The sequence below is a fragment of the Acinetobacter sp. YH12100 genome (assembly GCF_013419135.1).
Taxonomy (GTDB): domain Bacteria; phylum Pseudomonadota; class Gammaproteobacteria; order Pseudomonadales; family Moraxellaceae; genus Acinetobacter; species Acinetobacter pseudolwoffii.
In genome coordinates this window covers 1-115,343 of the sequence record NZ_VPAQ01000009.1, presented here as the reverse complement: position 1 = coordinate 115,343, position 115,343 = coordinate 1, and the positions used below count along the sequence as shown (strand labels likewise).

Genomic DNA, 115,343 nt, shown 5'->3' with positions numbered 1-115,343 from the left:
ATGCCAAATGGCAACGCCTGATCTTTATGTTGCTATTGGCACTATTTACCGTACTGGCTTTACGTGCAGTCGGTTCCCTATTGATGGGTGCATTGTTGGTTATTCCTGCTCTGACTGCTCGCCTTTTGGCAAACTCTCCACGCCAAATGGTGATCTGGGCATTCGTGATTGCACAGATTGGTGTGACAGTAGGCCTCTGGTCGAGCGCAGGCCTTAATACTTCAACTGGGCTGACCATTGTGCTGACCATGGCAGTGTTATTTGCAATGATGTTTATCTTTCAAAAATTTAAAAAGCTGAGCTAGGACATGGGGACTAAACGCTACTTTGTGAGTGCCTGTTTGCTCGGTCAAAAAGTTCGTTACGATGGCAAGGATTGCCTTGTCAAAGAAGTGCTCGAATCTTTAGTTCCAAATCAATATATCAGTCTGTGTCCTGAAATCTCAGGTGGACTACCGATTCCACGTCCACCTGCCGAAATTCAAAATGGTTCAGGCTTAGATGTACTTGCGCAAAAATCTTTAGTTATAGATATTCTAGGCAATGATGTTTCTCAAGCTTTTATACAAGGTGCATATCTCGCTTTAAAAGTTGCGCAAGACTTTCACGCCACACATGCAATTCTTAAAGCCCACAGTCCCTCTTGTGGTAGTGATTTGATTTATAACGGATCATTTTCAGGACATAAAATTCAGGGTGATGGTGTTACCGCTGCACTCTTTAAACAGCATAGCATTGTTGTGATGACTGAACATGAATTCTTGGCGCAATTATCACAGACTATTCTTTAATTTATAAAAGCGAAATTCAGGATTAAACAGCCCAATCAAAAATAAAATCGTGAATGCAATCCAAAAGAACCACGCCATCATAATTACCTGATCTTTCGTCCATTCTTCAGATTGAGATGTGTTAAACACAAACCATGTTTTCCAGCCTCTAATATATGCTGCCCCGCCCCACGAAATAATCCACTTGGTTAAAATGCAGTGTAAGACATAGATCAAAATCCATAATGGCGTTGACATGCTGCTTCGCCTATTGTTGTTTTCATACGATCAAACCAGATGAAATATGCTTAAAAATCAATTAATAGACTTAAAAATGTATTCCATACTGTTATTGATGTACCAAGCTTAATAAGCTCGCAGCACAAGCAAACAGCACTGCAAAACTACGGTTCATAATTTTCTGTTGTTTTGGTGACTTGAGCAATCGTAAAACTTTTGCAGCAAGCCCCGTGTAGCCCGCCATCACAATCAGATCAATCGTGATCATGGTCAGCGCCATAATCACATACTGAATCCATTGTGGTTTGGATAAATCCAGAAATTGTGGCAATACAGCCAGTAAAAACACAATGGCTTTGGGATTACTCATATTCACCAAAAAACCATATAAAATCAGTTTTCCCGCAGATTTACGTGCCAATTCATGTTTAATTTCGATGGATTGTAGTGGCGCTTTCCACTGTAAAATAGCCAAATATAATAAATAGCCCACACCAAACCATTTCACCACCAAAAATGCCCATGGCGTGGTCGCAAACAGCACCCCCACTCCGGCTGCCACCACTGCAATCTGCACCAGTAATGCCAGTTGCAGACCCAATGCATTCCAGTAGCCATGTCGAAAACCATAATTCAGCCCACTCGACATCGAGGCAATTGCCCCTGCACCGGGTGAAACACTAATCACCCAACAGGCCAGCATATAGGCAAACCACATTTGGTAGGACATGAACATTCAACTCTGGAAAACTTGCACAATATTATAGGACTTATCCAATAGATTCAGGCTAAAAAATTGCTTAAATATAAGGCGCTGCACTGTTCACTCTGCAGAGCTTCAGGCACAATATGTGCATTGAAAAACAGGATTTATCATTACAGGAGCCATGAATGACAGCCCAATCGGTAATCTTGCCCCTCCCCTCAGATCATGCTCGCTTTATTGTATTGCGTCTTAAAGACTTAAATATTGAAGCACTCAAAGAAAAATTAGAACATCTTTTTACTTCTCGTGATCGTCTGATTACGCAACATCCTCAAGCACAAATTAAAACAGCTGTCGCTTTTGGTCCTGAGCTTTGGTCAAGACTTTATTCACAAAGCCCTGCGGGTTTCAAACAGCTTGAACCGATTCAGGGTTCATTTGCAATGCCGGTTGTTCCGGCAGATATTCTGATTCATATTGCCAGTGCACGGGCGGATATCTGTTTTGCTTTAAGTCAGGCTTTTTTTGAAGGGATTCAGGATCAGGTTGAAGTTCTGGATGAACGTGTCTGCTTCCGCTATTTTGATGGCCGTGATGTGACAGGCTTTATTGATGGCACTGAAAATCCGCAATTCCCAGATGATCGTGCTGAGGTGGCATTACTCGGTGAAGATACGGGCATTTTCCAAGATGGTTCATTTATTTTTGCCCAGCGTTATGCGCATGATCTGGAAAAGTGGAAAAAGCTGAAAGTCGATACTCAAGAGCAAGTGATGGGTCGTACCAAACTGGAATCGATTGAACTGGAGGATGAGGTTAAACCGGCAAATGCTCACGTTGCACGTACTGTAGTGGAAGATGAAGAAGGCGAAGAAATGGAGATTCTCCGTCATTCCTTGCCTTATGGTGATGGCCGTGGTGACCAAGGTCTATTCTTCATTGCCTATACCAAAGATTTAACTATTATTGATGCAATGTTAGAGCGTATGTTTGGTACGTCTGGCGATGGGATCCATGATCGCTTGCTACACTTCGTCACTCCACTAGATGGAGCATATTACTTTGCACCGAGTGAAGAGTTGTTGGAAGAAGTTTTGGAAGGGTAATTTAAGAAGCCGACGGAAGTCGGCTTTAACCTTAAAAAAAGCTATCACTACTTGAAAATAAATTCTTTTCTATTACTTCCTTCAAAATATTTTATTTTTAAATCACTATCTATTTCTATATTTCTCTCAATATAAAAATACTTTTCTGCAATTAAACGATCACTTTCAACTTGCATGATCCTTAAAAAATTACCTTCTTCATCAGCAAAAGGAGAGACAATTAAAAAATATTTTTTATCACTTCTTAAAAAAACACTTTCCCCATCTTGACGATTGATAAAACTATAAATTTTTATTATTTCATTTGGTGGAAATAACTTCATATCCTTACATTCCACTTTATTAAAGTTATTTATACATTTAACATGAAGATCTGAATAATAAGGTAGATTTGAAAATTTATTTATATTTATCCCTTGAATATTCTTAACTTTAAACACTTTACCATTTTCAAATTTATAACATTCATTTTCAACATTAATATTATTATCTTTTAAAAAATAAGTTGTTCCCGATAAACAAAATTTATTATTATTTTTACTGTATTCAATTTTAGCAGGCTCATTACTAATCTCTTTCAACCTTGAATCTACAAAATTTCCCACTACTTGAGGAACTGGAGTTACAGTTTTTTCACTTGGATCTAATATCACCATTATCTTAACAATTCTTTCTTCACCCTTACCTACATTTCGCTTATGATTTAAAGTTAAGAATATTTTATCTTTTGAAAAATTAGCAATACCTTTAATATTTTTATTATAAATTAATATTTTTTCTTTTGAGCAAAAATCAATATTTTCATTTTCAAATTTACATATTGAGATATTATCTCGACTAATTAATTTTTCATTATCATTTTCTTTAGAATAGCTGCAGTTTGAGAGTAATAAAATTAAAAAAAATAACCCTATTAATTGTAATAATTTCATTTTAATACTCATTTTTGTGAATGGTAGCTTTTGATTTTTTCAAATATATTTTTAACTTTTTCTGTAGAATTTTTATTTGCTTTATTAGTACCGGATTCATGATATCCAATATTTCCCTCAGAGAGAATACCATATTTATTTTTATATCCTTTCGGCAGGGCTATTGATGCCCACTCTTTGGAGGCATCTATCATAGCCTGATCTACTGTACTGCTTCCTATAGTAATTAAGTTATAGATAGAAGAACGTCCCCTCAAAAGATGTTCTTTAAAAACTTTTTCTTGCATCGCTGCATCATACAATTCATTTCCAGTTAAAGTTAGTCTGGCTTTAGCTGCATTTAAAGTTGAAGGAATTGTTTGATATTTTCCTGTTGCAAATCTTCTTCTTTTATCTTCCCATGTATAATTTTTTGCAGCATTTAAAAGTTGATTAATAGTTTTACCTGTAATCGTTCCGGGTAAATCATTCATTTTACCAAATTTGACCCTTTTTCCTTCTGGAGCTCCAGCATTCCAAGCTTCATAACTACCTTCACCACTAGCGATTGCATTGCCTAGCTCAACCACTAAGTCATCAATTGTCTGATCCGATACCTTTAGAATTATGGAAGCATCTATTTTCAATCCAGAACAATTTAACAGGGACATTGAATTTGATGATTGCACAATAGCAGCTAGAACCTGACCATTTAACTCCAAAATACTTTTTTTAAAATATTGGTCATCAATATAATTATTTGAGAATCTTGTTATATCAAAATGAATCCAAGTATCTGCCCCTTTAGCTCCACTTTTAAATTTTGTAGGTTCCAAATATATTCTATTAGTGATCCTTTCTTCACTAGCCTTCATCTTAACAATCATAATATTTTTTCTAATAAATTCCATGTCACTCACATCTCGGGTTCTTACTCCATTTTTTTTAATATGTAAATCCAGCGCTAATCCCATATGATTTACGGTGGTTCGTCCTTTTCTTTGGTTATCAAATATACATCGATACCCTGACTCAATATACGCTACTTCAAGCTGTCTAGACTTAAATTCATTTTTGAGATAAAAATTTAAACTTTTTAAAATCCAGATCAGTGAACGATGCAAACCTGGATATTCATTCGCTGTACTAACCCCGGAACTAAACCCTCTTCTATTGTTTCCATATCCTTTACACTGACCACATGGACACGTTGCTTTCTTCATAAAATCTGCAATTGGATAATCATAATAGAACTTATCTAATGCAGCTAGTAATGTTCCACATATTTTCCCAGTTTCAGAAACTCCCATATAGTCCCGCTGAAACTGCTTAATACATTCAACTGTTAAGGGAGTAAATTCATCAGTAGGCAACGCACCTCCGAAGCCCGCCAACCTAATATTAACTTCTCTAATGAGTTCACTTTTACCTTGAGATATACATTGAGGATTGGTTTTACATAAATTAGAAGTCTCCATTTTCGGTGTTCCACCATCCTGACTGCGTTTCTCTTTCATATCAATTTTCACCACATCTGAAAGTGCTTTCTTCCCTTCCTCATACCATTCATTAAGTTGTTCTAATGCTTTCTTTTGGTACTCTTCAAATGATTGAAGTTTATTATTTTGAGAATCGATTTTTTGAGGGTTTAGCTTTCTATCACTGCTTGTATTATTCCCTGTTTCCGGTACGTTAACTGGTAACTTAATTACTTGCCCAATGCTGATTATATTAGGGTCTTTTATTCCATTCAGTCTTTCCAACACCCGGATTGTCGTATGATACTGCTGCGCAATAGAAAATAAGTTTTCACCCTTTTTAACTATATGCGTTTTGCGCTTATAATCTCCGTTGCTTCCTTCATTCTCTATAGTCTTTAAATCTAAAAGAATTTTTGGACTAATCACTTTAACCAACATACGGTCTTTAGACATTTTAAATGTCTGAACTTTTTTCATACTGCCGCCAAAAAAGTTTTTGACGTATACATCTAAGACTGTTCCTTTATCTCTTTGTATTTCATACAGACATCCTTTGGAGTTAGTAGCCCCCCGTACCACATGCTGGCCTGTTTTACTGTTTTTAACCTCATATTGAACTTTAGGGATGGGATTACCTAGCAAATCTAAAATTTGTACTGTAACTAAAGACTTATTCGTCATTTTTATTTTTATATCCTATTTATTATGATGCTCTATTAAATCATCTATGTTGTAGCCTTGGACACTTAACCCCCAGTCCCCATCGAAACCCACCAATACTTCAACTTTAGAGGGGTCTGTTGTAGCAATTTTGCCAGTGCGGCCATGTCTATCCAGCTGGCCTGAAATATACGAATTCGTATCAGGAATAAAAGCCTTATAGCTTATTGAGCTGAAATCAGATTGCCAAAATAGATTATATGCATCTAGCCTATTGCTACATAAAGCGTTATTTGGAAGCTGAGGCAGCTTATAAGCAACTTTGGCTCCAGCAACGAAGCTATGCTGCCCCGCCTTACATTCAAACTTCCCACCAGTTGTGATACATACTCCACTGCTATTAATCTTTATTTGAGATCCTCCTGCGGTTAGCAGGATCTCTTTCGGACTGGTGATCTCAATCTTGTCTTCAGTTGAAATCAGCTTAATCACCTTCCGTGCAATTGCTTCGATGGCATCATCTTGGGCCTGTATTTCAATTTTACCTTTGCCTGCGTATAAGCGTGCTCCGTTCTGGGCAGCAAATAGGCTGATCTTGTGCTGCGCATGTGCAATCAGAGACTGTTGAGTCGATAGATGGATATTTTCCCCTGCACTGTAATTTATCTGCTGGTCTGCAGATAAATGAATATTTTCATTTGTACTCAGCGCAATCGAATGTGGTGCCGTTAATACCATAACAGCCTGTTTAAATGCAGTGGCTTTGTTCGCATCTTCAGTTTCAAGTTGATTCAGAAATTGTTTTAAGCTATTAAAAAGCTCAAGCGGATCAGTCTGCTGAGCTTCTGCCATGTCACTCAGAACTTTGGTGTTATTCAGATTTGATTCCATCTGGTTCTTGGCAGGCTTAGCATCCAGGTGATTACCTGCTGCAGCATCTTGCGAATAGGTCGAAATCAGTAAACCTTGCCCTGTTCGTACTGCCCCCCACTGATCTGTCCTTAGTTCAAACCCTTCCCCACGACTTTCACTCGATTCGGTTTCTTTAGGATGACTGAGATGTCCTAAATTCAACTGGCTAGCCCCATGACTACTGTGTAACTGCGCACTAATCTGATCCGTCGTATCATCAAAACGCAGCTGGTTGAAACCCTCACCCTCTACTTCTTGGGAACGGATTCCACTGAGTTTTCTGGTGGCTGGTAACTGTCCCTTCGCATCAAACATCACTGGATGTCGTTCTGCTTCGTGAATCCGTCCCATAACAAAGGGCCGATCGATATCGCCTTCAAAAAAATCAATCACCACCATTTCACCAACTCGTGGATGCAATCTGACTCCATAACCTTCACCAGCCCAAGGGGTTAATACATCAATCCAGGCCGAATCGCTATCATTGTCATTGCTGCCTGCACCGGCATCATGTTGATGGTCATCGCTTCGGGTAAATAGAAAACGAACTTTCACTCTTCCCCAAGCATCGACATGGATTGTTTCACCTTCAGGCCCGACCACTCGAGCTCGCTGCGGATCTGTAACGGGGCGATGCACAAAAGGCTGATATTCAGGTACGACCGGAATGTCACGACGGACGATATACAGCTGATTGCCCTGCCGTTCTTCCTCCGAAATTTGCCAATCACTTTGACCGAGCAAGCTGTCCAGCCGCAATAAAATATCTTTAGGTAAATTATTCTGGTTATAGAAGCGTTTACCCAAAATCAAAAATTCACGCTCATGCACGGGATGCTGATCAATTTCAGCATGCTGTTTTAATTCAAACCAATACCCGACCTGAGCATCACGTACACTGCTGCTGGCTTTAAAATATTTGGATTGCAGCGCATGATAATGATTGAGCTGCTGATTCAGTCGTTCCAGTTGTGCCGTACCAGATGCCGTCACCTGATCCTCGGCATTCAAATCGCCTGTCCAGGCCGGACTAATGTTCCAGGCATCTTCAAGATTCAGACTGGCCGTATCCTGCACGCTACTTTGCTGATGAGTATTTAATAAGGACTGGCTTTGATCCTGCGCAAGGTGCTGCGCTTGCCAGCGCTGGGTATGGGTACTGTTGGAATTAAGCTGACGTACGGCAATCAGACTGGTCAGCGTATCAAACTGCTCGGTGGCATGACTGCGATGGAAGCGGATTGAACGGCGTTTTAAAGCTGAAAAGGCTTGAGAATGATCGATTAAACGCAGGTTCTGCGGCTGAATCTCAGTAGCAGACACCGGAACAATGGAGTGCTTTTCATCAATCAGCCAGTTTATTCCTTCACTACGCCATAAACGTGTTAAAAAATCATAATCCGACTCATTGGACTGCATCACAAAAGGGCGTACATCGTAATCCCGATTTAATCCGGTCAAGTCCAGACTAAGACTGGCTGCAAATAATGCACTTCTGCTTTGCCATTCACTAAATAATATTTCACTGATTTCGCGTACGCTCTTATTCATAAACACCCGACTATTACGGCGTTTGTGCCAGAGTGCAGTAGCATCCTGCATAGTTAATTTATACAAGCTCAAGGCACCGTCGCTGTGTCCCTGACTGGCTGCGGTAATAATGCCACTGGTTCGAAAAAGTTCGCCACGATCTGTTACCTGATCTACTGCCACCTGACAGCCTATAAATTGCTTTAAAGCAAGATTGGCCTGCGTAGAAAGGCAGATCAGTTCTGCCTGCAGACCCTGATTAATCTGATGCTGACCATCAATCCGCTGAATCAGGACCTGATGATTTAAGAGCAGATGTGAAAACTGCAGATGCAGCACACGATGCTGCCGGTTCAGCCCAAGTTGCTCCAGTAGCAGATGAATATGTTTTGGCATTTTATAGTTATAGTTTTAAGCATTATTATTGTGGAGCAAATTCTAGGAAAAGTTGTCCATTTCGTCCAGCTCAGTGTGCATTTCACATAATTAGGCATTTGATTTTCAGTAATTCAATTGCACCTATTCAATAAATCTCTGAAAAATAGAAGTAAAAATAATGCCAAATATTTCAGAATTTTCTGATTATCCAGAGTAGAACTTGCTGCTACACTGGATTCAATCTTATTTTCAAGGCCAAGGACATGCTGGAATTCCCCTCTAAACTGCCTGATCTAGGCATCACGATTTTTAGCACCATGTCGGCCCTGGCACAAAAACTCGGCGCATTGAACCTTTCACAGGGATTTCCAGACTTTCCTGCGCCACCGGCATTGATTGAGGCTTTGAGCCGGGCCAGTCATAACGGATTTAACCAGTATGCACCTGGAGATGGCTTGCCGATATTGCGTGGGCTGGTGGCCGATCTGTATCGACAGCGCGATCAGCTGAGCATTGACCCGCTAGAAGAGATCACGATTACTTCCGGCGCCACAATTGCGATTTTTTGTGCGATTCAGGCCACAGTTCGTGCGGGTGATGAAGTGATTATTTTCGATCCGAGCTATGACAGTTATGCACCTGCAATACAGCTGGCTGGTGCAACCCCCGTACATATTGCATTACAGCATCCAGAGTTTTCTGTGGACTGGAATCAGGTGAAAGATGCCATCAATGACCATACCCGCATGATTGTGGTCAACACTCCTCACAATCCCAGCGGTAGTGTCTGGTCCAGAGCAGACTGGCAGCATCTGATTGAGCTGATCCGTGAGCGCAATATTGTGGTGTTATCCGATGAAGTCTATGAACATCTGGTTTTTGACGGCGTTCAGCACCATTCAGCCTGGTCATTTCCTGAACTGCGCGAGCGTAGCTTCGTGATCGGTTCTTTTGGTAAAACCTTTCATGTCACCGGCTGGAAAACCGGTTTTTGTATTGCGGCACCGCCACTCATGAAAATGTTCAGACAGATTTATCAGTTTGCCAGCTTCTGTGGCGTGACTCCGATTCAGGTGGCTTTGGCGGAATACATGCAACAGCATCCTGAACATATACGCGAACTTTCACGGTTCTATCAAAACAAACGTGATCTATTTAATTCATCAATTGAAACATCACGTTTTAAATGGACGCCCTCTCAAGGAACTTATTTCCAGAATCTCGATTATTCGGCTATCCGGCCTGATTTAAATGATGTAGAGATGTGTCATTTTCTGGCAGAGCAACACGGGATCGTGGCAATTCCAGTCTCTGTGTTCTACCAGCAACCGCCTGCCGATTTACGCCTGCTCAGGTTCTGTTTTGCAAAAAAAGAACAGACCCTGATTCAGGCAGGTCAAATTCTTTCAAAGGTTTAATTCAAATTTTAACTAAAATTCTTATAAAATAAATGCCTTAGTTACTTAAAAGCTAAGGCCTTTATTTCTGCTTTATTCAATAATAGCAACATAATTAAATAGATGAAAAATCAATAACAGGATAGAGCATGGCACAGCAATCACTGATCCAACAACAGAATTTATGGAAGGCCTTTCTGGTATTTCTGTTGCCATTAATTGCAACCAATATCCTGCAAAGCCTTTCAGGCACGATTAATACGGTTTTTGTCGGGCAAATGCTGGGAGTCAATGCCATTGCTGCGGTTGCGGTATTTTTCCCGATCCTGTTTTGTTTGATGGCTTTTGTCATTGGCTTATCTGCCGGTTCTACTGTACTTATTGGACAGGCCTGGGGCGCAAAAAATATCGAAAAAGTGCGCTGTGTGGTCGGTTCAACTTTATTTATGACCTTGATTGGCGGAAGCTTGATCGCGCTGTTTGGTGTGATTTTTGCCGAAAATATCCTCTTGGCGCTCGGTACAGATCCGGAGGTGATGCATTTATCCTTGCCCTATGTGCAATGGATGCTGGCAGGTAGTCCCCTAATTTTTATTTATATTATTTATACCTCTATCTTGCGCGGTGTAGGCGACAGCACCACACCGCTGTTTGCTTCCGCACTCACCATTGGCGTGGGCTTGGTAGTCACCCCGATATTAATTGCCGGATATTTTGGCTTTCCCCAAATGGGCATTATCTCGCCGGCAATTGCCACCATTTTGGGTAATCTGGCCGTATTGTTGTTTCTAGTCCTGTATTTAAATTATAAACAACATCCGCTCAGGCTCGACTGGGCATTATTAAAACATATCCGCCATCAGCCTAAATTAAGCAAAATTATTTTAAGTCTGGGCGTTCCGACTGGAATACAGATGATCACGACTTCTGTCGCCGGTCTGGTGATTGTCGGCTTGGTCAACCGCTATGGCGCAGAAGCAACGGCTGCCTATGGTGCGGTCAACCAGGTGTTAAATTATATCCAGTTTCCTGCTCTGTCGATTGCGATTGCAGCTTCTGTGTTTGGTGCACAAGCGATTGGTGCAGGAAAATCCGATTTGCTGAATAAAGTCACACGGACTGCACTCAGTATGAATATTCTGTTTACTGGCGGTTTGGTGGTTTTGGCCTATCTGTTCTCAAAATATTTAATGGCACTGTTTATTACTGATCCTCAGGTCGTGGTGCTGGGTCAGCAACTTTTATTCATTGTGCTTTGGTCTATTTTATTCTTTGGTGCCAGCGCCATTTTTGCGTCAATTATGCGTTCAAGTGGTACGGTAACTGCACCGATGCTGATCAATATTTTTGCAATTCTCTGTATTGAAGTTCCTGCCGCTTATCTGTTTAGCCGGTGGTGGGGGCTGGAAGGGATCTGGTATGCCTATGCATTGGCCTTTGTCAGCATGTGTATTTTGCAGGGACTGTATTATCAGTTGGTCTGGAAGAAAAAAACCATTAAAATATTGGTTTAGCTTCATTATTTTACATGCCTACAGCCTTACAGCAACTCACTCCTGATCTACAATAAAAGATTAAAAACCCGCTTTTGCGGGTTTAATATCCAATGATTTAAGCAGATTTTTTCTTCTTTTTGCCGAATTGGCTTGCCAGTGCAGTGACATGCTGATAGCCGCTTGGCAAGATCCGTTGAATCAAATCAACAGCTTTGGCATCGTTACCAATTAATAAACGGCGTTTGTCTTTCTGTACCGCCTCCAGAATCTGACGAGCGGCTTCTACTGGCGGGCAACGCAGCAGTTTATTAAAATTACGGGCGGCTTTTTCCGGATTCATGCCCAAGGTCAGCATACTGTCATTCATTTTCGCAGCATTGGCAATATTGGTACGGATTCCCCCCGGATGTACACAAAGTGCGCTCACGCCACAATTTTGCAAATCCAGTTCCTGACGCAAGGATTCGGTAAAACCACGCACTGCAAACTTGGTCGCGTTATACGCCGACTGGGTCGGCTGCGCGGTTAAACCAAACAGACTGGAAATATTAATCACATGACCATCGCCGGTTTTCTTGATTAAAGGCAGAAATTCTTTGGTGCCATACACCACGCCCCAGAAATTAATGTCGACGATCCATTCCAGATCTTCATAGCTCGCACCTTCTACGGTACAGCCAAGTGCCACGCCGGCATTGTTAAAGATCATATTGACACTGCCATGATCCTGCTCCACCTGTGCTGCCCAGCTGCGTACCTCTTGTAGCTTGGCCACGTTGACTTTTTGAATCGTCACCCGAACATCACTGCCCTGCAACAATTCAACCGTTTGTGCCAGTCCCTGTTCATTAATATCACTCAGTGCCAGATGACAGCCTTGCTGTGCCAGCAAAACTGCCAGCTGCTGACCGATCCCTGAACCGGCACCGGTAATGGCAGCGACTTTATTCTTAAAATTTTTCATTGAATTTCCTTATGTAAATAACTGCTCTTCCATGACAGCAGGATCTTGTTCTGTTGTTTCAGGAGTTAGCACAGACCCTCAATATAATTATTGACAATATATATTGTCAATAATTATCCGATGTCCTTAGCGGCCAAATTTCTCTGCTGAATTTCGACATAGGTCAAAGCGTGATTTATTGCTAAGATATTCAAAATCTTCATGCAGATGAGTAGCCAGGCCTTATGACCGATTCAATCAATGCAGCAGCACCATCACGACCACCCAAAAGCAAGGAACGTCAGTTTAAAGGCCTGTCGATGGCTGAGCGACAGCAGGTACGTCGTGAAAAGCTGATTGAAGCCGGCATTGAAGCTTATGGCAGCCATGGCTTTTTTTCAGTAACCGTGAAAGATATCTGCAATGAAGCCAAACTGACTGAACGTTATTTTTATGAATCTTTTAAAAAAAGTGAGCACCTGTTTCAGACCATCTTTTTAAAACTGATTGATGAACTGCAACAGAATGTCATGCAGGCTATGATGCAGGCATCCACTGATCCGAAAAAAATGATTGAAGCGGGGCTAACCGCCTTGCTTAGCACCTTGCGTGACAATCCGCGTATGGCACGGATCATTTATATTGATGCCATGCTGGTGCAGGAGTTGCATAATCAGGCCACCATTCATGAAACCATGTCGCGCTTCGACCGCATGATTCATGCCTTTGTCATGTTAATGATGCCGCAGTTAAATCGTAGTGAGCAGGAAATTTCACTGGTGTCGACCGGTTTAAATGGCTATGTCACCCAAATTGCCATTCGCTGGGTCATGAGTGGATTCAAGCAGTCACTTGAGGAAGTTTTATCATCATGCAGTGTGGTATTTTTGGCATTATTGGAGTCATTTTCCGACAAAAAATAGCTGTTAAATCGAAGGTTTAATCAGATTTTCTGCATTCTAAAACAGGTTGCTAATTTCTGCTGAAGCACCGATAAAAGTAAAATTAATTTATGATTTTTTAACAAGTTTCTTTACTAAAATTGTCACAAATCTTTGCGAATTTCAGCAGTTTTTCCCTTTCTGCAATGATACTGTCATAATTAGTCTTTGTAATAAGCCTGTCATAAATATAAAACGGTTCACCGTTTACATGAAATAGGGTATTGCGTTGTGAAAGATGACTACATATTAATCGTCGATGACGAACTCCCGATTCGGGAAATGATCCATACCTCTCTGGATATGGCCGGTTTTCAATGCTTACAGGCCGAAGATGCCAAGCAGGCGCATCAGATGATTGTGGATCAACGTCCGGCACTGATTTTGCTGGACTGGATGATGCCGGGCGGGATCAGCGGTGTAGATCTATGTCGTCGTCTGAAACGTGATGAAAGCCTGTCAGAAATTCCGGTGATCATGCTGACCGCACGCGGTGAAGAAGACCACAAAGTACAAGGTCTGGATGCCGGTGCCGATGATTACATGACCAAGCCGTTCTCGACCCGGGAACTGGTGTCACGCATTAAAGCTGTCCTGCGCCGTGCCAATGCACTCAGCGGTGAAAAAACCATTGATGCCAATGGCCTGATTCTGGATCCGGTCAGTCAGCGGGTTAATTTTGGCGATAAAATTCTGGAAATGGGGCCCACTGAATACCGTCTATTGGCGTTTTTTATGACCCATCCGGAACGTGCCTATACCCGTGCACAATTACTGGATCAGGTTTGGGGCGGCAACGTCTATATTGAAGACCGTACTATTGACGTCCATATACGCCGTTTGCGCAAAGTGCTGGAACCTTATGGCGCAAACCGCTATGTACAAACCGTACGTGGAACCGGTTACCGTTTTTCAACCCGTGCAGATGTGGCTTTAGGTTAACGTCTTTTAAGGTAAATCTTGTTTTATGTATGAACCCTACCCTGTCCCCGAACTGGCACGTGAGCACAAAAGAATCCGTTACAGCAGTTTATGGGATTTTGCCAAACAGGATTTACGCTTACTGGCTTTTTTCCTGATCATCGCCAGCCTTATCGGTTTTGGGATTGGGTATTTCTGGATTTGTATCGTCATTGCCTTTGTGGCGTTCTTTAGCACCCAGATGCGCTCTTTATATCTGGTCAATGAATGGATTTCTAATCGCCCTTATGATGTTCCGCCGAATATCGGCGGGATTTGGGGCGCACTGTTATTTAATGTTTATCGCGCTCAGCGGCAGGAACGGATTGTTCAGGCAGAAATGGTGGAACTGATCGATCGAGCACAGTCTTCACTGGTGGCCTTGCAAGAAGCGGTGGTTTTAATTGATGAAAACCAGCAGATTGAATGGTGGAATCCAGCCGCCGAACGTCTACTCGGGATCTCCAGTGATGACCGTCGCCGTAATATTTTAACTTTGCTGCGCCAGCCGAGTTTTATTGAATATTATCATCATATTGATGAGTCACCGGATGGCCTGAAAATGAGATCTTCGCTGTTCGAAGATCATTATGTCCAGGTCAAAATGACCCGCTTTGGTGGAGAAAGCCGGGTACTGGTCGCCTATGATGTGACCCGGATGCACAATCTGGAACAGATGCGTAAAGATTTTGTCGATAATATTTCGCATGAGCTGCGCACGCCTTTGACCGTACTCAGTGGCTATATTGAAACCTTTACCGATCAGGAAGATATCAATCCGCGCTGGAAACGCGCCTTTGATCAGATGCAGTCGCAGACCCGACGCATGAACGCGCTGGTGAATGACCTGCTACTGCTGTCACGTCTGGAAAATGACAAAAATATTGCCAAAAACCAAATCATCGAAATGCCAAGTCTGATGAATCAGCTATTTGATGATGCACAGGCCTATAATATCGATTATGGTCATACCCTGAATCTGGACATTGACAGTCATTGCGATCTGATCGGTTCAGATATGGAACTGGCCAGCGCCTTTAGCAACCTGATCACCAATGCGATTAAATATACGCCTAAAGGTGGAATCATTACCATGGGGTGGCATGATGATGGTGAATCTGCCTATTTTGTAGTAGAAGATAACGGCATCGGAATTGATCCCAAACACTTGCCACGTCTGACCGAACGTTTTTACCGGATCGATTCAGACCGTAGCCGGCGCACCGGTGGCACCGGTTTAGGATTGGCAATTGTTAAGCATGTCCTGATGCAACATCAGGCACATCTCGAAATTGACTCCAAGGAAAACCAGGGTTCCACTTTTAAGGTAATTTTCCCCAAAGAACGTCTCAGCTTCCCGGAGTAATCTCACAAAATCAAAAAAGGTGCCATCGGCACCTTTTCTTTTAAGCATTTAAGAGCTGATCTGTTTTTCCCTACTCAGTGCACGCGCATAGGCTGCACGTTGCGAGACCCGTTTCAGATAGGCCTGAATGGCCGGATAACTTTGGCCTGTCCGACTCTGCATCGCTTCCAAAGGAAAACTCATTTGAATATCGGCAAAACTGAAATGTCCGGCAAAATAATCATGCTCGCTCAAATAGCTTTCCAGAAACTGGATATGATCTTTTAAGCGGCTCTGTACAAACTGTTTCTTCACTCCATCACAGATTTTCTTGGCTACAGGCCGAATCAGCAACGGGGTATGTTTCGGTACAGTAGTCATCACCAGTTGCATCACCAGCAGCGGCATTAATGAACCTTCTGCATAATGCATCCAGTAACGGTACTGGGCCTTATCGGCAGGATCTTCTGGGCGAAACTGCTGCTGTTCATCATAGCTTTCCTGTAAATACTCCAGGATCGCCGCAGATTCCGCCAGTACCTGCTCCTGATCGGTCAGAATTGGTGCCTTACCTAAGGGATGAATCTGTTTTAAGGCAGCAGGCGCAGAAAGATTAGGCTGGCGCTGATAATATTTAACCTCGTAATCCAGCCCTAATTCTTCCATGGCCCAGAGAATACGAAATGATCGTGATTGTTCGAGATGATGTAAGACACGCATATTAGACTCATGATTTTATTGTTGTTGCTCACTGAGCATAGCAAAAAGCAGCAAAATTTAGCTCATGTTTTGATGACTGTAATGATATGTTCCCTCGATTGCAAATTCACGATTTTTAGTTCAAATCAGACAGGGCTGCATCCATCCCTGTCATTTTGATCATTTATCTGGAGGCACGCATCCGGTCGGGAAATGCTGGAGCTTCTAAACGTGGCCCGTCATAAGCAGGAATGGAACCGAAACGCTCATGCCCTTCAATCCATTGTTGCCGCGCAATTTTAAGTTCCTCGGTGGTACGTCCGACCAAATTCCACCACAGTAAAATCGGGCTTTCAAATGGTTCACCACCAATAAGTAGCACACGGCTCCCGGCATGAATATCAGCATTAACCTGCTCTAATCCCAGTTCAAGGATCAGCATGTTATCTTCCGTCAGTTCATGCCCATTAATGCTGGCCGTGCCCTCAAGTACCATAAAACCATATTCAAATTTTGGATTCAGGGCTAAGCGCGCACTGGTACTTTCTGCTGCATACAGGTCTACCCCGAGCAGTTCACTATGCACTTTTACCGGTGAAACGGTTTTTAAATATTCACCGACTAAGACGGTAAATTCAATGCCCTGATCATTAACCACAGGCAATTCAGGATAATGCTCAAAAGCCGGTGCCATATTGATCTTGTCATCCGGTAAGGCAATCCATAACTGCGCCGCATGCATATGCGTTTCGCTTTCTGGAGAAACTTCCGTATGTGAAATACCATAGCCCGAGGTCATCAGATTGACCTGTTTGGGACGAATTAGCTGCTGAGTACCTAAACTGTCATTGTGCATCATGGTGCCTTGCAGCATCCAGGTAAAGGTCTGCAGACCAATATGGGGATGTGGCCCAACATCTAGGCCATCGCCTTGTGGAAAGCTGGCCGGACCGGCATGATCTAGAAAACACCAGGCACCAATCATGCGTTTATGTCGGCTGGGCAAGGCACGTTTGATTACGGTACCCTGTCCGATTTTGGCACGGCGTAAAGGGAATTCCTGAATAAACTGATTGACATATTTTTCACAATCATCCGAATTGGACAGTTCAATATCACTATTATTCGACATGGCTGAGCTCACCTCGACATTTTCATTCTAAATCTTAAATTATGTGAAACATTCTTCCCTTGGACTGCTGCAAGATGTCTCCCTATTCAGGACAATGTACAGGGTCTATTTGCAAAATCTATCTTTGGAAATATTTAGATACGTATAAAACCCTTAACATCGCTTGATCGATCTAACTCCTGTTCAAGCGATCAAACCTGAATTTCGCAGTGTAACAGCCTGAGTGGAAGTGGCTCAATGCTGATTAGGGTGCTCTCAAGCCTGCGCTAGAAGCCATTTCGACATTGCTGGCCCAATTACCCAATGTTTCACGTGAAACGAATGATTTTAATTTAAAAATTAAAGCAATTAAAAATTATTTTTATGGATTTCAATCACTTTCGCAGCTAAAAAATATAATTTTTGTTACGTTTTAAAGTCAAATTTAAGTCAGATACCCAATTTTAGGGAGGTTATTTTTCATCCAATCACGGCATAATAGGCACCTATAAAAATAATCCTGGACCAGGACATGTCTGCTCAGCATGAAAATATATATTCAACGGCGAATATATCTTTTCAAAACTCGATGACCGATAAATCACTGAAATTATCTGAATGTGATCTGCAAAACCGTCAGCTAATCGAACAGGCGCTGACAGACTCTCATGCCCGTATTCCTGCCCCGTTTCAGCAATATTTTCACGATTATGTCTATACGCATAGTCATACTAATTTACGTCAAATCAACTATCTGGCACAAATTGCCTTTTTGCTGTATTTCTTTGCCGATATTCTGATTATTCCAGACATGTTTTTTATTTCTGGTCTGATGCGCGTCATCTTGGTTCTAGGCGCTATGCTTTGCTGTTATTACTTGTTTAACACATATAAAAATATTCAGATTCTAGATAGAATCCTGCCGATCGCCACCACTGTGGCTGCAGCTGCATGGATTGGCTTGCTGGTGCTTTCAAGCAGCCCCCATGTTGCTACCTATATTTATGCCTCTGCGATCTTTATTCTCATCGCCAATCTGTGTATACAGACCCAATTTAAAGTTGCGGTCTATTGTTCCATCTTGATTGCCCTGTTTATCATGATTGGAGTGACCCAGTTAATGAATGCATCTCAAGCCTTTATTTTTACTGTCGTTTTTAGTCCACTCTGGTTTTTTAGCATTTATATTAACTGGAATAATATTCTGAACGTACGGCGTTCCTTCCTGCGCTCTTTGCTGGACGAATGGAACTATCAAACCTTAAAAAATCTGGCACATACGGATGATTTGACCCAGTTATACAACCGCCGCCATTTTGTCGATATGGCTGAACGTTCTATTCATCAATGGCCCAAACATGCCAGCACCTGCCTGCTGATGTTTGATGTCGATCATTTTAAAAATATCAATGACAACTATGGGCATGACATCGGCGATCGCGTACTACAACTGATTGCTGAAGTCACCCGTAAAGAAATGCGCCATAGCGATGTACTGGCACGTTTTGGTGGTGAAGAGTTTATTGCTCTCTTGGAAGATACCCAGCTGCCAGACAGTCTGGTGATTGCAGAGCGAATTCGTTGTGCAATTCAGAAACAATTTGTTTATGCCAAACCGAACCAGCCCATTCGTTTTACCATTTCGATTGGTATAGCAGAACTGGAGTCGCCTACGCAAAAGCTGGAGGAGCTGATCAAGCAAGCCGATATCGCTTTATATCAGGCGAAAAAATCAGGCCGAAATCGGATTGAAGTTTATCATTCCAAAATGCTGGAAAGCCCAAACCTGCTCCAGCCAATCCCTGGAATGCCTTTAAGCCCGTGACCCAGCAAGGTCATTCAAAGGCCAATCAAACCAAGCAATTCTGATCTGCCCTTTAAATAATGAAATCAGGAATATTAGTGAAAGCTTAAATTTTTATAAACTTTACATGGAAAAGTTGCATATTCTATCACGAAGAAAAAATCCTCATAAAAAAGAGCACCGAAGCGCTCTTTTTTATCGGGATATCTCCGATCAACCAGATATTTACCACGTGCATAGCGCTTGGCATCATTCAGGCAAGAAGCCGTGCTTCGTAAAATCCCTCACTGCCGCGAGCATAGCTCTTGGCGTAAAATCGGCTAAAAGCTATCGCTTTTAGAAATCCCGATTTTACTCCCATTCAATAGTTGCAGGTGGTTTAGACGATACGTCATACACAACACGAGAAACATCTTTAATTTCATTCATGATACGAGTCGAGATTTTATCGACTAGATCATAAGGAAGATGCGCGAAACGAGCAGTCATAAAGTCCACAGTTTCTACTGCACGCAGTGCAATTACCCATGCATAACGGCGACCATCACCGACAACACCGACAGATTTCACCGGCTGGAATACCGCAAATGCTTGAGCAGTCTTGTCATACCAACCGCTGGCACGAAGTTCCTGCATAAAAATGTCATCAGCAAGACGTAAAATGTCTGCATATTCTTTTTTCACTTCACCCAAGATACGCACACCTAGACCTGGGCCTGGGAATGGATGACGGTAAATCATGCTGTGTGGCAAGCCCAAAGTGGTACCCAATTTACGTACTTCATCTTTAAACAAGTCACGTAATGGTTCAACCAGTTCAAAAGCCAAGTCTGCTGGTAAACCACCCACGTTGTGGTGCGATTTAATCACATGTGCCTTGCCCTGTTTGCTTGCAGCAGATTCAATCACGTCTGGATAAATCGTACCTTGAGCCAGGAATTTTACCCCATCTAATTTACGTGCTTCTTCAGCAAAGACTGCAATAAACTCACGGCCAATAATTTTACGTTTTGCTTCAGGATCAACTTCGCCTGCAAGTGCAGTCAAGAAACGCTCTTCTGCAGCAGCACGGATGACACGAATCCCCATATTGTCAGCAAACATTTGCATCACTTGATCACCTTCGTTCAAACGAAGCAGACCATTGTCGACAAACACACATGTCAGCTGATCACCAATCGCTTTATGCAACAGCGCTGCAACGACAGATGAATCCACACCACCTGAAAGACCAAGTAATACTTTTTCATCACCGATCTGTTGGCGAAGCTGTTCTACACGTAGATCAATAATGTGTTCTGGCGTCCATAGACCGCGGCAACCACAAATTTGATGAACGAAGTTCGACAGTAATTCTGCCCCTTTAGAGGTATGTGTCACTTCAGGATGGAACTGAATACCATAGAAACCACGAGTTTCGTCAGACACCATCGCAATTGGACAGCTTGGAGTTTGTGCAGTGATCTGGAAGCCTTCTGGAATACGGGCAACCTTGTCACCATGACTCATCCAGACATGCAACTGGTTTTCACGGTCCTGTAAATTACCGATCAGCTTGTCACGTACCACGATATCAACTTCTGCATAACCGAACTCATGCACAGTACCTGGCTCGACTTTACCGCCAAGCTGTTCGCACATGGTTTGCAGGCCATAACAAATACCCAATACCGGTACACCGAGCTCGAATACCACTTGTGGCGCACGCGGGCTGCCTTCAAGGTGAACGCTCTCAGGTCCACCAGACAAGATGATACCGTTTGGATTAAATGCACGAATGTCTTCTTCAGACATATCATAGGCATACATTTCAGAATATACACCAGCTTCACGGACACGGCGTGCAATGAGCTGACTATATTGAGAACCGAAATCCAGAATCAGGATACGATCTTCAGTAATTTGAGTATTGGTAGTCATGACGAACAACTATGAAAGGCAAACGAAAGATAAGCGCCGTATTCTAGCATTTTTCTTGTGTTTAAGCACACTATTCCAATTGGTTTAAATATTAAACAGTTAAGAAATTTCAGAAAATAATGCCCTCATTTTTGACTGGTTCACAGGAGAGCAGAGTTTCGCTGCTTTCCTGTTCCAGCCAAATGAATGGTTTATTTCACGCGTTCAATCTGAATCACTTCAATATCGGTGGGTTTGTTGCGGTGCGTATCGACCTCGCCCCAGACTTCTACCCGATCGCCTGCTTTGAGCTTTAATCTTTTCCAGTGGTCGTCATCCACATCAATCATGATGCTGCCGGTTTTATCTCTTAATTCAAATTCGTCACTTTGTGCTGCACGCTGTTTGACGATCTGCCCCCTTAAGGTCACGCCGGTTTCATCTTTCATTTTATGTGCCTGAGCAATACTGACTACATTCTGTTTTGCTTCCTCCAGAATAGCCTGATCTGATTTAGCCCAAAGTGCCGGACTGGCAGCTGCCAGAACCAGTGTCGCCAGAATATATTTTTTCATGTGTTTTGACCTGCCATTTTTATGATGATTCTATGATCTAAACAGAAAGCCGAAATAGATGCCGCAGACGTTGTGTAACGCCATGATGAACTTGTGTTGTCTGCTCAAAAAGCCCCAATAAAAATATGTTTATACGCTGATACATCCACTTTAAAAGTGAAGGGATTCGCCCGACAGCAGAAAAATAAGCCGCAAAATAGTCGACTTTTATTACTGACTTTATAGGTGATCGCTGTTAGGATTTGAGCACACTTTTGCTTGTACTGGGCTCATGGAACTGATTGATTTTATCTTGCATGTTGATGATCACTTGCTTGAATTTATCACCAATTACGGGATCTGGATTTATGCCATTCTTTTCCTGATTATCTTTGTGGAAACAGGTTTGGTGGTGATGCCGTTCCTGCCCGGCGACAGCTTGCTATTTGCAGCAGGTGCTTTGGCAGCGTCTACAGGTGTGATGGATCCCTGGGTACTGATTCCGCTTTTATTTGTTGCGGCAGTATTGGGCGATACCCTGAATTACCATATTGGCAAATATATCGGGCCGCGGGTTTTCGAGATTGAATCGCGCTTTATCAATAAAAAACATTTATTGGCAACTCAGCAATTCTTTGCCAGACATGGTGGTAAAACCATTATTTTTGCGCGTTTTGTGCCTTTTGCTCGTACCTTTGCACCTTTTGTCGCTGGTGCTGGCAGCATGAATTACAAATATTTCCTGAGCTATAATGTAGTAGGTGGATTTATCTGGATCAGCTCATTTGTCATTCTGGGCTATATGTTCGGTAATATGCCGATCGTCAAAGATAACTTCACCTATTTGATTTTCGGTATTATTATTTTAAGTGTCTTGCCAGGTGTGATCGGCTTTATTCAACAAAGACTCAAAAAAAGTAAAACAGCTTAAGATTTTTTATAGCCTGTGCATTTAATCCCAAAGCTTGATCAGTAATGGGATCAGACAAAGCAGTACAAACAGAGCCGAGCCTTTATAAATAAGGCCGGCTTTTATTTTTTCAGAGTGACTGCTCAAAATTGCCTGACCAAAGACCATCCAGAAAATCCCTACTGGAACGGTACTCAAGCAAAAGGCAGCAAACACCAGAACAAAGTTGGTCGGACTTTGCCAAGTTTCCATGGGTAAAATCCCGGAGGCCAACAATGCTGCTTTAGGATTGCTTAAGGTGACAGTAAACATTTGCCAGGGACGAATCTGCGGATGATTTTTGCTATAGCGTTCTAACTGCTGGGCCTTATATAAATGCAGCGTCATCCAGCCCACACAGATGGTACTCAGGACATACAGCAAGCTTTTGAAGTTTGGCCAGATCGGTAAAGCCAGATGAATCAACAAAGCCCAGACATTAATCGCATAAAAATAGCCCATCAGAATGGCAGGAATATAAAGGCTGGTTTTGGCCTGACCCTGCTGATACGCAGAGCTGGCGACCAAGGCATTCGCCGGCCCTGGAATCATCAGAACGGCGATTAGCCCCAATACAAATAACCAATTTTCAATCATCGTGATGAACTATTCCGGGCCTAGCTTATAGCTTAATCAATATTCTTACGCCAGAACAGCTCTATAAATCTAGAATGCTGAGACGATACGCGCCATTTCAAGTGATATTAAGCGGAATATCAGCTCGGCTATTTTGAAAAAAGCATAAAAAATGCTGACCCAAGATCAGCATTTATGAGGAGATCAGGAATTTGTTATTTAGCAATATTCTGACGAACCACAATCGGACAATTTTTGTAACGGGCGGCCTGAACAATCGCTTCCTGTTCACCTAACAGCCGTGCCAGTTCGGTTCGCTTGGTATTGGATGACTGTCCCATATTGACGGAAACACTCGGACCAATTCCCCAACCACCGCGACTGCCCCAGCCACCACCCAGACCGACGCCCAGACCTACACCCGTGCGTTTTGGCGCTTCCACACCATTGTCGATATATTGCTGAATACGGTTATATTCGCCTTGCAGCTGCTGACAACCCAAGGTCTGATACTGGGTCGGGGACACATAGGTGGGTTTCACCGTTGTTGCACAAGCACTCAGCAATGCAAGTGCTGCAATACTCAGGCTTAATTTCACAAGTTTCATAGTTAACTCGATCTTAGTTCTGCTCTATCTCATTGAACAACGATTGATAGGCCTGAGTCAATTTATGATCAGTAGCCAAATGAATCAGGGGCTGATTTTTATGATGAGATTCTTTCATTAAGATGGAGGGCGGTAACATACTATTGAGTACGGGCAATCCTTCATCTTTCAGTTGCTGCACCACTTCACGCGGTAATCTGGCCTGTGCCTGAAACTGATTCACCACAATACCTTCAATTTCCAGTCTTTCATTATGGTCATCTTGGGTTTCAATGACATTTTCAATCAGGGTCTGTAAGGCGCGTTTAGAAAACACATCACAGTCAAATGGAATCAGCACGCGGTCTGCCGCAATCAAAGCCGACAGTGTAAAGAAGTTAAATGCCGGCGGGGTATCAATAAACACCCGATCATATTGCCCGGACAATTGTTGTAAAGCATCTCGCAGTTTGTAGATTTTATGCTTGGACTCCAGTGCATGTGCCAAGGCGCCCAGTGTCGGGCTGGCTGGAATCACATCCAGATACTTAAAGGGAGACTGATGCACATAACTTTCCAGACCTTTGCTACGGCTTTTCAAAATCGAGCCAATTGCATTGCCGAGCAAGCCTTTACTTTGCTGATTGCCCAGCACATTTTCAAAATAGTTTTCAATATTCGGTTCTAATGCCGGCTTGTCACTTGAATAGGTCGCATCGTCACCTAATACGTATTGACTGGAATTGGCTTGTGGATCCAGATCAATGAGTAAAGTTTTTAAACCCTGATGTGCGCTGATCGCGGCCAGATTAACGGTAATACTGGACTTACCCACCCCACCTTTTTGATTAAATACCACACGTGTATGCATGTCCCCTCCTGTTATTTTTAACTACTTTTATCACACTTGTATTTTTTAATTATTCACATAGGCAGACTGCGCTTGAAGTCACAGCCTGCTTGATTTTAGCCAAAATTCGGCTTGATCATCACCAAGATCAAAATAGAAACCAATGAAACTACCGCAATAAATAAGCCAGCCCGGCGTTGTGCCAGCAAGATTGAATCATCTTTTTTATAGGCTTTAGCTAAAGAGGATACCAGCACAAAAAATAAAATAACCTTGGCATAAAACCAGGGTTGCACATCAAAATCCTTGATCACCAATGACACAATACCTGTAAACGCGATCACCGTAATGGCCAGATGCTGTAAAGCCACCAGCGCAATTCGTGCCTTTGGATTCGGTAGGTTGCCTTGTGTACCAATAAACAAAGTCAAGGCACGGGCAAGAATGGCGACAATCGCCAATCCTGCTGCTGACATATGAATAATTTTGACTAAAAGTTGAGTTTCCATCATTTCCTCTTAGTTTTTTGGTGCATGTGCACAAGCTGGACTGGTCGTGTCCTGCCCTGCCCATTCTTCAGGCAAAAATGCATGGATTGCCAGCGCATGAATCTTGTCTTTGGCCAGTAAATCACCAGCAGCAGCATAGACTTTCTGATGACGCTGGACTGGACGTAAACCGGCAAAGGCCTGACTGACAATCACAGTTTTAAAATGAGACTCTTTTCCAGGGAAATAACCGCCATGACCCGAAGACTCATTCACCACGTCTAAATGGGTTGGAGATAATTGTGCTAAACGATCTTTCAGTTGTTGTTCTAAGCTCATGGCCTGACTCCAATCTTTGAAAATATAAAGTCAGTATACCTTGTTCTGCTGAGTATTTTGGTAATCTGTCACAGCGCAATCTGTTGATTGTGGCGAAGTTTCATGAATTCCCACATGAATATTGGTGATTTATTGTCTGGTCCAAAGTATTTTGCTTTTATTTTATGCAATTGATACAAGAATTTTAACAAAGGTGTTGACCACATTTTTTCATGCTGTATTATACACGGCATGCGGGAATAGCTCAGTTGGTAGAGCATAACCTTGCCAAGGTTGGGGTCGGGAGTTCGAGTCTCCTTTCCCGCTCAAAATTTTTTAATTTAGTTTTTTCATTTAAAAAACTTTATAGACTCCGCGGGAATAGCTCAGTTGGTAGAGCATAACCTTGCCAAGGTTGGGGTCGGGAGTTCGAGTCTCCTTTCCCGCTCCAGATTCAAAAAGCCCTCATCGAAAGATGGGGGCTTTTTTTATGTTGATTTTATTATGTTTTTTAAAAAACCTTCTTCCTTTGTTATTCGATTCAATAAAAAATATTCTTAATGTAATTTGTATTTTGTGACCAAGATGTGACCATGGCGTGCCCACGACCATATCCGTTGTTCTGAACTGTAATTACGCTCCACTGGTCAAGAATGTGACGGATTATACCGAAGAAGAATATCAGTCCATTCGGACAGAGTTACTCCGTAATACGCATGGTCAAAATCATTGGTTTATGATTGCCCATTTACTGGGTCACATTGACCCTACAGAAACCTTTAAAAGCTATATTCATCTGAGCTACCTGATCGCTGGGCATAAAATACTGCAATATCATCCAGACATAGATACTCAATTAGTAAAGAAGATGATGGGTTACCTACCTTCTTTCAAATTTTTAAACACAGTAAAAGATACTACTCCATTCAATTTTGAAAAGCATGCTATTCATTTAAGTCAACAGTTACTCAACGACCAAACTGACTGGTTAAAAAGTAACTTAGAAGACATTCTGGATGAGGTTTCATTTAACTCACAGCCTCATGATTTTTTTAAATATTTCGCAGGAACAAAGGAATCCAAAATCTCATTTGCATGGTTTTTTAAGTGCCTAAATTTACTGGAAATTCATCATGATCCAGATCAGGTCTCACAGGAAATGAGCTTACCTATAGAACTGGTTGAGTACTGGTATAAAAATGCCAAACAACTGGGCCAACTCAAGTCTCAAAAAAACAACCCAAGGTTATTTGATCTCAACAACACGAATCATCTTGATAAACCTTTAAAACCCGCCATGATTGATACCATTGAAGAGTGCACAGCAAGGAACTATTTCTTTGAAAATATTCAAAATATCTTTGAAAAAAAGCCAGATCAAATAAAAGCGGTGCTTGAGACATTTTTAAGTCGTGTTACGGTTTCGCATACTGGCATTCATTATCGATGAAATAAAATCGATCAATTGGAATCATTTTATTCCAAGGTAAAAGACCTGTTTCCCCATCAATTTTGGCATTTGCTTGGACAAGACTTGGTACAATTGTTAGATAAAAAGAAACAGCCTTTATTACTGAAGCTGGCTAAATCGAGCACAACAGAGCATCCTACCACTCAAGAAGATTATGTTCGTCCCCAGCTTTACTCAACAAAAGATGCCAAAGCACTGGCCGCATTTAAATTCTGTTTACATTTAGCCTGTATCGGTAGACTACGATCTCTTGAACTTAAAGCTGAAGGTCTAAAAATAACTACATACTGTTAAATAATTTAACCGTTGCTTCCTTATCTAAAACCAAATTTACTATATTTAGTAAAAATTGAGTGTCTGATCAACGATAATTAAATAGTATAAACTCTATGAATTAGCAGCGTCTGAAACAGGGATCGGTCATGCGTACAACATCAGAAAAAACTGCAAAACAGAAAATGATATTAGCTAAGGCAGTTTTAGCTGCTGCTGAACGACTTGGTCTTGCACAGGATCAACTAGCCTTAATACTCAGTATAGATTCGGTGAAAACTTTAACCTCTCTTGAATTAGATCCCACTTCAAAACAGGGAGAAATCGCCCTCACTTTAATCCGTATTACCACATCATTAGATGCTCTGACAGGTGGGGATACAGCCTGGATGCAGCATTTTATGAAATCACCCAATAAATTGATGAATGGCATTCCAATAGAACAGATTCAGAACCCTCAGGGATTGGCCTCTGTTTTACAATTGGTGGAAGGTCTTCGGGCTAAACTTTAAGATAAGCAAAGTATTAGGCTATACACAGAAAAGTCTTTCAGAAAAGACCAAAGTGAATAAAACAACAATTTCAGAGATAGAGAATGGCCATTTTACAGGTTCATTTGACATATTTGAACGTGTGCTTGATGGCATGGGTTTACAATTCGAAGTGAATAAAAAAAGTTTAACTTGCCGAATGGGATGAAATTGAAGAAATATTTGCGGAATATGATGAATAAATTAGATTAGATCTATGTTCACATTTGATATCTACACCTAATAATGTAGGCATAGTTCCAATGGTCAGCGCTCTCCATTAGATTATGAAAAGGCCCATCAAAAGATTAATACCAGTCAGTTAAGGAAATTTGGATGAAAAACAAATCTAAATTTCCTTATATTTGAATTTAAATTGATCTAAATTTATGTCTTAATTGAGCATAATTTTAGTTTTTCAATTCTTAACTGACCGGCATTATGGTAGGTATCGGGCTTTCATCATTCAATTTAGGAAGCGAGCAAATTGCGCAAGACATAGTGCAAGATACCACCGGCCTTAAAGTATTCCACCTCATTCAAGGTATCAATACGACACAACACTTGAAAATGGCTACACGTACCATCGGTATGTTGCACATCTACTTTCAGCATTTGATGCGGATGAATATCATCCGACAAGCCTAAAATTGACAGTGTTTCATGGCCCGTTAGGTTCAAGATCTGCCGGTTTTGACCCTCTAAAAACTGTAAAGGTAACACCCCCATGCCAACCAGATTGGAACGGTGAATCCGCTCAAAACTTTCAGCAATCACCGCTTTCACCCCCAACAGGTTGGTGCCTTTGGCCGCCCAGTCACGTGAAGAACCGGTACCATATTCTTTCCCAGCAATCATTACGAGTGGGGTTTGTTCTGCCTGATAGCGCATTGCCGCATCATAAATCGAGAGTTTTTCTGCACTTGGAATATGCAGGGTATTGCCACCCTCCTCGCCACCCAGCATTTCGTTTTTGATGCGGATATTGGCAAAGGTACCTCGCATCATCACTTCATGGTTGCCACGGCGGGAGCCATAAGAATTAAAGTCTTTTACATCAACCCCCTGTTGCTGCAAATATCGGCCGGCCGGACTATCTTTTTTGATATTACCCGCCGGGGAAATATGGTCCGTCGTGACTGAATCGCCTAATATAGCCAAAATCCGTGCCTGTTTGATCGGCTGAATTGGTCGCACCGGCTGATCAATTTCTGCAAAAAAGGGAGGATGCCGGATATAGGTTGATTGTTCATCCCAAGCATAGGTTTGACTTTGTGGAATCTGGATCGCTTTCCACTTGGCATCGCCTTCAAACACTTCCGCATATTCTTTCTGGAACATCTTGGTATTCACATACTGCAGTGCGGCATCAATTTCCGTTTGTGTCGGCCAGATATCTTTTAAATAAACTGCTTGGCCATCAAAGCCTTCACCTATCGGCTCAGCAGTGAGATCAGTTCGAATATTCCCGACCAGACCATAGGCAACTACTAAGGGTGGCGAGGCGAGCCAGTTGGTTTTCACCAAAGGATGCACCCGTCCTTCAAAGTTACGGTTTCCGGAAAGCACTGAGGCTACATTCAAATCAAAACATTGCACAGCTTCTTCAATCACTTCAGGTAAAGGTCCCGAATTACCAATACAGGTAGTGCAACCATAACCCACTAGGTTATAACCCAGTTGATTCAAATAAGGCGTCAACCCTGCTGCATCAAGATAATCGCTGACCACTTTGGAACCTGGAGCCAGTGAACTTTTCACCCAAGGTTTCCGCTGCAAACCTTTTTCGATTGCTTTTTTGGCCAATAGGCCTGCTGCCAACATGACACTGGGATTCGAGGTATTGGTACAGGAGGTAATGGCTGAAATCACTACATCACCATGCTGCAACGGATATTTTTCACCATCAATCATACAAAAAACATTTTCATGTGGCAGGTTGGCCTGTTTCGCTTCAACAGCCGTACCTCCCCCTCCTTCATTTTCCAGACGCTCTTTTTCTTCTTTGACCGGCTTCAAGGTCAGATCCATGAAGGCATGAAAGGTTTTTGGCACTTGCGACAATAGCACACGATCCTGCGGGCGTTTCGGGCCCGCCAGACTGGCTTCTACTGTCGACATATCTAAAGCCAGAGTGTCGGTAAAGACGGGTTCATCCCCCGGATTACGCCATAATCCTTGCAACTTGCTATAGGCCTCTACCAAGGCAATTCTTTCCGGCTGACGTCCGGTTAAACGTAAATAGGAAAGCGTTACCTCATCAACCGGGAAAAAGCCACAGGTAGCGCCATATTCGGGTGCCATATTGGCAATAGTGGCACGGTCAGCCAAGGGTAAATCGGCCAGACCATCGCCATAAAATTCGACAAATTTTCCAACTACGCCTTTTTGGCGCAGCATCTGGGTAATGGTCAGCACCAGATCAGTTGCTGTAATACCTTCTTTGAGTTTACCTATGAGCTTAAAGCCGATCACTTCTGGAATCAGCATGGAGATCGGTTGGCCCAGCATGGCCGCTTCCGCTTCGATGCCGCCCACTCCCCAACCTAACACGCCTAAGCCATTGATCATGGTGGTATGTGAATCGGTACCGACTAAGGTATCAGGAAAGGCAAAGCGCTGCCCATCGACCTCATTGCTCCAAACTACTTGTGCCAGATGTTCCAGATTAACCTGATGGCAAATCCCGGTTCCTGGCGGCACCACGCGAAACTGATTGAGCGCAGCCTGCCCCCAACGTAGAAACTGGTAGCGCTCGCCATTGCGTTGCATCTCAATGGCGACATTCTGCTCAAAAGCTTGCGGGCTGGCAAAGTAATCGACCATCACCGAGTGATCGATGACCAAATCCACCGGTGACAACGGATTAATTTTTTCCGGGTCACCACCGGCTTTGGCCACCGCTGCACGCATCGCGGCAAGATCAACCACTGCGGGAACACCGGTAAAATCCTGCATCAGCACCCGTGCCGGACGATACTGGATTTCCTGTTCTGAGGTTTGGTTGTTTAACCACCCTGCCAGCGCATGAATATGCTCGGTTTTCACCGTGAGCTGATCTTCAAAACGTAGTAAATTTTCCAGCAAGACTTTTAAAGATTTTGGCAGCCGGGACAGGTCGCCCAATTGCGCTTGCAATTTGGACAGGTTGAAAATCTGATAGTGTTCTGAACCGACGGTCAATGTTTCTAAGGTATTAAAACTATTGATATCACTATACTTGGCCATCTAGTTTACCTCCGGCTTGAGATGTTATTTTTATGATCACAGTCCACCACTTCTTTACTTACTGTATGCCAACTGCGCGGCGGGTTTGTTATTATTTATTATCGGATTGTGCTAGGCAGTTAAATGCAGGGCTGCCAGGAATTTTTGCCAGAGAGTTGTCGACAGTTCAGATCCGGCATCGACAATTTTTCTGCCAATTCCGTAAGGAGATAAGTTAAATTGAACCGCGTATTTTCAGAGTGATTTCAGATCACTACGTAGCTAGGGCTGTTTTACAGATCGAAATGATAAATTGCTTTAAAAAAGAAACTAATATATTTCTTATAGAACCTAAAAGAAATAAATGTGTCTACAATAAATGAATCTTTACTTCAGCAAATCAAAAAAAGACGAACCCTATTGGGCTTAAAGCAAGTTAATATGCAATCCCGTACAGGCATTTCAAGACAGCAGTACCAAAAACTGGAAAGTCAGGGCAATCCACGATTAGAGACCTTAGAAATTATCGCGGCAGGATTAAATGCTCAACTGATGCTCATTCCAGATGATAAAGTTCATTTAATCAGACAATTATTGAATGATGAAATTAAAATCACGATCGAAGATCAGGATGACTTAATGACCAACCCATGGAAGGGTCTTCTCGGAGATGAGGAATCATGAATCCTCTTAACGAGGTATTTTACCGGGTACTGACCATTATTAAAAAATTTATGCTTCATCCATAATCCATTCTTTAAAAAGAGCATCCTCGATTTCATAAGTACCATTTTCTGGTTTAAAAATAATTTGTTTTTTTGATAAAGAACGTAGGGCAGATTGAATACTTGATACTGCAATGCTGTCTACACCGATGGAGTCAGCAAGATGCTGTCTAAATTGAATACTGTAAAGTTCAACTTGTGATTCAGCTATGGCTTTTAAGAGCAGCTGTTCTAATAACTTAAACTCTCCCCATAATCCTGAAAAGTCACGGTGCCCCATTGTATCGGCTATAAGCTGTTCCTTTGCAAAATCTATAGCCAGCATTGGGTTTAATGCTAAACGCTCAACCAATGACCTCACCAGTTGAGGACTTTGCTTCATATCTAAAAAAGCACACCATAAAATTTCTTTATCCAAACTACGTCCTGTTGTTTGATTAAATACATCTGCCAGATGATCTGTAAATGCTTTTGTTAGATTTGGAAAAGGTAAATTCTGCCCATAATGAAAAAATGGAGCACTACTCACAGAAAACATTTGTCTCAAGCCCTCTCGACTTGAACCAGTAAAAATTACCTTTATCGTTTCTTTATGCATATCTAAAGCAGTACGCAAACTGGCAATAGTTGTTTTATATTTTGAACTAGCTAAAGCCTGAATCTCATCAAGTAGCAATAAAATAGGTTTACCCTGCTGAGCCAGTTTTGTAATACTAGATAAAATACTGGAATTCACTTGCCCTTGTGCAAGAGTCACTTCGGCTTTTACACCTGCCACCTCTGTACTTAAAGAGCCAATATTTTTAATCCAATGATTGGCTTTACCAATCAAGCCATTTTGCTGTGAAAACTCATCAAGAGCTTTTACAAACTGTCCTTCACTATGCAGGCCTGCATCTAAAAAACTGAAATAAAAAACGCGCCATCCAAGCTGTTCTGCTAAGGGCGTAATATCTTTTCGTAAAAATTCAGTTTTTCCCATCCGGCGTGGGGCAAAAAAAGTCAGAGAACTAGGTGTTTAGTCCCAGATTTTAATGGTGCAATATTCTCAGATAAATGGAAGGAAGCACTATGGGACAAGTTCTACACAGCAGCGCCACAACGACACAGGCAGTGCGTCGAGCAATACAAAATAGTCAAGAGAGCTTAAGAACGCTAGCCAAGCGTTACGGCATCAATCAAAAGACCGTCGTAAAATGGAAGAAACGTACTTCAGTAGATGATCTTACAACCGGGCCAAAGAATCCTCGCTCAAGCGTGTTATCGCCTGAAGATGAGGCGGCAATTGTTGCTTTTCGAAAACGCACTTTGTTGCCGCTAGACGATTGCCTTTATGCATTGCAGCCGCGGAGTTCCTGCACAATCTGGTTAAGGCTGTGCCCTATAGAATCCATACGGTGCTAACAGATAACGGCATCCAGTTCACGAACCGCACCTGTGATCGCTACGCCTCTGAGCACATCTTTGATCGGATTTGTACTGAATGTGGCATTGAACATCGTCTTACCAAGGTCAAGCATCCATGGACCAATGGACAGGTCGAGCGGATGAACCGAACGATTAAAGAAGCTACTGTCAAACGGTTCCATTACGACGATCACACTCAGCTATGCATTCACCTTGCTGATTTTATTGCTGCATACAACTTCGGTCGCAGACTCAAAACACTCAGGGGCCTGACTCCCTACGAATTCATCTGCAAACAGTGGACAGATGAACCTGAACTTTTTAAGATTGATCCGATCCATCAAATGCCGGGACTAAACACCTAGCTAGTCCAGTCTCAAACATGCCTAAAATTTGTTTAGCTAGTTCTGTACGTGGAAAATGCCAAGGGTCATTGGAGATGCTACTCATTTTAATTACTCAGCAATGATTCTTTATTGCTATAGATTGTATTAGATTCCATTAGATTGTAAATGTCTAATTAGACTTCTTTAATCTAATAGGATCTAATCATCCAATAAAGCACCTTTGCACCGATCAACCGACACATTTTATAACTCCATTATTTTGTGGCTTAATAGCCATATCTAAACATAAGACCCAATATTATGGATTTAAGATTCAGAAAAACCTGAAGAAGTTGTTGCGTTTTATGTGAGAGGCTTCGTAAAGAACGACTTTATCTGGAAATAAATCCACGCTCAAAAAACTTAATGCTTACTATAATTGATGGGGTGAATATTGGCTTTGGGGTACACTGGTCTCCTCAACAGCAATCACAGGTCGACCATTAATTGCCTTTGAATACAGTGCTGAAGCGATCCGTAAAGGTTTAGAACGCTCCTCGTACCTACTCCCATTAAGAAGGTGACCCATTAAGAAAAAACTTTCCTACACAGCACATGGGATTACCAAGTCATATATATGATGCCTCACCCGATTGCTGGGCGTGCTCCAGAATTTTGATGGTTATTCAGTCCATCATTACCTACATTCAAACGCTCTAGTTTTCCAATTAGCTCAGGTTATAATAATGGTCACCCAAAATACGATTGATCTATTATGAACACCCCCAATGACCCTTTACACGGCAAAAAACTTGCTGACATTTTGGATGAATTATTGGATTACTACGGTGGCTTTGAAGGTTTAAGTCGTAAAATTGAAATTAGATGTTTTTGCATAGACCCAAGTGTTAAATCATCATTGCGATTCTTGCGTACCACACCATGGGCACGTGAAAAAGTAGAAAGCTTATATTTGTACGTCTTACGCCAAAAGGCAAAACAGAAACCGTAGACCCAGGCCCCTCTCTCATCATCAAATTATACCAGTCAGTAAAATATTTTACATTAAATCATATATTTAAAATTAATATTATTTAATAAAATAAATCTCAGCGACTTTATCGAGATTGGAATCAGAGAGCTCGAGTCTCCTTTCCCGCTCCAGATTCAAAAAAGCCCTGATCGAAAGATCAAGGCTTTTTTTATGCATTGTCTATTTTAACCAATAAACGCTGACCAGCCCAAAACGAGTGCTTAGTCAGAGCTTGTCTTCATTTAAAATTAGAAAGTGACCCGCTGATAATCACGATATTGCGGTGTCCAGAAATTATGCTCAATCGCTAATTGCAAGTCCTCAATACTTACTTTAGGCGCCACCCCATCCTCAATTGCTGCAAGGGCGACTTTCAACGCAATCTGCTTTGAAATAGACTGCAAATGATCGAGACTTGGCAATAAATCCGCTTGTGGGTCTTGCAACTTAGGCGAACAATCCGCCAGAGCATTACTAGAAGCCATCAGCATATTATCTGTAACACGCTTCGCACCCGAAGCAATCACCCCCAACCCAATTCCGGGGAAAATATAAGAATTATTGCACTGTGAAATATGATGGATTTTTTCCTGATAATTCACCGGTGCAAAGGGGCTACCTGTGGCAATCAGCGCTCTACCCTTAGTCCATTGCAAAATATCTGCCGGTACTGCTTCTACCTGTGAAGTCGGATTGGATAAAGGGAAAATAATTGGCTGCACGCTATTCTCAGCCATAGCTTCAACCACTTCCTGTGTGAATAATCCCGGTTGCCCCGAAACCCCAATCAGTACTGTTGGCTTAGCATGCTTCACGACATCTGTTAATGAAATCATGGCTTCAGCATCTGCCCAGCTTTCTACATGTTCAGCAGGCTGTGCCAATTTACGCTGAAAATTTAGTAAATTCGGCTGATTTTCAGTGATCAGACCAAAGCGGTCGACCATAAAGATTCGTGCACGTGCTTCGCTATCGCTCAAGCCTTCCGCAATCATTTGTTTAATGATCTGTTCCGCAATCCCGCAACCAGCTGAACCAGCCCCCAGAAATGCCACCACCTGATCTTTCAACTGCTTACCTGCTGCACGTGAAGCGGCAATTAAACTTCCGACCGAAACCGCAGCGGTTCCCTGAATATCATCATTAAAACAGCAAATGCGATCACGGTATTTTTCCAGCAAAGGCATGGCATTTTTCTGCGCAAAGTCTTCAAACTGAATCAATGCATCCGGCCAGCGCTGCTGAATGGCCTGAATTACCATTTCGACAAAAGCATAGTATTCATCGCCGCTGATCCGCGGTTCACGCCAGCCCATATAAATTGGATCATTCAGCAATTGCTGATTATTGGTGCCGACATCGAGAGTGATCGGCAAGGTATACGCCGGGCTGATTCCCCCACAGGCAGTATAGAGTGCCAATTTACCAATCGGAATCCCCATTCCGCCAATCCCCTGATCGCCTAAACCCAAAATGCGTTCGCCATCGGTAATCACAATCACTTTCACGTTCTTTTTATTAATATTGTGAATAATCTGTTCGATCTGATCGCGATCCGGATAGGAAATAAAGATTCCGCGATGACGGCGATAAATATCAGAAAAGCGCTGACATGCCTCCCCCACAGTCGGGGTGTAAATAATCGGCATCATCTCGCTAAGGTGATTTTCAATCAGGTGATAAAACAGGGTTTCATTGGTATCCTGGATATTACGCAAATAAATATGCTTGTTGATATCACTATTAAAAGCACAATATTGCTGATAAGAGCGCTGACTCTGTTCCTCAATGGTCTCGGTCACATGAGGAATCAAACCATGCAAATTAAAGCTTCTACGCTCTTCTTCAGTAAATGCAGAACCTTTATTGAGTAACGGGAGTTCTAATAAGGTGTTTCCAGCATACGGAATATATAAAGGGCGTTTACTGTTCAAATTTTCTCTGGGCATTATTTAACTCTTCTAATCAATCCTCGGCACTTCGCCGAAAACAATGACATCACTATCGTTATTTTATATAGCCTATCCTGATTTTAGCCTTTTGGGGTATTTAGTAAATTGATAATGCTTTTAGCAGGATTTTATAATCTGATAACGTAGCGTGATAGGAGAGATTTTGGTTAATTTTGTAATAAATTTCTTTTATCCATCAAAAATGCTTGTTCTATTTTAAAATCTCACTGATTTAAAATGGGTTATGGCCTATTTAAATAGTGTTGATCTTTTTCATACTGCTAAGGCAGAAGATTGATTTGACAAAAAGTTAAAGCTCATCAAGGATAAAGGATAAAGGATAAATTCAATAATATAAATGAGTATAAAAATGAGTGAATTCCAGCCCCTTTATCAAGCTGATATTTTAGGCATCGGCTATGAGCAAGCCACCTTGAGCTTTCCAGATGACTATGAGGGCAAAGTTGTAGCAACCCTGATACGTAAAAAAGCAGCGCAGCCTACTCCTAAAGCGGTTTTATATATTCATGGATTTATTGATTATTTTTTCCAGACTGAAATGGCGGAACGCTTTAATCAGCAGGGTTTTGATTTTTATGCGCTGGATTTAAGAAAATATGGCCGTTCGATTCTGCCGCATCAGAACTATTATAATGTGCATGAGCTGTCTGAATATGATGCAGAAATTAGCCAGGCACTGGATATTATCGCAAGCGAGGGCCATGATGCTGCCCTGCTCTGTGGTCATTCTACCGGCGGCCTCATCACCACATTGTACGCAGCCCACCATCCCGATCATCCATTAATTCAAGCGCTGTGGGTGAATAGTCCATTTTATGACTTTAATATGAATCCGATCAAACGTGCGCTGGGTATTCCACAGCTCAGCAGACTGGCAAAAATCTTTCCCGACCTTAAATTTCCGAGTGAGTTAAATAAATGGTATGCCGCCAGTCTGCACAAGGATTTAAAAGGTGAATGGGACTTCAGTCTGGACTGGAAAAAGACCCGCTATCCAAGGGTACGGATCAGTTTTATTCGTGCCATCTATGAAGCACAAAAAGAAATTCATCGCGGCATCGAACTCGATATTCCGGTTCTGGTCATGCATTCGCATCAGACTTTATATCCCAAAAAATGGGGCAAGGCAGCGCAAACTAGTGATGTGATTTTGGGAGTTAAAGACATTCAGAAATATGCCAAAAAAATTAAAGCTGATGTCACGGTTCAAAGCATTCAGAATGGTTTACACGATCTGGTGCTTTCAGACAAATCTGTACGTGAACAGGTCTACCAGCAGCTGTTTCAATGGCTCAACAGCAAAGGATTATAATGCCGGCAAACAGGAAAGATGATTTTAGGCTCCTGTTTTCTGTTAAGTGTTTTGATTGAATAAAATAGCCCTCCTGAATGTAATCCGCAACCATCAGAAATACATGAATCCTTCGATTTTTTAAGCGCCAGTTAAATGCTTATTTCTTAGGATAAGCTTCGATTAAATATAAAATTTAATTCCTATACTTCATATTCCAAATGTTGTCTTTTGTAGCAAGCGTGTAATCAAAGCACCACCTGTCTTTTTCCCTCTTTATAGTAGAGCTGACTGCTGAAACTGTAGCATTTTCAATTGAGAAAATAGGGTCAGCGTGTACCAATAACAATCATATAAAGGAATAGATTATGCGTTATGCAGACCCCAATACTGACGGTGCAAAAATTCAATTTAAAGCCCAATACGACAACTTCATTGGCGGCGAATGGGTCGCTCCAGTTAAAGGCGAATACTTTGACAATATCTCTCCGGTAGATGGCAAAGTCTTTACCAAAGTGCCGCGCTCTTCTGTAGAAGACATCGAATTGGCCCTAGATGCAGCGCACAAGGCCAAAGCACAGTGGAATACATCCTCAGCCACCACCCGTTCCAATATCCTGCTAAAAATTGCAGATCGTCTGGAACAAAATCTGGAACTGCTGGCGGTGGCAGAAACCTGGGACAACGGCAAGCCGATCCGTGAAACCTTAGCGGCCGATATTCCGCTATGTATTGATCATTTCCGTTATTTTGCCGGCTGTATCCGCGCTCAGGAAGGCGGCATTTCCGAGATTGATGAAGATACCATTGCCTACCATTTCCATGAACCATTGGGTGTGGTGGGTCAGATCATTCCGTGGAACTTCCCGATCCTGATGGCGGCCTGGAAACTCGCACCTGCCTTGGCAGCAGGCAACTGTATCGTGCTGAAACCTGCGGAACAAACCCCGGTCAGCATTTTAGTTTTAGCTGAACTGATTCAGGACATTTTGCCGCCGGGTGTACTGAATATTGTCAATGGTTATGGTATCGAAGTCGGTCGTCCACTCGCGACCAATCCGCGCATTGCCAAGATTGCCTTTACCGGTTCAACCGCAGTCGGTCAGCAAATCATGCAATACGCCACCGAGAATATTATTCCGGTAACACTGGAACTTGGCGGAAAGTCACCGAACCTGTTCTTTGCCGACATTATGGATCAGGAAGACGATTATCTGGACAAGGCACTGGAAGGCTTTGCCATGTTTGCCCTGAATCAGGGTGAAATCTGTACCTGTCCTTCTCGTGCCTTGGTGCAGGAAAGTATTGCCGATGAGTTTCTGGCGCGTGCGGTAGAACGGGTGCAACGCATTAAAACCGGTCATCCGCTCGACACCGACACCATGATTGGTGCGCAAGCCTCACAGGAACAGCAGGACAAGATTCTGGGCTGTATTGCCACTGGCCGCGAAGAGGGTGCGCAAATTCTGACCGGTGGTGAAGCACGTCAGGAAGTGGGACAAGGTTTTTATATTGAACCGACCATTTTCAAAGGCACCAATGACATGAAAACCTTTCAGGATGAAATCTTCGGGCCGGTACTGGCGGTGGCGACATTTAAGGACTTTGATGATGCCATTAAAATCGCCAATGACACCATTTATGGTTTAGGAGCAGGTGTGTGGTCACGTTCAGCACACACCTCTTACCGTGCAGGACGCGCGATTCAAGCGGGTCGGGTCTGGACCAACTGTTATCATATTTATCCTGCACATGCGGCTTTCGGTGGCTATAAAAAATCAGGGATTGGCCGTGAGAATCACAGAATGATGCTGGATCATTATCAACAGACCAAAAACCTGCTGGTGAGTTATTCAACCAAACCGGCTGGTTTCTTCTAAGTATGAATTTTCTCAAAAGCGAACTGCAGTTCGCTTTTTTGTTTTATTCAAGTTTTTTAATATCTGGTAAATTTTTCTGCTCTTGATCCTTGACCAGCAAAATAAAAGCCTGGAAATCACAAAAACAGGAATAAAACTGTATAAAAAACAAATTAATACTTTAACTTAGAAGGACTTCGCCTAAGTTTTTCATTTTTTATGCATTTTAACTGTTCAAAAAACCTGCATAAAGCCCTGGCTTTCATTTAAAGTCGGCTTTTCATGATTCCCAAGACTGTGTATAACATTGAACCACTATAGGGAAACTAATAAGCATAGGCAAAATTGCTTAAAAAGCGTTAGACTATGTACCCAATAATGTCATGATTCGGTCTGATCAAGATCAAAAAAGAAGGTGAAGGTTGATGCCGCTCAATACTGTTGAAGAGCTTGTAGCAGATATCCGTGCAGGAAAAATGGTCATCCTGATGGATGATGAAGATCGTGAAAATGAAGGCGACTTAGTGATTGCTGCCACGCACGTACGTCCTGAAGACATCAACTTCATGATCACCCATGCACGTGGTCTGGTCTGCCTGACTTTAAGCAAAGAGCGTTGCCAGCAGTTGAATCTGCCTTTGATGGTCGATGCAAACGGTGCCCAGCATGGAACCAATTTTACCCTGTCAATTGAAGCAGCCAAAGGTATTTCTACCGGGATCTCACCGGCTGAACGTGCGCACACGATTCAAACTGCGGTGGCTGCTCATGCCAAACCGGCAGATATTGTACAGCCAGGACACATCTTCCCGCTGATGGCGCAGCCGGGTGGCGTATTGCACCGTGCCGGGCATACCGAGGCAGGTTGTGATCTTTCTCGTTTAGCAGGACTGGAACCGGCTTCGGTGATTTGTGAAATCATCAATGAAGATGGCACGATGGCGCGCCGTCCGGATCTTGAAGTTTTTGCTGAAAAGCATGGTTTGAAAATTGGCACCATTGCCGACCTGATTCATTACCGCATGACCAATGAGCAAACTGTTGAGCGTCTCGATCATCAAAAACTCGACACTGAATACGGCACATTTGATTTATATCGTTATCGTGAACTGGGCAACCCGGATATTCATTTGGCCCTGGTCAAAGGCGAGCCTAAACAAGGCGTGACCACCGTTCGTGTACATGGTTTTAATCCGACCCGTGATTTGCTCAAACTGAAAAAACAGGACGGCGAACCGGCCTGGAATTTAGACCGTGCATTAAAAGAAATTTCCAATAGTGATCGTGGTGTACTGGTCTGGATTGGGCAACGTCATTTACAGGATTTGGGTCCAGCTTTAGATACCTTAAATACACCAAAAAATGTAAAATCAAATTCTGCACTGTCTCAGCAGTATCAGACCATTGGTGTCGGTGCACAAATTTTGCGTGATCTAGGCGTTGAAAAAATGAAGCTGCTCAGCTCTCCATTGCGCTTCAATGCACTATCAGGCTTTAACTTAGAAGTGGTGGAATACATCACCGCACAACAAACATCTTAAGAAATCATCGAGGTTGCTATGGCAGTTCGCCGTATTGAAGGTATGTTACATCTCGCGAACGAAGACCGTTATGCGATTTTAGTTGGTCGTTTTAACAGCTTTGTGGTTGAACATCTGTTAGAAGGTGCCATTGATACATTGAAACGTCATGGTGTATCAGAGGATAATATCACTGTTGTTCATGCCCCTGGTGCCTGGGAACTTCCTGTAGTTGCGAAAAAACTGGCAACTTCAGATCGTTTCGATGCCATCATCGCGCTTGGCGCCGTGATTCGTGGTAGCACGCCTCACTTCGATTTCGTTGCAGGCGAATGTGCCAAAGGTTTAGGCGTGGTTGGCCTGGACACTGGCTTACCTGTCATTAACGGTGTACTCACTACGGACAGTATTGAACAAGCGATTGAACGCTCTGGAACAAAAGCAGGCAATAAAGGTAGCGAAGCTGCCCTGACTGCGATTGAAATGGTTAACTTGTTAAAGGCTATTTAACGCTATGTCGCAAACACTTCAAGCAACTTATGCAGCAAAACGTAAAGCACGTCGCTTTGCTGTACAAGGAATTTATGAATGGCAAATGAGCCACAATCCGGTGCATGAGATTGAAGCACGTACGCGTGTGGAAAATGCCATGCATAAAGTGGATCTGAGCTATTATCATGAATTGTTGACTCAAGTGGTTGCCAATCATGAAGCATTGGATGCGCTCTTAATTCCGGTACTCGATCGTGAACTTTCAGCACTGGATGGTGTTGAACTCGCAACCTTGCGTCTAGGCGCGTATGAACTCAAAGAACATCTTGAGATTCCATATCGCGTGGTTCTAGACGAAGCGATCGAGTTGGCTAAACATTTTGGCGGTGCCGACAGCCACAAATACATCAACGGTGTATTGGATCGTTTAGCGACAACTCTACGTGCAGCAGAAAAGCAACAAGCCAACTAATTAAAGTCGAATTGTTGTATGGCTGAATTTTCGATTATCGACACCTATTTCAATCGCAAGAATACGCATTCTGTCGATTTAGGCGTCGGTGACGATTCAGCCTTGCTCACCCCTCCGCCTCAGCAACAACTGGTCATCTGTGCCGATACACTGGTTGCTGGACGACACTTCCCTCTCGATACAAATCCGCATGCCATTGGCTGGAAATCGGTTGCTGTTAATCTTTCCGATATTGCCGCGATGGGTGCAAAACCGCATAGTATTCTTCTGGCATTGAGCCTACCCCAAATTGATCATGACTGGCTCAAAGGCTTTAGTCAGGGTTTATACGATTGCTGCGATCAATTTGGCGTGAGTTTAATCGGGGGTGATACCACCCAAAGTCCGCATCTCACTTTATCTGTGACAGCCTTAGGCTGGGTCGATATTGGCCAAGCGGTGCCACGCTCAGGTGCAAAACCAGGTGATCTGATCTGTGTCAGTGGAACTGTCGGCGATGCTGCTTTTGCCTTAAATCATTTAGGTCATCCGCTACAGAAACGTCTGGACTATCCGACGCCACGTTGTCAGCTCGGTGCCTCCTTAAAAGGTCTGGCACATAGCATGATTGATGTCTCGGATGGTTTGGCCCAAGATCTTGGACATATTCTCAAAGCCTCGCAAGTCGGTGCCAAGCTACAACTGGAACACTTACCGATCAGTCCTGCCCTGCAGGCCTTAAGCGAGGCACAAAAATGGCAGTATGCACTGGCCGGTGGCGACGATTATGAATTATGTTTTACAATAAGCCCGCAAAATTACGAAAAATTATTGCAAAAACAACTTGATGTTTCGATTAGTATAGTCGGCACAATTCAGCAGCAGCACGGCTTAACTTTTGAAAAAGATGGCGTAGATCATTTGCTTCAATTTAATGGGTATCAACATTTTGCATAAACCTGCGATCAATTTTAAAGCCATGTCATGGACCGACCGACTGATTGTATTTAGTGGCGTTGGCTTCGGCTCAGGACTGGTGCCTAAAGCACCGGGGACCTTTGGTTCGGCTTTTGCACTGTTATTTATCCCGATTTGGCTGCATCTTGATTTTCTAAACAGTCTTTTTGCCATTGCCATCATGTCCCTGATTGGCATATATATCTGCGGGCATACTGCCAAGGTCATGGGCGTTCATGATGATGGCCGTATTGTCTGGGATGAATTCGCCGGACAATCCATCACATTTTTACCCCTGATCTATCTCGGCCAGATGAACTTTCTCTGGCTGCTGGTCGGTTTTGCGCTATTCAGATTATTTGATATCTGGAAACCGTGGCCGATTCGGGTCATTGACCGTCAGGTCGACGGCGGTTTTGGCATCATGCTGGATGACATCATTGCTGGCCTGTGGGCGGCTCTTTGTATTTTGATTTATTTTTACTTCACCGTGGCATAAGCCATATTTAGGATTAGAACATGTCAACGACTGTTATTATTCTTGCTGCAGGTAAAGGCACGCGCATGCGTTCAAGCTTACCGAAAGTATTACAACCGCTTGCAGGACGTCCTTTACTGGGTCATGTCATTGACACAGCAAAAAAATTAAACGCAGATAATATTATTACCATTTACGGGCACGGTGGCGAGCAGGTTCAAGCTGCTTTTACAGCGCAAAAAATTAAATGGGTTGAACAGAGCGAACAGCTGGGTACCGGTCATGCCGTACAAATGACTTTACCTGTCCTGCCCCAAGACGGCGTATCGTTGATTCTTTCTGGTGATGTACCCTGTATTAACCCGCTCACCTTGCAAAAATTACTCGATGCCACTGCAGAAACTGGCATTGGTCTGGTCACGCTCACCTTGCCAGATGCCAATGGTTATGGTCGCATCGTGCGTAAAAATGGTCAGATTCAGGCCATTGTTGAACATAAAGATGCAACAAACGAGCAACGTCAGATCCAAGAAATTAATACTGGCATTTATGCGGTCAGCAATGCAAAGTTGCATCAATGGCTGCCAAATTTAAGCAATGAGAATGTTCAGGGTGAATACTATCTGACCGATATTGTGGCGATGGCTCTGGCAGATGGTATGCAGGTTGCTTCGGTAGAACCTGAACAAGCCTTTGAAGTTGAAGGCGTAAATGACCGTGTGCAACTGGCAGCATTAGAACGTCAGTTTCAGGCATGTCAGGCCAAACAGCTGATGCAGCAAGGTGTGCATCTGATTGATCCGAGCCGTTTTGATTTGCGTGGTAATTTAACTGTCGGTCAAGATGTACAGATTGATATCAACGTGATTATCGAAGGTGATTGCGAGCTGGGCGATCATGTTGAAATTGGCGCCGGCTGTATCATCAAAAATACCAAAATTGCAGCTGGGACTAAAGTGCAACCTTATAGCATTTTTGACAATGCTATCGTCGGTGAAGATACCCAGATTGGCCCTTTTGCACGACTGCGTCCGGGTGCGAAGCTTGCTGCCGAGGTGCATATCGGTAACTTTGTAGAAGTGAAAAATACCACGATTGGCGTAGGCTCTAAAGCCAACCACTTCACCTATCTCGGTGATGCTGAAATCGGTGCCGGTTCTAATATTGGTGCAGGTACCATTACCTGCAATTATGATGGTGCGAATAAATTTAAAACCATCATTGGTGATCAGGCTTTCATTGGTTCGAACAGTTCATTGGTTGCACCTGTGAAAATTGGCAATGGTGCTACAGTGGGTGCAGGCTCGACGATTACTCGTGATGTGGAAGACAACAGTTTGGCGGTAGAACGTTCTAAGCAATTTGCCAAAGAAAACTATCCACGTCCGCAAAAAATCAAGAAATAAGGGGGAATAAATATGTGTGGTATCGTCGGTGGCATTGCAGAACGTAGCATTACCAATATTTTGATTGAAGGCTTAAAACGCCTGGAATACCGGGGTTATGATTCAGCAGGTTTGGCACTCATCAACAATAGCCAGGTCCTGCGTGAACGTCGTGTCGGCAAGGTCGCGAACCTTGAACAGGCCGTAAATGAATCACAGATCAGCGGCTCACTTGGCATTGCACATACACGCTGGGCAACCCATGGCAAACCGACTGAAGAAAATGCCCATCCGCATATTTCTGAAAATGTGGCAGTGGTCCATAACGGAATCATTGAGAACTATCAAGAACTTAAAGATGATCTTGAAGCTTTGGGTTATGTCTTTACTTCACAGACCGATACAGAAGTGGTTGCACATCTGATCAATGACGCCCTGAAATCTACCCCAAGCTTAATGGAAGCTGTGCGCCAGGTAGTACCACAACTCAAAGGTGCTTATGCCCTAGGTATTGTGCATACAGATCATCCGGATGAACTGATTACCGTACGTGAAGGTTCTCCACTCGTCATTGGTGTGGGGATTGGCGAGAACTTTATCAGTTCTGACCAGCTGGCACTGCTCCCGATTACCAACCGTTTTATCTACCTGGAAGAAGGTGATATTGCGCGTTTGACCCGCAGCACGATTGAAGTTTTCGTCGATGGTCAGCTGGTCGATCGTCCGGTCAAGGAACTGGATGCTGCGGTCAGCAATGCCTCTAAAGGTGAATATAAGCACTACATGCTCAAAGAAATTTATGAGCAGCCTGAAGCGATCAAACAGACCATTTCTCAAGCCTTAAATGGCAATGACCTGCGCAAAGACTTTCTTGCCAGTGCGGAACAGGACTTCGCAAAAATCCAGCAAATCCAGATTATTGCCTGTGGTACCAGCTATCATGCCGGCATGATTGCCAAATACTGGTTTGAACAGCTGATTGATCTGCCGTGTCAGGTCGAGATTGCCAGCGAATTCCGTTATCGTACGCCAGTCATTGTGAATCACACACTCTATGTGTGTATTTCCCAATCCGGTGAGACTGCCGATACCTTGGCTGCATTACGTGATACACAGAAACGTGCGGCGGCCAAAGGGCTGGACATCACTACGATGACCATCTGTAATGTCGCTACATCATCGATGGTGCGTGAGACCCAGCATAGTCTGTTGACACTGGCAGGCCCTGAAATTGGTGTGGCATCTACCAAAGCCTTTACCACCCAGCTTGCTGCTTTAATGCTGTTGGTATTGAAAATTGGTTCGGTCAAAAATAGCATTTCTACAGAACAGATGACGAAGATCAGCACAGAACTCTGGCATTTGCCTAAAGTGATTCTGGACACTTTACGTCATGATAATGAAATTTTAGGTCTGTCTGAGCTATTTGTTGAAAAGCAGCATTGCCTGTTCCTGGGCCGTGGTACGCACTTCCCGATCGCACTGGAAGGTGCACTCAAGCTGAAAGAAATTTCCTATATTCATGCTGAAGGTTATGCTGCAGGTGAGCTAAAACATGGCCCATTGGCACTGGTCGACAATGACATGCCGGTGGTGATTCTGGCACCGCAAGATGACATGCTGGATAAGCTGAAATCCAATATGGAAGAAGTTCAGGCACGTGGTGGCGAACTCTTTGTCTTTGCCGATGAAAACAGCGGCATTAAAGCCAAAGAGCGTCAGCATGTGGTACATATTCCGGCAGTCAATGCAGTGCTGGCACCGATTGTATATAGCATCCCGGTGCAGTTACTGTCTTATCATGTGGCAGTGCTGCGTGGTACAGATGTCGATCAGCCACGTAATCTGGCAAAATCGGTTACGGTAGAATAATTAAAATTGAATCAGGGCTGGGGAACCGGCCTTTTTTCTTCTGAATGGAGAGCCTATAAATGACCAAACTGACTTGCTTCAAAGCCTATGACATTCGCGGCAAACTCGGCACCGAGCTCAATGAAGAGATTGCCTATAAAATTGGCCGTGCTTATGGACAGATTTATCAACCTAAAACGGTGGTCATTGGCTGTGACATCCGGCTCAGCAGTGAAGGTTTAAAACAGGCCACCATTCACGGTTTAAATGATGCGGGTGTCAATGTTCTGGATCTGGGCATGACCGGCACGGAAGAAGTCTATTTTGGCGCCTTCCATCTGGATGTTCAAGGTGGCATTGAAATCACGGCCAGCCATAATCCGATGGACTATAATGGCATGAAACTGGTACGTGAAAATGCCCGTCCAATCAGTGCCGATACTGGTCTTAAAGAGATTCAGGCTTTAGCAGAATCAGATGAATTTATTGACGTCAGCAATAAAGGCAATACTGAAAAATACAATATTCTGCCTGAATTTGTAAATCACCTGATGAGCTATATTGATCCGGTAAAAATCCGTCCGATGAAACTGGTCATGAATGCCGGGAATGGTGCAGCAGGCCATGTGGTCGATGCGATTGAACAAAAATTTCAACAACTCAATATTCCGGTTGAATTTATCAAGATTCATCATGAAGCTGACGGCAATTTTCCGAACGGGATTCCCAACCCGATTTTAACTGAAAACCGTGATAGCACCCGTGATGCGGTCATTCAGCATGGCGCAGATATGGGCATTGCCTGGGATGGTGACTTTGACCGCTGCTTCCTGTTCGATGAAAAAGGCCAGTTTATTGAAGGCTATTATATTGTCGGCCTTCTGGCTCAAGCGTTCTTGCTGAAGCAATCTGGCGAAAAAATTGTACATGATCCACGTCTGGTCTGGAATACACTGGATATTGTAGAGCAATACCAAGGGATCACGGTTCAGTCAAAATCAGGTCACGCCTTTATTAAAGATGTGATGCGTGAGCATAATGCGGCCTATGGTGGGGAAATGAGTGCCCATCATTATTTCCGTGACTTTGCCTATTGCGATAGCGGCATGATTCCATGGTTACTGGCGATAGTAGTACTGTCTGAAACAGGAAAATCCTTATCTTCTCTGGTGGAGGAGATGATCGCCAAGTTCCCATGCAGTGGTGAAATCAACTTTAAAGTCGCCGATACCCAAGCAACCATCCAAAAACTTTTCGATCATTATGCCGATCAGCAGCCGGAGATCGATCAGACCGATGGGGTCAGCCTTAATTTTGGTGCATGGCGTTTTAATGTGCGTGCATCGAATACTGAACCGCTATTGCGTCTAAATATTGAAAGCCGTCGTGATCATAATCCACGACCAATGCAGGACTATGTCGATGAATTGACTCAGCTGATTCAGAGTTAATCTTCACGCATACAGTACAATAAAAATGGGAGCTGTTCATCAAAAGCTCCCATTTTTATTTATATCGCTATAAAGATTTTAGCGATAACCATTCGGATTCTGCTTCTGCCAGTTCCAGCTGTCAGCGAGCATATCCTCTAAACCATACTGAGGTTGCCAGCCCAACTCTTGGACTGCACGGGTATTGTCTGCAAAACAGGTGGCCACATCGCCTTCACGACGAGGGGCTAATTCAAATGCAATCGCAACACCATTCACCTGCTCAAAAGTATCTTTAACTTGCAACACTGAAATGCCATTACCTGTACCAATATTCCAGGCACGGCAACCTTGCGCAGTTAGACGATTATTGAGGGCACATAAATGTGCATTGGCCAGATCCACTACATGAATATAATCGCGCACGCCAGTCCCATCCACCGTGTCATAATCATGACCGAAAATAGATAGCTTTTCACGACGACCGACTGCCACTTGAGTCACGAAAGGCATCAGGTTATTGGGAATACCTTGTGGATCTTCGCCAATCTGGCCACTTTTATGCGCGCCGACCGGATTAAAATAACGTAATAAGGCAATCGACCAACGTTCATCCGCCACAGACAACTTTTCTAAGAGCTGCTCCACAATCAGCTTGGTATAGCCATAGTTATTGGTCGGCATTCCGGTAGGCATTTCTTCATTTAAAGGTGAAGGATTATTTTCGCCATACACCGTTGCTGAGGAACTAAACACCAGTTTAAAAACCTGTGCGCGTTGCATGGCCTGAACCAGGCTGATTGAACCGGCAATATTATTGTCAAAATAAGCCAATGGTATTTGCTGGCTTTCTCCCACCGCTTTCAGTCCGGCAAAATGAATCACCGCATCAATTGAATTTTGTTGAAAGACCTGATCCAGTAACTGGCTATCCCGGATATCTCCTTCAACAAAGGTCAGGCTTTTCAGGGTCAACTGTTGCACCCGATTTAAAGACTCAGCTGAGCTATTGCACAGATTATCCAGCACGATCACTTCATGTCCAGCATTCAGCAATTCCACACAGGTATGTGAACCAATATAGCCTGCCCCGCCTGTGACCAAAATTTTAGCCATATTACTTTCCTAACAAAATTTTAATTAAGCCTTGGGTTGAAGCATCTAGACCATCCAGATTAGTCTGTTCGCCATTGAGTATTGGCAATAGCTGGTTGGCAATTTCCTTGCCCTTTTCTACGCCCCACTGGTCAAATGGGTTGATATTCCACAGCACCGATTGCACAAAAACTTTATGTTCATATAGAGCAATCAGCATACCCAGACTATAAGGATTCAGCTCTTGCATCAACAGCGTACTGCTCGGTTGGTTGCCTTCATACTGTTTATAGGCTGGCAAGCTCTCTAATTCTTTTGGGTCCAAAGCCTCATTACCAAAGGCCAATAAACGTGATTGCGCCAAGCAGTTAGACAGGGCCAAATGATGCTGTTCAATTAATGCTTCGGCACTGTCTGCATAGGTATATTGCTGACTGTTATAGCGCTTGACCGGCGCAATAAAGTCACAACTCACTGACTGCGTACCTTGATGGAGGAGCTGATAAAAAGCATGTTGCGCATTCGGTCCCACTTCGCCCCAAATAATCGGACAGGTATCCAGCTGAACTTTTTCACCATCACGTTGAATCGACTTACCGTTAGATTCCATTTCCAGCTGTTGCAAATAAGAAGCAAAGTATTTCAGTCGTCCATCATAAGGCAGGATGGCATGGGTCTGAATATCCAGAAAATTGTTATTCCATGCACCCAAGAGCCCCATCAACACCGGAATATTGCGCTCAAAAGGCTGATACTGAAAATGCTGATCGACCGCATAGGCACCGGCCAGCAGCTGCTTAAAACCTTCAATGCCGATACTCAGTGCAATCGGCAATCCGATACAGGACCACAGTGAATAGCGACCACCGACCCAGTCCCACAACAGTAGCTGGTTTTCCGGAGCGATTCCCCAGGCCGTCATTTTCTCCGGCTTGGTAGAAACTCCAATAAAATGATGCTTCAGAATATAGGGATGCTGACCCAAGGCCTTTTCTAACCACAAGCGTACTGTCTGGGCATTGGTCAGAGTATCAATCGTGCCAAATGATTTGGACGAAATAATAAATAGCGTGGTTTCCGGACGCAGTTGATGCAACAACTCGGACAGCTGACTGCCATCCATGGTCGAGACGAAATGCACATTGAGTGGCTGGGCAGACTGGTATTTAAAATCCGATAAGGCATGGGTGACCATTAGAGGGCCAAGATCTGATCCGCCCACGCCAATATTGACCACATCCTGAATCACTTCCCCGGTGGCACCACGACGCTGCCCGGCATGAATTTGCTCGACCAAGGCATACATGCGCTCAAGTTGAGCATGCACATCAGCGGCCAGATCCGTATGCTGCTGATCCTGGACTGGCAAGCGTAATGCCCAATGCATGGCAGCACGTTGCTCGGTATAATTAATGTCCTGATTTGAAAATAAAGACCCGATCCAGGATCTTAAGTTTTGTGCATCTGCCCATTCAATCAGGTCCTCCATCACCGTGTTATCAATTCTGTGTTTACTATAATCGAAGACCAGCTGTTCAAACTGAATTGAATATTTGTTAAAACGCTGGGGGTCTGCGGCAAACAGTTCTCGTAGATGCACCGCATCAAATTGTTCTTTGCTCGAGGCGAGTTTTTGACACACAGTTTCAGTATTTAGATCTGGTTTAAGCTGACTTAACATTAACGTCCCACCCCAATATAATTAAAACCACGCGCCTTGATATAGGCCGGATCATACAGATTACGACCATCCAAAATCAGGGGATGCTGCATCAGTTTAATGAGGTGTGGATAATCTGGACTACCATACTGCTTCCAGGCAGTCATCAAACATAAGGCATCTGCCCCCTCAACTGCCTGATATTGATCTTCACACAGTATTAGATCCTGCCGTGTCCCATAGACTTTTTTAATATTGGCCAATGCTTGCGGATCATGCAGTTTGACCGTCACCCCTTGCGCCCATAATGCAGTGAGCATGGCATGCACTGGAGATTGCTGGATGCTCGGGGTATTTTCCTTAAAGGCTGCGCCCCAAATCGCCACCACTTTTCCCTGTAAATCGCCACGGAAATAATTCCAGAGCTTGCGGAACAGTAATTCTTTTTGTTGTTCGTTAATCTCCCAGACCTGTTCCAGCAACTGGTTTTTTACCCCTGAATCTGCTACTGCATGCGTTAAGGTGCGGATATCATGCGAGAAGTTCTCTCCACCAAAACCGACGCCCGGAAACAAATAGGCGGAACCAATCCGGTTATCCGCCGCCATGCCTTGACGCACCTGTTCAATATCGATCCCGAGTTTTTCTGCCACGCTGGCCAGATCATTCATATAACTGATCCGGGTGGCCAGCATGCCGGAAATACTGAGTTTGGTAAATTCGGCATCCAGTACCGGCATAAACAGATACTGCTGCGCACGCGGAAACAAGGGGCGTAACAGCTCTCTGATTTTAGCCTGTGCATCTGCATGATCACAGCCCACGATCAGCTGGCTGGCCTGAACAAAACTACGCAGGGCATTACCTTCCTGAATAATATCGGGCAGATAAATCCAGTCATCATTCGGCAGCAGTTGTTGAAAACGTTGGGTGCCATGCAAGCCAAAGGTCGAAGCATTAATCATCAGCTTCGGATGAGCAAAACAGGCATGCCGAATGGTATCCAGCATCTGAAATGCCTGCTGCTCTTCGGTGGCGTTAAAACTAAAGAAAAAAACATCCTGATTAAAATCCAGATGCTGAAAATCACAACAGTTTAAAAAACCAGATTTTTCCTGTTTGTGCAGCAATGACTGCAAGGATTCATCCTGAAAATAAGTCCGGGCCGGCTCATCTGCACTGAAGCTGTTACACCACACCACCTGATGACCACATTCAGATAAAAGGGCCGAAATGACCCCGGAAAATAAGGTTTTCCCCAGTACTGCGACTTTCATAGTATTCCTTGGTTATTATTTTTTATTATAAAGCGAGTTCTTGGATCAACGCTTTAAACTCGCGACCAAGCTTGGGATGATCAATCCCATAATGTAATACAGCTTTAAGATAGCCAAGTTTGTTGCCACAGTCAAAAGTTTGACCTTTCATACGATAAGCTTCCACTGCTTCAGTCTGCTGTAACATGGCAATCGCATCGGTGAGCTGAATTTCATTTCCAGCACCTCGTGGTGTCTGTTCCAGAAGCTGCATGATTTTTGCCGGCAGGATATAACGCCCGACCACAGACAGATTCGATGGTGCGGTGCCGACTGCCGGTTTTTCAACAATCCCTTGCATGACAATGCTTTCGCCTTCGGCCGGAGATGCGGCCACATCGACAATCCCATATTGATCCACCAGATGTTCAGGCACCGCTTCAACCATGATTTGTGCTGCTTGAGACGCGTCATAACGCTGAATCATGCGAGACAAATCATTTTCTGGATCCTGATCTTTGACCAGCACATCTGGCAATAATACCGCAAAATCTTCATCGCCAATCACGGCTTTGGCACACAGTACCGCATGGCCCAAGCCCAAAGGCTGCGGTTGACGTACACTCATGATACTTACACCGCTAGGCAGAATTTCAGTAATTTCTTTGAGTAAATCGGTTTTGTTTTTTTGCTCAAGCGTGGTTTCAAGTTCAAAATTACGATCGAAGTAATTTTCAATCGATGCTTTTGAAGAATGAGTCACCAAAATAATTTGTTCAATTCCGGCGGCTACCGCTTCACGGACCACATATTCAATCGCCGGACGATCGACCACAGTGACCATTTCTTTGGGAATCGATTTGCTGGCCGGTAAAAAACGTGTACCGAGGCCGGCCACAGGAAGAATTGCTTTCTTAATCATATCTATAAATAACCTAGTTCACTTGAATGTCATTACCACGGACATAACCATCGACATAGTATTCCAGCTGCGCCAATGCCCATTCAATATCGGATTGGGTCGCTGAAAGTTCATGCATCCGTTTAAAGACCTCCAGGATTTCTGCCAATGGATAATGCTTCTCGACTGATCTCAAAATACGCTTATGCGAGGTAATTTCTGTATTTTCTTCATCAATCAGCAGTTCTTCATACAGCTTTTCACCCGGACGTAAGCCGGTATATTGAATTTCAATATCGCCATTTGGATTTTTTTCTTCACGGACTTTGAGTCCACTGAGTGAAATCATTTGTCGTGCCAGATCCTGAATCCGTACCGGTTCGCCCATATCCAGCAAGAACACATCTCCGCCGGTACCGAGGGCACCAGCCTGAATCACCAGCTGCGAGGCTTCCGGAATGGTCATAAAGAAACGGGTCACTTCGGGATCAGTCACCGTAATTGGCCCACCCTTGGCAATCTGCTGTTTAAACAGCGGTACCACCGAGCCTGAAGAACCCAGTACATTACCAAAGCGGACAATACTGATCTGGGTCTGGTCCTGAGCTTCTGCCATGGCCTGACAATAAAGCTCTGCCATCCGCTTGGTCGCACCCATCACGTTGGTTGGACGTACCGCTTTATCGGTTGAAATCAGTACAAAGGTTTCGACGCCTTTTTTCACCGCCGCATTCACACTAAAGGCGGTTCCAACAGCATTGTTTTTCAAACCTGCCAGCGGATTACACTCCACCAGCGGGACATGTTTATAGGCGGCAGCATGATAAACAGTCTGTACGCCATATTGTTCAATCACCCGTTCTAACTTACGTTCGTCGAGAACTGAACCTAAAATCGGAATAATTTCACAGCTTGCAGTGAGGCGTAACTCTTTTTCAATACTATAGAGCGCAAATTCAGTCAGTTCATAAATGATAATTTTGGCCGGCTGGTTTTTAATGATCTGGCGGCAGAGTTCTGAACCAATCGAACCGCCCGCACCAGTGACCATCACCATTTTATCTTTAATGTTTCTGGCCAGCAGCTCCGGCACTGGCGGCACCGGGTCACGCCCCAGCAAGTCGATAATATCCACTTCCTGAATATCAGAAATTCGAATTTCACCATCCACTAGTTTGGTCAGCCCTGGAATCTCGGTAATTTTTAAATGTGCCGGTTCTAAAAACTTGATGATTTCACTTTTACGCACCCGGCCTACAGAAGGCAAGGCAATCAGGATTTCATCAATTTTTTTCTTAGCCATCACATTTAAAGCGGTCTGGGCATCATAGACTTTGAGTCGGCCCAGCTGCTGTCCGCTTAACGAGCGTTTATCGTCAATAAACATGACCGGCAAATGCTCATTGGAACGATACAGTGCAGCAGCGACCTGTTGGCCTGCATTACCCGCGCCATAAATCGCAATACGTTTTTTCTGTACGTCAGCCTGCAAGTAGGAACGGATAATAAAACGGATGATGCCCCGGCTAAACCAGATCCAGGCAAACATCATAAAGCCGAACATCAGCGGAATAGAAGTCGGAATAAAGGCCGGGGTAAAATAAGCCAGGGCATACAGGCCAGCGACCGTCAATGCCGTCGCCAGCCCCATTTTAATCATAAACACTTCATTATACGTACGGACAATAAAGCGATAAACCCCACATACGAATAGGGATACGACTGCAATTAAACTGACCCAAAGCGCACCAAAAGCCAGATTCGGTACCACTTCTGCGCCTAAATCGAATCGGCGAATGGCATAACATAGCCAGATCAAGACAGGAAAAGCACAAAAATCCAGAATAATTAAAAATGCAAGTTTGGCGGCTCGTGGTGATTCTACGAAAGGCGTAATGATCGATTTCACTGGATGCGTTGTCTCAATTTTAATAAATTTTTAATAAGTCACAATGCGATGAGCAACTTAAAAACATATTCTATATCAGTTAAATGCACCGAACACGGTGCACTTATATTCTAAAAGTTTAAGCAACTATTCTATGAATGACCTGTTGAATTGCGGTGACTGTTTTGTTAATACTTTCATCACTTAAAGTAGGATGAACTAAAAACATCAGACTGGTTTCACCGAGTTTTTGCGCATTCGGCAAACGCTGAGCCGGACGCCATGGCGTATCATCAAAAGCATGCTCGAGATAAACTTCTGAACAGGAGCCACTGAAACAAGGCACATTCTGCGCACTGATGTCCTGCATGATCCGGTCACGTGACCAGCCTTCAGGCAAAGCATCGATATTGACCTGCACATAACATTTATAGGCAGCATGCACATAATCATCGGATGGACGATGGACGCTAAAATATGGACTGTCTGCAAATGCCGCATAAATCTTTTCCATATTGGCAAGGCGTTTTGCAGTCCATTCCGGCATTTTTTTCAGCTGAATACGGCCGATCACACCCTGCATTTCCATCATGCGCCAGTTGGTGCCAAAGGAGTCATGCAGCCAGCGGAAACCCGGTGGATGCTGCTTGTTATAGATGCTGTCAAAGTTCTTGCCATGATCTTTATAGGACCACATCTTTTTCCACAGGGTTTCGTCATTGGTGGTCACCATGCCGCCTTCACCACCTGTCGTCATAATCTTGTCCTGACAGAAGGACCAGGCCGCAACATGACCGATTGAACCGGCAGATTTACCTTTATATTTTGCTCCATGTGCCTGCGCACAGTCTTCGATTACATACAGGCCTTTATCGGAAGCCAGCTGCATGATCGGGTCCATGTCACACATCCAGCCTGCCAGATGCACACAGATAATGGCCTTGGTATTGGGTGTGATCACCGCTTCAATGGTACGGCGGGAGATATTCTGGGAGTCTAGTTCGACATCAGCAAAGACCGGGTTTGCCCCAGCTGTTACAATGGAGCTGGCCGAGGCCAGAAAGGTACGTGAAGTGACAATCACATCATCCCCTGCGCCAATACCTAATGCCTTGAGCGCAACATCTAGCGCTACAGTTCCATTGGCCAATGCCACGGCATACCGGGTTTCTGCAAACCGGGCAAATTCTTTTTCGAACTCACGGCACTCTTGCCCGGTCCAGTAGTTGACTTTATTCGACAACAAAACCTGGGAAACCGCATCCGCTTCTTCCTGAGTAAAACTTGGCCATGGTTGAAATGCAGTGTTTAACATGATGTTTCCTGAATTTTTAAAATTAAAAAACTTATTTTTTCTCTAAGATCCGTGCCGGATTGCCAACTACGGTTACGCCCGGTGGAACACTCTTGGTGACCACAGCACCCATCCCGACCACTGCCCCTTTACCAATCACCAATGGTTTTTCTGGCGTTCCTTGTTTAATCACCGCCCCACTACCAATATAGGCATGATCTTCGATATAAACATTTCCATTACAACGCGCTCCAGTTGCTATAGTAACGTAATCACCAATTTTACAATCATGGGAGATCGAACTATGAAATCCAATATGACAAAAATTCCCTAATTGAACATTAGAACTAATGACCGTAAAAGGACTCAAGATTAAAGCCATGTCCGATTTAACATTAGATAAAGCTAAACCTTGATGGGAAATGATAGAAAAAACTTTCAAACCATCAGACAATATTTGCTGTGCAATTTTTTGACGAATACTACTGTTCGCAATGGTAATGTTAATATATTTTTTTTTGCAATTTAGCGTTAAAAATTCAGAATAAGAAATAACTCTATCACCATTAATAGATTCTTGCTCTATATTATCATCAACATAACAGAAGAAAATGTCCTTTTGTTGTTTATCTAAAAACTGCATTTTAAAGAAGCTTAGTACTTGCTGACCAAAACCTCCTGCACCATATACAGCATATACGATATTCATTTTTCTTTATTACCAGTAAATTTTGTCATTGTTACTTCTTCAGATTGGTTAATACCTTCTTTAATTAACACTTTTTTGACTGTCTGGATCATAATTTTAAAATCTAACCAAATCGACTGATTTTCGACATACCAAGTATCCAGCTTGAATTTTTCTTCCCAGCCAATGGAATTGCGGCCATTGACCTGCGCATGACCTGTCATGCCTGGACGGACATTATGGCGTTTAGCCTGTTCGGGGCTATAAAGAGGTAAATATTCCATGAGTAGTGGGCGTGGTCCAACAATGCTCATATCGCCCTTAATGACGTTCCATAATTCTGGCATTTCATCCAAACTACTAGAACGCAGCATTTTGCCAAACGGAGTTAATCGCTCACGGTCTGGTAAAGAGTTGCCTTGTGCATCTACCGCATCTTTCATACTACGAAATTTAATCATTTCAAAAGGTTTGCCGTGTAAACCCGGGCGCACCTGACGAAATAACACAGGTGAGCCTAGATTTTTTTTCACTTTATGTGCCACATAAAAATACAAGGGTGACAGTAAAATTAGGGCAATAGAGGCAATAATAATATCGAGGAGGCGTTTTAACATTTATAAACCTAGCATATTCACTAAACGTTGATTTACTTTTTCTGCATCAAATTTTTCAAGAGCTATTTTATAGCTTTCGGCACCCATTAATTGAATTTGTTCTGGGTTCTCAATGAAATAAATCATTTTTTCTGCCAAAGCTTCAGGATTCCATTTTGGCACAATAAAACCATTTTTCGTGTTAATTACTGTTTCTCTACAACCTGGCACATCTGTTGTAATAATTGCACGTCCTGTCGCCATTGCTTCTTGGGTACTTCGTGGCACTCCCTCACGATACGAGGGCAATACAAATACATGACAGTCAGCAATCCAGTCTTTGATATTACTCACATGACCAGGGTATTGAATAATATTAGAGGAAATTAAAGTATCTAAGTCTGATTGTTGTAAAGCGCCTAAATTATGATGGTCTATTGCACCAAGCACTGTAAACTCTGTATCGGGATATATTTTCTTTACCAGTTTTGCTGCCTGAACAAATTCATGTATGCCTTTTTCTTTCAATAAACGACCAATAAATAAAAATTTAAGGGTCAAATGAATATTACTCAATGGTTGATATGGATAGTCTTGTAAGTTTAAGCCAATCCCACCCAAAACTTCTATATTTTTGACATTTATAGTATATTTCTCAATCAAATCTTTAGGGTCATCAGGATTTAAAAAAATAAGCTGATCAAGTTGTGGTAATGCTATTTTATATAAAAAAACCTGTATTTTCTTTATAAGTTGAGTCTTCTTACTCAAGCCTTCTGGTTGCTCCGTAAATGTATAGCCTAAACCTTCGAGCATACCTATCACACGTGGTACTTGAGCTAATTTGGCAGCTAAAGTACCAAAAATGACGGGCTTAGAAAAATAAGAAAAGACTATATCAGGATTAATTGTTTTAATTTTTTTTGAGAGCCGATATGTTGCAACTATATCTGCGAGTGGGTTTAGTCCACCACGGTTGAGCGTATATGTAATTGGTGTAGCACCCAACTTTTCTATTTTTTTTAGGTCTTCTGCCGTATATTCCGAGGTAAAGGCATAAACTTGATGACCTTTTTTTAACAGTGTATGAATTAAATCTGCACGAAAACCATAGAAGCTAGATGCGACTGTGCCAATTAAGATAATTTTTTTATTTAGCTTCATATAAAGCCAACCATTTTTTTACACTTGCTTCTAAAGAAAATAATTCTTCCACACGTTGTCGTGCTTTTAAGTTATTTTCTTGTATCTCTAAAGGTGTTTTACTCACTGCTTTTTCTATTGCTTTGGCTAGCGCCTCACTATCTTGAGGAGGAACTAAAAGTCCTGTATCACCCATGACTTCAGCCACGCCACCACTATTTGTCGCAATAACAAAAGCGCCACATGCCATTGCTTCTGCAACAACTAAACCAAAACCTTCATAAGCTGATGGTAAAATAAAAAAATGAGCTTGATTCATCAATTCTGGTATATCTGATCTAATACCTAATAGTGTTACATTATCAGAAATATTTAAAATTTTTATAAGTTGCTCTAATTCTGATCGTAGCTCTCCATCACCAGCGATATAAAACTTAATTTTTTCGATGAGATTATTATCTTTTAAGATTTTTATCGCTCTAAATAAATTAGGATAATCTTTTTGTTCATTAAACCGACCTACCGATAAAACCATTATTTCATCATTTTTTTTTGCTGTTCTAAATGATTTAAATTTACTTAAATCGATTCCATTATACACGGTGGTTAAATTATTTTTATTAAATGCACCTTTACTAATTAAAGACTCTGTCGCTTCTTGACTCACATTACTATTAAAATCAGATAAAAAATTTGTTAATCGATAGGCAATCATTCTGAGCCTTCCACCCTCATTAGAATTATGAGCCGTACAAATTAACTTTGGTATCGCACAGCCAATACGATTTAAACGCGTAAAAATATTAGCATGTACCATATGTGCATGTACAACATCAGGTTGAAAATCTTGAATCAGTTTTTTATATTTCTTCGATGCTAAATATAGCCCATAGAAATTATTCAAATCTAAAGGTATTATATCCACATTAATATTTTTAGGGCGTACTACTACTTTACCTGTTAAATAGGCAATTTTGACTTGGTGGCCTAAAGTAGACATTTGATCTGCCAAATCAGCCACCACCTTTTCGGCTCCGCCTAACCCCAAACCAGTAATGACATATAAAATCCTCATCAAATTACCTCATAATTCTATAAAAATAACATTGTAAAGCACGAATAATCATTTTTAGTTTATTTTTAAAACTTACTTCACGAAAAATCTGATCCTTATAATAAACTAAAAAACCATTTGGGTTACATTTTAGCTGGCTTTTAAAATTAGCAGACAAACCATCAGGTAAATACTCACATAAATAAACAATCTTATTTAAATAAACATATACAGGATATATATCAGTGATTTTATTCCAAATAAACAACTCTGGAACAAATTTTTCATTATTAAAATTAGGAAACTTATTAATAAGCATATACTCTTTTTTAAAACAATATGCCATATCAACTTGAAAAATATTTTTAATGTCTGTAGCACTACAAAATATAAATTCTAAATTCTCAGCTTGAATAGCCTTACCTAAAGCAACACCTTTTAAATCACCTTTACGAAAACATAATCCAGAAAAATCAGATCCCTTATACTCATGAAATTTTATCCTACTAACAATAGTAGTAATACTATCCTCAGTTAAAATATCATCACTATCTACAGGAAAAACATATTCACGTGTAGCATTTTCTAAACCATTATTTAAAGCAGATGGTTTACCTTGGTTTTCCTGAAAAATATATTTAATATTTAGTTTTTTCTCCCTTATAAAATCATTAACAACTTTTATCGTTTCATCAACACTTCCATCATCTACTATAATCCACTCAAAATCTTTACAACTTTGTTTTAAAAGTGAATCAAAAAGACGTACTAAAGTAGATGCTCTATTAAATGTAGGGGTAATTATACTAATCATTTATTAAACAATCTCTGCAATATAGTTTTTACTAACAGTTTCATCTTATCCCCTCCAAATGTTAAAGGACTGAATAAAATATAAAAAAATCTCATTATCCTATATTTCTTATGAGAATAAGAGAAATATATTTTAAACACATTCCTGTTATACTCACTCATATATTCTTTATAATAATTATAAAAATCAAGTTTAGCTTTATAGTGCTCTTTAGATATTACAAAACCTACATTATTAAACAGTCTTCCAAATTTATTTTTTTTAAAATCTTTATTTCCAGTAACTGCTTGTGAATGCTGACGATATAGCATCAGTTGCTCTGGTATAAATTTAACTCGCCCGAAAGTGTGTGCCATTAAAGATACAAGATCATCATGATGATATACATAACCATTATATGAATTAATCATTTCAACCAGTTTTCTATTCATCATAATAGAACATCCTTGATATCCACTATTAAAAAAAATAAAATCCTCTAAGTCTTTTGCATGTGCAGTAGAAATACTCTCTTGATTTATATTTCCATTCTCACTCCAAGAGTAACCATCACAATAAACTAGTACTGGCTGATCAACAGAATCTATTTCTAATATAGCTTTATAAAGCTTTTCAAGCTTGCTTTCTAACCAAATATCATCTTGGTCACAAAAGATTGCATAATCAGCCGATGAACTCTTTAAAGTATGTAAAAAATTTTTTCCTGCTTTAAGGCCTTTAACCTGATCATCAATTAATTTTATACGATTATCAATCGCTATATATTTTTCAATGATCTCTAATGTTTGATCAGTTGAGCCATCATCATGAATATATAAGGTCCAATTCTTATAGGTTTGTTGCATTAATGACAATATCTGATTTTCAATATACTTATCGCCATTATAAGTAGCCATAATGATATCAATGTTTAACAACACTACTTCTCCACACTATTATTGAAAATAAAATTAGATATAAATTTAAAGACAAATTAATTATTAAAGTTTCGGAAAAAAAAGAGAATACTAAACTTAAAGATAATAATGAATATATAACTAAGTAAACACCTCTTTTACTTACCACCTGAAAATAAAGTATGGAATAAAAAAAACTATAAAATAATGCACCAAAAAAAACACCAAAATTACCAAAATCTTGAAAGAATGGTTGAATCACTGTATATACATTCGTAGGTGTTGGGATGTATGCATATTCTAATATCGTTTCGACTGGCATATGGTTACTTAAACCTAACTTATATGCAACAGCATAAAAGAATCTAAAAGTGTACTCTCCCCATACACCATCCCCAACCTGTAACTCTCCAATTGCAATCAATTGAGGAAAAGCATATCCTCCAACCATATCAATCATACTTAAAGAATTATTTACATCTGATTGCCTTATGGCATGCATAAAAAATGAAAATGTCAAAAATATAGTCATTATTATACTTAACAAGATAACACTTATTTTTTTTCTAGTTCCCGCATACTTAGTAACCAAAAATATCATTAACATTGTTAAAATTGCTAATTTTCCTGCACTACTAATAATGAATATAATTTGCCATAAAGTAGTAACTTTTTTTAATGAACTTGTATTATGACACATTAAAGAAATAGCAAAAAGTGGGGTCATTAATAAATAAAAATATGGTCCGAATGTATATTTTACACCTTCATACTCTTCTAAAGTCAAAGAAAGCCTTAGATTTAAAAAGAAATGATATGGCCCCCCCATGCCTACATAAAAAACTTCACCTGCTAGTATCACACATGCAAATATAGAGAGAACAATATAAATTTTTTGATATTTTAACTCATACTTATAATCTTTTCTCTTTAGTTTTCCTTGATAAAAATACATTAATAGGAATGAAAAAGTTAGTGTAAAAAACCAAATAATAAAACTATAAAATATATCATTAGTCAAAGGATAAAATTGATTCCCTACAAATAACCCAACAAAAAAAATAAAAAACCAAGATACAACATGCAAAGATAAAGGAGAAAAATAATCGACTTTTCCGCTAGTCAATATAAAAAACAAGAAAAAGAAAGTTATAAAAAAACCTAAGTAGATATATTCCATATTAACTTACTCAACCTTCTTTTAAGATATTTTTTTGATCAATAAAAATTAACAATCCCATATCTATAAACATACGAATTGTCCATGCCCAAGCTGCACCAAGCAATCCATAATATTGAATTAGATATAATAATAAAAGTACGTATGGTACCACTTCGAATAGATGGAGCATTGCTGTAATTTTAGAGCCACCCTGTGCTTGAATACTAGCAAAAGGTACTTGAGCAATTGAATTAAAAATCAATCCTAAAACTAAAACTTGAAAAATCAGAGTTGATTTTAATGCAAACTGGCTACCCAACCAAAGATCCAAAATATTTTCAGCAAAATATGCTGTAATAATGCCAAATGGCATTATAGATAAAAAAACCAATAGATATGATGTTTTCTTGATTTGCTTATTGTCTGCCTCTTTATCAGACAACATAGGAAAAATAGTCCGTGCAATTGCACTCGGGAAAATTCCAATTCTTGAAATAGCTTCTGAAGGTCCTGTATAAAAACCTACCACATTACTTCCTAGTTTATTAGCCAAGATAAACCTATCAAAATAAGACATAATTGGACTAATAATATTACTTATCGCAATCCAACCACCGAAATTTATTAATCTTTTAAAAGTATCTTTATGAAATTTTAGTTTAACTATATATTCTTTACAAAACCATAAAACTAAAATTATAGATATTACTCTTGATATTAACAACCCTATAACAGCAGATAATAAACTTGATTCCAGCATCAAACCTATAGCTGGTAATAGAACGACTAGGGTACTAGAAATAGTCTTAAAAATATTAAGTTCTAAAAACTCTTCTCTTCCCTCTAACAAAGAACACCAAATTTGAGTTAGTAAAAATAAAGGAATTGATAAAGATAATAGCATTAAAGAGTACTGAAAATTTTCAACCGCATAAGAGCTTACTTTCAGTAGCTCTGATATAATGCTACTAAATACTATAATTAACACACCAGCTGCACATCCAAGAATTAACACTAACAATGCTGATGTTGAAATAATTTTTAAGACTTCCTCTTCATTATTTTTAAAGATCGCTATCTCTCTAATGACTGAGCGAGTAATACCAACATCAAAAATACTCGCATAACCCACTAAAGATAGAATAATAGTAAATAGCCCAAACTCTTCAATCCCAAGTTCACGAGCCATATACCCTAAGATAGGAATTGAAAGTATGCCTGGTATTATATAACCTGCTATATTATAAAAACTATTTTTTACTATCTTCATTTTATGTTGCAAGCACTAATATTTAAAAATTTTGTTGCTTTTAAATCCTTCTCACTCACTATTACTTCGTCTACCTGATTTAAAGGCCACTCGATTGAAAGCGTCGGGTCATTCCAAATAATTGCTCCTTCGCTTTCTTTATTATAATAATTGGTAGTTTTATAAAGAAATTGAGTATTGTCTTCAAGTGCTAGAAAACCATGTGCAAACCCTTCAGGAATCCAAAACATAGTTTTATTTTCTGCACTCAACTCTACACCAACCCATTCCCCATAAGTTTCAGATTCAGGACGAATATCAACAGCCACATCCCAAACATTACCCTGTACTACACGCACTAACTTACCTTGTGCATAAGGTTCACGCTGAAAATGTAGCCCACGCAAAACACCTTTTTGAGATAAAGAGTGATTATCCTGTACAAATGTTGGAATTGGTAAATTCAACCCTGCTAAGACAGATTCAAAGTGTTGCTGATTAAAACTTTCCATAAACCAACCACGCTCATCCCCAAAAACTTGTGGATGAAGTATTAATAAACCGTCGAGTTTTGTTTTTTCCACTCTCATTTTACTTCATCCAATAATTTTAATAAGTATTGACCATAATCTGTTTTTCTAAGTGCTTCTGCACTTTCCTTAAGTTCTTCTTTTGAAATCCAACCTTGCTGAAAACCAATTTCTTCTAAACAGGCTACCTTTAAAGATTGTCGTTTTTCAATGGTATACACAAATTGACCTGCTTCTAGAAGAGATTCATGGGTTCCCGTATCTAGCCACGCAAAACCACGCCCAAGTAATTCAACATTGAGTGAATCATCTTTCAAATAAGCATTGTTAATATCCGTAATTTCTAACTCACCGCGTGCAGATGGTTTTACCTGTTTAGCAAACTCAATGACGCGATTATCATAGAAATACAATCCAGTGACTGCATAAGGAGATTTCGGTTGAGTTGGCTTTTCTTCAATACTCAGTACCTTACCAGTTAGATCAAACTCTACTACACCAAAACGCTCTGGATCAGTGACATGGTAACCAAAAACTGTTGCACCTTTTTCAAGGTTATTGGCTGCCTTTAATTGCTTACTAAAATTTTGACCATAATAAATATTGTCGCCCAAGATTAAGCAAACGTGATCATTTCCTATAAATTCTTCGCCAAGAATAAACGCTTGCGCAAGTCCATCTGGTGAAGGCTGTTCTTTATAACTTAACTCAATACCAAACTGCGAACCATCGCCAAGCAACTTTTCAAAGTTTGGTAAGTCTTCAGGCGTCGAAATAATTAAAATCTCACGAATATTTGCCAACATCAATACAGATAATGGATAGTAAATCATGGGTTTATCATAAATTGGTAAAAGCTGCTTAGATACACCTTTAGTAATAGGATGTAAGCGTGTGCCTGAACCACCTGCCAATATAATACCTTTACGCTTTATGCTCATTTATGAAATACCTCAATTACTGTTCTTTGTACATATACTTTCCAATCTGGCAAATAGATTTGAAAAGCATGTTGAATTTTTTGATTATTTAAACGTGAATTATGTGGACGTTTAGCTGGTGTCGGATATGCTGCTGTTGGAATCGGATTAACTTGTTGAATGGCTAAATTCACACCTAAGTTTTTTGCTTGCTCAAATATATAGTTTGCATACTCAAACCACGATGTTTCCCCACTAGCAACCAAATGGTAAATACCAATTTTAGTTTGATCTCGTAATGTCTGCACAATCGCATGAGCACTTACATCTGCAATTAGCTCAGCTGACGTTGGAGCACCAATTTGATCATCAATAATAGATAATTCTTCACGCTGCTGAGATAGAGCAAGCATTGTTTTTAAAAAGTTTGTACCTTTTTGTGCAAAAACCCATGATGTTCGAAATATCAAGTAATTGCACTGAGCATTTTGAATAGCCTGCTCCCCTAATGCCTTAGTTTGACCATATACACTCAAAGGTTTCAGTGCATATGTCTCATTAAATTTAGATGTACCTTCACCATCAAAAACATAATCTGTTGAATAATGCACCAACAGTGCCTTTATTTGAGCACAAGCCTCAGCTATTTTCCCTACAGCCACATGATTAATGAGATTAGCTATCTCTTGTTCTGTTTCAGCCAAGTCTACAGCAGTATAAGCACTTGCATTCACAACCACATTTGGCGCTATATCTACAATAGTTTGATAAATTTGATCTGGCTTACTTAAATCACCACACCATTGATTTAAACCATTTCGATCAAGCGAAACTACCTCACCTAATGGTGCAAGGGAGCGCTGGAGCTCCCAGCCAACCTGACCATTTTTTCCAAGTAATAAAATTTTCATTACTTAGCCTTGTATTGTTTTTCTAACCAAGATTGGTATTCCCCACTTTGAATATGCGCAACCCACTCCTGATTATTTAAATACCACTCTACCGTTTTACGGATTCCAGTTTCAAAAGTTTCTGCAGGCGTCCAACCTAATTCATTTTGAATTTTTGTGGCATCAATCGCATAACGCAAGTCATGCCCAGGGCGGTCTTTAACAAATGTAATTAATGACTCATACGCCTGACCGTTGGCTTGTGGTTTTAACTCATCCAAAATCTTACAAATAGTTTTGACCACTTCAATATTCTGCTTTTCATTATGACCACCAATATTATAGGTCTCACCTACTACACCCTCAGTGACCACTTTATATAAAGCACGTGCATGATCTTCTACAAATAACCAATCCCGAATTTGCTGACCATTCCCATATACTGGTAAAGGTTTAGCATCCAGTGCATTTAGAATCACCAATGGAATTAATTTTTCTGGAAAATGGTAAGGCCCATAATTATTTGAGCAATTGGTTACTATAACAGGTAGACCATAGGTTCTGTGCCAAGCACGTACCAAATGATCCGAACTGGCTTTAGAGGCAGAATATGGAGAGCTTGGCGCGTATGAAGTTGTTTCTGTGAACAAATCTGTCGTACCCTCTAAATCACCATATACTTCATCTGTAGAAATATGATGAAAGCGAAAGTTCTGTTGTGCCTCAACATCAAGACTCATCCAGTACTTTCGAGCAGCTTCGAGTAAAGTATAAGTTCCCACAATATTGGTTTGAATAAATGCTGCCGGGCCATCAATTGAGCGGTCTACATGTGACTCTGCAGCCAAGTGCATAATTGCATTCGGTTGAAAAGCATCTATTGCAGCTGTAATTTGTTCTGTATCACAAATATCAATTTGTTTGAACTGATAGCTCGGATGCTGATCAATTTCTCTTAACGATTCTAAATTTCCTGCATAAGTCAATTTATCAATATTAAAAACTTGATTATTAGTGTTTTGAATAATATGACGGATGACTGCTGAACCAATAAAACCGGCGCCACCAGTAACAAGAATTTTCATTTATATGACCTTAAATTTATTTTTAAGAATTTTACCAACAGGAGTATAAAATTTTGCAGCTATTGTAGACATAAATTAAAAAAAAGATATTAATACAGTATTAAATTTTAACCAATCATCAAAAAAATAAAAAAATAAATATAAAAATCAAATAACTAAATTAAAAATGTAAATTAAAAATGTTTTGAAGATATTCAATAATTAGATTTTGCACTACAATCCTTTCTTAATAACGATGTATTAAAATTAAGGGCTTGAATGTGAAGTATCAACGCACATCCATTTTATTCACTATTTCAATATTATTCTCTGGTTGTACGCTTACTTCCGGTTTGCAAACCTATGATTTGCCTCCTCAAGGTAATTACAGAACCGATCAGGGCGCAGAGCTTTCAGTCATACAAATTACGCAAGACAATATTCCTCGTATCGAACTCAATAACTCTCAGAATTCCAATACTATTTTTCACTTATTTAACAGGCATCAACAAGTCTATAAATTGAGTTCAGGTGATGTTCTCTCAATTCAACTTTGGGCCTACCCGGAAATCACCCCCCCTATTCAGGATATTTCAAATGTAAAAGCTGCAGGTTATCCCATAGACTCTAGTGGCAACATACAATTACCTTTAGTGGGACAGGTACGGGTAGCCGGGAAAACACTGGCTGAAACCAATCGTTTTTTACGCAGTCAATTTGCACGCTATTTGAAACACCCTGATGTGGTGGTTCGAGTATTGTCTTATGAAGGTCGTCGCTATTTTGTCAATGGACAAGTCATGCGTAGTGGCCAATATACGCTAAATGATCAGCCCATTAGCATCTATACAGCACTCGGACAAGCAGGTGGTATTAATACTGAAACAGGTGACAATACCAATATTCAATTGATCCGGGAGGGTCAAACTTTTGACCTCGATGTACTACAACTAGAGAAACAAGGCCTATCTTTACATCATTTACTGATTCAGCCGAATGATACTATTTTTGTGAATACCAAACAGAATCAAAAACTTTATGTTATGGGTGAGTCAAGTAAAAGCCAAGCCCTGGCTTTACGTGAACAAGGTATGACCTTAAGTGATGTTTTGGGTGAAAGTGAAGGAATTAATCCTTACTCCGCAAGTGCGGCTAAAATCTATGTAATGCGCACCGATTTAGCCACCAAGCAGTCCACTGTGTATCACTTGAATTTAAGCAGTTTTGGTAATTTGGGCTTAGCCAATCAATTCGAAATGAAAAAAAATGACATCGTTTATATTGATGCGACTGGATTAACGCGCTGGCAACGTATTGTTAACCAGATTATTCCGTTCTCTAGTGCACTCTATAGCTTTGACCAACTGGGTAAATAAAATATGCAAATTCGGAATATTTTAGTCGTCTGTGTGGGAAATATTTGTCGTAGTCCAATGGGTGAGTTTTTTCTCAAGAAAAGTCATCCTAACTTACATATTGAGTCTGCTGGTCTTTCTGCCATGGTAGGCCATAGTGCTGATGATAAGGCCATTGCAAGTATGGCAAGAAAATCAATTGATATGAGCTCACATGTCGCAAAACAAATTGATGCCAACTTAATCAAAACTGCAGATTTAATTTTAGTAATGAGTTCAAATCAACAAAAACATATAGAAAAGACTTGGCCATTTGCTAAAGGTAAAGTATTTCGTTTAGGACATTGGCAAGATCAGAATGTTCCTGATCCTTATAAGCTCGATCAAGCATTTTTTGAAGAAACATGTAATAACATCGAATCTTATGTTTCGGATTGGCAATCACATATTTAATTTTATCTAGTAGTTTATCCATGAATCAAAATTCAAGTACTAATGACGATACCATTGACTTAAAAGAATTATTTTTTTCGTTAATTGCACAATGGAAAGTGATCGCGCTTTGTATCATACTGAGCTTAACCTTCGCATTACTTTATTTACGTGTTACTCCCTCAATTTATTCTGCTGATGCAATGGTTCTGGTAGAGGATAATAAAGGCGCTGGAGCTGCTGCCCTCTTGGGTGGGTTGAGTGATGCTATTCCAGGGGGAATGGGGGGGAAATCTCCCGCAGATGCTGAGATTGAAATATTAAACTCACGCATGATTTTGGGACAAACGATTCAAAATTTGCACCTTGATATCCAAATTAAAGATAATAGTAATACTTTATTTAATCGTCTGATTAAAAACGACAAAGCTGAAGTTCTTTATAAAAAGGATATGGTGGTTTTCCAAAAAGAAAATCAAGCCTTCTTAATCAAAACATTAAAAATTCCAAATTACTATCTAGATAAAAAATTAGAGTTAAAATTCACGGATAACAACCAGTTTACTTTCTCTTATAAAGATGAAGTGATATTTAAAGGTCAATTGAATTCGAGCAATCAAGCCATAGATTCTAAGGGCCTTTGGGAGGTGGCAATATTTAGCAAATCTCCGTTTAAAGAAACATTTACTATTACTAAACTTGCGCTACCTACAGCAATGCAGTTCTTAAAAAATGACTATGGTGTAGCAGAGAGAGGGAAAAACTCCGGTGTTATTGGTCTAAATTATAATGGCAATGATAAGGAACATATTACTCAAGTTCTGAATAATATTTTATCCGTCTATCAAATACAAAATATTCAACGCAAGTCTTTAGAATCTAAACAAACTTTAAATTTTCTAGACAAACAGCTGCCGGAACTTAAACAGCAACTTGAGGAATCAGAAATCAAGTTCAACCGTTTCCGTGAGCAATACAATACTATCGATGTGACTCAAGAAGCCGAGTTAATGTTAAAGCAAAATGTTGAACTGGAAAAGATGAAAATCCAATTACAACAACAGCAAGCGGAACTTTCTTCAAAATATACCCCTGATCACCCTCTAATGTCAGCCATTAATGCTCAACTTGCTGAAATTAGTCAGAAAACATCAGAAATGACACAGTCTATTAAGCGTTTACCAGAAACACAACGATTATATTTACAGCTATATCGAGATGTAAAAGTAAATACTGAACTGTATACCGCACTCTTAAATAGCTATCAGCAATTGAAAATTGCAGAGGCTGGTGAAATTGGTAATGTCAGAGTTATTGACCAAGCTGTTGAACCCGTTAATCCAATTAAACCCAAGTCATTAATTACAATAATTTTATCAATTTTTGTCGGTGGTTTTATTGGAGTATTGATTGCACTATTACGAAATATGATACGTTCAGGCATTAAAGACGCAGCGCAAATTGAAAATGAGCTTGATCTGCCAGTCTATGCCACTGTACCGCGCTCTGTTATTCAAGAAAGTCGTATTAACCTATTAAAGAAGAAAAAGAATATTCCTATTCTTGCGGTTAAAGATAGCAGTGATATCGCGATTGAAAGCCTCCGTAGCATGCGAACAGCAATTCATTTTGCCTTAATGAATGCGACCAATAATGTGATTGCAATTTCTGGCCCTGCACCTGAAGTTGGAAAATCATTCATTACCACTAACCTTGCTACTATTTTAGCGCAAGGAGGAAAACGGGTTCTGGTCATTGATGGTGATCTACGTCGTGGCTATTTACATAAGTACTTTAATGCCGAAGTGCAACCAGGTTTAGCAGAATTATTGAATCACCAAAATAACTATGAAGAGGTGGTACAAAATTCAACTGTAGATAACCTGTTTTTTGTGACACGTGGTAAGAGTCCGGTTAACCCGTCTGAACTATTAAGTACAGATCAATTCAAAACTTTCTTGAATCAAGCCTCTGCTCATTTCGATCATGTACTGATTGATACGCCACCTGTGCTTGCGGTGACCGATGGCATTATTATTTCGCAATATGCGGGTGTGAATTTATTGGTTGCCCGTCATGCCAAAACACAAATTAAAGAGCTGGAAATCACTGTGAATCGCTTTGAACAGGCCAATGTGAAAGTCAATGGTGTGATTCTAAATGATGTACAACAAGGGGCAGCAGGTAGCTATGGTTATAATTATGCCTATGCTTATACCGCAAATAAAGACAATGACTAATTCATTGTAAACTTTGATATCACACCCTGCTCGAAGCAGGGTGTGATAGAGAGAACTATCACATTTATTCCAAATGTTCATTGTTGAAAAAATCAACTAAAAACCCTATCTTGGTTACAGTTTAAAACTCCTGAGAATATACAAAAATGTTACCCAAAACACTGCTGGCCAGCTTGGCATTAAGCTCCTCACTAACCTTTGCTCAAGGCATCGTTTTAAATGACCAAAACCTGCGCACCGATTTAAACTGGTTAAATCAGCAAGGTGTGATTCAAGTTAGCACTTCGACCTGGCCAATGAGTGGTGATGAAATCCAACGCGCCCTTTCTCAGGCCCAAGTCAGCAATAATAATCAGCAAAGAGTCATTGATTCAGTCATGGCTCATTTGAATACCAACAACCAGTTACTTAAAGCATCACTATTTGCAGAGACAGATCAAAAAAATATTCCTCAAGCCTTTGGCGATCAGCAAAAAGCGCAATACCAGGCGAGTGTAGAGTTGAATACAGGCAATCAGAATTGGGATGCCAGACTTCGTATCAATGCAGAAAAAGATCCCCAGATTGATAATGATCAAGATGTGAATATTGAAGGGTCTTACCTCGCAGGTAAGTTATGGAATCAATGGCTGATTGCTGGACAAATTCCGACCTACTGGGGACCCGGTCATGATGGCAGCTTAATTCGGGGTGATGCCAGTCGTCCTGTGTATGGTGTGACCATGCAGCGTGCCGAACAGCATGCTTTTGCAAATAAATGGCTCTCCTGGATTGGGCCTTGGCAATATCAAGCCTTTGCCGGACAACTGGATGACTATGATGCTGTACCTGATGCTAAATTAATTGGCTTACGTGTCACTGCACAACCTTTACCCTATTTGGAGCTGGGTGCATCACGTGCTATTCAATGGGGAGGTGAAGGACGACCTGAAAGCCTGAGTTCACTTTGGGATGCTTTTGTCGGTAATAAAGACAATGGTGGCACAGGTGAGCCTGACCCATCCAATCAAATCGCCGGTTTTGATGCACGCTTAAATCTACAACCATTACTGCAAGTCCCAATGGGGATGTATGCACAATATATTGGTGAAGATGAAGCCGGTGGCTTACCAGCCAAAAAAATGTATTTGGCTGGGGTCGATTATTCTTCTAGCTATAATAATATGCCTTTCCAGCTATATACCGAATGGGCAGACACCCGCACCAATGGCAAGGCCCAAGGTATTTCTTATAATCACACCAATTATATTGGTGGTTTTTATCAACATGGTTACCCATTAGCACATGCAATGGGTGGTGATGGTCAAATGGTTTCTGTGGGTGGTGATATTCGTTTCGATCGCCTGAACCGCGTTAATGCTCGAGTGCTGTTTGCCAAGTTGAATGAATCCAACCGAACTACTAATTTAGCTTTTCCAATCCAAGATGAATTAAAAGCTGTTGATGTGAGCTGGACCCATTATTTACGCCCCGATATTCCCCTGAAATTAAATGGCTGGATCAGTGATTCAGACCTACGTGGTAATGATGGTGGTGCATCGATTGGAATTGAATTTCCTTTAGAAAAAGGCTTATTTTCCTACTAAGTTCTTTGTAAAATAGAATGTCGGTTGGAGCAAGCATTGTTCCTAGACATTCTCTAATAATGATTAAATTCTGAAAAATTAAAAAACCAGCCATTGCTGGTTTTTTAATTTTTTTAAAGCTCTACCAAACTGCGATATTTGCTTGCTAAAAAACCACCCATTCTGCAAGATTTCTCAAAATTTTCTGCTAAGATGGAATGAACCTCAACGATAACATTAGATTGGAATAATACATGAGCAAGGCCTTACCGATTGCTGTCGCTGTTCTTCTAGGCGGTGCCGCGCTAGTACCTGTTTACTATGCAACTCAAAACCCAGCTGCTCAAACGACTAAAGCATCTAAAGATGCCTCTGCTGTTTCTAAAATTAGCTATGCACTCGGTTATGAAGTCGCTCATCAAACTCCACCTGAGCTGGATATTAACAGCTTTGTGACAGGCGTTCGCGAAGGCCATGCCCGTACTGCTCCTGCTTATACTGAAGAAGAATTACAAGCAGCTTATGAGCAGTTCCAAAAAGAAATGCAGCAGAAGCAAGTGGATAGTGCCAAACAGGCTCAGGCATCAAGTGATACTTTCCTGACCGAAAATGCCAAAAAAGCGGGTGTAAAAACCACAGCTTCCGGTTTGCAATACCTAGTGACTAAAGAAGGCACGGGCAAACAGCCAGCTGCTTCTTCAATCGTGAAAGTCCATTACACCGGCAAACTGGTGGATGGTACTGTATTTGACAGTTCGGTTGAACGTGGCGAGCCGATTGAGTTTCCACTCAATCAAGTGATTCCAGGCTGGACTGAAGGTCTGCAACTGATGAAAGAAGGCGGTAAAGCGACCCTGTATATCCCATCTCAACTTGGTTATGGTGAACAAGGCGTGCCAGGGACGATTCCTCCACACAGTACTTTGATTTTTGATGTGGAACTCATTGAAGTCAAATAATCTATAAATAAGGAGAGCAATGCGCTCTCCTTTATTTTGAGAATAAATATGAAAATACAAATAAGTTTGATGGTTTTACTGCTAAGTTCTGGCAATCTGCTTGCCAAAGATGTGACCAATAAAAGCCCGGAAGCTGAACAGGTCGGTTATAGCTTTGGTTATCTGATGGGGAAAAGTAATGCCGACTCTTTACAAGGGATTGATCTGGACGCTTTCAGTGCCGGTTTAAAAGCTGCTGCTGCCGGAAAACAATCCACTTTAACTGAAGAAGACATGGCTCGAGTGCTGACTCAGTTTAAACGTCAAAGTGAAGCCAAAGAGCTGATTGAATTAAAACAAAAAGCTGAAGAAAATACCAAAATCGGTCAGGCTTTTCTGACAGAAAATGCCAAAAAAGCAGGGATAAAAACGACTAAATCTGGCCTGCAATATCAGATTCTTCAGCAAAGCAAAGGCAAATCGCCAAAAGCCGATAGCAATGTCCGCGTACATTATGAAGGCCGTTTGATTGATGGTACGGTTTTTGATAGTTCAATTGCCCGCAATCAGCCTGTGGTCTTCCGTACCACCCAAGTGATTACCGGTTGGACTGAAGGCCTGCAACTGATGAAAGAAGGTGCCAAATACCGCTTCTTCATTCCTGCAGAACTGGCCTATGGACAAATTGGTTCAGGTGATGTGATTGAGCCAAACAGTACCTTAATTTTTGATGTGGAATTACTGGAAATTATGAAGTAATCAATACTGTTTTTTTAAATACTCAATCAGAGAGGCGCGATAGCGGCCTCTCTTTTTTATATGGATGAAGCATAATTAATCGAATGTTTTCATGTCACATTCAGATCAGTTTTGCTATGTTATATGTTAATTAAACGGTTCAACAAGAATAGAGGACGTCAGCATGGCAGCAATCAAGACCCGTGAAATTCATTATACTGCGCCGGATGGTAGCGTATTGATTGGCTATTTTGCCGCTCCAGAAACAGATGCACCCCTTGCAGGTGTGCTGGTCGCACCAGAATGGTGGGGTCGTAATGAATATACCGAACAGCGCGCTCGCGAACTTGCAGAACATGGCTATGCGGCCTTGGCGATTGACATGTATGGTGACAAAAAAGTGACCACCCATTCTGATCAGGCCTACCAGTGGATGATGCAGACCTTTGAAGATCCGGACACCATCGTTGATCGTGCGACAGCAGCTTTAAATACCTTGGCAGCACAGGATGAAGTCAATGCAGAGAAACTTGCTGCCATCGGTTTTTGTTACGGCGGTAAAGTGGTGCTGGATCTGGCGCGTGCCAATGCCCCTTTAAAAGCAGTGACCACCTTCCACGGGACACTTACTGCCAAAGCACCGGCTCAAGAAGGTCAGGTTCAGGCCGAAATACTAGTCTTGCACGGTGAGCTAGACAGCATGGTCACCTTAGATGATGTCGCCAGTTTCCGTGAAGAAATGCATGCGGCCAACGTCGAGCATGAGGTGATTGTCTTTGAAGATGCAAAACATGGCTTTAGCAACCCGCTCGCCGACGAACGGGCCAAAGCCAATGGCGTGGATCTTGGTTACAATGCTGAAGCGGAACAAAAAAGCTTGGCGGCGATGTATGCCTTATTGGAACGTCATTTGGCTTAAATAGATATAAGTGCTCGACTTGAAATCAAGCTGAGCACTTTAAAGAATCATTGAAGAAAAGAACGATAAATCCTACCAGAGGAGAATGCTGACTATGGCTGAAACCAACTGCCCTTACTGTAACTATGACGAATATGATGTCATTGCCAAAAATGATTATGGTGTAGTGCTGCCTGAACCGAATTCATTATCCGAAGGTCACTGTGTAGTGATTCCACTCCGGCATGTGGCTTCATTTTTTGAAGTGACGGACAAAGAACGTAAAAGCCTGATGTCTTTGCTCGAACAGGCACGTAATGAGCTCAATTTACGTTACCAGCCCGCCGGTTTCCATGTCGGTTTTATTGATGGTGAGGTATTTCAGGAAAAGGTCGAACATCTGCATATTCATATTATTCCGCGCTATAAAGACAAAGTATTGAAGCTGGATGAACGCTGGGGGATTATCGACTAAATCTTTGCTGTTTTAAAATAAATGCTCTTCGGAGCATTTATTGTTTGTGTTATTAAGCCGATATCCATACACACTACTCCGCAGTTTTTATCTACTTTTCACATTTTAGGCCTGCCGATTCCGCTATAATGGCTGCTGCTTATTCGGTTGCTATTTATCCATGTTTGTATTTTCAGATGCCCTGTTAGAATGGTTTGATGTGCATGGTCGTCATGACTTGCCCTGGCAGGTGACAGATGATCCCTACAAAGTCTGGGTCTCTGAAATCATGTTGCAACAAACCCAGGTCAAAACTGTGCTGCAATATTATGAACGCTTTATTCAGCGTTTTCCGACCGTTCAGGACTTAGGTCAAGCGTCTTGGGATGAGGTCGCGCCGTACTGGGCAGGACTGGGCTATTATGCCCGTGCCCGTAACCTGCACAAAGCTGCCGGCATGGTGACAGCACAGCAGCAGTTTCCTCAAACCCTGGAACAATGGATTGCCTTGCCGGGGATCGGCCGTTCCACCGCTGGTGCCTTAATGTCACTGGGTTTACGCCAATACGGCGTGATCATGGATGGCAATGTCAAACGGGTCTTGTCGCGTTTCTTCGCGATTGAAGATGATCTGTCCAAACCTATCCATGAACGTGCCTTATGGCAACTGGCCGAAGAATTATGTCCGGTCGAACGTAATCATGACTATACCCAGGCGATTATGGATCTCGGTGCTACGGTCTGCACTCCGAAAAAACCTCTGTGCCTATACTGTCCGATGCAGCAACATTGCAAAGCGCATCAGCAAGGTCTGGAAAATGAATTACCATTCAAGAAAGCCAAAAAACCGGTGCCAGTGCGCTCAGCACAGGTCTTGCTGATTCAGTCCGGTGAAGAATGGCTCTGGCAACAACGACCGAACAGTGGCCTGTGGGGCGGACTCTGGTGCTTGCCGATTATTGAAAATGCCCATGAATTCGAACAGCAATGTCAGCAGCTTGGCCTGAAAAATATCCTCAAAAAAGTCCAGATCAGCCACAGTTTCACCCACTTCACCTGGCAGCTTGAAGCAATCGTTTTCGCAGTGGATCAGGATCAGCAGGAACATCTGGCAATTGAACTGCAAGGCAACTGGATGCGTCCAGAGACAGCCATTGATTGCGGTCTGCCGACAGCAATGAAAAAATTGATCTCTGCCGTTAACCTATGACATAGTCTGGACAAAGCATCATATCGATCAGCTCAGAATGAGCATTGCCAATATTTAAGGATGAATAACGTGCGCCAATACCTTGCTTTGACCTGGGTGGCTTTGATTGCCATATTACTGACCGCCTGTAGCAGTACGCCGAAACAACCTTCTTCTGCACAGTTAAATCCGCTACTGGTACAAAAACTGCAAAATAAGCGAATGCCTTCTTCACTGCCCATCCCGGTGGCACGTGTACAGGCACGTGAATTACAGGATACTTGGGGGGCGTCGCGCAGTCGCGGACGTTTGCATGAGGGCATTGACATCATGGCTCCACGTGGAACCAAAGTCTTTAGTGCCACAGAAGGTCTGATTGCAGATTTACGCAATAACAATTTGGGTGGTAAAGTAGTCTGGATTCTCGGTCCGGGCGGCTCCTGGCATTATTATGCACATCTGGATGGACATAAACGCGGCCTGAAAGTAGGTGATGCTGTCAAAAAAGGCCAGCTCATCGGCTATGTGGGCAATAGCGGTAATGCCCGACATACTGCACCACATCTGCATTATGGTATTTATTTACAGGGCAAGGGGCGCGGTGTGGTCAACCCCTACCCCTATTTACGTTAATTTTAGGATATTTACATGTCAGAAACGTTGATCAACCGTCTGGTAGAATTTGCTGAATCAGGCAATCAACAAAAAATCGTACTGAATGGTCAAAGCTATCAGGGCTGGGTGATGGAAATTACCGAAGATGCGCTGCTGATCAGTACCGGTTATGCCGACAAAAGTGGTAAAGACATGTGGATTCAATTTAGCGATCTGGATCAGGCTGAACTGTCTTACTGGGATAATCAGCAAGATCAATGGGCTGTGTTTAAATTATAAAACTATAAAAATAAGGAGCATGGCATGACTCTGCAACGCTGTGGCTGGTGCTCCAATGATCCGCTGTATATCACCTATCATGATCAGGAATGGGGACAAGCCCTGCTGGATGAAAATCGCCTGTTTGAAATGCTGTGTCTGGAAGGACAGCAGGCCGGTCTAGCCTGGATTACCGTACTCAGAAAACGTGAAGCGTATCGTGAACATTTTTTTCAATATTCCATTCAGTCGATTGCAGCACTTACAGATCAACAACTCGAACTCAAGCTTAAGGATGCTCGCCTGATCCGTCATCGTGGCAAGCTGCATGCCATTCGCGAGAATGCCCAAGCATGGCTCAGGCTGCAACAGCAAGGCATCAATTTAGGGCAATGGCTCTGGTCTTTTGCCCAGCAACCACGACTGAATAATGATGTTGCGGATTATCGTCAGGCACCCGCACAAACCATTGAGAGCCAGATCATGTCAAAAGCCTTAAAAAAGGCCGGTTTTAAATTTGTCGGACCCACCATTTGCTATGCCTTTATGCAGGCCGTCGGTATGGTCGATGATCACGAAAATCATTGTCACTTTAAAACAATATATTCCCATTCAAAGAAGAGCTGAATTTATGTCGAATAATATTATCCACGCTTATGCTGCAATGTCAGCAGGTGCTGCACTCGAACCCTATCAATTCGATGCTGGTGAACTACAGCCACATCAGGTCGAAGTCAAAGTAGAATACTGTGGCCTGTGTCATTCTGATATTTCAGTCCTCAATAATGACTGGGGTTCATCCGTTTATCCGGTCGTGGCTGGACACGAGATTATCGGCATCATCACGCAACTGGGTGGCGAAGCCAAAGGCCTGAAAGTGGGACAACGGGTTGGCATTGGCTGGACTGCGGAAAGCTGCCAGTATTGCGATCCGTGTATTTCAGGTCAGCAGGTACTCTGTACTGGCGGCCAAGTGGCGACTATTGTCGGACATGCCGGTGGTTTTGCCGACAAGGTCCGTGCTGGCTGGCAATGGGTCATTCCCCTGCCTGAAGATCTGGATCCTGAAAGTGCCGGCCCTCTGCTCTGTGGCGGCATTACCGTATTCGATCCGATTCTGAAACACCAGATTCAGGCTATTCATCATGTTGGCGTGATCGGGATTGGGGGTCTGGGTCATATCGCAATTAAACTGCTCAAAGCTTGGGGCTGTGAGATTACGGCTTTCACATCAAATCTGGACAAGACCGATGAGCTGAAAGCCATGGGCGCAGATCATGTGGTGAATAGTCGTGATGTTGCTGCCCTAAAGGCACAGCGTGGCAAGTTCGATTTATTGCTGAGTACGGTCAATGTCACCTTGAACTGGCAGGCTTATCTGGCCACTCTGGCACCGAACGGTACAGTACATATGCTCGGTCTCCCTTTAGAACCGATGCAAATTCCGGCGGGCATGCTGATTGGCGGCGCCAAGTCTGTTACCGGCTCTCCAACCGGTTCACCGGCAGCCTTACGTCAGTTACTGCAATTTGCTGCGCGTAAAAATATTGCCCCACAAATTGAAGTCTTCCCGATGTCACAGCTGAATCAGGCCATTGAACATCTGCATTCCGGTAAAGCGCGTTACCGGATTGTACTTAAAGCGGATTTTGAAGCTTAAACTCTGCCTGTTTCAATCTGTCAAAAAGACCCAGCAATTGGGTAATGCCAGTCAATTAAGGAATTGACTGGCATTTTATTTTTTAAATTCATGATCATACTTGATAGGTAGAAAAGTCATCCGCAACTGTTTGAGACATGAGGTGTATTGCACCGCAAGATTAAAAAATGATTATTTCTGCGACAAATTTACTAGTCGATGGTGGCTGACGAGTTTTGCGGATGAGGAGTGTTGCTCCACAAGATGCCTTCCTTGCGAAGCTTCGCTTCTCATTTGGGCGAAACCAAAGTAACAAATGATTTACAAGTATTTGATTTAGAACGTTAAGACTCCGTCGTGAATGACTAAAAAATTAAAGATTTTACTTATAAACTCCTTAACTGATCAGCATTACAGCAATTGGGTCTTTTTTTTATTGCAGGGCTTCAGGCAAAACTGCAAGGCCTGAAGGCTTGGCCAGCTCTGCTTTCATCTTTTGCAACATCTGATACGGCTGCTGCTGTACGAACATATTTACAAAAGTTAAGGGAATCGAGCCTTCCGGATTGGCATAACCATAAGTTGAAACCTTGACCTGATTATTGGCCAGCTTTTGAAAAGTCCAATCCCCTTGATAATCGGTCAAACGTACATAATCCGGGTTTAAAGGATAGGTACTTTGGATGGCTTTATTCTTGATGGTGATCTGGCCATTAGGTTGCTTGATCATCTTGCCCTGCACAATCAGATCACGGTCTTTTAAGGGAAATGGAAAATCCAGCACCATATACAAAGTGAAATCGCCTTTTTTATCATCGCGGGACAAGACCTTGATGCTGCCCATATAGGGTACCCATTGTACCGCCTGCTCGATATCCAGAATCAGCGACACGGCATTTTCAATCGGTGCATGGTAGGTGGTTTCAGCTTTATACAGAAAGACCGGGTTTTGCTGATTCTGATAGGTCCAGACCTTGATATTATTTTTATCAATACTGAGTTTGGGCGTATGCAGCGGCTTTGCCTGCACAATGGCACCAAGCGCCACTGCACAGAGCAGGAAAATCATTTTTTGCATTTTATTATTCGTCTTATTTTAGTTTTAGATCTTTTTTATAAATGATTTTGACTGGATTTTAAACCTGAATATCGTTAAAACCCAGCACGTCTTTCATGTCATATTTACGTGCATCACGGCCGACCACCCAGGCAGCAGCACGTACTGCACCGCTGGCAAAGTTCATGCGGTTGGTGGCTTTATGGGTAATTTCCACACGTTCACCATCAGCAATAAACATGGCGGTATGTTCACCGACGATGTCACCACCACGAATGGTCTGGAAACCAATGCTTTGACGCTCACGCGGACCGGTATGACCTTCGCGGCAGTACACAGCGTCTTCTTTCAGGTCACGGCCTAAAGCATCCGCAATCGCTTCACCCCACATGAGTGCAGTACCCGATGGTGCATCCACTTTATGACGGTGATGCGCTTCAATCACTTCGATATCCACCGTATCGCCAAAGACTTTCGATGCCAGTTCAAGCAGTTTAATCGATACGTTCACACCGACTGAATAATTCGCTGCATAAACCACAGGGGTTTCAGCTGCTGATTCATCTAAATAAGCTTTTTGCTCATCATTCATCCCCGTGGTACCAATCACGATGGCAACACCTGCTTCACGGCAGATTTTCAGATGATTGACGGTCGCTGCTGGCGCAGTGAAATCAATCACGACATCACAGTCTTTGACTACATCGGTAAGGCTACCCACCACCTTGACACCTGTTGCACCAATTCCGGCAAGTTCGCCAGCATCTGCGCCTAAGAGTGTACTTTCAGGGCGTTCTACCGCAGCCGCCAATTGATAACCTGCTTCATGCACAGCCTGAATAAGGATACGCCCCATACGACCGCCTGCACCCAAGATCCCAATGCGTGGTGTAGCTGACATAACATAGTCCTGATGTTGATCCAAAATTGCTCTTACTATAGCAAAACTGTGGAATAACACTAAGATGCATTGCATAAAAATCAATGAAAATATTCAAAGAGTGAAATCACTGATATTGATAAGAGTTTCCATCAGGTCTTTGGAATTATGGGCTAGATATCATCCAGGCCGAGCGATATGGATCAATAGTACGCATGAACCTAACCGTTATCAAAAAGCAGCTTTCAAATCAGATGGAGAACATTCAAGCTTCGGGGGCAGATTAGGATCCTTTCAATTCAGCTCAGCTTATCTCTCACTGAAGCGATGAACCTAAGTCACTTAGGAATGATCTACACAATTTTGAAAATTTTTCCACTTAAGGTACTTTGAAAGCACATCTCAAAACTGGGACGAATATCTTCACCATCTACAGTGATATGTTTTATATTGGAATGAGATTGTGTTTTAGAAAAATGATGATCGACTGTTGCTTGAATAGCGTGTTGAGCCCCAAACTGATCCTTCACACTGATACTTTGTTTAAGCATATCTATACCTTTAATAATAGTTAAAGTGGCAAAATATCCACTAAAAATTTGATGTTTCTTAATTTTATCTTTAAATAACTTTATGATTTAGCTTAAATAATTGATTTAGAGAAGTATAGAATGTACGGCCATCTAAGTTTAAATCTACCTCAACTCCAGATGAAAGAAGAACTCTTTTACCCACTTCAATTCTTTTTAAACCCTGACGTGTATTTTGCATTTTATTGAGAGGAATTAATGAAACAATAATTTCAGTACCATTTTTAGATTTTGCAATTAAATCATTTATTTTTAACAACTTGAATCCTGTTTTTCTAAAGATTTTTCCAATTTGGAAAATAACTTAAAATTAAATTTTGAACGATAAAAAAAGCACTTATTAAGTGCTTTTTTTACTGTTTATTCTTGCTTAGATAGCAACAATATTTACAGCATTCGGTCCTTTTTGACCTTGAGCTACACTGAATTCAACCAGTTGGCCTTCCATTAAGGTTTTAAAACCTGAGCTCGCAATTTCGCTGAAATGAGCAAAAACATCTGGACCTGATTCTTGTTGAATAAAACCAAAACCTTTAGTTTCGTTGAACCACTTTACAGTACCTTTAACAACATTTGAGTTTGACATAATATATCCTACTAATTTTTTAATAATTTTTAGTCAATTTATTGACTGAATATAACTTTGAAATAATAAAGAATGAGACTTAAAATCTGAAAAAAACGAAGGATTATGACTAAAACTGCGATACTTAAAGAAGATTTACCGAAACAAGACTTTTTTCTAGTTAAGTTAACTATACACGAAAAATTTAATTAATCAAGTTTTCTTATATATATATTTATTTTATTTATTAAAAAATGAAATTTTAAAAATTTATAGTGATTTCAACAAGATTAAGCTTTCATTGTCATGATAATAAAATAAGAGTATTCTGCTGTACTGGTAAATTTGATAAGTAATGAATGCGATTATATAGCTCGGTAATAACAATATTGGCCTTTTTAATTTCGGCAATGATGCTTTTTTCTCACTTACAAAATATCTATCACCCTCCAAATTTGGACTCATACTTTCTATTTAGATAGTCAAATATAAAAACAGAAACCGCTTTTTAGGCGGTTTTTATGTTTAAGCGATACCTATCAAACAATAAGATAACTATCAACTAATAAATAGCATCTTCTAATCTAGAGTATCTTATCTACATAATAAAAAAGGACGCCGCAGCGTCCTTTTTTACTTTCACTCAATTAATCAAACAAACGATCAAAGAATGATTTTTTCTTTGGTGATGATTTACTGTCTTCACCATCCATAGTTTCTTGCAGCTCTTTCAACAGTTCACGTTGACGTGCACTTAAATTCACTGGAGTTTCCACTACAATACGGCACAGCAAATCACCTTGCATGCTGGTACGTACCGGTTTAACACCTTTGCCACGTAAGCGGAACAGTTTACCCGTTTGCGTTCCTTCAGGAATTTTCAGGCTTACGCGACCGTCTAGAGTCGGAATCTGAACCTCCTTACCTAAGGCTGCATCGGCGATTGAAACCGGCACATCCATATACAGGTCAGCACCATCACGCTGGAAGATTTCGTGCTCACGCACCACTACTTCGACGTACAAATCACCTGACTGACCATCACGAATCGCTTCACCTTTACCGGTCAAGCGTACGCGGTCGCCATTATCCACACCCGCAGGAATAGTAACTTCTAGTGTTTGCTGACGATCCGACACACCTGAACCATGACATTTATTACATGGGTTCTTGATGATCTTGCCCTGACCGCGACAGGTACTACAAGTTTGCTGCACCGAGAAGAAACCTTGCTGCATACGCACTTGACCGGCACCATGGCAGGTACGGCAGGTTTCTACATCATTTGGATTTTTTGAGCCTTTACCATCACAGGCATCACATGGTGCCGGTGCAGTAAAAGTAATGGTTTTCTTGACGCCCTTGACCGCTTCTTCCAGGGTCAATTCCATCACATAGCGTAAGTCCGAACCACGGCGTGCACGTTGCTGGCCACGACCACCGCCGCCACCGAAAGCACCACCGAAAATATCACCGAACTGGCTGAAAATGTCTTCTGCGCTGAAACCACCACCGAAGCCGCCACCGCCGCCCATACCCCCTTCAAAGGCCTGATGGCCCATACGGTCGTACATGCTGCGCTTTTCACCATCAGACAGTACTTCATAGGCTTCTGCTGCTTCTTTAAATTTATCTTCAGCTTCAGCATTGTCCGGGTTACGGTCTGGATGATATTTCATCGCCAACTTACGGTAGGCTTTTTTGATTTCATCATCACTAGCGGTTTTAGCGACGCCCAAAACCTCATAATAATCACGTTTAGCCATGTCTGGCGATGCTCCTCACGGAATTTTGTTTAATATTCAACTGAGGTCTGAAATTGGGGTCAAACCTGATTTTACAAGGGGAAATATGAAAAAAATTATATGCTTTAGAACACGGCTTTATTTTGAGAGAATTTATGCAGGCCTTTAAACCAGGCATTGAGCAGGAAAATAAAGGCAATAAAGCTGAAAATCACCCCGGTCACGACACAGGCCTTGACCCATAACTGGCTGTCCCAGGCAAAGAAAAACAGCGGAATAAACCACAGCGCAGCAAAGAGCGCCAAAATGGTATAAATCACGATATTTCGCATGATCCACAAGGCCTGCGCCTGTAACCAGACTTCGGCATAATCGACTTGCGTCACTTTACGGGCCAACCAGTAAGCAAAAAGTCCACTAAATAGCGTAAATAAGGCCAAAAACATGAAGACATAAGCCATCGCTACGGAACGTCGCATCTTGGTTAATGTATCTTGAGTCATGTTTGGTTCAACCTCGTTACCGTATTGGCAGCTCGGCCAATGCAGCAATTACTTATTTTTTTAAATTATAAAAATCTCAGGTGCTACTATATTGAAAATTTCCAAATTTCGCACCTGAAATTATGACAAATTTAAACAGAATTTAAACTTTTTTTCACTTTAAACCACTGTGCATATAGTGCAGGCAGGAAAAACAGGGTCAGAAGTGTCGCCACAATTAAACCGCCCATAATGGCCACTGCCATCGGCCCGAAAAAAATACTGCGGGACAAGGGAATCATGGCTAAAACAGCGGCCAGTGCGGTCAAGACAATCGGGCGACAACGGCGGACTGTGGCATTGATAATGGCATCCCATGGGGATTCTCCGGCCTGAATATCCTGCTCGATCTGGTCAATCAGAATCAGGGAATTTCGCATGATCATTCCAGAAAGCGCAATCGTCCCGAGCATGGCCACAAAACCGAAAGGTTTATTGAAAAGTAACAGGAATAACACCACCCCGATAATGCCTAAAGGTGCGGTCAGGAATACAATAAAGGCCCGTGAGATGCTCTTGAGCTGAATCATTAACAGGGTCATCACCACCGCCAGGAATAAAGGCATGCCGGCATTGACCGAGTTCTGGCCACGCGCGGATTCTTCGACCGTGCCGCCGACTTCCAGCAGATAGCCATTCGGCAACTCAGCTCGAAGTTGGTGCAGTGAATCGTATAATTCATTCACCACAGTGGCCGGCTGTAAGGCCGTGCGAATATCGGCACGCACTGTGATGGTCGGTAAACGATTCCGATGCCAGATCAAGCCTTCTTCAAAGCTATATTCAATGTTGGCAAGCTGTGCCAACGGTACCGAAGTACCACGTGACGTCGGTATCGCCAGACTGCTTAAAGAAGCGACATCAACACGTTCAGCCTGCGCACCACGTAAACGGATTTCAATCAGTTCACGCTTTTCCCGATACTGATCAATGCCGGCCCCCAAAATCGAGCTGTTCAGCACATTGGCCAGTTCGCTGCTAGTCACGCCCAACTGACGGGCACGATCCTGATCGATCTCCAGTTTGATGACTTTGCTCGGCTCCCCCCAGTCTAGATGTACATTGGTGGTATTCGGATTATCGCCCACGGTTGCGGCGACTTTCTGCGCCCATTCACGAACCAGTCCCAGATTTTCACCAGAGACCCGGAACTGCAATGGATAACCGACTGGAGGGCCATTTTCCAGCAGGGACACCCGGGTACGGACTTCCGGTAATAACAGCCGAATCTGGTCACTCAAGGATTGACGGATTTCGTTACGATCTTCCAAAGAGGATGCCAGCACCACAAACTGGGCAAAACTGGTTTGCGGCAGCTGCTGATCCAGCGGTAAATAGAAACGCGGAGAACCAATTCCGACATAGGCCACATAGTTATCAATGCCCTGCTGTTTCGACAAAAAGGCTTCAACTTTTTTCACCGCAGCTTCGGTGGCTTTCAGAGAGGCGCCTTCTTCAAGTTTGAGATCCACCAGAATTTCAGCCCGATTCGAGGGCGGGAAAAATTGCTGTGGCACCAGCTTAAACATTAAAATGGAGAGAATAAAAATTCCTACCGTTGCTGTAATCACGGTCTTACGATAGGTCACACAGGTATTTACCCAACGGCGAAAACCTTGATAAAACCGGGTTTGATAAGGGTCATGCTGTTCGCCGGCATGATGCACGACCGGCTGAGGTTCAGGCTGCTTGCGCAAACGCGCCCAAAGGCGCTGATACCACGGCGCTTTTTGTATCAAGTCTTTGTTGAAATTGGGTAGCAGTTTATCACCCAGATAAGGCACAAATAACACCGCGGCAATCCAGGACATCAGCAGTGCAATCGTGACCACCTGAAAAATAGAACGGGTATATTCACCGGTACTCGATGCTGCTGTGGCAATCGGTAAAAATCCGGCGGCGGTAATCAGGGTGCCGGTCAGCATTGGAAAGGCGGTGGTTTTCCAGGTAAAGCCTGCCGCCTCAAGCCGGCTATAGCCCTGCTCCATTTTAATCGCCATCATTTCAATGGCAATAATGGCATCATCGACCAGAAGACCGAGTGCCAGAATCAGGGCACCCAAGGAAATTTTATGCAGGCCGACATCAAATAAATGCATGCCGGCAAAGGTCATGGCCAATACTAGCGGAATCGAAAAGGCCACCACCAGTCCGGTACGAAAACCCAGCGAGAAGAAACTGACCAGCAGCACAATAATTACTGCCTCTGCCAGCACTTTCATAAATTCGTTAATGCTGCGTTTGACTGCCACTGGCTGATCGGAGACTTTTTGCAGCTCCATGCCAAGGGGCAAGGTTTTTTGCAGACGGGAAAATTCCTGTTCCAGATGTTTGCCCAGTGCCAGAATATCGCCGCCTTTGCGCATGGACACGGCAATACCAATGCCATTTTCAGCCATAAAACGCATCCGGGGTTGGGCCGGATCACTAAAGCCGCGATAGATCTCAGCGACATCTCCCAGCTGAATGGTTTTGCCATTTATCAAAAGTGGCAGTTGCTGTAATTCTTCAATACTGTTTAAAGCACCGCTGACCCGAACCTGAATCCGGTCTGAGCCGGTTTCAAAAAAACCGGCATGGGCCATGGCATTTTGCTGCTGCAAAGCCTGCTGAATGGCGCTGACTGGAACTCCGAGCTGGATGACTTTGGTGTTGGAAATCTCAATCCAGATTTTCTGGTCTTGCAGGCCGATTAAATCGACTTTGGCGACATCTTTGACCCGTTGCAGTTGTAGCTGCAAACGGTCAGCGTATTCCTTGAGGGTCGCATAGTCAAAATCTTTACCCTTGAGCACATAAATATTGCCAAAGGTATCGCCGAATTCATCATTAAAGAACGGACCTTGTACCCCTTGTGGCAATTCATGCCGGATATCGCTGACTTTCTTGCGGACGTTATACCAGACATCGGCCACATCTTTCGAAGCCAGAGAATCCTTAGCAATAAAGGTCACCATGGATTCACCCGGACGCGAATAGGCCATGATGCGGTCATACTGACCCGTGGTCATCAGTTCCTTTTCAATCCGATCCGTGACCTGTAGGGATACTTCTTTGGCACTGGCACCCGGCCAATAGGTCTGGATCACCATGACTTTAAAGGTAAAAGGCGGATCTTCACTTTGTGACAGTTTGGAATAAGAGACGATGCCGATCAGACCGAGCAGGATCATAAAATACAGCACCAGACCTTTATTTTTTAAGGCCCATTCCGACAGGTTAAAGTTCATGCTTAACTCCCTGCCTGAATGGTCACAGGACGGTTTTCACGATCAATCGGATTGATTTTTTGCTGGTCACGCAGCAAATGTACGCCGCCAATCACCACATAATCTTCCGCTTTCAGGCCACTGAGTACCGGTACGCTATCGCGACCATAAGCCCCTAAAGTCACCGGGACTTTGTGTACAGTATGATCCGGCTTGACCAGCATCACATAGGCTTGTTGATCTGTGGCTGAGACACTGGACAGCGGTACACTGAGCCTATTGTCCCGGCTGTGCTGAAAAAACACCCGGGCACTTTGTCCGAGCTGGATCTGAGCATTGCCTTCGCGCAGTGAGACTTTGACCCGGAAGGTACGGGACTGATCCGCAGCTGGTGATATTTCACGGACAAAGGCACTAAATTTTTCTTCAGGTTTGGACCATAAAGTCACCGTGGCAGGCTGTCCGACCTTGACCTCTGAAATGGCCTGTTCCGGCACGCCAATCACCACTTCACGCTCACCGGAAATGGCTAACTCATATGCCGCTTGCCCGGCTGCGACCACCTGACCCGTTTCGATATTGCGTGCCGTGATCACGCCATTTTTAGTGGCAATCAGCTGGTTATAAGTGGTCTGGTTTTTGGCAGTATCATAATTGGATTGCGCCTGTTTCAGACTCGACTGTGCAGCTTTATATTGATTATCGATGGCATCATATTGCGAGCGACTCACGGCATTGACCGGTAACAGCTGCTTGAAACGCTGTAGTTCATCCTGAGCAATTTTACTGGCAGACTGCGCGTTTTCCAGCTGGGCACGTGCCGCATTCAGCTGCAACTGGGCATCTTTTACATCCAGTGTGGCCAGCACCTGTCCGACTTTGACTTGGTCCCCGACATCAACGAAGCGCTGGGTCACCTGTCCCGCTACCCGAAAGGCCAGTGCTGTTTGCTGACGCGCCTGCACATCGCCGGCATAACTTTTCAGTTCATGCTGTGAAGTGCTCGGTGTGGTCACCATGACAAAGGGAATTTCCTGTTCTGCGGCGATTGTATCTTTACTGCACCCATTTAAGGTCACACTGCAAAGCATCATCATGCCAGCCAACACGCTGTAAATCCTGCTCATCTTATTCGCTCTTATCTGATCATCTTTTTTCGGGCAAACTATGCTGATATATTGAATTGCTTGTTTTTTAATTAATATACCACCCGGTACACTAATTACAACAGAACCCTCAAAGCAATGACCAAGTTGACTTTTTTTGGAAGAAATTGTGCAAATACCTGTAGGACGACCGAAAGATCTGGAGAAACGCCAACGCATCCTGAGCGCGGCCAAAGCGCTATTTTTAGCGCATGGTTATCATGCCTCCAGCATGAACCAGATTGCCCGTGAAGCAGGGGTGAGCAAACTGACGGTCTATAACCATTTTCAGGACAAGGCGACGCTGTTCAGCTGTGCCATTGAAGATACCTGTGAAGCCATTCTGCATGAGCATCCGCAGGTCTTGCAGCCAAGCAGTGACTTTGCTCAGGAATTTTATCGGGCCTGTTTACGCGCTTTGAATATTATTAGCCTGCCTGAAGCCATCAAACTGGACCTATTACTCATGGAGCTGGCCTCGCAGCAAAGCCCGCTGGCAGAGCAGTTTTATCAGGCCTCGCATGCCAAACTGGAGGCGGTCTGGCATGATTTCTTTGCGCTGGCGCAGCACTACCAGTTTATTCAGGTCGATCGACCCGAGAAACAGACCGAGCTGATCGTGTCCCTATTGACCGGAACACGTCATCAAAAAATCCTGCTCGGACTTACAGCTCCGCCCTCCAGTACAGAACAGCAGCAGATCATTAATCAGGCGATTGAATTGTTTATGCTGAAATATGCCATTGCTGATTAAATTCCTTCTGATCGCTTGAGTGCTGGCGACAGGATACTGGCTAAAATTTGCTAAAAAAACCGCAAAATATCTGCAACTTTTGTCTGTAAAGGACTTGGATTGTCCTACAGTCGCGGTATAGTCAAAGCAAGCATTTAAGGGAATATAAAAATGATTCAACAAATTGATGCACCACTACGCGAAGACGTACGCTTACTGGGTAATTTGCTGGGGGAAACCTTAAAATTACATGCGGGGCAGGATTTGTTTAATCAGATTGAGCAGATTCGTGCTTTATCTAAAGGCGCACGTGATGGACAGGTCGAAGCAGAAAAACAGCTAGAACAATTATTTTTGAGTCTGGAAGATGCGGAAATCCTGCCTCTAACCCGTGCCTTTACCCATTTTTTGAACTTTGCCAATATTGCCGAACAATATCATGTGGTGCGTCGTCGTCGCCAAAGCGAATTCGATGACACGGCAGAATCCCCTAATCCTCTGGTACCGTTATTTGAAAAATTTAAACAGCAGGAGATTTCTGCCGACACGCTGTACCAGCAAATCTGTGAATTAAAAATTGAACTGGTACTGACCGCGCATCCGACAGAAGTCAGCCGCCGCACCCTGATCCAGAAATATGATGGTATCAATAATGCCCTGTCCAAATTCGACCAGCAGAAACTCACGCCGCGTGAACGTCAGGCGGTGTTGGCAGATCTGAAACAGCTGATTAGCTCGGCCTGGCAAACCGATGAAATCCGTCAGCATCGTCCGACCCCGATCGATGAAGCCAAATGGGGCTTTACGACCATTGAACAGACCCTGTGGAATGCAGTCCCGAAATTTATCCGGGAACTAAATGACATGGTCGAACAACAATGCGGCCAGAACCTGCCCTTAAATATTGCACCGGTACGTTTTGCTTCCTGGATGGGTGGTGACCGCGATGGCAACCCGAATGTTACCCATAATGTGACGCAAGAAGTGCTGTGGCTGTCACGCTGGAAAGCTGCCGATCTGTATTTACGCGATATTGAGAACCTGCGCTGGGAACTGTCCATTCAGCAATGTAGTACGGAAATCTCCGAGGCATTGGGTCAGGACCATCCTGAACCCTATCGTGAATATTTACGTGATACCCGTAGCCGCCTGAAAGCGACCCGACACTGGCTGGCAGAAAAGTTAAAGGGCAATGATGCCGATGATAGTTTAGTCATTAAAAGTAAAGATGAGCTATTACAGCCACTATTGACCTGCTATCGCTCCTTAATGCACTGCAATCTGGCCGAAATTGCCAATGGCAGCCTGCTGGACTTTATTTACCGGGTCAACAGCTTTGGGATTGAGTTACTGAAACTGGATATTCGTCAGGAATCAGGTCGTCACCGTCAGGCAATCTCGGCGATTACTGAATATTTAGGGCTGGGAAATTTTGACACCTGGACCGAACAGGCACGTCAAAACTTTTTACTGCAAGAATTGCAAAGCAAACGTCCCTTGCTCCCAAAACATCTGAATGAACCAGCCGGCAGTCTGATTCAGCATCCGGATGTACAGGAAGTCTTTGCCACCATGCGCACCCTGGCAGAACAGCCAAGTGAGTCTCTGGGTGCCTATATTATTTCCATGGCGGAATATCCAAGTGATGTGCTGGCGGTATTGCTTCTACAAAAAGAAGCGGGTATCAAGCACGCATTACGAGTGGTACCGCTGTTTGAAACCCTCAAAGATCTGGACGGTGCAGCCGAGACCATGTCGACCCTGTTCAATATGCATTGGTATAAACAGCATATTCAGGGCAAGCATGAAGTGATGATTGGCTATTCGGATTCAGCCAAGGACGCCGGTTTTATGTCGGCCAACTGGGCACAGTATCGTGCCCAAGAAGAATTGACGGCGATCGCCCAGCAACATGGCGTGCAATTGACCCTGTTCCATGGTCGTGGCGGTTCAATTAGCCGTGGCGGTGCGCCAACCCAGCAGGCACTCTTCTCTCAACCGCCAGGGTCGATTTCAGGTGCGATCCGGGTGACTGAACAGGGCGAAATGATCCGTTTCAAATTCGGTCTGGAAGAAATCGCCCTGCAGAATCTGGAAATTTATACCGCTGCAACACTGGAAGCGACCTTACTCCCGCCACCTGAACCCAAACAGGAATGGCGCGACTTGATGCATCAAATGACCGAGCTATCGGTGCAGGTCTATCGCCAGACCGTCCGGGAAAATCCGTATTTTGTGAAATACCTGCGTACCGTCACGCCAGAACTTGAACTGCAAATGCTGCCACTGGGTTCACGGCCGGCGAAACGTAAAGTCAGTGGTGGGATTGAATCACTGCGAGCGATTCCCTGGGTCTTTGCCTGGACCCAGATTCGCCTGATGTTACCGGCCTGGCTCGGTACCGGTGCTGCATTAAATGCGGTACTGGATCAGGGACAACGCACGGTACTGGATGAGATGCTGGCAGAGTGGCCGTATTTTCAGACCCTGATTGATATGCTGGAAATGGTACTGTCCAAAGCCGATGCCAATGTGGCGCTATATTATGAATCGCATTTGACCCAGGATGAAGATCTTAAAGTTCTGGGAACAGAACTGCGTCAGCGTTTGCAGGATGCTGTACAGACCTTGCTGACGTTAAAGGGTGAATCCAAATTGCTGAGTAGCAACGGCGTTCTGGATCAATCCATGAAAGTCCGTAAACCGTATTTATTGCCACTACATTTGCTGCAAGCCGAGCTGATGAAACGTCGTCGTCTCTATCTGCAACAGCAGCAAGCTGAAAATACCCCGGTGGATCATGCCTTAATGGTCAGCATTGCCGGCATTGCAGCCGGTTTACGTAATACCGGTTAATCCAAACAGACTGTTTAAAAGCACATCTTCGCGATGTGCTTTTTTATTGAGCAGTCAATAGCCAAGAAATATTTTATTTTATATAGTAAATCAGATTTATTTATACATAGCCCTATTGATTATAAGAAATTAATCTACTGATTTCACTTTAGTTTTAACTCAAAATTCTTTTACCACCCGGTAAAATATTAAATAAAGTCATAGAATTAATTTGAACAAAAATTTTGTTTAAGTGATTAAATCTTCTAAAGAACAAGAGTATGATGTGCACAATTTATCTTTCGAGTGCTCATTTTATGTCCAGTTGGTTTCCCAAATGGCGCCCTTATGAGGGCAGCATCGATGCACGCCCAGTAGGTACCGCAGAGTATTTGCCACCCGCACAAACGGTCGTTTTGGGTGTACAACATGCTTTTGCCATGTTTGGCGCGACTGTACTGGCACCTTTTTTAATGGGCTTTGACCCTAACCTGGCCATTTTAATGTCAGGGATTTGTACCATCCTGTTCTTTCTGATTACCGGTGGCCGGGTTCCAAGTTATTTAGGTTCAAGCTTTGCCTTTATTGGGGTGGTCATCGCGGCAACCGGTTATGCCGGTGGTGGTGGACTCAACCCCAATATTGGCGTCGCAGCCGGCGGTATTATTGCCTGTGGTATCTTCTATGCCCTGATGGGTTTTCTGGTCATGGCGACGGGTACCCGCTGGATTGAAAAGCTGATGCCACCGGTGGTGACCGGTGCCGTAGTGATGATCATTGGTCTAAACCTGGCGCCGGTGACGGTAAAAAGCGTGATGGGCAACACCTTTAATATGTGGATGTCTCTGGTTACCGTCATGTGTATGGGCTCAATTGCCGTCTTTACCAAGGGCCTGCTACAACGCCTGCTATTATTGGTGGGGCTGTTATTGGCCTATCTGATCTATTTCGTGCTCAGCAATATTATGGGTTATGGCACTGCAATCAATTTCCTGCCCATTCAGCAAGCCGCCTGGTTCGGGTTACCGACCTTCCACGCACCGACTTTTGAAGTCAATGCCATGTTGATCATTGCACCGATTGCACTGATTTTGGTGGCTGAAAATCTGGGACATATCAAAGCGGTAGGCGCGATGACCGGAGAGAATCTGGATCCGCATATTGGTAAAGCCTTTGTTGCAGATGGTGTTGCAACCACTCTGGCAGGCGGTGTGGGTGCCCCGGGCATGACCACCTATGGTGAAAATATTGGGGTCATGGCCGTAACACGGGTTTATTCGACCATCATTTTTGCAGTGGCTGGTGTCTTTGCGATCTTCCTGGGTTTATCACCCAAGTTTGGGGCGGTGATTCATACCATTCCCACCGCGATTCTGACCGGTGCTTCGATTGTGGTCTTTGGTTTGATTACCATTGCCGGTGCCAAAATCTGGATTGAAAATAAAGTCGATTTCTCGCAAAACAAAAACCTGATGGTGGCTGCAGTGACCATTATTTTAGGTACCGGTGATTTTGCCCTGACATTTGGCAGTTTTAATCTGGGTGGTATTGGTACGGCAACTTTTGCCGCATTAATCCTGAACTGGTTCTTTAGTCTGGCCGATAAAAAATAAAACTCGAAATAAAAGTATTGAGCAGCCGAATGGCTGCTTTTTTTATCTTTGTATTTTGCAACTTTGCGATTAAAGAAATGAAAAGAAGCCCCGCAAGGCTTCTGTTAAAGCACAAGTCTGGTTAAGGGCGAAACTCTTTCAATTCACGTTGAATGAAATAATGAAACATTTCACGATACAGATGTTCAATAAATTCCTGATCGACGCCCTGCTGCTGCGCCAGTGCTCTGACATGTTCTACAATCTGCTCCATACGTTCCGGTGACTGTAAATCGGTTTCAGTTTTTTTAAAACGGGTGGTTTGATCAACATAAAATTGACGCGCAGCGATCAGCTCAACTAAAGCTGTATCAATGGCATCGATCTGTTGACGTGCATGTTCTAGTGATTCAGCTTTGATCTTTTCCATGTTTTTTCAATTCACTTTCAGTTTGATTATTACTCTTATACTTTTCTTCTAACACATTACTGAAAATACTTTCAATCATCCAGACCCGATATAAGCTATTAAATGTATAACTTTGATCATCGATACGCAGTTCCAGTACCGGAAAGTTCGGCTGCGACTTCATTTCACAGAGCATATCATTGTCCTGCAACTTGGCCAGAATATCGTCCTGGCTCAGCTCGGCAATGTTGAGTTGCTGCTGCATACGCTGGAAATGCGGTGCATAGGACAAGTCTTGACCACGGGTCCAGACAGCTTGCAAGATCTGATACATGGCCTCAATGCGCTGTTCTTCAGGACAGCTATAAAATAACTGCGCCATGGGGGCAATCGCCTGTTCAGTCGGACGGCAGAACGGGGTAAATTCGACCTCAGTCCGTTTCGACAAACGCGTGGCCAGACTCCAGTCAAACTCATCCCGGCCACGGTAAGACAAAGGATAGACCTTCAGCTGGATATTATAATAATCCGCCAGTTCTTCTTTGATATAGGCCAGCAACAACCAGGAAATCGGATCTTCCAGCGCAATATATAAATCCAGTTCCGGGTCCATCGACTGGATCTCGTTCAGCTCTTCGGCATCACTGATCAGATGCTCACGCCATTCAATATGATTGATCAGGAAAATCGGATTGCCGGTGAGCAGTTTCTGCTGCTCCAGACGCCGAGTCAGACGTAATAGGTCATCCACCGCCTGATACTGGCGGCCTCCCAAATCAAAATAGCTGGCCAGAACCGGGGTCTGGTCAAAAATGCGTTCGGGAAAATCCTGTGGCTGATGATGGCGGCTGGCCATGGCATATAAGGTACGTAATTTTCCGGTCTGCTTTTGCCAGAGCATATGAAATACATCTTCCAGCAGATACAGGAAATCCTGCCCGCGTAGCGGGGTGCGCCGTAAAATCAGTTCCGCCTGTTGCAAGGCTTCAGCGCTTGGCAATTCTGGCGTGTCATGAAAACTGAAACGATGCTGTTTCGACAAGATCTTGGCATCATTAATCGTGTAATGCTGCCATTCATCAAAAGACATCTGATTGGGTGCTTCGGCATGCACACTGGAAATGACGACTTTCAGCGGCTTGAGCTGCGGACTTAAAATTTCTTCAAGCTGCGGTAACTGCTGTACCGCCAGATAGCTGTACACATCATCCAGTCTTAAATGGATACTCAGCCCATCTTGAATAGATAACACCGTTTGACGGATTGGTTTCTGGTAAAACCAACTCGATCGGATTGGATCAAACCAACGGCGTAACAGCGACATGAGATCGGCCTCGACAAGAATGACAGTGCGCAGCTCGACAAAGCTCAATCTGCGCAGAATAATCTATTTTTAAGATCGCAGAGCCAAAGCCCTGCATGGTGTAAAAACTTATATCAAGTCATAAGCAAATGTTCAATGTTTAACAATGGATTAGAGCTCAAGATTCAGGTCAGTGACCGCCCCAGTTTCTGCCCCTGAAGTCAGTTTGGCGAATTTGGCCAATGCACCGTGGGTATAGTTGGGCTGAGGTTTTGCCCAGGCCGCTTGACGTGCGGCAATTTCTTCTTCCGCGACATGCCAGGTCATTTCCCGGGTTTCCGCATTAATCGAGATCTGGTCACCATTTTGTACCAGACCAATCGGGCCGCCATCATAAGCTTCGGGGGTGACATGACCAATCACAAAACCGTGACTGCCACCCGAGAAGCGTCCGTCAGTAATTAAAGCCACCGAAGCGCCTAAGCCCTTCCCGATAATCGCAGAGGTCGGTTTCAGCATTTCTGGCATTCCCGGGCCACCTTTGGGACCAACGCCACGAATCACCACCACTTCACCCGGCTGGACTTCGCCATCCAGAATACCGCGCATGGCGCCCTGCTCACCTTCAAACACGCGAGCTGGGCCAGCAAAATGCAGTCCTTCCTTACCGGTAATTTTGGCGACCGCGCCCTTCGGTGACAGATTGCCTTTTAGAATCACCAGATGTGAGTCTTTTTTCACTGGCGCATCAAAAGGCAGAATAATCTGCTGGCCTTCCGGATAGTCCTGCACATCGGCCAGATTTTCTGCCAGCGTCTTACCTGTGACCGTCAGACATGAGCCATCCAGCATGCCGGCATCCAGCATGCGCTTCATCAGTGGTTGAATGCCGCCAATCGCAATCAGTTCTGACATCAGATATTTACCTGATGGACGCACGTCGGCCACCACCGGAATATCTTTACCAATCCGCACGAAATCATCCAGACTCAATTCCACTCCTGCGGTATGTGCCATGGCTAAAAGATGCAGTACACCATTGGTCGAACCACCCAGCGCAATCAAGACTTTAATCGAGTTTTCAAAGGCGGCTTTGGTCATGATGTCGCGCGGCTTAATATCCAGTCGCAACAGGTTCATCACCGCTTCACCGGCCCGGGCACAGTCAATTTGCTTGTCTTCCGATACCGCTTCCTGTGCCGAAGAGCCCGGCAGGCTCATACCTAAAGCTTCAATCGCAGAGGCCATCGAGTTGGCCGTGTACATACCGCCACACGAACCCGGACCTGGCAAGGAAACCTCTTCAATATGCTTGACCTGAATCGCGTTGATTTCACCTTTGGCATATTGACCCACCGCTTCAAACACTGAAATCATGTCGGTATGACCTTCACCCGGTTTGATGGTTCCGCCATAAATAAACAGCCCCGGACGGTTGAGGCGCGCCAATCCCATGATGCAGCCGGGCATATTTTTGTCACAGCCACCAATGGCAATCACACCATCATAAGCCTGACAGCCGACCACGGTTTCAATCGAATCTGCGATCACTTCCCGTGACAGCAGGGAATATTTCATGCCTTCGGTGCCATTGGAAATGCCATCTGAAATGGTAATGGTATTAAAGATAATGCCCTTGCCACCCGCCGCACTCACGCCCTGCTCTACGGTTCTGGCCAGACCATCAATATGCATATTACAAGGCGTGACATTGGCCCAGGTCGAAGCAATGCCGATAAATGGCCGGTTAAAATCGGCATCCTGAAAACCGGTGGCACGCATCATGGAACGCGCCGGTGCATTTTCAATACCTTCATAAACGGGGGCAGAATGCTCGCGGATATTATCTTTACTCATTATTCTCTTCCTGGGCGATGACCGATTTTAAGCGTCGGTCTTGGACAATTTATTTTAAGATCATTGTATAGTTTCTTGTATAAAAAAAGCACCCCATCTGGAGTGCTATTTAAATCTGTAAAATTACAGCTTAGATATCACGTACCGCACCTTTCGCCGCACTGGTGGCATGCATTGCATAGGCTTTCAGCGCTTTAGATACTTTACGTGGACGTTCCTTTGCAGGCTTCCAACCTTTGGCTTCTTGTACTTCACGGCGTGCTGCCAATACATCTTCAGCAACGGCTAAATGAATGCTACGGTTTGGAATATCAATTTCGATACGGTCGCCATCTTCAACCAGGGCAATTGTGCCGCCTTCAGCTGCTTCTGGGGAAACGTGACCAATGGAAAGACCTGAAGAACCACCAGAGAAACGACCATCAGTGACAAGTGCACAGTCTTTACCTAAACCTTTCGATTTTAAGTAGCTGGTTGGGTACAACATTTCTTGCATGCCTGGACCACCCTGTGGACCTTCATAACGGATCAGCACCACATCACCTGCCACGATTTTCCCACCAAGAATGGCTTCAACTGCATCATCCTGGCTTTCAAATACACGTGCTGTGCCGTTGAATTTCAAGATAGAGTCATCTACACCCGCAGTTTTGACGATACAACCATCCAGTGCAATGTTGCCGTAAAGCACTGCCAAACCGCCGTCTTGCGAGAAGGCATGTTCAACATTACGTATTACACCATTTTCACGGTCGCCATCTAGACGGGTGTAATAACGATCTTGTGAGAATGCAGTTTGGGTTGGTACACCGCCCGGTGCCGATTTGAAGAAGTTATATACCTCTTCATCTTCAGTACGGATGATGTCCCATTTGTCTAAAGCATCTTTCAACGTTGCTTCATGTACGGTCGGTACAGACGTATCCAGTAAGCCACCACGGTCTAGTTCACCGAGGATCGACATAATGCCGCCGGCACGGTGAATATCTTCCATGTGGACGTTTTTAACCGCAGGTGCCACTTTACACAGTACAGGCACTTTACGAGATAAACGGTCGATATCGTCCATGGTGAAGTCTACTTCTGCTTCGTGAGCAGCTGCCAACAAGTGAAGAACGGTGTTGGTTGAACCACCCATCGCGATGTCCAAAGTCATGGCATTTTCATAGGATGCTTTGGTTGCTACATTACGTGGCAATACGCTGTAATCATTCTGTTCATAATGACGCTTGGTGATTTCAACGATCAACTGACCTGCGCGCTCAAATAATTTCTTACGGTTGGCATGTGTTGCCAGCGTAGAACCATTACCCGGTAATGAAAGACCCAAAGCTTCAGTCAAACAGTTCATTGAGTTGGCCGTAAACATACCTGAACAAGAACCACAGGTTGGACATGCAGAACGTTCGTATGCTTTGACTTCTTCGTCTGTGTAGTTGTCATCTGCCGCCACAATCATCGCATCAACAAGGTCAATTGCCTGTTCATTGCCACGAATTTGCACTTTACCCGCTTCCATCGGGCCGCCTGAAACAAACACCACAGGAATGTTCAAACGCATGGCTGCCATGAGCATGCCCGGGGTGATTTTGTCACAGTTTGAAATACACACCATCGCATCTGCACAGTGTGCATTAACCATGTATTCAACCGAGTCAGCAATCAGGTCACGTGAAGGCAATGAGTACAGCATGCCGTCATGACCCATCGCGATGCCATCATCGACAGCAATGGTATTGAATTCTTTTGCTACGCCGCCTGCTTGTTCAATTTGACGTGCAACCAGCTGACCCAGGTCTTTTAGATGGACATGACCCGGTACAAATTGCGTGAATGAGTTAACGACCGCAATAATCGGCTTACCGAAATCTTCGTCTTTCATTCCGGTAGCACGCCATAAACCGCGCGCGCCAGCCATATTTCTTCCGTGTGTCGATGTTTTTGAACGATAGTCAGGCATTTTATATTTCCAACAAAGTTTGAGCTTGAAATGAACCGGGCAGATCCACTCTGGCTAAATCATACTGACAATGAGCTTAAATCAGTTGCATTTTAGACCTATCATACTACAAGTCCTTGTTTTACAAGATGACCTTTTGGTTGTAGATGCAGGCAAAAATATCTATAGAGAGATTATGATGATCTGGCGATAAAAATTTCTTGATGAAATCTACTATACCGCCATCATCGTCAGGACAATACAAAACTTTCATGAATAATTTTTACAATTTGCATGAGTTTTTTTTATATAAAAATTCCACCGAAATTCAAGCACTCAGCAAGCTTCTTGGATAAGTTTTTGCAACGATTAGGCTGAAATTTGGCTTTTGGCTTATAATAGCTTTTAAGTTTATTTGGAATTTCATGTGTGAAGATCATATTTGCAGGCACACCAGAATTTGCAGCGACTGCATTGGCTGCGCTACTCAAAACCGAGCATGAAATTGTGGCGGTCTATACCCAGCCTGACCGCAAAGCCGGACGCGGGCAAAAACTCACGGCATCTGTAGTCAAGCAGTTGGCGCTAGAACACAATATTCCGGTCTATCAGCCTTTGCACTTCAAGTCATCGACTGAAGAAGGTCTGGCAGCGCAAGCAGAACTCAAAGCCTTAAATGCAGATGTGATGGTGGTGGCGGCCTATGGCCTGATTCTGCCACAAGTGGTTCTGGATACACCCAAATATGGCTGTCTGAATATTCATGGTTCATTACTTCCGCGCTGGCGCGGTGCAGCACCGATTCAACGTGCCATTGCCACCGGCGATACCGAGACTGGTGTAACCATCATGAAAATGGCAGCAGGCTTGGACACAGGCGATATGATGCTGAAAACCATCTGCCCAATTGAAGCGACAGATACCTCTGCAACCTTACACGACAAACTTGCTGTTAAAGGTGCTGAAGCTACCGTTCAGGTACTTGAGTCTGAAGAAAGCTTACAAAAATATTTGGCTGAACGTGAAGTGCAAGACGAAGCACTTACGGTTTACGCACATAAACTTTCAAAAGCGGAAGCACAAATCAACTGGAGCCAGCCTGCGGCAGAGATTGACCGGAATATTCGCGCCTTTAATCCCTGGCCGGTGGCCTTTACCCCGCTGGATGACAGTAACAATTTACGCATCTGGAATTCATCACTTTCTACCCAGCAGGCAACCGCTGCAGTGGCAGGTGAAGTAATTGCTCTGGATAAAGACGGCGTACATGTGATGTGTGGTGATCAGAACGCCATTTGCATCACCAATCTGCAATGGCCAGGTGGCAAAGCCCTGAATGCTGTTCAAATTAATCAAACTCAAAAACTATCGGTAGGATATAAATTCGCATGAGCCAAATTCAATCATCAGCTAAAAACTTGAATTTGCGCGCGCAAGTTGTCAAAACACTCTTGGCTGTACAAAATGGCCAATCACTTGCTTCAGTACTCAATCAACATATCAATATCGTGTCTGAACGTGACCGTGGTTTATATCACGAGTTAACCTTGGGCTGTTTACGTCAGTGGCATGGCCTGAAAGCCATTACCCTGCCGTTATTAACTAAACCCCTTGATAACCAGGCCCTAGAAAGCTGCTTATATTTGGGTTTATATCAGATTCTATGTACCCGCATTCCGGCACATGCCGCCATTTCAGAAACCGTGACTGCCGCCAAACAGCTGGGCTTTGAACCTTTAAGTGGTCTGGTCAATGCGGTGTTACGTCGTGTTTCACGTGAAACAGAAGAATTTGATCTGGCGTTAAATCAGGCACATGGCCTGCCAAGCTGGTTATTCAAACGTTTAAAGAAAGACTGGCCGGAACAGCTGGCTGAACTGTCGCACGAGTTAAAACAGATTGCGCCGTTGACCTTGCGTGTCAATGTCAATCAGGTCAGCCGTGATGAATATCTGGAAATTCTGGAAGAAGAAGGTTATGAAGCACGCGCCTGTACCCTGTCTGAAGTCGGCATTGTGCTGGAACAGAATGTGCATATTCCGAACCTGCCGGGCTATGAAGCCGGCGGTTTCTCAGTTCAGGATGAACACGCACAGCTTTGCGCAACTTTAGTGCCTGATCTTGAAGGCAAGGTCGTGGTCGATGCCTGCGCTGCGCCGGGTGGGAAAACTGCGCATATTCTGGAAAAATACAGCCCGAAAAAGCTGTATGCAGTTGATCAGGACGCGAAACGTTTAGTGCGTGTGGCAGAAAATCTGGAACGCCTACTGTTAACAGAATATGCCGAAGTTGAAATTATTGCAGCCGATGCCATCAGCTGGACAGCGCCTGAACCGGTCGACTGTATCGTACTGGATGCACCATGTTCTGCGATTGGTGTCATCCGTCGTCATCCGGATATTCGCTTGCTGCGTCATTCCACAGATATTCCGCAAACCGTCGCGCTGCAAAAGCAGATTCTGGAAAATATGTGGCAGCAGCTAAAAGTGGGTGGTACTTTGCTGTACATCACCTGTTCGATTCTAAAAGCGGAAAATGAACAGCAGATGGTCGAGTTCTTTGCCCAGCATAGCGATGCCAAAGAAATCAAGATTGAAGCCGATTGGGGCATCGAACAGATTCACGGTCGTCAGTTGTTACCAACAGCCGATCAAGGCGACGGTTTCTTCTATTGCCGTATTGAAAAGACCGCATAAATCATTAGTTTACAATCAAAAAAAGCAGCTTAGGCTGCTTTTTTTATGGAGTTGCCGGATGGCAACAGGACTTACTGAATAAACTTAAAGATCACCAGACTGGTGGCCAGCGCAGCCATACCGCTCACAAGTCCATATACCGTTTCATGCCCTTCGGAATAACGTTTTGCAGTCGGCAATAACTCATCGAGTGCCAGATAGACCATCACCCCGCCAATTAAACCAAAAACCAGACCATATACTGTATCGCTCATATAAGGTGCCAGAATAAAGTAACCCAAGGCGGCACCCAAAGGTTCAGCCAGTCCCGACACCAGACTGGCCCAGAGCGCATAATCTTTGCGTCCGGTCGCCATATACACTGGCAAGGCAATTGCCACACCTTCCGGGATATTATGAATCGCAATTGCCACCGCCAAAGGCGCACCCAAGGCAGGACTTTCCAGCGTGGCAAAAAAGGTCGCCAGACCTTCTGGCAGGTTATGTGCGCTAATGGCGAATAAAGTCAGCATACCGGTACGCAATAGTTGCGGTGAACTGACGCCCTCACTGGCATGCGTTTCAACAGTTTCATGCGGATTCGGCACAAAATGATCCAGCAATAACACCAGAATCACGCCCAACAAAAATGCAAAGGTGCCAAAGGCAAAACCGGTTTTTTCATCAAAAGCCAGACTAAAGGAGGCAATCGATTTATTTAGAATTTCGGTTAAAGAGACATAGATCATGGCGCCCGCGGCAAAGGCCAGACCAAAGGCCAGCAGACGGAAATTGGGTTTTTTTAAGAAGAGTATCAGTCCCCCACCCAACACGGTGGCAAGCCCAGCGAAGAAGGTCACGGCAAAGGCTGTATAGACTTGTCCATCTGAAACGGAAATCATGCCAAATCGTCAGCCATTAAAAAAGTCATTATCACCATAGATGATAATGACTTTCGTTTACAGTAAAACAGTAGGTTTATGTGAAGATTTTTAGTCTTCTGGTTCTTCCGGATTTTTTGCCAGATGAATCACGGACAGTACCAGACCACCCCACAATAAAACGATAGAGATGATCATCATCACCAGTGCAGATGTATTCATAGTCGCTCTCCTAGCTATGACGGTCTTTGACCAGACTAAACAGAATGGCGCCCAGAATAAAGAATGCCATGACACCTCCACCCACCATCCACAGGGTGCTGGCAGCATAGCCACCATAACCTTCTGCCATGATCGATTTCAGGGTCAGACCCAATGCCATTAATAAGGACAACGGCGTGATGACGGTCAGCATGAAGTTCCAGCTGCGACCAAGTTTCACGCTGGCGAACTGATTCACATGGCCTTCCAGCTGCTTCATTAATGGACGACGGAACCACGACAACAGAATAATGGAGATCAAACCACCACCGACAATACCGATATTATTGGCAAAGTAGTCAATAATGTCGACAAAGGTAATCGCACTATGGGTCGAGAACATCAAGGTAGAAATCACCGCTGAACCACCGGCAATAATCGTGACTGACTTGTTCTTCGACCAGCCCAGTTTGTCCTGGAATGCGGCAATCGGAACTTGCAGGATACTGACCATCGAGGTAATACCGGCAACGGTCAATGAAGCAAAGAACAGGAAGCCAAACAGGTCACCGCCTGCACCTAAACTGGAAATGATTTTCGGGAAAGCAATAAAGGCCAGACCAATACCGCCAGATACGACATCTTCAACATTTGCACCTGCGCTGAAGGCCATAAAACCAAGCGCTGCAAATACACCAATACCCGCCAGAATTTCAAAGGATGAGTTGGCCAGTGCTACCACGATCCCAGAACCGGTCAAGTTGGTTTTGCGTTTCAAATAAGAGGCATAGGTCAACATAATCCCGAAGCCCACCGACAGTGAGAAGAAGATATGACCAAATGCGGCCAGCCAGACTTTATAGTTGCTCATGGCCTCCCAGTTCGGCGTAAAGAAAGCATTTAAGCCGTCGACTGCACCCGGTAAGCGTACTGCCTGAATCACCAGAATAGAGAATAAAATTACCAGAAGTGGCATAAAGATTTTATTCGCCAGTTCCACTCCACGGCGTACCCCACCGTAAAGAATCAGCATCACCGCAGCCCAAACAACCACCAGACCAAAAAACAGGACAGGAACAAAACCTAAACTTAAACCTTCACCATTTTGCAGATAAGTGTTGAAAAAGAAGTCCTGGGTATCTGTGCCCCACTGCTGCCCAAAGGAATAGAACATATAACTGCCGGCCCAGGACAAGACGCTGGCATAATAAATCCCGATGATCAGGGTCACCATCACCTGCCACCACCCCAAGGATTCGGCATTCATGAGTTTTTTATAGGCCATGGGTGGTGCTTTACGGAACTTGTGTCCGACCGCATAGTCTAAAAACAATAAAGGCAAACCTGCTGCAAAAATCGCAATCAGGTAAGGGATCAGGAATGCCCCACCCCCATTTTCATAAGCCACATAAGGGAAACGCCAGATATTTCCCAAGCCAACGGCGGAACCAATGGCTGCAATAATGAATCCTGATCGTGCAGACCAATTCTCACGAGTTTCTGTCATAGAACACCTAAACTTTAAACCCCTTCAGATGCTGCTTGTTATGGTTATAGCGCAAGCAAATAAAGAAGCATTTCAATTATTTTGGGTGTTTGGATTAGAGCTGCACCTTTTGGGCGTCGAATTCTAATGTACAAACAGGTCAGCAGGTCTTACATCTTGCTTAAAGTCTGATCGAAAAGCTGACCTTGTAGATGGTTCAACAATACTGACTTTTTTAAATTTTTTCTGTAAATTCTGCTGAAAATATTCGTTATTTATAATCTATTCGAATTAAGCGTTCAATAATTCAACGAAACCTACCTGATTTTATAGGCTATATATTGACAAACTTTTTGGAATATATCTTTCTTAAGTTTGACTACAGAACCGCAGTCAAGCAAAGCTCATGCTGCGATCATCCAAATCGCCTTATATTTATAGAAGAATTCGAGTCAAAGGCTTATCGCGATGTGAGCCACTCTATAGCTGAAATGCGCGGAGCAGAGATCTGATCGCCCTGCTCCACGTGCATCTTTGACATCTGAAAATGGACTGCAATACCCCGGTCTGACCTGCAGCAAATTCATTATAGAATCTGAGCGATTGATGTCATTTACTTAAGATTTAATCACCAGCATCCGTTCTTCCTGCATATCGCGAATGGCAGATTGAATCCCTTCACGGCCTAAACCTGAATCCTTCACCCCACCATAGGGCATGTTGTCCACCCGGAAAGATGGAATGTCATTGATAATGACCCCGCCGACATGCAGATGATCCCAGGCATACAGCATCTTGTTCAAGTTCTGGGTATAAACTCCGGCCTGCAAGCCAAAACGGCTACGATTGATACAGGCAATCCCCGCTTCAAAATCAGGATAAGGTTCAATCATCGCCACCGGACCAAAGACTTCATCACGGTAAATTTCCAGACCATGATCCACGTTTTCCAATAAAGTCGGTGCGAACATCACGCCATTTAGCTCACCTCCAATCAGGATTTTCGCATCCTTTTTCAGTGCTTTTTCCAGCCATTTTTTCAGGCGTTTGGCTTCTGCTTCCTTGATCATCGGCCCCACCAAAGTTGTGCTCAGATTTGGATCGGTGGCTTTCAGATGTTTGAGTTTTGCAAGCAGTTTATCTCTGACTTCGGCATAAATATCCTGATGCACCAGAATGCGCTGCACACTGATACAGACCTGCCCGGCATGACCATAAGCACCGCCAACCAGACGGGTAATCAAGGCATCATTAATTTCGGTATCCGGCTCGATCATCACTGCGGCATTACCGCCCAGCTCCAGAACCACTTTTTTGCGGCCAGCTCGCGCTTTCATATCCCAACCCACCACATCGGAACCGGTAAAACTGAGTAATTTAAAACGGTCATCGGTGACCAGCACATCGGCCAGCTCGCGCGGACAGGGTAAAACTGAAAATGCGCCTTTCGGCAAATCGGTTTCCGCCAGAATCTCGGCAATTTTCAAGGCAGAAATCGGCGTCAGACTGGCGGGTTTCAACACGAAAGGACAACCGGCAGCAATCGCTGGTGCAATTTTGTGGGCGGTCAGATTTAAGGGAAAATTAAAAGGGCTGATTAAAGACACTGCGCCAATCGGCACCTGCTTAACCATACCCTGATACCCCGATGCTGCCGTGGTTACAGCCAAAGGCAGCATACGTCCCTGATCGATTTGAGTCACGGCATCTGCGGCAATTTGAAAGGTATTAATCAGACGCTCGACTTCGGCTTCTGCCGCTTTGCGCGGTTTACCGCCTTCTGCAATCAGAATTTCAGTCAGTTCTTCACGAATTTCATGAAAACGGCGCACACAATGCAGTAGAATTTTCTGTTTTTGAAAGGGTTCTAAAGCCGCCATCTCTGCCTCGGTGTCTAGGGCAGACTGAATGGCCTGCTCCAGACTTTTGGCATCGGCCAAAGCGACACGTGCATAGAGTGCTTGCGTATATTTATGTTTAACCTCTAGCCATTCTCCGGTCTGAACCGCCTGACCAGCCACATAGAATGAATAGTCTTTACACTGTTGTACTGCTGTAGATCGCATTTTTTAGTCCTTCAAAATCCCAGGATATACATTTTTGAAATTCTCTATATCATGCACTTGCTGATAAATATTAAGAAGATGTTTTTAAGTAACCAGACACGCTCAATTTTAATAAAGCTTTAGGGACTCACTGTCATGCAGACAAAAATACTCGCCACATTATTCTTCAGTTTTGGATTAAGCACGCTCAGTCATGCAGATTTCATCGGGGCAAAAGCCGATCTCAGCTACTGGAATTTTAACGGTTATAGCGAAAATAGCAGTATGAAACATGATCTGGATCGACAAGGTACGGCGCAGCTGTCCGTGGCTTTTGAACATCCGATTCCGCTTTTACCGAATGCCAAAATCAAATATGTCAATCTGGACAGCAACAGCGAACAAAGCACTCCGATCAATGCCTCAGAAATCGAACTGAAGAATATTGACTATATTCTGTATTACGAATTGCTGGATACCGTGGTACATGCCGATGTAGGCGCAGGCTTAAGCAATCTGGAGGGTACGGTAAAAAACCTGAATACCGAGGCTTTCACGCAATACGATCTGGATGAATACACTCCACTGCTCTATGCAACTGCAGGGGTTAAATTGCCATTTACCGGACTGAGTGCCAAAGCAGAAGCCGTTTACAGTCATGGCAGCGATAGTAAAAAGACCGATGTACAGGCTGAGTTACAATATGATTTTATTGATAATCTGCTGGTCGATGTCGGTGCCAAAATCGGTTATCGCATGATGACGGTAGATTTTCAACAGGATCAACGTCCAGATTTACAGCTGGAATTTAAAGGCCCGTATATTGGCTTAGATGTACATTTTTGATGCCAAGAATTCAGCAGCTGGTCGTGCTCAATTTCTCTGCGCTCATGTAAGTCAAAGCGTACAACAATAAGCGCAATCTGCTGCTGGTACAAAATCTGCTTGTGTATTACTTTAGACACATAGAGAGCAGGATGCTCCGAAAACCTAAAAACAACAAGAATAAGCAAGCATCAGGACGTGAGGTACGACAGGAGTTATACCTAAATCACGAGATACGGAAAAAGCCCCAACAGGATGTTGGGGCTTTTTTTCTGCTATTTCTTTTTCTGTGCATTACTTTATTTATCATTGCTTAACAGTTCCGAGTTAAAACTCCAACATTGTAAAAATCGGCTTGTTGTTAAGCTAAAAATCCTCACATTTTTTGGGAACAGCAATCATGGTAAAAAAGGTCCTCTTTATTACATCCAATCAAGGTATTGAACATGATGAACTGACTGAGCCTTTAAATTTTTTAAAGTCCAAAGGTTTTGAAGTGATTCATGCTGCAGAAAAAAATGAAGATGTCGCCACTGTCAAAGGTGATACCAAAGCTGCTACCCAATATACGCCTGATACCAGTTTCGACCATGTCGACCTGAATGATTATGATCTGTTGGTGATTCCAGGTGGTACAGTCAACGCAGATACTTTAAGAATTAATCAGGATGCCCAGAAAATTATTCAGCATTTTGCCGACAATCACAAACCGATTGCGGCGATCTGTCATGGGCCATGGGCCTTAATTGATGCAGATCGAATTAAAGACAAGAATCTGACCTCGTATAAGAGCATCAAGCTGGATCTGGAAAATGCCGGCGGTAAATGGGTCGATGAAGAAGTGCATCGCTGTAATACCGGCGGCTGGGTACTGATTACTTCACGGAATCCGGATGATCTTCCGGCCTTTAATGAAGCCATTTTAAAAGAACTTGAAGGCGATGCTGCCTAAGTTCCTACCATAAAAAGAGAATCTCATGATTGAGGTTCTCTTTTGCTTTAAATAGTTCCGGTCAAGCTTTTTAGATAAACCATCACTTCTTTATTGCCTGCCATTTCGGCCAGTTCTAGTGCCGTATGTGGACTGCGATGGGCAATATCTGCACCTTTGCTAACCAGAAGTTTGACTACGTCTAGATGATCATTTTCAGCGGCGGCCTGTAAGGCGCTATAGCCTTCTTCATCGGCGGAGTTGACGTCCAGACCTTCTTGCAAGCCCTGCTCGACCTGCTCGATGTCGCCTAAAGATGCCCAGTAGACCAGTTCAGGAAGATGCAGTTCATCATCTTCAGGGATTGGGGAGAATGAATCGAATTGCATACGATTACCTTATAAAAACTTTTGGTTTATTAAATATATAAAGCTAAAAAGGGTCAATTCGATTTCTGTATTAATTAAGACTCTTCATGTTTAGCTACAAAACTCTTAACAAGATGAAATGCATCTTTAAAGTTTTGGTCATATTCTTCATGATACTTATAACCATAACGTTCATTATAAAGATCAGTAAAATCATCATGCCAATGTTGAAAAGGCCCTAGTCTTTTATCTATTGCAGTCATTGGATGTATTTTTCCTTGAAATAAGGCATTAAACACTACTCCAGAAACTATTATTCCTTTAGTTATATAATTCTTCTCTAAAATTAAGCTCATGATCAATTTTCTAAAAGAAACTAATTGACGTGTACCTCCATGACCATTCTGCTTACTGAAATGAACTGTAGTATTTAAAACAACATGACAATGTTCATTAACTTCTATAGCAATACAGGTTTCACCACTAATATTGTTAGCTCGAATAAAATAAATAATAGATGGGTTGAGTTCATTGATTTTTTCTAAGCAATCAAACACATCTATGTAAATTTCTTCGTCATGTTTAAAAGGATTCCCTTTTCCCTCTATTAACCATCTTGAACTTAAACCAAATTCATTTGCGTATTTCTCTAAAAACTCAAATGATGGTTCTTCCTTATCAAGAAAATACTTTTCTAAATCACTAACCTTTTCAAGATTTAAAATTCTACTCAATTTCGCAACAGTAAATTTTTCATCTCGACTTTCATTTATTAATTTCAATCCAAGTTGAAGTCGATTAGAAATCTTTTGTCCTTCTGATTTTTTAATTTGAAATTTAGTCTTTTTTAGTAAAAAAGGAGTTATTAAATTGACAAAAATTCCTATTAAGATGGCTTGAAATGTTTCCATGTAATGATTATTCAGATTATTAGATATATAGAATATATAATAAAAAAGCCCCCTTTCGGAGGCTTCTTATTTGATCCTTAGCTTTAAGCTTTAGACACTGCGGGTTCAATTGAACCAATCTTTTCAGACTCATTGTCATGCATGATCAAGGCAACCGCAATTGCAGTAATCAGCACCGGTAAACCGACTGCCATAAAGTTGAAGTAAGCTGGCAGGTTCATACCCAGTAAGCCACCGATCAGGATTGGCCCTACAATCGCACCCATACGACCAATCGCAGAAGACCAGCCAATACCTGTCGAACGTACTGCAAGCGGGTAGAACTGCGCAACATAGCTATATAGCAACATTTGTGAACCAATCGACGCTGCACCTGCCAAGAACACCAGGATGTATAGCAGGAAGGAGTTCGATGCAAAGCCCATTAGGCTCATCACAATCGCACCCATCATACCGAGGAACATCAGTACCGGTTTCAGGTGGAAACGATCCGCGAGAATACCACCACCGACAATACCCACAACCGCACCAACGTTCATTACCATCATGAACATCAGACTGTTGTCCATCGAGTAGCCCGCTGCCATCATCAACTTCGGTAACCAGCTGCTTAAAGCATACATAGTTAACAGACAAGTGAAGAACGCGACCCAGAACAATAAGGTATTGACCGCACGGCCACGACGGAACAAGCTCACCACGTTTGCTGCTTCAGGCACATTTTCCTGTGGCAGGGTAAGCGTTGTATTCTCGGTAACCGTTAGATTTGGTGCCAGACGACGTACGATTTGACGTGCTTCAGCCTGCTTGTTTTGCTTCACAATAAATGCCAGCGATTCAGGCAAAAATTTCCAGATCACTGGTAATAAAAATAATGGAATACCCGCGATAAAGAACATGATTTCCCAACCAAAACTTGGGGTAAACCATGAACCCAACAACGCAGCCATTACACCACCGACGGCATAACCACTAAACATGGTGGTTACCAAGGTACTGCGCATTTTTTGTGGCGCATATTCCGAAGTCAATGCCACCAGATTCGGCATGACCCCACCAATACCCAGACCGGCAAGAAAACGTAAAATACCAAATTCGGTTGGATTTGAGGCAAAGCCACCCGCAAAAGTTAAACCACTGAATAATACAATACAGATCATGATCACTTTCTTACGACCGATCTTGTCCGCGAGGGAACCGAAGATCATCGCACCAAACATCATGCCAGCCAGTGCGGTACTTGCAAGCATGCCCGCTTGCACTGCACTTAAGCCCCAGTCTTGCATCAGTAAGGGTAAAACCACACCATTGATTGCTAAATCGTAGCCATCAAATAAGATAATGAGTAAACACCAAGCAACTACATTGAAGTGGAAAGGCGTGAATTTCGCATTATCGACTACAGAATTTACATCTATTTTTTCCGTTGTCATCGTTCTCATCTCCCATGAGTACTTGTCCATAACATCTTTGTTGAAGATTGAAGGCAATCTTCAATGTCAGGCAATATACGCAAGCGGGATTTAAGGCACAATAAGACTAATTGATATTCTGCTATGACAAATGTAATGCCATTTATTTGCGTGATATATCACATTATTATTAAAAATTAAATTTTAAGCTATTAATAATAATGACTTTAATTTAAGCAGAATTTGTAGATTTTTTAGCTCAATCACTTTTTTTGAGTGGTTTTATTTCATACTAAAAATATAAAAAACCCCTTCAGACAAAGGGGCTTTTTTAGCTGAATGAATCTATGAGGATCATTTAAATTTTGGCTGCTTTTAATTGTTTCACCTGAACGCGACCGGGTTGTGGTTGACGAATCATTGAAATAGCGATGATGCCAATAATACCCGGCATGGCAACCGCGATGAAATTCCATTTATGTGGTAATTCCATACCCAGCAGCATACCAATCACAATTGGACCCACAATTGCACCTGTACGCCCCACAGCAGACGCCCAACCAATACCGGTAGAACGTACTGCAACAGGATAGTATTGAGCAACATAGCTATATAACAAGATACTGGTACCAATAGATGAAGCACCTGCCAAACTGACAAGTAAATAAATAACAGGTGTTGGAGAGTTAAAGCCTAAACCAACCAGAGACAGTACACCCACAGTTAACATACTAATAAGAACAGGTTTAAAGTCAAAACGGTCTGCCAGAATACCACCACTAATGGTTCCGATCACGGCACCAATATTCAGTGCTAATAAGAACATTAAACTGCTGCCTAAAGAATATCCCGCAGCCATCATGAGTTTTGGCAGCCAACTTCCAAGTGCATAAAGCATGAGCAAGCACATAAAGAAAGCAATCCAGAATAAGAATGTTCCCATTGCACGATTTTCTGTAAATAACGCTTTTACTGATGCACTTTGTGTCTGATCGCCTGTGGCTAGAACCAGTTCAGTGTCTGCTCGTACGTCTGCAGTTGGCTCAACTCGTTTTATAAAATGACGTGCCTCATTCATTTTTTGTTCTTTAACCAAGAAAGTTAGAGACTCAGGTAAGAACTTCCAAAACAATGGAACAAAAAGTAAGGGAATACCTGCAATGAAGAACATAATTTCCCAACCAAAACTTGGAGTAAACCATGTACCACATAATGCAGCCATAATCCCACCTACGGCATAACCACTAAACATGGTGGTTACAAGTGTACTTTTTAAACGTTTAGGCGCATATTCAGAGGTTAACGCAACCAGGTTAGGTAATACCCCGCCTATGCCCAAGCCGGCAATAAAACGTAAAATACCAAACTCTGTTGGAGTGGTGGTAAATCCACCCAAAAATGTAAAAGCACTAAATAAAGTGACACAAATTAAAATCACTTTTTTACGACCGATTTTGTCTGCAAGCATCCCAAACAGCATGGCACCAAACATCATGCCGGCTAGTGCTGTACTGGCAAGCATGCCTGCTTCAACAGCACTCATGCCCCACTCCTGCATCAGTAGAGGCAGAACGACACCGTTAATTGCTAAATCATACCCGTCAAATAGAACAATAAACAAACACCACAATACAATGCTTAAGTGAAATTTATTGAATTTTGCCTGATCAATCACATCATTCACACTAACCGTATTTGCTGCCATTTTCGTGTTTTCTACCATTTTTACTCACCTCCTGTGAGTTATTATTCGTTGTTTTCAGCACGACACATGCCACTAACTCTTATTTATTATTTTTAATGATTCTTATCGCCATGTTCGTGCAACAACTTAGTTCAACACAGCTAATTTTCAGGCAATATGCGACTAAAGTCTTAAGCTTTGCTCAAAATTCTAAACCCATGCGTCCAGTTTTTAATGATTTCTTAACAATTCAAGCTACTTCTTCGATATAAAAATCCCTGAGTTCTCAGACTCAGGGAACGTTTTAAAATTGAGAAAAAACTGAAATTAATATAATGCTTGAGCTAATCGGATTTGAATAATTTCATTATCATCTGCCAGATTTCGATTACGACCACTTGAACCGGGAAAGTTATTGTCATTCAAGACGGTAATTAAATCAGGCCCTTCAATAATAATGTCTTCAATGGTCTGAAATGGAAAACCAAAGCGCTGACCGGTGGCAAGATCTCCCGGACGTACCGGACCATAAAGTAAATCTGGATTGGCCAGATCCATTAAATTAACCAGTTCTTCACGTGCGACAGACTCACCGGACTGATTCAATCTGACCTTGATTAATTTTTTATAGCCGCCCAGATTATTTTCACTGTCATCACGTTCAATAATCACACCTTCTTTGGCACTAAATAACTGAAAATCACCAATTGCAGAGGCTTTCGAAGCCAACTCAAAATAATAGAAATTTCCAGTATAAACTTTCTTTTCCAGATCAAATTCTGAAATGATTAGTTGTGGCGTCGTGGCATTTAATAAAGGTTTTTCAAGTAAAGGATATAAATAGCGACCATTGGGGGAAATTGCCATACCTTCAAAGCCCCCACTCCGCTGTACCAAAGGTTCAATATAACCGTCAATATAACCGGTAGTCCCCTTGTTTAACTGATTTTGTGGAGATCTGAGTTCAGTTCCAGCTTCTAATGGATCAGCTAAAGCAATCGGCGGGCTTTTTAATATTCCATCTGCACTAAAATGTAATAAATAAGGGCCAAATTCATCTCCAATCCAGATATCGCCATTGGGCGCGCGCTGCATAGATTCCGGATCAAAGTCAGCACCTGTCAATAAACGCTCTTGAGTATTCTGATGGACAATTTCAAAAGGAATCAGTTTGTTCGGATCACGAAGCTGAATGTAAGATAAATGTTTGACAGTTGCTGTACCGCCCGCCTTGGTTCTGAAATCGCTAGAAAGATGATGCAAACGCAATAAATAATCAGAAGAATTATCTTGCGAGCCAAAGCCATTATCCGACATCACCAGATAAGTTCCATCCGGCTGCTTTAATGCAGCAGAAAAACCCTGTACAGGCTGGCCTGAAAATGGAGGAAAAATACCATTTGCCCCACGTACATCTCGTCCTGAATCAAGGCCTTCTGCATAGGTCTCTACATCCAGTTTGGCAAAAGACACCAAAGTTGGTTCAGTTACGCTTTCGATGGGCTGAAGGGTTTTATCATCGGATTCATTGCATGCCGTCAGAGCGAATACAGAGACCGCCAGCAAACTTAAAGAAATTTTTCTCATACGTCTATTCATCTTTTTATAAAGTCGACGTCTTATTTAATACAGTGTGAATGACAGGACAGTTGCGATGAGATGAAGTTTTAAGGACAGTTTTATCTTAATAATTATAAACCCCACACACAAAAAAACACCCCCTGCTTATGCAGGGGGTGTTTCGAATAATGAGCTGGCGATGACTTACTCTCACATGGGTAACCCCACACTACCATCAGCGCAAAGAGGTTTCACTTCTGAGTTCGGGAAGG

At 42.8% G+C, this 115,343-nt stretch carries 100 protein-coding genes, 2 tRNA genes and 5 pseudogenes (1 of these 107 running past the window's edge); 49 read left to right on the top strand and 58 right to left on the bottom strand.

Annotated elements, in window-relative coordinates:
• Both znuB and FTU40_RS08130 read left to right on the top strand, forming a co-directional pair.
• On the top strand, positions 1–305 hold the 3' end of the coding sequence (znuB, locus tag FTU40_RS08135; protein WP_100329705.1) for a zinc ABC transporter permease subunit ZnuB. It extends 496 nt beyond the left edge of the window; 305 of the gene's 801 nt are visible here — the last part of the coding sequence; its start codon lies beyond the left edge, outside the window; the stop codon is at positions 303–305.
• A 3-nt stretch (positions 306–308) separates the two neighbouring features.
• Positions 309–791: a DUF523 domain-containing protein gene (locus FTU40_RS08130; RefSeq protein WP_180001339.1), complete on the top strand. Its 483-nt coding sequence runs from the start codon at positions 309–311 to the stop codon at positions 789–791.
• On the opposite strand, the gene FTU40_RS08125 is transcribed toward FTU40_RS08130, so the two are convergent.
• Together FTU40_RS08125 and FTU40_RS08120 are read right to left on the bottom strand one after the other, a co-directional pair.
• Positions 774–1,028: a hypothetical protein gene (locus FTU40_RS08125; protein ID WP_180000267.1), complete on the bottom strand. Its 255-nt coding sequence runs from the start codon at positions 1,026–1,028 to the stop codon at positions 774–776. The two genes, FTU40_RS08130 and FTU40_RS08125, sit on opposite strands and share 18 nt — an antisense overlap.
• 91 nt (positions 1,029–1,119) lie before the next feature.
• Positions 1,120–1,740, bottom strand: a complete 621-nt coding sequence (locus FTU40_RS08120) for a LysE family transporter (RefSeq protein ID WP_180000265.1) — start codon at positions 1,738–1,740, stop codon at positions 1,120–1,122.
• 161 nt (positions 1,741–1,901) lie between these two features.
• Between FTU40_RS08120 and FTU40_RS08115 the strand changes: the two genes are divergently transcribed.
• Positions 1,902–2,822 carry a Dyp-type peroxidase gene (locus tag FTU40_RS08115; RefSeq protein WP_100329703.1) on the top strand — a complete coding sequence of 307 codons (921 nt, stop codon included), beginning with the start codon at positions 1,902–1,904 and terminating at the stop codon, positions 2,820–2,822.
• 47 nt (positions 2,823–2,869) lie between these two features.
• On the opposite strand, the gene FTU40_RS08110 is transcribed toward FTU40_RS08115, so the two are convergent.
• The 3 genes from FTU40_RS08110 to FTU40_RS08100 are packed head-to-tail and all read right to left on the bottom strand — an operon-like array spanning position 2,870 to position 8,712.
• Entirely contained in the window at positions 2,870–3,754 is an 885-nt protein-coding gene (locus FTU40_RS08110) for a hypothetical protein (RefSeq protein WP_180040459.1), read from the bottom strand.
• 8 nt (positions 3,755–3,762) lie between these two features.
• Entirely contained in the window at positions 3,763–5,895 is a 2,133-nt protein-coding gene (locus tag FTU40_RS08105; protein WP_180040457.1) for a LysM peptidoglycan-binding domain-containing protein, read from the bottom strand.
• Positions 5,896–5,910: 15 nt separating this feature from the next.
• Positions 5,911–8,712 carry a type VI secretion system Vgr family protein gene (locus FTU40_RS08100; RefSeq protein WP_180040455.1) on the bottom strand — a complete coding sequence of 934 codons (2,802 nt, stop codon included), beginning with the start codon at positions 8,710–8,712 and terminating at the stop codon, positions 5,911–5,913.
• 245 nt (positions 8,713–8,957) lie between these two features.
• Between FTU40_RS08100 and FTU40_RS08095 the strand changes: the two genes are divergently transcribed.
• Both FTU40_RS08095 and FTU40_RS08090 read left to right on the top strand, forming a co-directional pair.
• Positions 8,958–10,112: a methionine aminotransferase gene (locus FTU40_RS08095; protein WP_180040453.1), complete on the top strand. Its 1,155-nt coding sequence runs from the start codon at positions 8,958–8,960 to the stop codon at positions 10,110–10,112.
• A 128-nt stretch (positions 10,113–10,240) separates the two neighbouring features.
• Positions 10,241–11,605 (top strand): MATE family efflux transporter, encoded by a 1,365-nt coding sequence (locus FTU40_RS08090; RefSeq protein ID WP_159138889.1) that lies wholly within the window; start codon positions 10,241–10,243, stop codon positions 11,603–11,605.
• Positions 11,606–11,702: 97 nt separating this feature from the next.
• Here FTU40_RS08090 and FTU40_RS08085 read toward each other — a convergent pair whose 3' ends face one another.
• The gene (locus FTU40_RS08085; RefSeq protein ID WP_074383703.1) at positions 11,703–12,551 is read right to left on the bottom strand and encodes an SDR family oxidoreductase; all 849 of its coding nucleotides are present in this window, start codon (positions 12,549–12,551) and stop codon (positions 11,703–11,705) included.
• A 224-nt stretch (positions 12,552–12,775) separates the two neighbouring features.
• On the opposite strand from FTU40_RS08085, the gene FTU40_RS08080 reads away from it, so the two are divergent.
• From FTU40_RS08080 to phoR, 3 genes are all read left to right on the top strand, one after another.
• Positions 12,776–13,453: a TetR/AcrR family transcriptional regulator gene (locus FTU40_RS08080; RefSeq protein ID WP_005173788.1), complete on the top strand. Its 678-nt coding sequence runs from the start codon at positions 12,776–12,778 to the stop codon at positions 13,451–13,453.
• A 249-nt stretch (positions 13,454–13,702) separates the two neighbouring features.
• Positions 13,703–14,413: a phosphate regulon transcriptional regulator PhoB gene (phoB, locus tag FTU40_RS08075; protein ID WP_005094589.1), complete on the top strand. Its 711-nt coding sequence runs from the start codon at positions 13,703–13,705 to the stop codon at positions 14,411–14,413.
• Between the two features lie 25 nt (positions 14,414–14,438).
• A complete protein-coding gene (gene phoR, locus FTU40_RS08070) occupies positions 14,439–15,797 on the top strand; it encodes a phosphate regulon sensor histidine kinase PhoR (protein WP_180040451.1) in 1,359 nt (452 codons plus the stop codon).
• Between the two features lie 48 nt (positions 15,798–15,845).
• Here phoR and FTU40_RS08065 read toward each other — a convergent pair whose 3' ends face one another.
• Together FTU40_RS08065 and FTU40_RS08060 are read right to left on the bottom strand one after the other, a co-directional pair.
• Positions 15,846–16,496, bottom strand: coding sequence for a glutathione S-transferase family protein (locus FTU40_RS08065; protein WP_180040449.1), 651 nt, complete (start codon positions 16,494–16,496; stop codon positions 15,846–15,848).
• 163 nt (positions 16,497–16,659) lie between these two features.
• Positions 16,660–17,607 (bottom strand): pirin family protein, encoded by a 948-nt coding sequence (locus tag FTU40_RS08060; protein WP_180040447.1) that lies wholly within the window; start codon positions 17,605–17,607, stop codon positions 16,660–16,662.
• A 511-nt stretch (positions 17,608–18,118) separates the two neighbouring features.
• Here FTU40_RS08060 and FTU40_RS08055 point away from each other — a divergent pair.
• A pseudogene (locus tag FTU40_RS08055) lies at positions 18,119–19,455 on the top strand (GGDEF domain-containing protein).
• A gap of 286 nt (positions 19,456–19,741) precedes the next feature.
• Here FTU40_RS08055 and guaA read toward each other — a convergent pair.
• Together guaA and FTU40_RS08045 are read right to left on the bottom strand one after the other, a co-directional pair.
• Positions 19,742–21,310: a glutamine-hydrolyzing GMP synthase gene (gene guaA, locus FTU40_RS08050; protein ID WP_005094597.1), complete on the bottom strand. Its 1,569-nt coding sequence runs from the start codon at positions 21,308–21,310 to the stop codon at positions 19,742–19,744.
• A gap of 191 nt (positions 21,311–21,501) precedes the next feature.
• A complete protein-coding gene (locus FTU40_RS08045) occupies positions 21,502–21,864 on the bottom strand; it encodes a NirD/YgiW/YdeI family stress tolerance protein (protein ID WP_005173783.1) in 363 nt (120 codons plus the stop codon).
• Positions 21,865–22,135: 271 nt separating this feature from the next.
• On the opposite strand from FTU40_RS08045, the gene FTU40_RS08040 reads away from it, so the two are divergent.
• Positions 22,136–22,774 (top strand): DedA family protein, encoded by a 639-nt coding sequence (locus FTU40_RS08040; protein ID WP_074383709.1) that lies wholly within the window; start codon positions 22,136–22,138, stop codon positions 22,772–22,774.
• Positions 22,775–22,795: 21 nt separating this feature from the next.
• Here FTU40_RS08040 and FTU40_RS08035 read toward each other — a convergent pair whose 3' ends face one another.
• The 5 genes from FTU40_RS08035 to FTU40_RS08015 all read right to left on the bottom strand — a co-directional run bounded on the left by FTU40_RS08035 (position 22,796) and on the right by FTU40_RS08015 (position 25,632).
• Positions 22,796–23,389 carry a hypothetical protein gene (locus FTU40_RS08035; protein ID WP_005094603.1) on the bottom strand — a complete coding sequence of 198 codons (594 nt, stop codon included), beginning with the start codon at positions 23,387–23,389 and terminating at the stop codon, positions 22,796–22,798.
• Between the two features lie 194 nt (positions 23,390–23,583).
• The gene (locus FTU40_RS08030; protein WP_180040445.1) at positions 23,584–23,976 is read right to left on the bottom strand and encodes a hypothetical protein; all 393 of its coding nucleotides are present in this window, start codon (positions 23,974–23,976) and stop codon (positions 23,584–23,586) included.
• Between the two features lie 13 nt (positions 23,977–23,989).
• On the bottom strand, positions 23,990–24,826 hold the full coding sequence (locus FTU40_RS08025) for a ParA family protein (protein WP_005094607.1): 837 nt from the start codon (positions 24,824–24,826) through the stop codon (positions 23,990–23,992).
• Positions 24,827–24,921: 95 nt separating this feature from the next.
• Entirely contained in the window at positions 24,922–25,314 is a 393-nt protein-coding gene (locus FTU40_RS08020) for a SirB2 family protein (RefSeq protein WP_005094609.1), read from the bottom strand.
• A gap of 9 nt (positions 25,315–25,323) precedes the next feature.
• Entirely contained in the window at positions 25,324–25,632 is a 309-nt protein-coding gene (locus FTU40_RS08015) for a BolA family transcriptional regulator (protein ID WP_005094610.1), read from the bottom strand.
• 233 nt (positions 25,633–25,865) lie between these two features.
• Between FTU40_RS08015 and FTU40_RS08010 the strand changes: the two genes are divergently transcribed.
• The 5 genes and pseudogenes from FTU40_RS08010 (at position 25,866) to FTU40_RS07990 (ending at position 28,088) form a co-directional block, all read left to right on the top strand.
• Positions 25,866–25,938 (top strand) — tRNA-Gly (locus FTU40_RS08010).
• A 48-nt stretch (positions 25,939–25,986) separates the two neighbouring features.
• Positions 25,987–26,062 (top strand) — tRNA-Gly (locus FTU40_RS08005).
• A 162-nt stretch (positions 26,063–26,224) separates the two neighbouring features.
• Positions 26,225–27,376: pseudogene (locus tag FTU40_RS15125) on the top strand (site-specific integrase); the annotation flags it as partial.
• A gap of 128 nt (positions 27,377–27,504) precedes the next feature.
• Positions 27,505–27,867 carry an MbcA/ParS/Xre antitoxin family protein gene (locus FTU40_RS07995; protein ID WP_074383711.1) on the top strand — a complete coding sequence of 121 codons (363 nt, stop codon included), beginning with the start codon at positions 27,505–27,507 and terminating at the stop codon, positions 27,865–27,867.
• A pseudogene (locus FTU40_RS07990) lies at positions 27,827–28,088 on the top strand (helix-turn-helix domain-containing protein). The gene FTU40_RS07995 and the pseudogene FTU40_RS07990 overlap by 41 nt, the downstream one beginning before the upstream one ends.
• Before the next feature lie 268 nt (positions 28,089–28,356).
• On the opposite strand, the gene acnA reads toward FTU40_RS07990, so the two are convergent.
• Positions 28,357–31,113 carry an aconitate hydratase AcnA gene (gene acnA / locus FTU40_RS07985; protein ID WP_180040443.1) on the bottom strand — a complete coding sequence of 919 codons (2,757 nt, stop codon included), beginning with the start codon at positions 31,111–31,113 and terminating at the stop codon, positions 28,357–28,359.
• 354 nt (positions 31,114–31,467) lie between these two features.
• On the opposite strand from acnA, the gene FTU40_RS07980 reads away from it, so the two are divergent.
• The gene (locus FTU40_RS07980) at positions 31,468–31,776 is read left to right on the top strand and encodes a helix-turn-helix transcriptional regulator (RefSeq protein ID WP_005173768.1); all 309 of its coding nucleotides are present in this window, start codon (positions 31,468–31,470) and stop codon (positions 31,774–31,776) included.
• Positions 31,777–31,824: 48 nt separating this feature from the next.
• Here the strand turns inward: FTU40_RS07980 and FTU40_RS07975 are convergent, their stop codons facing one another.
• Complete coding sequence (locus FTU40_RS07975) at positions 31,825–32,799, bottom strand: hypothetical protein (RefSeq protein ID WP_257223530.1); 975 nt, start codon at positions 32,797–32,799, stop codon at positions 31,825–31,827.
• Positions 32,800–32,888: 89 nt separating this feature from the next.
• Here FTU40_RS07975 and FTU40_RS07970 point away from each other — a divergent pair.
• The 3 genes and pseudogenes from FTU40_RS07970 (at position 32,889) to FTU40_RS07960 (ending at position 34,562) form a co-directional block, all read left to right on the top strand.
• A pseudogene (locus FTU40_RS07970) lies at positions 32,889–33,589 on the top strand (integrase core domain-containing protein).
• A gap of 431 nt (positions 33,590–34,020) precedes the next feature.
• Positions 34,021–34,210 (top strand): annotated as a pseudogene (locus FTU40_RS07965) (type II toxin-antitoxin system HipA family toxin); the annotation flags it as partial.
• A gap of 115 nt (positions 34,211–34,325) precedes the next feature.
• Entirely contained in the window at positions 34,326–34,562 is a 237-nt protein-coding gene (locus FTU40_RS07960; protein WP_005173763.1) for a VF530 family DNA-binding protein, read from the top strand.
• A 269-nt stretch (positions 34,563–34,831) separates the two neighbouring features.
• On the opposite strand, the gene FTU40_RS07955 is transcribed toward FTU40_RS07960, so the two are convergent.
• Entirely contained in the window at positions 34,832–36,532 is a 1,701-nt protein-coding gene (locus tag FTU40_RS07955) for an NAD-dependent malic enzyme (protein ID WP_074383716.1), read from the bottom strand.
• 373 nt (positions 36,533–36,905) lie between these two features.
• Here FTU40_RS07955 and FTU40_RS07950 point away from each other — a divergent pair, with 373 nt between their 5' ends.
• From FTU40_RS07950 to FTU40_RS07905, 10 genes are all read left to right on the top strand, one after another.
• Complete coding sequence (locus FTU40_RS07950; RefSeq protein ID WP_180040441.1) at positions 36,906–37,868, top strand: alpha/beta hydrolase; 963 nt, start codon at positions 36,906–36,908, stop codon at positions 37,866–37,868.
• 347 nt (positions 37,869–38,215) lie between these two features.
• Positions 38,216–39,727 carry an aldehyde dehydrogenase family protein gene (locus FTU40_RS07945; protein WP_005094691.1) on the top strand — a complete coding sequence of 504 codons (1,512 nt, stop codon included), beginning with the start codon at positions 38,216–38,218 and terminating at the stop codon, positions 39,725–39,727.
• A gap of 404 nt (positions 39,728–40,131) precedes the next feature.
• Positions 40,132–41,247, top strand: coding sequence for a bifunctional 3,4-dihydroxy-2-butanone-4-phosphate synthase/GTP cyclohydrolase II (gene ribBA / locus FTU40_RS07940; protein ID WP_004728811.1), 1,116 nt, complete (start codon positions 40,132–40,134; stop codon positions 41,245–41,247).
• Positions 41,248–41,265: 18 nt separating this feature from the next.
• Positions 41,266–41,736, top strand: a complete 471-nt coding sequence (gene ribE / locus FTU40_RS07935) for a 6,7-dimethyl-8-ribityllumazine synthase (RefSeq protein WP_044109358.1) — start codon at positions 41,266–41,268, stop codon at positions 41,734–41,736.
• A gap of 4 nt (positions 41,737–41,740) precedes the next feature.
• Positions 41,741–42,190, top strand: a complete 450-nt coding sequence (gene nusB, locus FTU40_RS07930) for a transcription antitermination factor NusB (protein ID WP_004728813.1) — start codon at positions 41,741–41,743, stop codon at positions 42,188–42,190.
• A gap of 18 nt (positions 42,191–42,208) precedes the next feature.
• Positions 42,209–43,126 (top strand): thiamine-phosphate kinase, encoded by a 918-nt coding sequence (thiL, locus tag FTU40_RS07925; RefSeq protein WP_180040439.1) that lies wholly within the window; start codon positions 42,209–42,211, stop codon positions 43,124–43,126.
• The gene (locus FTU40_RS07920) at positions 43,104–43,625 is read left to right on the top strand and encodes a phosphatidylglycerophosphatase A (RefSeq protein ID WP_100357692.1); all 522 of its coding nucleotides are present in this window, start codon (positions 43,104–43,106) and stop codon (positions 43,623–43,625) included. Before thiL ends, FTU40_RS07920 begins: the two co-directional genes overlap by 23 nt.
• A gap of 20 nt (positions 43,626–43,645) precedes the next feature.
• Entirely contained in the window at positions 43,646–45,010 is a 1,365-nt protein-coding gene (gene glmU, locus FTU40_RS07915) for a bifunctional UDP-N-acetylglucosamine diphosphorylase/glucosamine-1-phosphate N-acetyltransferase GlmU (protein ID WP_180040437.1), read from the top strand.
• A 12-nt stretch (positions 45,011–45,022) separates the two neighbouring features.
• Positions 45,023–46,861 carry a glutamine--fructose-6-phosphate transaminase (isomerizing) gene (gene glmS, locus FTU40_RS07910; RefSeq protein WP_180040435.1) on the top strand — a complete coding sequence of 613 codons (1,839 nt, stop codon included), beginning with the start codon at positions 45,023–45,025 and terminating at the stop codon, positions 46,859–46,861.
• 59 nt (positions 46,862–46,920) lie between these two features.
• Positions 46,921–48,291, top strand: a complete 1,371-nt coding sequence (locus FTU40_RS07905) for a phosphomannomutase CpsG (RefSeq protein WP_180040433.1) — start codon at positions 46,921–46,923, stop codon at positions 48,289–48,291.
• 78 nt (positions 48,292–48,369) lie between these two features.
• Here FTU40_RS07905 and galE read toward each other — a convergent pair whose 3' ends face one another.
• From galE to rfbB, 18 genes are all read right to left on the bottom strand, one after another.
• On the bottom strand, positions 48,370–49,386 hold the full coding sequence (gene galE / locus FTU40_RS07900; RefSeq protein ID WP_180040431.1) for a UDP-glucose 4-epimerase GalE: 1,017 nt from the start codon (positions 49,384–49,386) through the stop codon (positions 48,370–48,372).
• A gap of 1 nt (position 49,387) precedes the next feature.
• Positions 49,388–51,046 (bottom strand): glucose-6-phosphate isomerase, encoded by a 1,659-nt coding sequence (pgi, locus tag FTU40_RS07895; RefSeq protein WP_180040429.1) that lies wholly within the window; start codon positions 51,044–51,046, stop codon positions 49,388–49,390.
• On the bottom strand, positions 51,046–52,302 hold the full coding sequence (locus FTU40_RS07890; RefSeq protein WP_180040427.1) for a nucleotide sugar dehydrogenase: 1,257 nt from the start codon (positions 52,300–52,302) through the stop codon (positions 51,046–51,048). Before FTU40_RS07890 ends, pgi begins: the two co-directional genes overlap by 1 nt.
• Positions 52,303–52,327: 25 nt before the next feature.
• Positions 52,328–53,203, bottom strand: coding sequence for a UTP--glucose-1-phosphate uridylyltransferase GalU (gene galU / locus FTU40_RS07885; protein WP_180040425.1), 876 nt, complete (start codon positions 53,201–53,203; stop codon positions 52,328–52,330).
• A 13-nt stretch (positions 53,204–53,216) separates the two neighbouring features.
• Positions 53,217–55,091: a nucleoside-diphosphate sugar epimerase/dehydratase gene (locus FTU40_RS07880; RefSeq protein ID WP_180040423.1), complete on the bottom strand. Its 1,875-nt coding sequence runs from the start codon at positions 55,089–55,091 to the stop codon at positions 53,217–53,219.
• A 118-nt stretch (positions 55,092–55,209) separates the two neighbouring features.
• Positions 55,210–56,385, bottom strand: a complete 1,176-nt coding sequence (locus FTU40_RS07875) for a DegT/DnrJ/EryC1/StrS aminotransferase family protein (protein WP_180040421.1) — start codon at positions 56,383–56,385, stop codon at positions 55,210–55,212.
• A gap of 31 nt (positions 56,386–56,416) precedes the next feature.
• The gene (locus tag FTU40_RS07870) at positions 56,417–57,073 is read right to left on the bottom strand and encodes a NeuD/PglB/VioB family sugar acetyltransferase (protein ID WP_180040419.1); all 657 of its coding nucleotides are present in this window, start codon (positions 57,071–57,073) and stop codon (positions 56,417–56,419) included.
• Positions 57,070–57,669 (bottom strand): sugar transferase, encoded by a 600-nt coding sequence (locus tag FTU40_RS07865; RefSeq protein WP_180040417.1) that lies wholly within the window; start codon positions 57,667–57,669, stop codon positions 57,070–57,072. Before FTU40_RS07865 ends, FTU40_RS07870 begins: the two co-directional genes overlap by 4 nt.
• Positions 57,670–58,812, bottom strand: coding sequence for a glycosyltransferase family 4 protein (locus FTU40_RS07860; RefSeq protein ID WP_180040415.1), 1,143 nt, complete (start codon positions 58,810–58,812; stop codon positions 57,670–57,672).
• The gene (locus tag FTU40_RS07855) at positions 58,799–59,866 is read right to left on the bottom strand and encodes a glycosyltransferase (protein ID WP_180040413.1); all 1,068 of its coding nucleotides are present in this window, start codon (positions 59,864–59,866) and stop codon (positions 58,799–58,801) included. The genes FTU40_RS07860 and FTU40_RS07855 overlap by 14 nt, the downstream gene beginning before the upstream one ends.
• A gap of 4 nt (positions 59,867–59,870) precedes the next feature.
• A complete protein-coding gene (locus tag FTU40_RS07850; protein ID WP_180040411.1) occupies positions 59,871–60,659 on the bottom strand; it encodes a glycosyltransferase family 2 protein in 789 nt (262 codons plus the stop codon).
• Entirely contained in the window at positions 60,656–61,555 is a 900-nt protein-coding gene (locus FTU40_RS07845; protein ID WP_180040409.1) for a glycosyltransferase family 2 protein, read from the bottom strand. Before FTU40_RS07845 ends, FTU40_RS07850 begins: the two co-directional genes overlap by 4 nt.
• A 7-nt stretch (positions 61,556–61,562) precedes the next feature.
• The gene (locus tag FTU40_RS07840; protein ID WP_180040407.1) at positions 61,563–62,735 is read right to left on the bottom strand and encodes an O-antigen polymerase; all 1,173 of its coding nucleotides are present in this window, start codon (positions 62,733–62,735) and stop codon (positions 61,563–61,565) included.
• A gap of 10 nt (positions 62,736–62,745) precedes the next feature.
• On the bottom strand, positions 62,746–63,987 hold the full coding sequence (locus tag FTU40_RS07835) for a flippase (RefSeq protein ID WP_180040405.1): 1,242 nt from the start codon (positions 63,985–63,987) through the stop codon (positions 62,746–62,748).
• Positions 63,984–64,556: a dTDP-4-dehydrorhamnose 3,5-epimerase gene (gene rfbC, locus FTU40_RS07830; RefSeq protein ID WP_180040403.1), complete on the bottom strand. Its 573-nt coding sequence runs from the start codon at positions 64,554–64,556 to the stop codon at positions 63,984–63,986. The genes FTU40_RS07835 and rfbC overlap by 4 nt, the downstream gene beginning before the upstream one ends.
• On the bottom strand, positions 64,553–65,437 hold the full coding sequence (gene rfbA, locus FTU40_RS07825; RefSeq protein ID WP_180040401.1) for a glucose-1-phosphate thymidylyltransferase RfbA: 885 nt from the start codon (positions 65,435–65,437) through the stop codon (positions 64,553–64,555). The genes rfbC and rfbA overlap by 4 nt, the downstream gene beginning before the upstream one ends.
• Positions 65,434–66,327, bottom strand: coding sequence for a dTDP-4-dehydrorhamnose reductase (gene rfbD, locus FTU40_RS07820; RefSeq protein WP_180040399.1), 894 nt, complete (start codon positions 66,325–66,327; stop codon positions 65,434–65,436). Before rfbD ends, rfbA begins: the two co-directional genes overlap by 4 nt.
• On the bottom strand, positions 66,327–67,391 hold the full coding sequence (rfbB, locus tag FTU40_RS07815) for a dTDP-glucose 4,6-dehydratase (protein WP_180040397.1): 1,065 nt from the start codon (positions 67,389–67,391) through the stop codon (positions 66,327–66,329). Before rfbB ends, rfbD begins: the two co-directional genes overlap by 1 nt.
• Positions 67,392–67,651: 260 nt before the next feature.
• On the opposite strand from rfbB, the gene FTU40_RS07810 reads away from it, so the two are divergent.
• The 13 genes from FTU40_RS07810 to FTU40_RS07750 all read left to right on the top strand — a co-directional run bounded on the left by FTU40_RS07810 (position 67,652) and on the right by FTU40_RS07750 (position 79,712).
• On the top strand, positions 67,652–68,746 hold the full coding sequence (locus tag FTU40_RS07810; protein ID WP_180040395.1) for a polysaccharide biosynthesis/export family protein: 1,095 nt from the start codon (positions 67,652–67,654) through the stop codon (positions 68,744–68,746).
• A gap of 3 nt (positions 68,747–68,749) precedes the next feature.
• Positions 68,750–69,178 carry a low molecular weight protein-tyrosine-phosphatase gene (locus FTU40_RS07805; RefSeq protein ID WP_180040393.1) on the top strand — a complete coding sequence of 143 codons (429 nt, stop codon included), beginning with the start codon at positions 68,750–68,752 and terminating at the stop codon, positions 69,176–69,178.
• A 20-nt stretch (positions 69,179–69,198) separates the two neighbouring features.
• A complete protein-coding gene (locus FTU40_RS07800) occupies positions 69,199–71,397 on the top strand; it encodes a polysaccharide biosynthesis tyrosine autokinase (protein WP_180040391.1) in 2,199 nt (732 codons plus the stop codon).
• Between the two features lie 146 nt (positions 71,398–71,543).
• Entirely contained in the window at positions 71,544–72,983 is a 1,440-nt protein-coding gene (locus FTU40_RS07795; RefSeq protein WP_180040389.1) for a capsule assembly Wzi family protein, read from the top strand.
• A gap of 233 nt (positions 72,984–73,216) precedes the next feature.
• Positions 73,217–73,921, top strand: coding sequence for an FKBP-type peptidyl-prolyl cis-trans isomerase (locus FTU40_RS07790; protein WP_180040387.1), 705 nt, complete (start codon positions 73,217–73,219; stop codon positions 73,919–73,921).
• 48 nt (positions 73,922–73,969) lie between these two features.
• Complete coding sequence (locus FTU40_RS07785) at positions 73,970–74,659, top strand: FKBP-type peptidyl-prolyl cis-trans isomerase (RefSeq protein WP_180040385.1); 690 nt, start codon at positions 73,970–73,972, stop codon at positions 74,657–74,659.
• 163 nt (positions 74,660–74,822) lie between these two features.
• Positions 74,823–75,557 carry a dienelactone hydrolase family protein gene (locus tag FTU40_RS07780; protein WP_005268187.1) on the top strand — a complete coding sequence of 245 codons (735 nt, stop codon included), beginning with the start codon at positions 74,823–74,825 and terminating at the stop codon, positions 75,555–75,557.
• Positions 75,558–75,651: 94 nt separating this feature from the next.
• Complete coding sequence (locus FTU40_RS07775; protein WP_005094762.1) at positions 75,652–76,011, top strand: HIT family protein; 360 nt, start codon at positions 75,652–75,654, stop codon at positions 76,009–76,011.
• Between the two features lie 160 nt (positions 76,012–76,171).
• Entirely contained in the window at positions 76,172–77,200 is a 1,029-nt protein-coding gene (mutY, locus tag FTU40_RS07770) for an A/G-specific adenine glycosylase (RefSeq protein ID WP_180040383.1), read from the top strand.
• Positions 77,201–77,269: 69 nt separating this feature from the next.
• Complete coding sequence (locus FTU40_RS07765) at positions 77,270–77,812, top strand: M23 family metallopeptidase (protein ID WP_005173640.1); 543 nt, start codon at positions 77,270–77,272, stop codon at positions 77,810–77,812.
• 15 nt (positions 77,813–77,827) lie between these two features.
• Positions 77,828–78,073 (top strand): hypothetical protein, encoded by a 246-nt coding sequence (locus tag FTU40_RS07760; RefSeq protein ID WP_074383759.1) that lies wholly within the window; start codon positions 77,828–77,830, stop codon positions 78,071–78,073.
• A gap of 24 nt (positions 78,074–78,097) precedes the next feature.
• Positions 78,098–78,679, top strand: a complete 582-nt coding sequence (locus tag FTU40_RS07755) for a DNA-3-methyladenine glycosylase I (RefSeq protein ID WP_180040381.1) — start codon at positions 78,098–78,100, stop codon at positions 78,677–78,679.
• A 4-nt stretch (positions 78,680–78,683) separates the two neighbouring features.
• On the top strand, positions 78,684–79,712 hold the full coding sequence (locus FTU40_RS07750; protein ID WP_005094772.1) for an NAD(P)-dependent alcohol dehydrogenase: 1,029 nt from the start codon (positions 78,684–78,686) through the stop codon (positions 79,710–79,712).
• Positions 79,713–80,124: 412 nt separating this feature from the next.
• On the opposite strand, the gene FTU40_RS07745 is transcribed toward FTU40_RS07750, so the two are convergent.
• From FTU40_RS07745 to FTU40_RS07705, 9 genes are all read right to left on the bottom strand, one after another.
• A complete protein-coding gene (locus FTU40_RS07745; protein ID WP_180040379.1) occupies positions 80,125–80,769 on the bottom strand; it encodes an START domain-containing protein in 645 nt (214 codons plus the stop codon).
• A 58-nt stretch (positions 80,770–80,827) separates the two neighbouring features.
• A complete protein-coding gene (gene dapB, locus FTU40_RS07740) occupies positions 80,828–81,649 on the bottom strand; it encodes a 4-hydroxy-tetrahydrodipicolinate reductase (protein WP_005094776.1) in 822 nt (273 codons plus the stop codon).
• Between the two features lie 332 nt (positions 81,650–81,981).
• Positions 81,982–82,179, bottom strand: coding sequence for a hypothetical protein (locus FTU40_RS07735; protein WP_004280859.1), 198 nt, complete (start codon positions 82,177–82,179; stop codon positions 81,982–81,984).
• Positions 82,180–82,249: 70 nt separating this feature from the next.
• Entirely contained in the window at positions 82,250–82,477 is a 228-nt protein-coding gene (locus FTU40_RS07730) for a hypothetical protein (protein WP_004647679.1), read from the bottom strand.
• Between the two features lie 111 nt (positions 82,478–82,588).
• Positions 82,589–82,804, bottom strand: a complete 216-nt coding sequence (locus FTU40_RS07725; RefSeq protein ID WP_004280856.1) for a cold-shock protein — start codon at positions 82,802–82,804, stop codon at positions 82,589–82,591.
• A gap of 626 nt (positions 82,805–83,430) precedes the next feature.
• Entirely contained in the window at positions 83,431–84,549 is a 1,119-nt protein-coding gene (gene dnaJ, locus FTU40_RS07720) for a molecular chaperone DnaJ (protein ID WP_005094779.1), read from the bottom strand.
• Between the two features lie 104 nt (positions 84,550–84,653).
• Positions 84,654–85,031, bottom strand: a complete 378-nt coding sequence (locus tag FTU40_RS07715) for a hypothetical protein (protein WP_071850140.1) — start codon at positions 85,029–85,031, stop codon at positions 84,654–84,656.
• Positions 85,032–85,162: 131 nt separating this feature from the next.
• A complete protein-coding gene (locus FTU40_RS07710) occupies positions 85,163–88,300 on the bottom strand; it encodes an efflux RND transporter permease subunit (protein WP_180040377.1) in 3,138 nt (1,045 codons plus the stop codon).
• 2 nt (positions 88,301–88,302) lie between these two features.
• Positions 88,303–89,406: an efflux RND transporter periplasmic adaptor subunit gene (locus FTU40_RS07705; protein WP_180040375.1), complete on the bottom strand. Its 1,104-nt coding sequence runs from the start codon at positions 89,404–89,406 to the stop codon at positions 88,303–88,305.
• 148 nt (positions 89,407–89,554) lie between these two features.
• On the opposite strand from FTU40_RS07705, the gene FTU40_RS07700 reads away from it, so the two are divergent.
• The 3 genes from FTU40_RS07700 to FTU40_RS07690 all read left to right on the top strand — a co-directional run bounded on the left by FTU40_RS07700 (position 89,555) and on the right by FTU40_RS07690 (position 94,605).
• Positions 89,555–90,178 carry a TetR/AcrR family transcriptional regulator gene (locus tag FTU40_RS07700; protein ID WP_100535506.1) on the top strand — a complete coding sequence of 208 codons (624 nt, stop codon included), beginning with the start codon at positions 89,555–89,557 and terminating at the stop codon, positions 90,176–90,178.
• A gap of 150 nt (positions 90,179–90,328) precedes the next feature.
• Positions 90,329–93,013, top strand: a complete 2,685-nt coding sequence (gene ppc / locus FTU40_RS07695; protein ID WP_180040373.1) for a phosphoenolpyruvate carboxylase — start codon at positions 90,329–90,331, stop codon at positions 93,011–93,013.
• Positions 93,014–93,309: 296 nt separating this feature from the next.
• Entirely contained in the window at positions 93,310–94,605 is a 1,296-nt protein-coding gene (locus FTU40_RS07690; RefSeq protein WP_044109780.1) for a solute carrier family 23 protein, read from the top strand.
• A 121-nt stretch (positions 94,606–94,726) separates the two neighbouring features.
• On the opposite strand, the gene FTU40_RS07685 is transcribed toward FTU40_RS07690, so the two are convergent.
• The 4 genes from FTU40_RS07685 to ilvD (FTU40_RS07670) all read right to left on the bottom strand — a co-directional run bounded on the left by FTU40_RS07685 (position 94,727) and on the right by ilvD (FTU40_RS07670) (position 100,113).
• The gene (locus FTU40_RS07685; protein ID WP_005173592.1) at positions 94,727–95,014 is read right to left on the bottom strand and encodes a chorismate mutase; all 288 of its coding nucleotides are present in this window, start codon (positions 95,012–95,014) and stop codon (positions 94,727–94,729) included.
• Positions 94,995–96,317 (bottom strand): hypothetical protein, encoded by a 1,323-nt coding sequence (locus tag FTU40_RS07680; protein WP_180040371.1) that lies wholly within the window; start codon positions 96,315–96,317, stop codon positions 94,995–94,997. The genes FTU40_RS07685 and FTU40_RS07680 overlap by 20 nt, the downstream gene beginning before the upstream one ends.
• 150 nt (positions 96,318–96,467) lie before the next feature.
• Positions 96,468–98,153, bottom strand: coding sequence for a dihydroxy-acid dehydratase (ilvD, locus tag FTU40_RS07675; RefSeq protein WP_180040369.1), 1,686 nt, complete (start codon positions 98,151–98,153; stop codon positions 96,468–96,470).
• A 130-nt stretch (positions 98,154–98,283) separates the two neighbouring features.
• Complete coding sequence (gene ilvD / locus FTU40_RS07670) at positions 98,284–100,113, bottom strand: dihydroxy-acid dehydratase (RefSeq protein ID WP_004280822.1); 1,830 nt, start codon at positions 100,111–100,113, stop codon at positions 98,284–98,286.
• A gap of 408 nt (positions 100,114–100,521) precedes the next feature.
• Here ilvD (FTU40_RS07670) and fmt point away from each other — a divergent pair, with 408 nt between their 5' ends.
• Both fmt and rsmB read left to right on the top strand, forming a co-directional pair.
• On the top strand, positions 100,522–101,484 hold the full coding sequence (gene fmt / locus FTU40_RS07665) for a methionyl-tRNA formyltransferase (protein WP_180040367.1): 963 nt from the start codon (positions 100,522–100,524) through the stop codon (positions 101,482–101,484).
• A complete protein-coding gene (gene rsmB, locus FTU40_RS07660) occupies positions 101,481–102,788 on the top strand; it encodes a 16S rRNA (cytosine(967)-C(5))-methyltransferase RsmB (protein WP_159138868.1) in 1,308 nt (435 codons plus the stop codon). Before fmt ends, rsmB begins: the two co-directional genes overlap by 4 nt.
• A gap of 71 nt (positions 102,789–102,859) precedes the next feature.
• On the opposite strand, the gene zupT is transcribed toward rsmB, so the two are convergent.
• The 4 genes from zupT to FTU40_RS07640 form a co-directional block, all read right to left on the bottom strand.
• Positions 102,860–103,669, bottom strand: a complete 810-nt coding sequence (gene zupT, locus FTU40_RS07655; RefSeq protein WP_180040365.1) for a zinc transporter ZupT — start codon at positions 103,667–103,669, stop codon at positions 102,860–102,862.
• Positions 103,670–103,759: 90 nt separating this feature from the next.
• Complete coding sequence (locus FTU40_RS07650; protein WP_005173576.1) at positions 103,760–103,870, bottom strand: methionine/alanine import family NSS transporter small subunit; 111 nt, start codon at positions 103,868–103,870, stop codon at positions 103,760–103,762.
• A 10-nt stretch (positions 103,871–103,880) separates the two neighbouring features.
• A complete protein-coding gene (locus tag FTU40_RS07645) occupies positions 103,881–105,356 on the bottom strand; it encodes a sodium-dependent transporter (protein ID WP_074383770.1) in 1,476 nt (491 codons plus the stop codon).
• Between the two features lie 596 nt (positions 105,357–105,952).
• The gene (locus tag FTU40_RS07640) at positions 105,953–107,401 is read right to left on the bottom strand and encodes an aldehyde dehydrogenase family protein (protein WP_074383771.1); all 1,449 of its coding nucleotides are present in this window, start codon (positions 107,399–107,401) and stop codon (positions 105,953–105,955) included.
• Positions 107,402–107,536: 135 nt separating this feature from the next.
• Between FTU40_RS07640 and FTU40_RS07635 the strand changes: the two genes are divergently transcribed.
• Together FTU40_RS07635 and FTU40_RS07630 are read left to right on the top strand one after the other, a co-directional pair.
• Positions 107,537–108,226 carry a TIGR04219 family outer membrane beta-barrel protein gene (locus FTU40_RS07635; RefSeq protein WP_100357649.1) on the top strand — a complete coding sequence of 230 codons (690 nt, stop codon included), beginning with the start codon at positions 107,537–107,539 and terminating at the stop codon, positions 108,224–108,226.
• 379 nt (positions 108,227–108,605) lie between these two features.
• Positions 108,606–109,157 carry a type 1 glutamine amidotransferase domain-containing protein gene (locus FTU40_RS07630; RefSeq protein WP_005173569.1) on the top strand — a complete coding sequence of 184 codons (552 nt, stop codon included), beginning with the start codon at positions 108,606–108,608 and terminating at the stop codon, positions 109,155–109,157.
• A 47-nt stretch (positions 109,158–109,204) separates the two neighbouring features.
• Here the strand turns inward: FTU40_RS07630 and FTU40_RS07625 are convergent, their stop codons facing one another.
• From FTU40_RS07625 to FTU40_RS07605, 5 genes are all read right to left on the bottom strand, one after another.
• Positions 109,205–109,525: an ankyrin repeat domain-containing protein gene (locus FTU40_RS07625; RefSeq protein WP_100355470.1), complete on the bottom strand. Its 321-nt coding sequence runs from the start codon at positions 109,523–109,525 to the stop codon at positions 109,205–109,207.
• A 74-nt stretch (positions 109,526–109,599) separates the two neighbouring features.
• Positions 109,600–110,415 (bottom strand): hypothetical protein, encoded by an 816-nt coding sequence (locus FTU40_RS07620; RefSeq protein WP_100355471.1) that lies wholly within the window; start codon positions 110,413–110,415, stop codon positions 109,600–109,602.
• 83 nt (positions 110,416–110,498) lie between these two features.
• Complete coding sequence (locus FTU40_RS07615) at positions 110,499–111,848, bottom strand: aromatic acid/H+ symport family MFS transporter (protein WP_100355472.1); 1,350 nt, start codon at positions 111,846–111,848, stop codon at positions 110,499–110,501.
• Between the two features lie 337 nt (positions 111,849–112,185).
• The gene (locus FTU40_RS07610; RefSeq protein WP_171255752.1) at positions 112,186–113,550 is read right to left on the bottom strand and encodes an MFS transporter; all 1,365 of its coding nucleotides are present in this window, start codon (positions 113,548–113,550) and stop codon (positions 112,186–112,188) included.
• Positions 113,551–113,838: 288 nt separating this feature from the next.
• Positions 113,839–115,098 (bottom strand): esterase-like activity of phytase family protein, encoded by a 1,260-nt coding sequence (locus FTU40_RS07605; protein WP_257222005.1) that lies wholly within the window; start codon positions 115,096–115,098, stop codon positions 113,839–113,841.
• Between the last annotated feature and the right edge of the window lie 245 nt (positions 115,099–115,343).

Bases quoted from the DNA above. Each gene is read 5' to 3' on its own strand.
- FTU40_RS08040 (WP_074383709.1), top strand. From the start codon at position 22,136: ATGGAACTGATTGATTTTATCTTGCATGTTGATGATCACTTGCTTGAA.
- FTU40_RS07760 (WP_074383759.1), top strand. From the start codon at position 77,828: ATGTCAGAAACGTTGATCAACCGTCTGGTAGAATTTGCTGAATCAGGC.
- FTU40_RS07605 (WP_257222005.1), bottom strand. From the start codon at position 115,098: ATGAGAAAAATTTCTTTAAGTTTGCTGGCGGTCTCTGTATTCGCTCTG.
- FTU40_RS07640 (WP_074383771.1), bottom strand. From the start codon at position 107,401: ATGCGATCTACAGCAGTACAACAGTGTAAAGACTATTCATTCTATGTG.
- FTU40_RS07945 (WP_005094691.1), top strand. From the start codon at position 38,216: ATGCGTTATGCAGACCCCAATACTGACGGTGCAAAAATTCAATTTAAA.
- FTU40_RS07870 (WP_180040419.1), bottom strand. From the start codon at position 57,073: ATGAATATCGTATATGCTGTATATGGTGCAGGAGGTTTTGGTCAGCAA.
- FTU40_RS07685 (WP_005173592.1), bottom strand. From the start codon at position 95,014: ATGGAAAAGATCAAAGCTGAATCACTAGAACATGCACGTCAACAGATC.
- FTU40_RS08015 (WP_005094610.1), bottom strand. From the start codon at position 25,632: ATGAGCTTAGAACAACAACTGAAAGATCGTTTAGCACAATTATCTCCA.
- ilvD (WP_180040369.1), bottom strand. From the start codon at position 98,153: ATGAGTAAAGATAATATCCGCGAGCATTCTGCCCCCGTTTATGAAGGT.
- ilvD (WP_004280822.1), bottom strand. From the start codon at position 100,113: ATGCCTGACTATCGTTCAAAAACATCGACACACGGAAGAAATATGGCT.
- galU (WP_180040425.1), bottom strand. From the start codon at position 53,203: ATGATTAAGAAAGCAATTCTTCCTGTGGCCGGCCTCGGTACACGTTTT.
- FTU40_RS08065 (WP_180040449.1), bottom strand. From the start codon at position 16,496: ATGCGTGTCTTACATCATCTCGAACAATCACGATCATTTCGTATTCTC.
- ppc (WP_180040373.1), top strand. From the start codon at position 90,329: ATGATTCAACAAATTGATGCACCACTACGCGAAGACGTACGCTTACTG.
- FTU40_RS07775 (WP_005094762.1), top strand. From the start codon at position 75,652: ATGGCTGAAACCAACTGCCCTTACTGTAACTATGACGAATATGATGTC.
- zupT (WP_180040365.1), bottom strand. From the start codon at position 103,669: ATGATTTCCGTTTCAGATGGACAAGTCTATACAGCCTTTGCCGTGACC.
- FTU40_RS08105 (WP_180040457.1), bottom strand. From the start codon at position 5,895: ATGACGAATAAGTCTTTAGTTACAGTACAAATTTTAGATTTGCTAGGT.
- FTU40_RS07845 (WP_180040409.1), bottom strand. From the start codon at position 61,555: ATGGCTACTTATAATGGCGATAAGTATATTGAAAATCAGATATTGTCA.
- FTU40_RS08115 (WP_100329703.1), top strand. From the start codon at position 1,902: ATGACAGCCCAATCGGTAATCTTGCCCCTCCCCTCAGATCATGCTCGC.
- acnA (WP_180040443.1), bottom strand. From the start codon at position 31,113: ATGGCCAAGTATAGTGATATCAATAGTTTTAATACCTTAGAAACATTG.
- FTU40_RS07905 (WP_180040433.1), top strand. From the start codon at position 46,921: ATGACCAAACTGACTTGCTTCAAAGCCTATGACATTCGCGGCAAACTC.
- FTU40_RS07645 (WP_074383770.1), bottom strand. From the start codon at position 105,356: ATGACAGAAACTCGTGAGAATTGGTCTGCACGATCAGGATTCATTATT.
- FTU40_RS07715 (WP_071850140.1), bottom strand. From the start codon at position 85,031: ATGACTCAAGATACATTAACCAAGATGCGACGTTCCGTAGCGATGGCT.
- FTU40_RS07975 (WP_257223530.1), bottom strand. From the start codon at position 32,799: ATGGGAAAAACTGAATTTTTACGAAAAGATATTACGCCCTTAGCAGAA.
- FTU40_RS07725 (WP_004280856.1), bottom strand. From the start codon at position 82,804: ATGTCAAACTCAAATGTTGTTAAAGGTACTGTAAAGTGGTTCAACGAA.
- FTU40_RS08085 (WP_074383703.1), bottom strand. From the start codon at position 12,551: ATGAAAAATTTTAAGAATAAAGTCGCTGCCATTACCGGTGCCGGTTCA.
- FTU40_RS08095 (WP_180040453.1), top strand. From the start codon at position 8,958: ATGCTGGAATTCCCCTCTAAACTGCCTGATCTAGGCATCACGATTTTT.
- FTU40_RS07750 (WP_005094772.1), top strand. From the start codon at position 78,684: ATGTCGAATAATATTATCCACGCTTATGCTGCAATGTCAGCAGGTGCT.
- rfbB (WP_180040397.1), bottom strand. From the start codon at position 67,391: ATGAAAATTCTTGTTACTGGTGGCGCCGGTTTTATTGGTTCAGCAGTC.
- FTU40_RS07955 (WP_074383716.1), bottom strand. From the start codon at position 36,532: ATGCCCAGAGAAAATTTGAACAGTAAACGCCCTTTATATATTCCGTAT.
- FTU40_RS08090 (WP_159138889.1), top strand. From the start codon at position 10,241: ATGGCACAGCAATCACTGATCCAACAACAGAATTTATGGAAGGCCTTT.
- galE (WP_180040431.1), bottom strand. From the start codon at position 49,386: ATGGCTAAAATTTTGGTCACAGGCGGGGCAGGCTATATTGGTTCACAT.
- FTU40_RS07610 (WP_171255752.1), bottom strand. From the start codon at position 113,550: ATGGTAGAAAACACGAAAATGGCAGCAAATACGGTTAGTGTGAATGAT.
- guaA (WP_005094597.1), bottom strand. From the start codon at position 21,310: ATGACTACCAATACTCAAATTACTGAAGATCGTATCCTGATTCTGGAT.
- FTU40_RS07860 (WP_180040415.1), bottom strand. From the start codon at position 58,812: ATGAAGCTAAATAAAAAAATTATCTTAATTGGCACAGTCGCATCTAGC.
- FTU40_RS08130 (WP_180001339.1), top strand. From the start codon at position 309: ATGGGGACTAAACGCTACTTTGTGAGTGCCTGTTTGCTCGGTCAAAAA.
- FTU40_RS07950 (WP_180040441.1), top strand. From the start codon at position 36,906: ATGAGTGAATTCCAGCCCCTTTATCAAGCTGATATTTTAGGCATCGGC.
- rfbD (WP_180040399.1), bottom strand. From the start codon at position 66,327: ATGAAAATTTTATTACTTGGAAAAAATGGTCAGGTTGGCTGGGAGCTC.
- FTU40_RS08060 (WP_180040447.1), bottom strand. From the start codon at position 17,607: ATGTCGAATAATAGTGATATTGAACTGTCCAATTCGGATGATTGTGAA.
- FTU40_RS07920 (WP_100357692.1), top strand. From the start codon at position 43,104: ATGGGTATCAACATTTTGCATAAACCTGCGATCAATTTTAAAGCCATG.
- dapB (WP_005094776.1), bottom strand. From the start codon at position 81,649: ATGTCAGCTACACCACGCATTGGGATCTTGGGTGCAGGCGGTCGTATG.
- FTU40_RS08035 (WP_005094603.1), bottom strand. From the start codon at position 23,389: ATGATTGAAAATTGGTTATTTGTATTGGGGCTAATCGCCGTTCTGATG.
- glmU (WP_180040437.1), top strand. From the start codon at position 43,646: ATGTCAACGACTGTTATTATTCTTGCTGCAGGTAAAGGCACGCGCATG.
- FTU40_RS07650 (WP_005173576.1), bottom strand. From the start codon at position 103,870: ATGAATACATCTGCACTGGTGATGATGATCATCTCTATCGTTTTATTG.
- FTU40_RS07735 (WP_004280859.1), bottom strand. From the start codon at position 82,179: ATGCTTAAACAAAGTATCAGTGTGAAGGATCAGTTTGGGGCTCAACAC.
- FTU40_RS07625 (WP_100355470.1), bottom strand. From the start codon at position 109,525: ATGCAATTCGATTCATTCTCCCCAATCCCTGAAGATGATGAACTGCAT.
- FTU40_RS07710 (WP_180040377.1), bottom strand. From the start codon at position 88,300: ATGAACTTTAACCTGTCGGAATGGGCCTTAAAAAATAAAGGTCTGGTG.
- FTU40_RS07855 (WP_180040413.1), bottom strand. From the start codon at position 59,866: ATGAGGATTTTATATGTCATTACTGGTTTGGGGTTAGGCGGAGCCGAA.
- ribBA (WP_004728811.1), top strand. From the start codon at position 40,132: ATGCCGCTCAATACTGTTGAAGAGCTTGTAGCAGATATCCGTGCAGGA.
- FTU40_RS08020 (WP_005094609.1), bottom strand. From the start codon at position 25,314: ATGGAAACTCAACTTTTAGTCAAAATTATTCATATGTCAGCAGCAGGA.
- FTU40_RS07745 (WP_180040379.1), bottom strand. From the start codon at position 80,769: ATGCAAAAAATGATTTTCCTGCTCTGTGCAGTGGCGCTTGGTGCCATT.
- FTU40_RS08120 (WP_180000265.1), bottom strand. From the start codon at position 1,740: ATGTCCTACCAAATGTGGTTTGCCTATATGCTGGCCTGTTGGGTGATT.
- FTU40_RS07960 (WP_005173763.1), top strand. From the start codon at position 34,326: ATGAACACCCCCAATGACCCTTTACACGGCAAAAAACTTGCTGACATT.
- FTU40_RS07850 (WP_180040411.1), bottom strand. From the start codon at position 60,659: ATGATTAGTATAATTACCCCTACATTTAATAGAGCATCTACTTTAGTA.
- rfbA (WP_180040401.1), bottom strand. From the start codon at position 65,437: ATGAGCATAAAGCGTAAAGGTATTATATTGGCAGGTGGTTCAGGCACA.
- FTU40_RS07690 (WP_044109780.1), top strand. From the start codon at position 93,310: ATGTCCAGTTGGTTTCCCAAATGGCGCCCTTATGAGGGCAGCATCGAT.
- FTU40_RS07785 (WP_180040385.1), top strand. From the start codon at position 73,970: ATGAAAATACAAATAAGTTTGATGGTTTTACTGCTAAGTTCTGGCAAT.
- FTU40_RS07840 (WP_180040407.1), bottom strand. From the start codon at position 62,735: ATGGAATATATCTACTTAGGTTTTTTTATAACTTTCTTTTTCTTGTTT.
- FTU40_RS07795 (WP_180040389.1), top strand. From the start codon at position 71,544: ATGTTACCCAAAACACTGCTGGCCAGCTTGGCATTAAGCTCCTCACTA.
- FTU40_RS07875 (WP_180040421.1), bottom strand. From the start codon at position 56,385: ATGTTAAACACTGCATTTCAACCATGGCCAAGTTTTACTCAGGAAGAA.
- phoR (WP_180040451.1), top strand. From the start codon at position 14,439: ATGTATGAACCCTACCCTGTCCCCGAACTGGCACGTGAGCACAAAAGA.
- FTU40_RS07615 (WP_100355472.1), bottom strand. From the start codon at position 111,848: ATGACAACGGAAAAAATAGATGTAAATTCTGTAGTCGATAATGCGAAA.
- FTU40_RS07780 (WP_005268187.1), top strand. From the start codon at position 74,823: ATGGCAGCAATCAAGACCCGTGAAATTCATTATACTGCGCCGGATGGT.
- mutY (WP_180040383.1), top strand. From the start codon at position 76,172: ATGTTTGTATTTTCAGATGCCCTGTTAGAATGGTTTGATGTGCATGGT.
- thiL (WP_180040439.1), top strand. From the start codon at position 42,209: ATGGCTGAATTTTCGATTATCGACACCTATTTCAATCGCAAGAATACG.
- FTU40_RS07865 (WP_180040417.1), bottom strand. From the start codon at position 57,669: ATGTTAAAACGCCTCCTCGATATTATTATTGCCTCTATTGCCCTAATT.
- FTU40_RS08025 (WP_005094607.1), bottom strand. From the start codon at position 24,826: ATGCATACACGTGTGGTATTTAATCAAAAAGGTGGGGTGGGTAAGTCC.
- FTU40_RS07635 (WP_100357649.1), top strand. From the start codon at position 107,537: ATGCAGACAAAAATACTCGCCACATTATTCTTCAGTTTTGGATTAAGC.
- FTU40_RS07680 (WP_180040371.1), bottom strand. From the start codon at position 96,317: ATGTCGCTGTTACGCCGTTGGTTTGATCCAATCCGATCGAGTTGGTTT.
- FTU40_RS07630 (WP_005173569.1), top strand. From the start codon at position 108,606: ATGGTAAAAAAGGTCCTCTTTATTACATCCAATCAAGGTATTGAACAT.
- FTU40_RS08100 (WP_180040455.1), bottom strand. From the start codon at position 8,712: ATGCCAAAACATATTCATCTGCTACTGGAGCAACTTGGGCTGAACCGG.
- FTU40_RS07755 (WP_180040381.1), top strand. From the start codon at position 78,098: ATGACTCTGCAACGCTGTGGCTGGTGCTCCAATGATCCGCTGTATATC.
- ribE (WP_044109358.1), top strand. From the start codon at position 41,266: ATGGCAGTTCGCCGTATTGAAGGTATGTTACATCTCGCGAACGAAGAC.
- FTU40_RS07800 (WP_180040391.1), top strand. From the start codon at position 69,199: ATGAATCAAAATTCAAGTACTAATGACGATACCATTGACTTAAAAGAA.
- FTU40_RS08125 (WP_180000267.1), bottom strand. From the start codon at position 1,028: ATGTCAACGCCATTATGGATTTTGATCTATGTCTTACACTGCATTTTA.
- FTU40_RS07890 (WP_180040427.1), bottom strand. From the start codon at position 52,302: ATGAAAGTCGCAGTACTGGGGAAAACCTTATTTTCCGGGGTCATTTCG.
- rfbC (WP_180040403.1), bottom strand. From the start codon at position 64,556: ATGAGAGTGGAAAAAACAAAACTCGACGGTTTATTAATACTTCATCCA.
- rsmB (WP_159138868.1), top strand. From the start codon at position 101,481: ATGAGCCAAATTCAATCATCAGCTAAAAACTTGAATTTGCGCGCGCAA.
- FTU40_RS08080 (WP_005173788.1), top strand. From the start codon at position 12,776: ATGACCGATTCAATCAATGCAGCAGCACCATCACGACCACCCAAAAGC.
- FTU40_RS08030 (WP_180040445.1), bottom strand. From the start codon at position 23,976: ATGAAACTTGTGAAATTAAGCCTGAGTATTGCAGCACTTGCATTGCTG.
- pgi (WP_180040429.1), bottom strand. From the start codon at position 51,046: ATGTTAAGTCAGCTTAAACCAGATCTAAATACTGAAACTGTGTGTCAA.
- dnaJ (WP_005094779.1), bottom strand. From the start codon at position 84,549: ATGGCTAAACGTGATTATTATGAGGTTTTGGGCGTCGCTAAAACCGCT.
- FTU40_RS07790 (WP_180040387.1), top strand. From the start codon at position 73,217: ATGAGCAAGGCCTTACCGATTGCTGTCGCTGTTCTTCTAGGCGGTGCC.
- FTU40_RS07995 (WP_074383711.1), top strand. From the start codon at position 27,505: ATGCGTACAACATCAGAAAAAACTGCAAAACAGAAAATGATATTAGCT.
- nusB (WP_004728813.1), top strand. From the start codon at position 41,741: ATGTCGCAAACACTTCAAGCAACTTATGCAGCAAAACGTAAAGCACGT.
- FTU40_RS08045 (WP_005173783.1), bottom strand. From the start codon at position 21,864: ATGAAAAAATATATTCTGGCGACACTGGTTCTGGCAGCTGCCAGTCCG.
- FTU40_RS07705 (WP_180040375.1), bottom strand. From the start codon at position 89,406: ATGAGCAGGATTTACAGCGTGTTGGCTGGCATGATGATGCTTTGCAGT.
- FTU40_RS08110 (WP_180040459.1), bottom strand. From the start codon at position 3,754: ATGAAATTATTACAATTAATAGGGTTATTTTTTTTAATTTTATTACTC.
- FTU40_RS07620 (WP_100355471.1), bottom strand. From the start codon at position 110,415: ATGGAAACATTTCAAGCCATCTTAATAGGAATTTTTGTCAATTTAATA.
- glmS (WP_180040435.1), top strand. From the start codon at position 45,023: ATGTGTGGTATCGTCGGTGGCATTGCAGAACGTAGCATTACCAATATT.
- FTU40_RS07805 (WP_180040393.1), top strand. From the start codon at position 68,750: ATGCAAATTCGGAATATTTTAGTCGTCTGTGTGGGAAATATTTGTCGT.
- FTU40_RS07835 (WP_180040405.1), bottom strand. From the start codon at position 63,987: ATGAAGATAGTAAAAAATAGTTTTTATAATATAGCAGGTTATATAATA.